The 87,547-nt window shown below is 37.1% G+C and carries 60 protein-coding genes and 3 rRNA genes (1 of these 63 cut by a window edge); 23 read left to right on the top strand and 40 right to left on the bottom strand.

The window, feature by feature from the left end:
- Nucleotides 1–714 carry the 3' portion of a glucose-6-phosphate isomerase gene (pgi, locus tag B6A32_RS08080; protein WP_408607665.1) on the top strand. 933 nt of this gene lie to the left of the window's left edge, so 714 of the gene's 1,647 nt are visible here — the last part of the coding sequence; its start codon lies beyond the left edge, outside the window; it ends in the stop codon at nt 712–714.
- A gap of 793 nt (nt 715–1,507) precedes the next feature.
- Nucleotides 1,508–3,508 (top strand): extracellular solute-binding protein, encoded by a 2,001-nt coding sequence (locus B6A32_RS08085; RefSeq protein WP_085302786.1) that lies wholly within the window; start codon nt 1,508–1,510, stop codon nt 3,506–3,508.
- A gap of 89 nt (nt 3,509–3,597) precedes the next feature.
- Here B6A32_RS08085 and B6A32_RS08090 read toward each other — a convergent pair whose 3' ends face one another.
- The 3 genes from B6A32_RS08090 to fbaA all read right to left on the bottom strand — a co-directional run bounded on the left by B6A32_RS08090 (nt 3,598) and on the right by fbaA (nt 8,656).
- Nucleotides 3,598–5,322 (bottom strand): diguanylate cyclase, encoded by a 1,725-nt coding sequence (locus B6A32_RS08090; protein WP_085302787.1) that lies wholly within the window; start codon nt 5,320–5,322, stop codon nt 3,598–3,600.
- Nucleotides 5,323–5,515: 193 nt separating this feature from the next.
- Nucleotides 5,516–7,504, bottom strand: a complete 1,989-nt coding sequence (locus B6A32_RS08095) for a fructose-1,6-bisphosphatase (protein WP_085302789.1) — start codon at nt 7,502–7,504, stop codon at nt 5,516–5,518.
- A gap of 72 nt (nt 7,505–7,576) precedes the next feature.
- Nucleotides 7,577–8,656 carry a class II fructose-bisphosphate aldolase gene (gene fbaA / locus B6A32_RS08100; RefSeq protein ID WP_198946883.1) on the bottom strand — a complete coding sequence of 360 codons (1,080 nt, stop codon included), beginning with the start codon at nt 8,654–8,656 and terminating at the stop codon, nt 7,577–7,579.
- An 889-nt stretch (nt 8,657–9,545) separates the two neighbouring features.
- On the opposite strand from fbaA, the gene B6A32_RS08105 reads away from it, so the two are divergent.
- Nucleotides 9,546–10,895, top strand: a complete 1,350-nt coding sequence (locus B6A32_RS08105) for a Na+/H+ antiporter NhaC family protein (RefSeq protein ID WP_085302791.1) — start codon at nt 9,546–9,548, stop codon at nt 10,893–10,895.
- A 157-nt stretch (nt 10,896–11,052) separates the two neighbouring features.
- On the opposite strand, the gene B6A32_RS08110 is transcribed toward B6A32_RS08105, so the two are convergent.
- The 6 genes from B6A32_RS08110 to B6A32_RS08135 form a co-directional block, all read right to left on the bottom strand.
- Nucleotides 11,053–11,847: a M48 family metallopeptidase gene (locus tag B6A32_RS08110; RefSeq protein WP_085302793.1), complete on the bottom strand. Its 795-nt coding sequence runs from the start codon at nt 11,845–11,847 to the stop codon at nt 11,053–11,055.
- A 191-nt stretch (nt 11,848–12,038) separates the two neighbouring features.
- Nucleotides 12,039–13,520: a sensor histidine kinase gene (locus tag B6A32_RS08115; protein WP_085302795.1), complete on the bottom strand. Its 1,482-nt coding sequence runs from the start codon at nt 13,518–13,520 to the stop codon at nt 12,039–12,041.
- Nucleotides 13,517–14,242, bottom strand: a complete 726-nt coding sequence (locus B6A32_RS08120) for a response regulator transcription factor (protein WP_085302797.1) — start codon at nt 14,240–14,242, stop codon at nt 13,517–13,519. Before B6A32_RS08120 ends, B6A32_RS08115 begins: the two co-directional genes overlap by 4 nt.
- A 272-nt stretch (nt 14,243–14,514) precedes the next feature.
- Nucleotides 14,515–15,357 (bottom strand): spondin domain-containing protein, encoded by an 843-nt coding sequence (locus tag B6A32_RS08125; protein WP_085302801.1) that lies wholly within the window; start codon nt 15,355–15,357, stop codon nt 14,515–14,517.
- A gap of 17 nt (nt 15,358–15,374) precedes the next feature.
- Nucleotides 15,375–16,205 (bottom strand): spondin domain-containing protein, encoded by an 831-nt coding sequence (locus tag B6A32_RS08130; RefSeq protein WP_085302803.1) that lies wholly within the window; start codon nt 16,203–16,205, stop codon nt 15,375–15,377.
- Between the two features lie 115 nt (nt 16,206–16,320).
- Nucleotides 16,321–17,073: a hypothetical protein gene (locus B6A32_RS08135; protein WP_085302805.1), complete on the bottom strand. Its 753-nt coding sequence runs from the start codon at nt 17,071–17,073 to the stop codon at nt 16,321–16,323.
- Nucleotides 17,074–17,450: 377 nt separating this feature from the next.
- Here B6A32_RS08135 and B6A32_RS08140 point away from each other — a divergent pair, with 377 nt between their 5' ends.
- A complete protein-coding gene (locus B6A32_RS08140) occupies nt 17,451–17,819 on the top strand; it encodes a hypothetical protein (RefSeq protein WP_085302808.1) in 369 nt (122 codons plus the stop codon).
- Nucleotides 17,820–17,889: 70 nt separating this feature from the next.
- On the opposite strand, the gene ligA is transcribed toward B6A32_RS08140, so the two are convergent.
- The 3 genes from ligA to smc all read right to left on the bottom strand — a co-directional run bounded on the left by ligA (nt 17,890) and on the right by smc (nt 24,749).
- Nucleotides 17,890–19,965 carry an NAD-dependent DNA ligase LigA gene (gene ligA / locus B6A32_RS08145; RefSeq protein ID WP_085302810.1) on the bottom strand — a complete coding sequence of 692 codons (2,076 nt, stop codon included), beginning with the start codon at nt 19,963–19,965 and terminating at the stop codon, nt 17,890–17,892.
- Between the two features lie 96 nt (nt 19,966–20,061).
- Complete coding sequence (zipA, locus tag B6A32_RS08150; protein ID WP_085302812.1) at nt 20,062–21,237, bottom strand: cell division protein ZipA; 1,176 nt, start codon at nt 21,235–21,237, stop codon at nt 20,062–20,064.
- A 14-nt stretch (nt 21,238–21,251) separates the two neighbouring features.
- Nucleotides 21,252–24,749, bottom strand: coding sequence for a chromosome segregation protein SMC (smc, locus tag B6A32_RS08155; protein WP_085302814.1), 3,498 nt, complete (start codon nt 24,747–24,749; stop codon nt 21,252–21,254).
- 227 nt (nt 24,750–24,976) lie between these two features.
- Between smc and cysZ the strand changes: the two genes are divergently transcribed.
- Nucleotides 24,977–25,732: a sulfate transporter CysZ gene (gene cysZ, locus B6A32_RS08160; protein ID WP_085302816.1), complete on the top strand. Its 756-nt coding sequence runs from the start codon at nt 24,977–24,979 to the stop codon at nt 25,730–25,732.
- Nucleotides 25,733–25,976: 244 nt separating this feature from the next.
- Nucleotides 25,977–26,360 carry a hypothetical protein gene (locus B6A32_RS08165; RefSeq protein ID WP_085302818.1) on the top strand — a complete coding sequence of 128 codons (384 nt, stop codon included), beginning with the start codon at nt 25,977–25,979 and terminating at the stop codon, nt 26,358–26,360.
- A 195-nt stretch (nt 26,361–26,555) separates the two neighbouring features.
- Here B6A32_RS08165 and B6A32_RS08175 read toward each other — a convergent pair whose 3' ends face one another.
- Together B6A32_RS08175 and B6A32_RS08180 are read right to left on the bottom strand one after the other, a co-directional pair.
- Nucleotides 26,556–28,403 (bottom strand): M1 family metallopeptidase, encoded by a 1,848-nt coding sequence (locus B6A32_RS08175; protein ID WP_408607666.1) that lies wholly within the window; start codon nt 28,401–28,403, stop codon nt 26,556–26,558.
- Between the two features lie 319 nt (nt 28,404–28,722).
- The gene (locus tag B6A32_RS08180) at nt 28,723–29,589 is read right to left on the bottom strand and encodes an OmpA family protein (protein WP_101685935.1); all 867 of its coding nucleotides are present in this window, start codon (nt 29,587–29,589) and stop codon (nt 28,723–28,725) included.
- 196 nt (nt 29,590–29,785) lie between these two features.
- On the opposite strand from B6A32_RS08180, the gene rnt reads away from it, so the two are divergent.
- Entirely contained in the window at nt 29,786–30,484 is a 699-nt protein-coding gene (rnt, locus tag B6A32_RS08185; protein ID WP_085302827.1) for a ribonuclease T, read from the top strand.
- A gap of 30 nt (nt 30,485–30,514) precedes the next feature.
- Here rnt and B6A32_RS08190 read toward each other — a convergent pair whose 3' ends face one another.
- The 3 genes from B6A32_RS08190 to B6A32_RS08200 form a co-directional block, all read right to left on the bottom strand.
- Complete coding sequence (locus B6A32_RS08190; protein ID WP_085302828.1) at nt 30,515–30,901, bottom strand: hypothetical protein; 387 nt, start codon at nt 30,899–30,901, stop codon at nt 30,515–30,517.
- Nucleotides 30,902–31,114: 213 nt separating this feature from the next.
- The gene (locus B6A32_RS08195; RefSeq protein WP_085302829.1) at nt 31,115–31,720 is read right to left on the bottom strand and encodes a peroxiredoxin; all 606 of its coding nucleotides are present in this window, start codon (nt 31,718–31,720) and stop codon (nt 31,115–31,117) included.
- An 85-nt stretch (nt 31,721–31,805) separates the two neighbouring features.
- Nucleotides 31,806–32,147 carry a Grx4 family monothiol glutaredoxin gene (locus B6A32_RS08200; protein WP_085302830.1) on the bottom strand — a complete coding sequence of 114 codons (342 nt, stop codon included), beginning with the start codon at nt 32,145–32,147 and terminating at the stop codon, nt 31,806–31,808.
- Nucleotides 32,148–32,472: 325 nt separating this feature from the next.
- Between B6A32_RS08200 and sodB the strand changes: the two genes are divergently transcribed.
- Together sodB and B6A32_RS08210 are read left to right on the top strand one after the other, a co-directional pair.
- Entirely contained in the window at nt 32,473–33,054 is a 582-nt protein-coding gene (gene sodB, locus B6A32_RS08205; RefSeq protein WP_085302831.1) for a superoxide dismutase [Fe], read from the top strand.
- A 317-nt stretch (nt 33,055–33,371) separates the two neighbouring features.
- The gene (locus B6A32_RS08210; protein WP_158088467.1) at nt 33,372–34,058 is read left to right on the top strand and encodes a PEP-CTERM sorting domain-containing protein; all 687 of its coding nucleotides are present in this window, start codon (nt 33,372–33,374) and stop codon (nt 34,056–34,058) included.
- 499 nt (nt 34,059–34,557) lie between these two features.
- Here the strand turns inward: B6A32_RS08210 and fadR are convergent, their stop codons facing one another.
- On the bottom strand, nt 34,558–35,268 hold the full coding sequence (fadR, locus tag B6A32_RS08215) for a fatty acid metabolism transcriptional regulator FadR (RefSeq protein WP_085302833.1): 711 nt from the start codon (nt 35,266–35,268) through the stop codon (nt 34,558–34,560).
- A 568-nt stretch (nt 35,269–35,836) separates the two neighbouring features.
- On the opposite strand from fadR, the gene B6A32_RS08220 reads away from it, so the two are divergent.
- Nucleotides 35,837–36,505: a nitroreductase family protein gene (locus B6A32_RS08220; RefSeq protein ID WP_085302834.1), complete on the top strand. Its 669-nt coding sequence runs from the start codon at nt 35,837–35,839 to the stop codon at nt 36,503–36,505.
- A gap of 181 nt (nt 36,506–36,686) precedes the next feature.
- Here B6A32_RS08220 and arsJ read toward each other — a convergent pair whose 3' ends face one another.
- The 4 genes from arsJ to B6A32_RS08240 form a co-directional block, all read right to left on the bottom strand.
- A complete protein-coding gene (arsJ, locus tag B6A32_RS08225) occupies nt 36,687–37,964 on the bottom strand; it encodes an organoarsenical effux MFS transporter ArsJ (RefSeq protein ID WP_085302835.1) in 1,278 nt (425 codons plus the stop codon).
- Between the two features lie 116 nt (nt 37,965–38,080).
- The gene (locus B6A32_RS08230) at nt 38,081–39,091 is read right to left on the bottom strand and encodes an ArsJ-associated glyceraldehyde-3-phosphate dehydrogenase (RefSeq protein WP_085302836.1); all 1,011 of its coding nucleotides are present in this window, start codon (nt 39,089–39,091) and stop codon (nt 38,081–38,083) included.
- 129 nt (nt 39,092–39,220) lie between these two features.
- Complete coding sequence (gene arsB, locus B6A32_RS08235; RefSeq protein ID WP_085302837.1) at nt 39,221–40,234, bottom strand: ACR3 family arsenite efflux transporter; 1,014 nt, start codon at nt 40,232–40,234, stop codon at nt 39,221–39,223.
- Between the two features lie 19 nt (nt 40,235–40,253).
- Nucleotides 40,254–41,081, bottom strand: coding sequence for a metalloregulator ArsR/SmtB family transcription factor (locus B6A32_RS08240; protein WP_085302838.1), 828 nt, complete (start codon nt 41,079–41,081; stop codon nt 40,254–40,256).
- Nucleotides 41,082–41,679: 598 nt separating this feature from the next.
- On the opposite strand from B6A32_RS08240, the gene nhaB reads away from it, so the two are divergent.
- Together nhaB and dsbB are read left to right on the top strand one after the other, a co-directional pair.
- Nucleotides 41,680–43,269, top strand: a complete 1,590-nt coding sequence (nhaB, locus tag B6A32_RS08245) for a sodium/proton antiporter NhaB (RefSeq protein ID WP_085302840.1) — start codon at nt 41,680–41,682, stop codon at nt 43,267–43,269.
- A 147-nt stretch (nt 43,270–43,416) separates the two neighbouring features.
- Nucleotides 43,417–43,935, top strand: coding sequence for a disulfide bond formation protein DsbB (gene dsbB / locus B6A32_RS08250; RefSeq protein ID WP_085302841.1), 519 nt, complete (start codon nt 43,417–43,419; stop codon nt 43,933–43,935).
- 217 nt (nt 43,936–44,152) lie between these two features.
- Here dsbB and B6A32_RS08255 read toward each other — a convergent pair whose 3' ends face one another.
- The 3 genes from B6A32_RS08255 to B6A32_RS08265 form a co-directional block, all read right to left on the bottom strand.
- Nucleotides 44,153–45,529, bottom strand: coding sequence for an SLC13 family permease (locus tag B6A32_RS08255; protein WP_085302842.1), 1,377 nt, complete (start codon nt 45,527–45,529; stop codon nt 44,153–44,155).
- Between the two features lie 101 nt (nt 45,530–45,630).
- Nucleotides 45,631–46,644, bottom strand: a complete 1,014-nt coding sequence (gene nagZ, locus B6A32_RS08260; RefSeq protein ID WP_085302843.1) for a beta-N-acetylhexosaminidase — start codon at nt 46,642–46,644, stop codon at nt 45,631–45,633.
- A gap of 166 nt (nt 46,645–46,810) precedes the next feature.
- Nucleotides 46,811–47,446 (bottom strand): TetR/AcrR family transcriptional regulator, encoded by a 636-nt coding sequence (locus B6A32_RS08265; protein ID WP_085302844.1) that lies wholly within the window; start codon nt 47,444–47,446, stop codon nt 46,811–46,813.
- 590 nt (nt 47,447–48,036) lie between these two features.
- Between B6A32_RS08265 and B6A32_RS08270 the strand changes: the two genes are divergently transcribed.
- Nucleotides 48,037–49,881, top strand: a complete 1,845-nt coding sequence (locus B6A32_RS08270; RefSeq protein WP_085302845.1) for a M2 family metallopeptidase — start codon at nt 48,037–48,039, stop codon at nt 49,879–49,881.
- Nucleotides 49,882–49,988: 107 nt separating this feature from the next.
- Here B6A32_RS08270 and B6A32_RS08275 read toward each other — a convergent pair whose 3' ends face one another.
- Genes B6A32_RS08275 through B6A32_RS08285 form a run of 3 tightly spaced genes read right to left on the bottom strand, consistent with a single transcriptional unit; the run spans nt 49,989 to nt 52,595 of the window.
- Nucleotides 49,989–51,038 carry a DUF2955 domain-containing protein gene (locus B6A32_RS08275; RefSeq protein WP_085302896.1) on the bottom strand — a complete coding sequence of 350 codons (1,050 nt, stop codon included), beginning with the start codon at nt 51,036–51,038 and terminating at the stop codon, nt 49,989–49,991.
- A gap of 10 nt (nt 51,039–51,048) precedes the next feature.
- Nucleotides 51,049–52,113: an HlyD family secretion protein gene (locus B6A32_RS08280; protein ID WP_085302846.1), complete on the bottom strand. Its 1,065-nt coding sequence runs from the start codon at nt 52,111–52,113 to the stop codon at nt 51,049–51,051.
- Nucleotides 52,110–52,595 carry a MarR family transcriptional regulator gene (locus B6A32_RS08285; protein WP_085302847.1) on the bottom strand — a complete coding sequence of 162 codons (486 nt, stop codon included), beginning with the start codon at nt 52,593–52,595 and terminating at the stop codon, nt 52,110–52,112. The genes B6A32_RS08280 and B6A32_RS08285 overlap by 4 nt, the downstream gene beginning before the upstream one ends.
- Nucleotides 52,596–52,869: 274 nt before the next feature.
- On the opposite strand from B6A32_RS08285, the gene B6A32_RS08290 reads away from it, so the two are divergent.
- On the top strand, nt 52,870–53,529 hold the full coding sequence (locus B6A32_RS08290; protein ID WP_085302848.1) for a LiaF domain-containing protein: 660 nt from the start codon (nt 52,870–52,872) through the stop codon (nt 53,527–53,529).
- 145 nt (nt 53,530–53,674) lie between these two features.
- On the opposite strand, the gene B6A32_RS08295 is transcribed toward B6A32_RS08290, so the two are convergent.
- Nucleotides 53,675–54,895, bottom strand: coding sequence for an Nramp family divalent metal transporter (locus B6A32_RS08295; RefSeq protein WP_085302849.1), 1,221 nt, complete (start codon nt 54,893–54,895; stop codon nt 53,675–53,677).
- A gap of 241 nt (nt 54,896–55,136) precedes the next feature.
- On the opposite strand from B6A32_RS08295, the gene B6A32_RS08300 reads away from it, so the two are divergent.
- Nucleotides 55,137–55,640, top strand: coding sequence for a MarR family winged helix-turn-helix transcriptional regulator (locus tag B6A32_RS08300; protein ID WP_085302850.1), 504 nt, complete (start codon nt 55,137–55,139; stop codon nt 55,638–55,640).
- Here B6A32_RS08300 and B6A32_RS08305 read toward each other — a convergent pair.
- The gene (locus B6A32_RS08305; RefSeq protein ID WP_085302851.1) at nt 55,637–57,592 is read right to left on the bottom strand and encodes a BCCT family transporter; all 1,956 of its coding nucleotides are present in this window, start codon (nt 57,590–57,592) and stop codon (nt 55,637–55,639) included. The genes B6A32_RS08300 and B6A32_RS08305 overlap by 4 nt on opposite strands.
- A gap of 252 nt (nt 57,593–57,844) precedes the next feature.
- Between B6A32_RS08305 and B6A32_RS08310 the strand changes: the two genes are divergently transcribed.
- The gene (locus tag B6A32_RS08310) at nt 57,845–60,493 is read left to right on the top strand and encodes a TonB-dependent receptor (protein ID WP_085302853.1); all 2,649 of its coding nucleotides are present in this window, start codon (nt 57,845–57,847) and stop codon (nt 60,491–60,493) included.
- Between the two features lie 128 nt (nt 60,494–60,621).
- Nucleotides 60,622–62,619, top strand: a complete 1,998-nt coding sequence (locus B6A32_RS08315; protein ID WP_085302854.1) for a tetratricopeptide repeat-containing sulfotransferase family protein — start codon at nt 60,622–60,624, stop codon at nt 62,617–62,619.
- A gap of 172 nt (nt 62,620–62,791) precedes the next feature.
- On the opposite strand, the gene B6A32_RS08320 is transcribed toward B6A32_RS08315, so the two are convergent.
- The 4 genes from B6A32_RS08320 to B6A32_RS08335 all read right to left on the bottom strand — a co-directional run bounded on the left by B6A32_RS08320 (nt 62,792) and on the right by B6A32_RS08335 (nt 68,709).
- Nucleotides 62,792–63,844, bottom strand: a complete 1,053-nt coding sequence (locus B6A32_RS08320) for an alcohol dehydrogenase family protein (RefSeq protein ID WP_085302855.1) — start codon at nt 63,842–63,844, stop codon at nt 62,792–62,794.
- The gene (locus B6A32_RS08325) at nt 63,841–64,362 is read right to left on the bottom strand and encodes a TetR/AcrR family transcriptional regulator (protein ID WP_085302856.1); all 522 of its coding nucleotides are present in this window, start codon (nt 64,360–64,362) and stop codon (nt 63,841–63,843) included. The genes B6A32_RS08320 and B6A32_RS08325 overlap by 4 nt, the downstream gene beginning before the upstream one ends.
- Nucleotides 64,363–64,619: 257 nt before the next feature.
- Entirely contained in the window at nt 64,620–67,661 is a 3,042-nt protein-coding gene (locus B6A32_RS08330; RefSeq protein ID WP_085302857.1) for an efflux RND transporter permease subunit, read from the bottom strand.
- 1 nt (nt 67,662) lies between these two features.
- A complete protein-coding gene (locus B6A32_RS08335) occupies nt 67,663–68,709 on the bottom strand; it encodes an efflux RND transporter periplasmic adaptor subunit (protein ID WP_158088468.1) in 1,047 nt (348 codons plus the stop codon).
- 142 nt (nt 68,710–68,851) lie between these two features.
- Between B6A32_RS08335 and B6A32_RS08340 the strand changes: the two genes are divergently transcribed.
- From B6A32_RS08340 to B6A32_RS08355, 4 genes are all read left to right on the top strand, one after another.
- Entirely contained in the window at nt 68,852–69,424 is a 573-nt protein-coding gene (locus B6A32_RS08340) for a TetR/AcrR family transcriptional regulator (protein ID WP_143327887.1), read from the top strand.
- Between the two features lie 441 nt (nt 69,425–69,865).
- Entirely contained in the window at nt 69,866–71,518 is a 1,653-nt protein-coding gene (gene pgi, locus B6A32_RS08345) for a glucose-6-phosphate isomerase (RefSeq protein ID WP_085302860.1), read from the top strand.
- A gap of 178 nt (nt 71,519–71,696) precedes the next feature.
- Nucleotides 71,697–72,206 carry a YgjP-like metallopeptidase domain-containing protein gene (locus B6A32_RS08350; protein ID WP_085302898.1) on the top strand — a complete coding sequence of 170 codons (510 nt, stop codon included), beginning with the start codon at nt 71,697–71,699 and terminating at the stop codon, nt 72,204–72,206.
- A gap of 666 nt (nt 72,207–72,872) precedes the next feature.
- A complete protein-coding gene (locus B6A32_RS08355) occupies nt 72,873–75,884 on the top strand; it encodes an ATP-binding protein (RefSeq protein WP_408607664.1) in 3,012 nt (1,003 codons plus the stop codon).
- Here the strand turns inward: B6A32_RS08355 and B6A32_RS08360 are convergent.
- Both B6A32_RS08360 and B6A32_RS08365 read right to left on the bottom strand, forming a co-directional pair.
- Nucleotides 75,876–79,052 (bottom strand): two-component regulator propeller domain-containing protein, encoded by a 3,177-nt coding sequence (locus tag B6A32_RS08360; RefSeq protein WP_085302862.1) that lies wholly within the window; start codon nt 79,050–79,052, stop codon nt 75,876–75,878. The two genes, B6A32_RS08355 and B6A32_RS08360, sit on opposite strands and share 9 nt — an antisense overlap.
- 104 nt (nt 79,053–79,156) lie before the next feature.
- Nucleotides 79,157–80,842: a S8 family peptidase gene (locus B6A32_RS08365; protein ID WP_085302863.1), complete on the bottom strand. Its 1,686-nt coding sequence runs from the start codon at nt 80,840–80,842 to the stop codon at nt 79,157–79,159.
- 675 nt (nt 80,843–81,517) lie between these two features.
- Here B6A32_RS08365 and B6A32_RS08370 point away from each other — a divergent pair.
- Both B6A32_RS08370 and B6A32_RS08375 read left to right on the top strand, forming a co-directional pair.
- A complete protein-coding gene (locus B6A32_RS08370) occupies nt 81,518–83,923 on the top strand; it encodes a S8 family serine peptidase (RefSeq protein ID WP_085302864.1) in 2,406 nt (801 codons plus the stop codon).
- A 541-nt stretch (nt 83,924–84,464) separates the two neighbouring features.
- Complete coding sequence (locus tag B6A32_RS08375; RefSeq protein ID WP_085302866.1) at nt 84,465–85,163, top strand: phosphoglycolate phosphatase; 699 nt, start codon at nt 84,465–84,467, stop codon at nt 85,161–85,163.
- Here the strand turns inward: B6A32_RS08375 and B6A32_RS08380 are convergent.
- The 4 genes from B6A32_RS08380 to B6A32_RS08395 form a co-directional block, all read right to left on the bottom strand.
- Nucleotides 85,143–86,621: an FAD-dependent oxidoreductase gene (locus B6A32_RS08380; RefSeq protein ID WP_085302868.1), complete on the bottom strand. Its 1,479-nt coding sequence runs from the start codon at nt 86,619–86,621 to the stop codon at nt 85,143–85,145. The genes B6A32_RS08375 and B6A32_RS08380 overlap by 21 nt on opposite strands.
- Nucleotides 86,622–86,976: 355 nt before the next feature.
- A 5S ribosomal RNA gene (gene rrf, locus B6A32_RS08385) occupies nt 86,977–87,104 on the bottom strand.
- Nucleotides 87,105–87,159: 55 nt separating this feature from the next.
- A 5S ribosomal RNA gene (rrf, locus tag B6A32_RS08390) occupies nt 87,160–87,274 on the bottom strand.
- Between the two features lie 165 nt (nt 87,275–87,439).
- Nucleotides 87,440–87,547: ribosomal RNA gene (locus B6A32_RS08395) — 23S ribosomal RNA — on the bottom strand; the annotation flags it as partial.

The following is an 87,547-nucleotide window of genomic DNA, read 5'->3' on the forward strand; positions in this document are numbered from 1 at the left end:
GTAATTATGGCATTACTGGGTATTTGGTATAGAAACTTCCACGGTGCTCAATCGCAAGTGTTATTACCTTATTATCATTATTTACGTGGCTTGCCAGCTTATATTCAGCAACTCGATATGGAAAGTAATGGTAAATCAGTTAATTTAGATAATAAAGAAACCAACTACGATACCGGCCCAATTATTTGGGGCAGTGAAGGTACTAATGGCCAACATTCATTTCACCAGTTAATTCATCAAAGTAAAACGCCTATTCCAGTCGACTTTATTTTACCGCTTAATCCACATGCTGATATTTCGAATCATCATGATATGTTAATTGCTAACTGTTTAGGGCAAAGCCAAGCATTAATGGAAGGACAAACAGAAGAGCAAGTAATCGCTGCCATGACTAAAGCTAAGTGCAGTACCGATGAAATAAGTTATTTGTCGTCTCATAAAGTCATGAAAGGCAATAAACCAAGCAATACACTTTTAATGCCGCAATTAACGCCTAAAGCTTTAGGCAGTTTAATAGCCTTATATGAACATAAAGTGTTTGTACAAGGTGTTATTTGGCAAATAAACTCATTTGATCAATGGGGTGTAGAGCTCGGCAAAGCGCTTGGCAATGAAATATTCAGTAAGCTTTCTAACATTGATATGCCTTTAGACATGGATGGCTCAACCAAAGGTTTAATTAACATTTGTCGTAATAGACGCAATATTAGTTAAACAGTTAAATTTTAAATTGAAGCCCCTATAGTTTCTTATTTACAAGAAATTAAGGGGCTTACACAAAACTTCTTATAAGGTTCGCCTTGTTAGTGAATGCAATAACAAGCCTGTTTCATTTACACATAACAACCTCGGTGCTACTTGCTGGACAAAACCTAGTGTTGCTTTGTTCCTTTTCTTTAATGGTACTTATTCCATTTTATAAGTTACTTTTTCTGCAATCTCATTTACCTTAAAAGTCTTTTTACATTGGCTGTATATAGCAAATTCGCAGGGCTATTACTGTTAACCACTAACATAAAGTGGTTTCATAACTTACTGTTAAAAAACATAAATTATTTTTGCTTGTTGTCAATACATAACTATACTCAGTAACAAGGAAGCGTAATTACAGTTTTGTCACTAAAACATACATTGAAAGTAATTGGCGTTTAAAAGATAGACCATTTTTTGTTTTCAGTATTATCAACTTTATTCCCCAGTGAAATACACTTTGGTAAAAAGTCTAATCTAAACAGAGGTAAACATGGAAGTTACTAGAATTCTCCCCCTCAGGCAGAGCAAAATAGTTTTGCAGCTTAGCTTAATAACAATTAACGCTACATTTCAATCTAGCCAATTTTTTTGCTCTGCTCAATGGAACTATTGCCACTTTCCTCTTCAAAAGTGTTTAATGCATTCACTAGGCTGTAACCTAATGGATATATGCTCACTCAAAGTCATATCTAGCAAAATAGCAGCCTACCCTAGTAAAACTTTGATTAATCAACGAATAACTTAGGGAAAATATATGAGCAGAAACCTGAGATTTCTCATTATTAAGCACCTTAGTTTACTCGTTGCTATCTGTGCTTTTACTTTACAAAGTAAAGAAATAAACCTCGCTAGTTTTGAGATGGAGCCTTATGTTGGCTCTTATTTAGAGCAAGAAGGTGCAATAGCCGAAATCATCTCTTCAGCTTTTGCTGAGTCAAATATAACAATAAACATATCATATTTTCCTGCGGCAAGAGCTAAATCAGCCAGACAAAAAGGAAACTATCTGGGTGTTTTTCCTGTTTTAAATAACACGGTATCTTCCAATTATTTTAAGCTTTCAGATCCATTACCGGGTATTCAATTGAAGTTGTTGAAGAAAAAAAGTACGGATTTTACTCAGTCTTTCGACTCAAAAAAGATTGGCGTGCTACGAGGTACCTTTATAAAAGTGGCCAAACCTAAGTTTAAAAATGCCATATTTATAGAAGCAAATAGTCATGAGCAACTATTAAAAATGTTAGAAATTGGCCGGCTGGATTATGTTTTTATAGATAAATATACCGCTTCTGACTTAATGGTAAATAAGCTGCCATACTTAATTGGTGAATTGGATTTTATCTCTGAAAATAGTGACTATTTAAGCTTTCATTTAGCTTTTTATAATAATCGACCCGATATAGAAAAAGTATTAACAGCATTTAATCAAGGTTTAAAGAAAATTAGAGAATCCGGGGAAGTAGATAACATTTTATACAAGCATGGTTTACTAGAGTTTCCTGATAAACAAGATAAAAAAACATTAAGAATAGCAACCGTTAACAATAAAGAACTCCTGCTATTAAAAGAGTTATCTCAACTATACGAAGAACAACATCCTAACATTAAATTAGAGTGGCGAGTATTAGATGAATCGGTTTTACGCTTGCGTTTAATGAGTGACTTAACCGGTACTGCTGGACAATTTGATGTTATGACCATAGGCGCATACGAAACTAAGCTTTGGGCAAAAAAAGGCTGGTTGCAACCTATAAAAAATCTACCATTAGAGTATGACCTAGCGGATATAATTCCCCCAATACAAACGAGTTTGACATATAAAGATAGCCTTTATGCTCTACCATTTTATGCTGAAAGCTCGATGACATACTATCGAAAAGACTTATTTAAAAGTGCAAAAATAAGTATGCCTAGTCAACCCACGTGGTCAGAAATTTTTACCTTAGCCAAGCGATTAAAGCAAAAAAATAACAATGTATACAGTATATGCTTACGTGGAAAGCCAGCTTGGGGCGAGAATGTTGCATTAATCACATCCATAGTTAACAGCTTTGGTGGCCAATGGTTTAACCATGATTGGCAACCCCAATTAACCTCGAAAGAGTGGTACTCGGCTGTTTCATTCTACTTAGAGCTTATGCAGAAATATGGCCCTCCTAATGCAGACACTTTAGGATATAAAGAAATTCTTGACTTATTTTCTCAAGGAAAATGTGCAATTTGGGTTGATGCCACGGTAGCAGCCGGCACTTTATTTAATCCTAAATTGTCAACTGTATCTGATAAAGTAGGATATGCTAAAGCGCCGAAGCAGATTACTGATAAAGACTCGAGTTGGCTATGGATTTGGTCTTTAGCAATTCCCATTTCGTCAAACTCCTATAAAGAAGCTTTAGACTTTATTATGTGGGCATCTTCAAAAAATTACATAACAGAAATCGCCTTAAATAATGACTTGATCTCCATTCCACCAGGAACAAGACATTCAACCTATAATAATAAACACTACCATGATAAAGCCCCGTTTAGTGACTTTGTATTTAATGAAATAATGACCGCAACCGCTCAAGCTGCAACGTTAAAAAACAGCCCTTATCAAGATATACAGTATGTTGGTATTGCAGAGTTTCCAGCAATAGGTAATTTTCTAGGCAAGAAAATAAGTAAGGTACTGTCAAATGAAAAAAACTTGATAGAAGCCTTGAGTGAAACGCAAGCATTCGCCGAAAAGCAAATGGAACAATCTAATAAATAAAGTTTGAAAGCGTTTCAGCCAATAATACTTATTTATACTGCACTGACGCTTACTAATTTACTATTTACATTCTTCGATTAAGAATGGCTTTAACGTAAAGAATGAACGTTACTTTTATCTTGCTTTGCATTCGAGTCGCTTTTTTCTTGTATTTCACAAACCTTGTTTCGACCACTATTTTTTGCCTTATACAAGGCAATATCGGCAAGCTTTATTAAATCTTCAAATTTATGAGTTTCAATACTGGATTCAGCTACACCAAAACTTGCTGAAACAGTTAAAGGTTTAGTTTCAATAATAATGATCATTTTTTCTATTTTTTTACGAATAACTTCTGCAAGAAGCATGGCTTCATACTTGCTAGTATTAGGTAAATAGATAATAAACTCTTCGCCTCCCCAGCGGGCTAGAACATCACTTTTTCTAATTTTATTTTTTAACGTCTGTGCAATCGCCTTAAGTACAGCATCGCCGGCCGCATGCCCATGGTCATCATTTACTTTTTTAAACCAATCGATATCTAACAAGATCAAAGCAGATATTTTCTTTTGTCTAATGCCTAAATGCCATTGTGACGAAGCTATGTTAGTAAATGCACGGCGATTATATAATTGTGTTAAGTAGTCCACTTGAGCATTAACTTCGGCAATAATCCGAGCTTTATCCATTCTTTTTAAATTGAAGGCTAAAGCTAATGCTAAAATATACATCTCAATAAGCATACCTATCTCAATACTATGAAACAGCAAGGTGTTATAAGGTAAGTTTCCCTGTGTTATTGCCGCAGAAATAGCCGCCCCTCCAACGCCCATGAATGCAGCTGGAATAAAAAACTTAACCATTTCATGGCCATTCTTTAAGGCTAGAAAACCAAGAGATATAAAAATAATGATTAATAATGATGTAAGTGCCACACCAAATTTAACCGCCAATAATGGGTCACCATTAACAAACAGAGACAGTGATGAAACGGCTAAGCCTGCATACACTAAATTTTTCAACTTATTTACTTTGGGTAAATACACCTTTAACTTAAGAAACTCGAAACAAAAAGCAATCCCAAAAAGATTATAACAATGTAAAAAAACGATCATCGCCCACTTCTGAAAAATCACACTATCAGGCCATATAAACTTGAAACCGTGGCCGGTATAGGCGACATTTAAACTCAAAAAAGACAATAAATATAAAGAATAGAAAAAATAACTCCTGTCTTTCAAACTGACAGAAAGTAAAACGTTATAAACCAGTAAAATGAAAAAAGCACCGTACAAAAAGCCATAAAAGTAGCTAGAAAGGTTTAAATCACTTTGTATTTTTTCTGGAGAAGATAAGTAAAGGGGGATGAGTAACGGGTCTCTTGATTTAAAACGCATAAACACCTGAGTTGTGCCCGTTTTAAAGCGGTGTTGTAAAGACAACATGCGTGTTTTATTAACTCTTGCATTAAAGGGTAGCGCATCACCAAGAAAAACACTTTCTATAATTTCATTTTCATGGATAAAGTAAAAGTCTGCGTGATCTAACCATGCAGAGTCCAAATATAATATTTTTTCGATTGCTTTAATGGACGAATTTTTAATTAACAACGACGCCCAAATTACGTCGTTAGTAAAGCCAAAACTAACCTTACCATCACTGTTTTCAGTAAAGTTTCCTATCTTATATTGGTTTAATGCGTCTTTTAAAGACAAGCGCTCACCACTGTCTTGTAAAATAGCTAACTGTTGATTAATGAATAATTCATCGGAAACAGTAGATAATTCAAGAGGTTTACTATTAGCACAAAGACTAAAAAAGCAAAGAAATAGCAATATAAAACGAATGTTCAGCTCTCAATATTTAAAGTAACTATAATAGCCTAGTATTGTGTACGGTTTTTGTCTATTAAGAATGTCATCAAACTGTCACAAAAGTATTACGGCCAGTTAAATGAATAGTTAAGTATTAGCTTAGCCTATTAAAGTTAATAGCAGCAATATCTATAGTACACATAAAGTACGAACGCTAATGTGGTTTAAGTTGTTTATCTTGATAGGCTTTATGTAATTGCTTTAATGCTGCAATTTTATTTTTAATCGAAAGAGCTTCATCACAATCACGCACTTTTAACGCAATTTGATGCGTTGCAATACATTCAACGTCAAAATCAACCTGTGGGCCACGCTGAATATATGAATCAATTGACAGAAAAGGTTTATGTGCAACAAGTGACAGCTCTTTAGCATCAGAAATTAATGTGTAGCCAGAAATTCCGGTTGTGTCACGATAAGCTTTTGCAAAGCCGCCATCAATAACAAGTAGTTTACCTTCAGCTTTAATTGGGCTTTCGCCTTTTTTAACCTTAACCGGAACATGCCCGTTAACAAGTCGACCACTCTCTGAAGAAATACCAAACTCGAGTAATATTTTTTCCGCTAAAGCTGGGTTGTTGCGCATATCATAGTAGGCATTGCGCCCTTCTGAATGTGTCGATTTATCGGCGATAAAATAACGCTCAAATGTCGCCATTCTCTGCTTACCAAATAATGGCGATTGTTCTCCACACCACAAATACCACATGGCATCTTCACCGTAAGATTTTTCAGCCGAACCTGGCGGTGAAAAATAGCCTTGCCTTGCCAAGGTATCTACTCTGTCAACAAAGGCTTTACCTGCGTACTCTTCTCCTGCAACCTTAAATGATTTAAACGAACCATCATCATTCATTGCGACACAACCATGTAATAATAGATTGTTATTACTGACATGATACATAGCACCATGGCTATAAAGAAAACGTATATGCTGTTGTAATTTATTACTTTGAAAAAATTGCTCTTTAAGCTGCTCAACAAGCTTTTGCTCAGCTTCAGTAAGGCTATAGGGTGCTTGAGCTGAAATGGTAGGAAAGTGATGCTCAATTAACGGGTAAGTAATATTGTCGATATTTATTGTTCCGGCCTGGAGATCTATTTTGTCGAGTAACAAACGATCTTGCATTTGATATTGTGGCCGTCTTTTAACAATTTGCCCTTCAAGTTTTAATTGAATTATTGCTATCGCTTTTTGCATTTGTGCTAGTAAACGACGCTCATGATCCGATATTGATTGATCCGCTGGCACTTTAGGCTGAAACCTTTCACAAGGGTCATCGCCATAAAGCTCTACAGCAAGGGCTGCAAGCGGCAGCAAATTAATGCCATAACCACTTTGAATGGTTTCAAGGTCGGTATAGCGCAATGCAATACGAATTGCGGTGGCCATACAGGCTTCACTACCTGCCGCTGCCCCCATCCATAGTATGTCATGGTTACCCCACTGTACATCAACACTATGGTATTGCATGAGCAAATCCATAATATGATGAGCGCCGGGTCCGCGGTCGTAAATATCACCAATAACATGAAGTTTTGAAATCGCCAATTGCTGAATTAATTCAGCAAGAGCAACAATAAAAGTTTTAGTTTGGCCTGAAGCTATCACACTATCGATGATATGTGGGTTAAGCGGGTTCAACGCCTTAGTAGGGCTTTCTATAGTAGAATCAGCTGGAGCAGAATCAGCTTGAGTATGAAATAATAACGTTTCAATTTCTGCTTTAAAAGCACTTGATATTAATGATTGAACTTTGGCGCGAGTATAACCTTGGCTATAGCTGCGACAAATACTAACCAAGTTCAAAAGTGACTGAGCTGAGCAAAGTGCCTCTTGGTTTATAGCGTCGTCTTTAAACGAAAGCACTTGCTCTGGGTAACATATCAATGCCGTTAGCTGGTGTTGTTCAAGTGCAGTTAATTGCTTGCTGAATAATTGCTTAATTACCTCGGCGATTGAACCAGAGCCATTTTTAATAACATGACAAAATGATTCAAATTCACCGTGTAAATCAGAAACAAAATGTTCTGTGCCTTTGGGTAATTCCAGTTCGTTTTCAAGTGCTTTAATCGCATTACTGACAGCAGTAATTGAAGGATATTCTTCAGCGAGTAATTCCAGCTCTATTTCTTTATTCACTTTAAAATACCAACTTAATTTGCTTTCTATAACTTAATGTACGGATTAAAACTTGCTAAAACTGATACTAACTTAACCTAATGAATTGATATTATTTAAGTCTTTACAGATCAACGTTAATCGTTCTTTAAAAGATTGTTCGGCATGTCTGAGCCAAACTCTTGGGTCATAATTGCCTTTATTAGGCTTATGTTCGCCATCAGGGTTACCAATTTGGCTTTGTAAAAAAGCGTGTTTTTGCACTGAGTATTCTCTTACGCCATTCCAGAACGCCCACTGTAAATCAGTGTCGACATTCATTTTTATTACTCCGTAACCTATCGCTTCTTTAATATCTTCAGCACTCGAGCCTGAGCCGCCATGAAAAACAAAATCTACCGGTTGCTCTGCTGTGGCAAACTTTTGCTGAATATACTGTTGTGAATCTTTTAAAATTGTTGGACGTAATTCAACGTTTCCTGGGCTATAAACACCATGAACGTTGCCAAAAGCTGCCGCTACAGTAAAGCGATTACTTACCTGTCCAAGCTCTTGGTAAGCGTAAGCGACTTCTTCAGGTTGGGTATATAAACGTGAACTATCTACATCAGAATGATCTACACCGTCTTCTTCACCACCAGTGATACCGAGTTCAATTTCTAAAGTCATGCCCATACGGTTCATGCGCTCAAGATAACGTTTACAAGTTTCTATATTTTCTTCGAGCGGCTCTTCAGATAAATCAATCATGTGCGATGAAAACAGGGGTTTACCGTGCTGTTTAAAATAAGCTTCGCCGGCATCAAGCAAACCATCTATCCAAGGTAGCCACTTTCTTGCCGCGTGATCGGTGTGGGTCATTACTCGAGCACCATAAACAGGAGCTAAATCATGTACATGCTTAGCACCCGCAACCGCACCAGCAATAGAAGCACGTAAGTTATCGTTGTTTAAGCCTTTACCAGCATAAAAAGCCGCACCACTACCGGAAAATTGAATAATAGCTGGAGAGTTAATTTCGCTAGCGGTTTCTAACACAGCATTAATCGTATTACTGCCAGTTACATTTACTGCTGGTAAAGCAAAAGCATTAGTTTTTGCATAAGCTAAAAGCTGCTGAACTTCATCGCCGGTAATTACACCTGGGGCAATATTGTTTTTTATTGATGTCATGTTATTAACTCCGTTAGTTGACATTATGCTTTATATCCATTGTATGTATTTTAGCGCTTCTATTGTATAACTATTGTAGATTTGATTCTTTATTTACGAGAATTAAATTAGGTTAATTCCAAATTAACTCTGTAAGTACTATCACAATTAGTTGATAAAGCGGTATTACTCAAAATAGACAAATTCTCAATCAAGATAACATTTATACATTGGTTACATTTGCATTACAATCCTACATTACAAATCTATATTACCAAAAGGCATTACAGCCACCAATAATTTGGTAATACAAAAATATTTTTTTGTTACTTTAATTCCTTCAACAAAAAATAATTAACTTCCCCCGATAAAAACAGAAAAACTTTAATCAATAGATACAGTAACTAAAATACAATAAGGTTGAATAAAATGAAATAAAGCCAAAAATATCACAGATAAAATCTAGCTATTAAATGGTAGCTAACTATAGATATTGGTAATAACAATATAGCAAATTAATATAGTAACTTTCTTAATATAATTTGTATCTTAATAAAATACGTGGCGACTATGTTGGTAACACGAATTAGCTTACATTATTTCTAAGTTATAAAATAATACTTACTTTTTTACGTTACAAAATCAAACATGTCCAAAGAGTCAGTATTATTTATCTTATTATTTCTCAGATACTTTTTTAGTTTTAAACTATCTAGAATACTGTATTTAACCTAAATAGACGCTAGATAATTCGAGTTTACTCATTAATGACACATTTTCAATTTAAACTTCTAGACGTCTAGATTGACACGAGCTTTAAACACCATATAATACAATCCAACATAGACATTTCTTGAGAAAAAGTTATTGTTTACTTTGACTAAAAATAATAACGAAAAAGACCAGATTAATGACCGATAAGAATTTACCAACATCGACTTCCAATCGATTAAAAGAAACTAGTTCACCGCAAAGTTTAAAAAGCCTACTTCCTTTTGGCGTTTTTCTGGCGATATTTTTAGGTACTGGTATCGTACTTTCACTACAAGGCGCAGAGTTTGCTTTTTACCAACTTCCCGCAAGTATCGCTATTATTCCAGCTATTTTACTTGCTATTTACATGGGTAAAGAAACAGTTAACGAGAAAATAAGCCAATTTATAGCAGGAGCTGGTCACCAAAACATTATCACCATGTGTATTATTTATCTGCTCGCTGGCGCTTTTGCATCTGTTGCTAAAGCCACTGGTAGTGTTGATGCTAGCGTGCAATTGGGCTTGTCGGTATTTCCTGACTACTTTCTATTACCAGGCTTATTCTTAGTTTCGGCATTTTTAGCTACGGCGATGGGAACCTCTATGGGGACAATTGCAGCGATTGCGCCAATTGCTTTAGGGTTTGTTGAGTCTGCCGATGTTGATGCTAGCTTGATTGCTGGCTGTATAATATCAGGTGCTATTTTTGGTGATAACTTATCTATAATTTCTGACACTACAATAGCCTCGACTCGCAGTCAGGGCGCACAAATGAAAGATAAATTTAAGGTAAACTTTAAATTTGCTGTTCCCGCGGCACTTATTTGTTTAGCAATACTTGCTGCAAATGGCGTTACGATTAACCACGAAGCTAGCCAAGAACTCGATGTTTTAGGCTTCTTACCTTATATCGTTATTTTAGCCTTAGCCCTGTCAGGCATGAATGTATTTATGGTGCTTATTATAGGTATTGTTTTAGCAGCGTTTATTGGCATGTTTAACAATGATTACCAACTAGCAACTTGGGTCAGTGATATCAATAAAGGCTTTGCTAGCATGCAAGATATCTTTATCTTGTCATTATTTATTGGCGGTTTAAGCGAGTTAATTAAGCGCCAAGGCGGATTAGGTGCCCTTACATCGAGTATTGAACGCTTAACAAATAAGGTTAGTCCAAATAATAAAAAGCGTGCTTCAGGTATTGGTATTGGCGCATTAGCATTTTGTTGTAACTTTTTCACCGCAAATAATACAGTTTCTATTATTATTACCGGTGACACCGCAAAAAACTTAGCAAAAGATGGCGAACTTAGCCCTGCTCATTCTGCCAGTTTATTAGATATTTTTGCTTGTATAAACCAAGGGTTACTTCCTTATGGCGCACAAGCCTTATTACTTGGCGCGACGTTAAAAATATCCCCTGTAGAAGTAGTGGCAAATGCCTATTACCCGATGATTTTGTTTTTTGTCGCTTGCTTTGCTTTTTGGCGAATTACTAAAAAGTAAAAGCCGTTGGATTAAATAATTGAGTTACTTTCGCTAAGTAAAATAAGCAACTTATTAATCAAATTAGCAAAATAATATTCCCTTTACTGTCCCAAAATACCAAAAAAGCCCGAACGTTCGGGCTTTTTGTTATTCAGTTAATTGCTTTCAAATAAGACTAAATAACAGGCCTATTACATTTTGGCGCTGTTGATTTCTTAAAAATCGGTAATGATTTAGGTAAATGCTCTGTTAACTGTTTTATACGCGTTGCGTTTGAAGGATGAGTAGACATAAATTCAGGTGGCGCACCCGTTGAGTTTTTCGCCATATTTTCCCAAAGCTTTATACTACCTTTTGGATCAAAACCTGATTTTGCCATTAAGTCTTGTCCAACAATATCTGCTTCACTTTCATGACTACGACCATACGGCATTAATACGCCATACTGTACACCAAGACCTAAACCAGCCATCATCATGTTACGACTTTCAACATTTTGACTTTCAAGCACAACACTAACAATTGAAAGGCCCATTTGGCTAACTTGGCTTGATGATAAACGCTCGTTCGAGTGTTGCTCTATTACATGACCGACTTCATGGCCAATAATAGCGCCTAGTTGATCTTGGTTTTCTGCAACTTTTAAAATACCCGTATAAACACCAATTTTACCACCAGGTAAGGCAAAAGCGTTAACTTGCTCAGAGTCAAACACTACCACTTCCCATGCACCATCATGGGCCGACTTTGGCACGTTTACCGTAATAGCATCAGCAACACATTGTACATAACGATTAATTTCAACAGACTGACTAAGTTTTTCTTTGCTTTTCATTTCTTCAAAAGACGCACTGCCCATTTTGTTCAGTTCGTCTGCAGACATCATCATTAACTGTGATCGCCCTGTTGAAGACTTAGTACAACCCGTTAAAGTAATTATCGCTAAACATATTGCCAATTTAATTTTCATTTGATTCCCTAGAAGTGCTCTATTGAAAAGAACTTACTTTAAAATAAATATCTTAATGACTTATTCTAAGGAATGAAAAATTAAATATCTATTTTTTATTAAAAATAAGCTGTTATGAAGATAATTAAGCGCTTTATCGTAGGGACATTGAGTTTGATTAAAACACAAATAGTTTAATCATTTGCTTTATTCTATGGGGATTCTCGTCGCAAATTAAACGAAAACTCTGTGCCCTCACCCAAAGTGCTTTTTACCTTGATATCAGATTTTAGTAACTCTAATAGCTTTTTAGTGATGGCTAAGCCTAAACCGGTATGTTTATTATTATCTTGTATAGCGTTACTGGCTCGATAACGAGTGTCGAATATATACGAAAGCTCTTCTGCTTTTATGCCTGTGCCATTATCTGAAATAATCAGCTTGCATTGCGTGTGGTTAATTTCTTCGATAATTAATACAATTTTGCCATTATTACGGGTATGACGAATAGCATTTTCTAATAAATTACTGATCACGCGTTCAAGCTTGGCAATGTCACTTCGAACTTGAGTATACGAACTGCTCGGCACTACAGAAATATCAATATTTTTAGCATGAGTCTGTAAGCTGAATTTAGCCATAATATCGTAAAGTAATTCAGCAAGGTTAAATGTTTCAAAGTTTAAAGTAACTTGCCCACCTTCAAGATGAGTCAGCTCAAATATTTGATCAATAAGTAACTTTAATTGCAGGGTATTTTTCAGCACGATATTAATGTACTTTTCTCTAGTTTGTGCGGTTATGGTCGTGTCTTTATCGGCTATCATTTCAATATAGCCTTGTAATGATGACAAAGGCGTTCGCAGATCATGAGAAATATCGGCCAATAACGCTCTTCGGTGAACATCGCTTTGTTGTAATTGAGTAAATTGCTCGTTTATTTGATTCACCATTTCTTCAAAAGCTACTCCGAGCTGATGTACTTCATTACTGCTGTTGGGCATCCATGATGTTAAAGCTAACGCTGACTTGTCAAAGCCTGCATTTTTTAATAACTGCATATCATGGTTAAGACGACGAAGTGGTCGAGTAAAATAATAAAAAATCCCTAACATGACAATAAAAAGAAATACCAAAGCGCCGACTAACATTACCATGGAAAGCTCTGCTTGCCGGTCTGAATCGACACGGTTATACGCAGTCTCATAACGTTCGCCAGTAACAATGACATATAAGTAGCCGATTAACTCACTACCACTAAAAACTGGGGCTGCTGAAAATATTTTTTTACGACTTTTATGCTGAGGATCGTCGCCATAAATAGGCAAACTTATTTGGTTTTGTGTTAACTGAATTAAGGGGGTTAAATCAATACGGTCGCGCTTAATTAATGATGGCGTAATAGAATGCGTTAAAATAACCCCGTTAGGATCAACAAAATAAAACTCAAATGCAGGTCCTAATACCATTAAGGTATGAAAAAGGTTTTTTAGGGCTTGGTGATCATATGCGCCTTCTTGTAACAGAGGATTATCGCGGGCTAAATTAGCAGCTAGCGAAAGATGTAAATTTTGTTCAGATTCATAACGTGTTTTTTGCTCTAAATGTTCTGCCCAAACAAAAAATACACTAATGATGACAATAAAAACCACTAAAAGTGATAACGAAAGTCGGTGGTAAAGTGATAGTCTCACGCGGCAACGCCTTGGCGGCAAAGTTTATATCCTACACCCCAAACAGTTTGCACAATGGCCGGTTTAGTGGCGTTAGTTTCTACTTTATTACGTAGTCTATTAATGTGCGAATTTACTGTATGCTCGTAACCACTATGGTGATAGCCCCATACTGAACTTAACAGCTGCTCACGAGTAAACACTTGATCAGGATGAGAAGCTAAATATAAAAGTAAATCAAATTCAGTTGAGGTCAGTTCAATACTATTCCCCTTGAGCGTAACTAAATGTGACATGCAGTCTATTTTAAGTGTGCCTAAGGTTACATATTGTTCTGGTGATTGCTGCTCAACTTGTTGTTGGCTAATTTTTGATAACAAATGCACCCGACGTAATTGGCTGCGTACTCTTGCTTGTAGCTCCCTAACACTAAAAGGTTTAGTCATATAATCGTCAGCACCTAGCTCAAGGCCAAGTACACGATCAATTTCACTGTTTCTTGAAGTTACCATTAAAATAACCTGTTCGGGTTTTTGTTCGCGAAGTTGTCGGCAAACATCTAAACCAGATTTGCCAGGCAACATTACATCAAGCATGACTAAATCGTAGGAGTTCTTTGCCAGTTGCTCTAATGCTTGCTCACCTGTTAGGCAATGCTCAACCGTTAAGCCTATTTCTTGCAAATTTAAGGTTATTAAATCAGCAATATCTTGTTCGTCTTCAACGACCAAAATAGTATCCATGTTCTGCTCCGTTATTATATTTTTAATAAGAACTTGGCACAGATTAGATCTACTTTAATGGTAAGAAAAAGAACATTAATTTCGTGTATAGACTTTAAGCTTACAAATAGAAAAATTCGATATATTTCTGCGCCCTGTTTATAAGAACATGTCAGCGCAGAAATACTTTCGTCGTTTTACTAATAAAGCGAGATAAATTAGCTTACTTACAATTGCATCCATAAATAACCATTGAAACAATGTAGTAAACCTTATTGATATCCCACTAGTTTTTAACGCGTTCGTGTTACAACTATTCGCGCTGTCGGGTTATCCCAGCGGTCAGCTTCGGTGAGTATTGAGCTACTTAACCCTTCTTTACTCGCATCAGTTGCGTTTTCATTAGTAACAACGCCTTGATGAAAGTGCACAAGGTCAAAAAGATCGTCACGCACTGCACTAAAACCTGCACTTGCACCGCCACCACCTGCCGCTCCTGCTGCTGGTCCTGGTATAGTATCAGCGGTTTCAGTATTTGCCTCGGTGCCAGCATCCCAACTAGGTGCCATAAAACTGATTGACTGACCAACGTCCATATTACTGATGTCAGCGGCATTTAAGCCGGTAAAGGCGTCGTTCGTGTTAACTAACATAGTGGTTAAGCTAAGGCGCAAATCGTCAACATCTAAAAGCGGCACTAAAAGAGTTGTAGCACCTCCAATAGATTTAGGTGGCGTAGCACCATCGGTGGTTACTGCATCTAAATATTGTGTGGCAGCTAAAGCTTCCGACATAACTCCAGATGGGTCTCCTGCTTCTGCTAGTTGCTCTAAACCTAAGCTCGCGCTTTCACCATCGATAAAAGTGTTAAAGCCAGGTTCATGTAATACAATTGCTGCAGGTGAAAATGGCTGAGCATAAGTTAAGTTGGTCAGTTGCACAGTGAAAACAGCAAGATTGCCATTTATACCGTCACTACCATTTGTGCCATCAACACCGTCAGTACCATTCGTACCATTTACACCTGCAACTCCTGCTGGACCTGTCGCGCCGTTATCGCCATCATCGCCACCACAGCCAGTAGCTAAAACTGCAACTAAAGGCAGTAAAGCTAACGTTAATTTGTTCATATTCATGATCTATACTCCCTAAATTAAGATGCTGGGATGGTAATGGTTACGCGCGCAACTGGGTTTAACCAACGATGTTCTGTTGATATTAAATCACTAGCGCCGTCAGTAAGGCTAGTGTCGCCTAAAATATTTCGATGAATATGAACTGGACCATCGGTACCATCAACCACTTCATTTGCACCAATGGCTGTACCGTCTTGTGCAAAGCCAACTTTAACTGCAACGCCTGTTCCACCAACCCCTAATGGCACTGGAGATGCACCAGCACCGGCTACACCTGGCGCACCGTAACCACCAAGAGGTGTGCCACCTTGCTCAACAATATCAGTACGCATGCTGTTTAATTCATCATTTAATTCTGTGCCTGCATCATATGCATGGAGCATGTAGGTATAAGTTCCTGGCTCTGTTGGAATTTTTACGCTATCTAAACCAACAAAAGCATCGTTTGTCGGGATCAACATAGATAAGATAGAGAGGTAAGGCTTATCCATGGTGTCAAATGGATAGCTTAACGATGATGATGGCGGTACTAAACCACCAAAACGGTGCCAAGTGTTGCTTGTGTTATCAGTATCAACAGGGCCTAAAAGCGCTTCAAAATTTTGTCCTGAAGAATCTGGATTTTGAGCATCGTCGATTACACCCGCTTCCGCTAACCATGCTAAAGCTGAAGACGCTTCAACACCGGGTTCAAAAGCATCAACTGAATTGTCATGCGCTATTACTAAGCGTGGTGTAAAGTGTTGCGCATGAGTTAGATTTGTTATTTCAATTTGAATAGTTTGCGCCATTAGCGCTGAGCTTGAGCAAGCTAATGCAATTGCTGCTGCGGTTTTAATAAGTTTCATAAGTTTCCCTTGTTGACTAAATGATTTCACATTCAGTATGCAAAGAAAACATTGCTAAACTTTCACAGAGTTATCACAAATGTATCACAATTATATAAATTAAAAGTAATGAAATTTATTTGTGAATTAGCGTGTCTCGACCTTTGCTTACGCCAAAAACATCTTCAGGATAAAAGCCTAAAGTTACATGAAAGTCTTTATTTTTTAACAATAAACCTTGGCGAATAAACTGTCCGTCAGGCGAAGAAGCAACAACGAAATATGCTTTTTTATCTTCCTTTTCAACCTTTCCTAACCCCTGTAACACAACACGAAACTGATTTGGCATTTCAAAATTTTCTTTGTCAATGGTTTGATATTCATAAGGGTTTACTAGTGTTACGTGAAAAGTTTGGTGATCACGAGCAGCTTGATGTTGGCGAAAAATGCTAAATTGCGACTCGCCTAGATCTGTTTTCATTTGCGCTAAATATGCGTCGAGATCGGCTGCAGAAACCTTGCCCCCTAAGTAGACTAAACCACTATTATCTTTAAGCTCACTGATCTCTAAATTCAATGTTTTATCTGCGTTTAATGGACTTTGTTCCGCTGCGTTTTCAGACTGGGCTAATGCTCTAGCTAAGGGGGTATTTTTTTCTTTTGTTGCCATTGGTGACATTGGTTTAGATAGCACTTCTAAATTAATATTTTTAACCTTAGTTTTAATGTCGTTAACTTCAGCAGAGTGTAACAATGTTTTGTCTGTTGATGTTAAAGCGGCTTTGCCTTGTTGAACGCTAACAGCTTCAACTGCATTTATTGCAATACTTGTAACAGTTAACGTAGCACTGAGGCTAAAAATACCGATAAGTTTTAAATTAATGTTCATTCTATTACCTAGATTCATGATGCATGCAAATTGATGCGTTTAAGATGATACTGTTAAGATCAAATATTCAAATTAATATTTAACCTGAACTTTGGATAATGAGTGCTGCTTATCAAGAGTTCAGGTTATTTACGACTTTAAGATTGGTCGCCCGTATGTCAAAAATTACCTTAACGACTAAACAAAAGCTAAATTTTTATTCTCTGGTATCATACTAACACTGACATTTCATCGCGTTAATAGATATACTAGATTTTGTTAATGTTTATCAATATTACAAAACTACATTTGTCGTTTGACAATGTGTTTTATCTCGCTTGTTGACAATTTTGGTTTTCTTTCTTTAAAAATATCCAGCAGGAGCTGCTTTTTATTTAATGCTTTCTTCTATCAGTCCAGAACTTTTTAATTATATTGCTATTACATTTGGTCGATTTAAATGGCAGCTTTTAGCTTGGAGTTGTTTTTTCTTTGTATTATTTATTGGCTTACAGTCACAAATTCAGTTAAAAACACCGAGTGTTTTAGTTTGGATTGCGATTCTAATTTTATTTATTGCCATTGAAAGCTTAGTGGTAGCGGCATTTATGTTTTTCTTTGGGGTACTGCCATCAACCCGAGAAGAAAATATTGCTTGGTTTAAGTTTTATCGAACCATTGAATGGTGTGAAACAATACTATTTACAGTTTTATTACCCTTGCCAATAATATTGTTTCTTTATGCATTTATTCGGTTAGCTATATAACAGCTTGGCTAGTTTATTACTTAACACTTAACTGTTTAGTTTAACTTAGCTTAGTTTAACTTAGCTTAGTTTAGCCGAGTAGTGCAATCATCTCATCTTCCGTTAACACGCTCACCCCAAGGTCTTGCGCTTTTACTAGTTTAGAACCTGCTTTTTCACCCGCAACTAAATAATTTGTTTTTGCAGAAACGCTACCCGACACCTTAGCGCCTAAGGCTTGCAAAGCAGCTTTAGCTTCATTACGACCCATTTTACTTAAGGTGCCCGTTAACACAAATGTCTGATCTTTTAACGGTAACTCGTCATCACTTTTACGTTCTATATCTGGCCAAGACATAATACCTTCAAGCTCTTTAACTACTTCAACATTATGCTCTTCAGCAAAAAAGTTAACGATGTTTTTTGCGACTATAACACCAACGTCAGGCACTTGTTGTAATTGCTCTGCGCTTGCAGATTTTATCGCCGCAAAATTTAAAAAGTATTGCGCTAAGTTTGCCGCCGTTGTTTCTCCTACTTCTCTAATGCCTAATGCGTAGATAAACTTTGCTAAGGTTGTTGCTCTAGCGGCGTCTAGACCTTTAATTAAATTAGTCGCAGATTTTTGCCCCATGCGCTCCATGGTACTTACATCAAGTTCGGTTAATTTAAATAAGTCTGCTGGCGTTTTAATCAAACCTTCATCGACTAACTGCTCGACCAATTTATCACCTAAACCATCAACATCTAAAGCTTTACGTGAAGCAAAATGTTTTATCGCTTCTTTGCGTTGTGCCTGACAATACAAACCGCCAGTGCATCGTAAAACCGCTTCGCCTTCGGCTTTTAATACTGCCGATTGGCATACCGGGCATTCGCTTGGAAAAACAATAACGGCTGCATTTTCAGGGCGTCGTTCAATAACCACACTAACAATTTGCGGTATAACGTCACCCGCTCTGCGAATAATTACCGTGTCGTTTATTTGAATACCTAAGCGGTCGATTTCATCTTGATTATGTAACGTGGCATTACTCACCGTAACACCGCCAACAAATATTGGCTTTAAGCGTGCAACTGGCGTTATTGCGCCGGTTCTGCCAACTTGAAAATCTACAGATTCGAGAATGGTTAATTCTTCTTGAGCTGGAAATTTATAAGCGGTAGCCCAACGTGGTGCTCGTGCTACAAAACCAAGCTTTTCTTGCAGTGCAATGTCATCTACTTTAAATACAGTACCGTCGATTTCATAACTTAAGCTTTCACGTTGCTGGAGAATATCTTGATAAAATGCCTCTACCTCTTTGGCATTTTTTAACAAGCGAACTTCAGGACACATAGGTAAACCTAACGCTTTAATTTGACATAAACGCTGGTAATGAGAGCTAGCAAGCCAGCTTTCATCAATACTTGCCACGGCATTTTCTGCTAAATCATCAGTCTTAGGCATAGCGCCAACAAAACCAATACCGTAGGCATAAAACGCTAGGTTTCGCTTAGCAGTAATTTTAGAATCTAACTGTCGTAAACTTCCTGCGGCAGCATTTCTTGGGTTAGCAAATGCTTTATCGCCCTTTTTAATCGCTTGTTTATTTAGTGCTTCAAAGCTCGCTTTAGGCATAAAAACCTCACCACGAACTTCTAACACATCAGGGAAACTCTGCCCTTGCAAACGCAATGGGATCGATTTTATGGTACGAACATTTTCGGTAATATTTTCACCAACCATGCCATCACCGCGTGTTGCCGCTTGCACAAAAACACCTTTTTCATAGCGTATACTTACTGCTAAACCATCAAGCTTTGGCTCGGCACAAATCGCAAAATCGAGCGTTGACTTAACACCACCACGAGTTAATCGATCGCCTAAACGTTTAACAAATGCCAGCCATTCTTGTTCAGAAAACACATTATCTAACGACAACATAGGCAATTGATGAGTTACTTGACTAAATGATTTTAGCGCTACGCCACCAACCTTTTGGCTAGGGGAATCAATAGTTTTTAATTCAGGGTGCTGTGTTTCTAAAGTGATTAACTCACGCATTAATCGATCATACTCTGCATCAGGTACACTGGGTTCATCAAGCACGTAATATTGGTGGTTATAGTGACTGATTAACTGACAAATTTCGGTAATTCGATTAATAACGGTTTGTTCAGACATAAGGTTTATTTACTTTGAAGGTGAGTAATTTACCGTCAACAGTGTTGATTTATGTGTTTAAACACATTGTTGACGGTAGGTTTAACGAGTTTAAGATTACAATAAACCGATTCGACTTTTGCGTTCAAATTCGCGAATTAGGCCAATATAATGTTGCTCTGTTTGTTTTGTCATTACACTGCGTTTGTGATCAAGTAATTGGCCACGAAACTCTACAGCTAACTGTTTTGCTGCATTTAACATTTGCTCAAACACTTCAAACGCATCACCAGGATTAGGTAAGGTCATAAAGAGTGTAATACCTTGGGTACTAAAATTCTCTATATCGTCTAAATTAAAGGTTCCAGGGTTCATCATATTGGCTAAGCTAAAGGTTACTTTACCATTGCCGGCATTGTCTTGATGACGATGAAAAATGTTCATCTCACCGTATTTCATGCCTAAAGTCAGTAATGATGGCAATAACGCAGCACCCGACATGGTGCGCCCTTCTGGCATAACCACTGAAAGTACGATAACTTGCGGCTCTTGCACTACAGGTGCAGCTTTTTTATTTTCATTGGTCGCTGACATGCTCGGCATATCGGTTACAGTCTCGTCTTCAAAGTTAATTTCCATTTGATTACGTTTAACAACTGGTTTACGCACACTTTGTTTGCGAGCAACTGGCTTATTAGTCAATATTTCTGGCTTTGCTTGAGTAACAGGTTGTTGATATACCGGCTCAGAATAAACGGGCTTTTTAACGATAACTTCTTCAATAGCTTCTTCAGTAATCTCGTCAGTAACGTTTTCAGTAACTTCTTCGATCTCTTGTAGGTTAGGTGACGTTTCGGGGAATAAGTCTTCTTCGTAATTTGGCGCGTCTGATAATGCTTGTTGTTTTAAATGCTCAGGCACAGCTTCGGTATTATTGAGTAACTCGCCAAAGTTATCGGTTTGAACAGGTGCTTTTTCTTCAAAACTTTGAGGAGGTATATCCAAAGGCATAGGTTCATCGCTATGAAAATCTGCGCGACCTTCAAGCTGGTGAGATTTTACTGAAGCACCATTTTTTAAAGTATTAGCACCAACAACTTTGGGTTTACTAACCCCGTCTTGATCAAAGCCCGAGCCGTCAAACCCACGGGTTTCGTGCACTATCGGTTCTGCCTTAGCTTTTAATTTATAAGGATTCTTTTGCTTTCTGATAGTCCAGTAACCATGAATGAAAATTGCTGCTATTACGATAGCACTGATAATAATTAATGTATTTCTGAAGTTATCTTCCATTACTTAACCTATTCTTATACTTCTGCCATGGCGATTGCTTCGTCAATATCAACCGCTACCATACGTGAAACACCTGGTTCAAACATGGTAACTCCGGTTAAATGTGACGCCATCTCCATAGCTATTTTATTATGGCTTATATATATAAATTGCACTGTTTGCGACATTTCTCGCACTAGATTACAAAAACGACTGACATTTGCATCATCTAAAGGTGCATCCACTTCATCAAGTAAACAAAATGGAGCTGGATTCAACCGAAAAATCGCGAACACCAATGATAATGCGGTCAGCGCTTTTTCTCCACCAGATAATAGATGAATTGTGCTATTTTTTTTCCCTGGTGGTCTAGCCATGATGGTAACCCCTGTTTCCAGTAGGTCTTCACCTGTTAGCGCTAAATATGCTTGACCACCACCAAAGACCTTAGGAAATAGCACCTGCAGGTCTTTATTAACCTGATCAAAGGTTAGTTTAAATTTATGACGACTTTCTTTATCTATTTTAGCAATAGCCGCTTCTAATGTCGTAATGGCATTATTAAGGTCTTGATCTTGTTGGTCAAGATAACTTTTACGCTCAAATTGTGTTTCATACTCTTCAATAGCAGCTAAATTTATTGCTCCTAACAGTTGAATATCTTTAGCTAACTTAATTAAGTGTGCTTGCCAAATAGATTCTTTCGCGTTTTCTGGCATTGCTTGGATCACACTTTCAATATTTTGCTTTAATTCAGCTAGAACTTCTAATGCGCTCTCTGCCCGTAATTTAAAGCCCTCACTATCGAGTTTTAAACGCGCCAGTTGTTCATTGAGATTACTAATTTTATTTTGGCTAGTCTTTTGCTGTATTTCTAGCTCAGCCAAACGTGTTTGACTATCATTCAAGGTTTTTTGATTAAATTGCAGCTTTTCATTTATCGCAGTTAAGTTATCTAACCATTGTGGTAATTGCTGCTCAAACTGTTGAATGGGTTGGCTATTATCAGTAAAAACTTTGCTATTGCTGGTTAATCTTTGAGTGAGTAAATTAACGTTTTCTTGATTTGAACGAATACTTTGTTCACGCTGTAAGCGCTGACTTTTCAGCTGCTCAACCACTAAGCTCATCTGATGCCTACTTTGGTGTAACGTTTGGCTTCGATCTTGTATAGCCTCTATGCTTTGTTGCAACAGTGTTTGTTGCTCTGAAAAGCCGTCAACATTATGTTCTGTTTCATCAAACCTTTGCGTTAACTGTTCTTGAAATTCAAGTAGTTTCTGTTTCGCGGCTACTTCTCTTTTACAAAGCGCGGCTAATTCTTCTGTTAATTTATGTTGCTGCTGCTGTTGTTGCTGTTGTGCCTGAGCGTTAAGTGAAATTGTATTTTCAATTTCATTTAACTTCACCTGATGTTCTTCAACACTTTCAACATTAACGCTTTTTTCATTGATTAGTGAAGCTAATTGCTCTGCCGTTATATTTTGTTGTTGCTCGATATCTGCTTGGCTTTGAAGTAGTTTTTCTAGTGCCTTTTGCTCAATTGCCAGTTGACGTTGCAAACTAATAAAATCATAACCTTGTTCAAGCTTTCCTTTGGTTAACCTATAATGGTGTAACCAGGTACCGTCTGGACAAATGATACTTTCATGGCTCGCCAAAGTTGATAATTTTTGTTTGGCTTCAAGGTAATTATCCGCAAGAAAAATACCATTGAAGTAACCCGTTAATACCTTAACACCATTAACTTTACTGGCTAAAGTATTTGCTTTTATCGCTACTTCTTTATGCCCAGCGCTTTGCTCAATCTTTTGATAAACAAAAGATAAATTATTTACACTTAAATTACCTTCGCCATCAGCGTCAGGTAAGGTATTTATTACGTGCCCTGCTAACCAGTGAGACAAAACAACTTCAGTGGCTTTTTCCCAGCCATTCTCAACAGTTAACTGATTTTGCAATGAAACAACATCGGCCATATTTTGCTTAGTCAGCCATAAAGCCTGTTTTTCACTCCAAGGTGACTTGTCAGATAGTTTAAGCTGTAAGTCGGCAATTTTTTCATGGTTAACGGTATATTGAGCTGAAGCGACAGCAAATTGTTGATTAAGCTGACTAGCGGTTGTTTGCAACTTAGCTTCTTTCTCGGTTAACTCACTTTGCTTATTTCTAAGCGCTGTTAAGGCAGCGAAAACGTTTTTCTTTTGTTTTTGTAACGGATGTACTTCGTTGTTATCAACTTCAGGCTGTAAGTCTATTTGCTCACGTAATTGAATTATTTGTTGCTCTACATGCTCAATAATCGTTTCTTGTTGGGTAATATTCGCGTGCAGTGTTATTTTTTGCTCTTGGCTTTCATTATGCTTTTTCTGTTGTTGTTGCCACAAGCTTTGTAAATCTTTTTGCTGTGCTTGTTGCTGTGCTAATTCTTTTTGGCAAGCAGTTAAAGCCGTTTCTATTTTTTGTAACTCCGGCTGTTGTTCATTCAATTGCGTATTACATAATTGCAGCTGCGTTTGTTCGGCCAAAATTAATTGCTGTGCATTGACCAATTGTTGTTGAGTTAACTCGTTATCATTTTGAGTTTTTTCTGATTGCTCTTTTAAGTATTTAACTTGCTGCTCTGCACGAGCTATATCTTGGGTTAGATTTAGCTTTTGTTGATGTAATGTTTGATTGTTGTCATTTGATGAATTTATTGTCGTTTTTAGTTCGATGATCAAAACATCATTCTGACTTTGCTCAGCATTTTGGCTAGCCACTGAGTTTTCGAGTGAAACTATGCGTGTTTGATGCTGTTCGCGTTGTTGATCAAACTTTTGCCAGCGTAAAACTGCTAGCTCAGCTTTATATTTACGTTCTTGTTGTTTTAGCGTACGAAAGCGTTTGGCCGCTTGTGCTTGCTGATGCAACTTATCAATTTGCACATCCAGCTCAAGTCGAATGTCATTAAGTCGTGCTAAGTTCTCGCGAGTATGACGAATTCGAGTTTCTGTTTCTTTACGGCGTTCTTTATATTTAGAAATGCCAGCCGCTTCTTCAATAAATATACGTAACTCTTGAGGTTTAGACTCTATTAAGCGTGAAATAGTACCCTGCTCAATAATAGCATAACTGCGAGGCCCTAAACCCGTGCCTAAAAATATATCGGTAATATCACGACGTCGACACTTAGTACCATTTAAAAAGTAAGTATTGACACTTTCACGGTTAACCAATCGACGCACTGAGACTTCTGTACGATCAGCCATATTACCTTGTATGCGACCTTGTGTGTTATCAAACACAAGTTCAACACTGGCTTGGCCAATGGGTTTTCTGCTAGCGGCACCATTAAAAATAACATCGGTCATGGCTTCGCCACGCAAATTTTTTGCTGAGCTTTCGCCTAAAACCCAACGCACGGCGTCAATAATATTTGATTTTCCGCAACCATTTGGCCCAACAATGGCTGTCATTTGTTGTTCAAAGGGGACTTTGGTGGGATCGACAAAGGATTTAAAACCTGCCAATTTTATATGCTTGAGTCGCATTAAATCGAAAAACCTAATCAAAGTATCTAAAGGTTAAAGCTTTATAAATCACTTAAGAAACATTCAAAAAGCATTTATAAACCAATAGAATTAATATTAAACATCAGTAACTGCCGCCACTGTAACAGAGATTGATGTATTTTGTAACATCACAATACTGTTCATATCATGATAAGGATCCTATAATCGTGCTATGAATATCAACTAGTTAGGTTAATAAAACAACAATGAACAATAATAGCAAACCTCATTTAGCAAACGGTGGAGCCGGATACTTTATCAAAGGCTTTGAATTGATCCGTACGCCGGGGATTCGTCGCTTTGTATTTATCCCTTTATCGGTAAATTTAGTGCTGTTTAGCTATGCATTTTACTATATGTTTTTACAGCTAGAAGGTTACATGTTGACCCTAGAAGATTGGCTTGGTGACTCGTTTGCTTGGCTCAGTAACTTTATTTGGCCATTAGCAATACTGTTTATTTTAGTGGTGTTTTCATTTATTTTCAGCTCTGTAGCGAATTGGTTAGCAGCCCCTTTTAACGGTTTGCTTTCAGAAAAAATTGAAGCTTTATTAACCGATAAACCATTACACGATGGTAGCGCCTTTGATGTGGTAAAAGATATTCCAAGAACACTAAGCCGTGAAGTAAGTAAACTAGGCTATTACTTACCCCGAGCTGCTGGTTTCTTTTTACTTTATTGGATTTTACCGGTTGTGGGCCAAATACTTTGGTTTCTATTTCTTGCTTGGATGATGGCCGTACAATATAAAGATTATCCCTTTGATAATCACAAAATTAGCTTTACTCGAATGCGCCAAGCATTGAAAAAACGCCAAGGGTTAAGTTACAGCTTTGGCATAACCACTGCCGTTTTCTCAATGATCCCAATAGTCAACTTAGTGGTTATGCCTGTCGCAATTTGTGGCGCTACCGCGCTGTGGGTCGATCATTACCGCGATGAATTTGTTGACCGTGCATAGTAAATCAAATAATAATCAGTACCTTAGTAACTTTTGAACAATAAGTTTACGTACTATACGAATTTTGTTGCTTGTTTGATCGTACGGTTAAAATTAAACCACCATATAAACTCGCTATTTTTAGTAAAATTTGACAGTAAATTCAGCAAAGTGCACACTCAAGATACTATTAGTACTTTACATAGCACGCTTAAGAACTGTGCTTAAAATTTAAATAACACCGAAAACTTAAAAGGAACTGGTGATGCCAGCATTGCGTTTTATGCCAAAAAGTTTAATTTTATCTCCTGCTTTACTTCTACTTATGATGAGTTTTAGCAGTAGCGCTCAGACCACGAGTACAGTTGATAAAATGATGGATAAAGTTAATATTCCTGTTATCGAGGATGCACGTGTATTTGCTAAGTTTGACGACAAAATGCCTGCGGTGATTAATTACTTTACCGCTTATTCAGAAGATAGCGTGATAGATTTTTACAATAAAAGTTACGGCGAACCTGAAGATCGCGAACGAAAGCGCGGACGTTTAACGTTGAATTATCGACAAGGGAAGCAGCAAATACGTGTTGTTATTTCACCGCAAAATAAAATGCGACAAGTTGATGTTATTGTTGATAAGCAACCTTAAGTTCTTCACTTAAATTTCTTATTGTTTTACCGATATAAAAAAACATCGCTATTTGCGATGTTTTTTTTGAGCTAAATGTTTTAGCGGTTATAACTAAAACTAACCGATAAAACAGAAACTGAACCAACTTAACCTTACCTAATACAATATAAGCCAAGCTAAATACCTTAGGCCGATTAAGCGGTTCAAACTAATTTACTTTAATAAAATAGCATCTACTGTGCCTTGGGCTAGTGGATGGTAACCAGGTCGCGCTTTTTCATAAACGGCTTGAGCCCAGGCTTTGCCTTTCGCAGATGTAGCAAGTTCTTTATACAAAGGAACAATTAATTTACGACGCCCTATCGACTCTAAATATTTGCCCATAGCCGGGTAAACAGCGTCATAACCAGAACGTAATGCCAGTAAATACCATGCATGAGCAACTTCTGCGTTTGTACTGTTAGTTAAATTAAATGCTGCATCTAAACTCTTCATACGTTCATTTGAAATGTTTAACGGTAAGTTATTTACAAAATGCAGCCATTCATGCAAGGTCCATTTTTTGGTTGGAATTTGCGCTAACTCAAGTTGGTCGTTAGTCCATTTTGAAATAATATTATCAATTTTTACAAAAGCATTTGAGCGTGGCTTAGGCGTGTAAGCAGGTAAACCTTGCTCGTAAATCCACTCATTAAGCTCGGTATCGCTAACAATGTTAGGGAATTTATGGGTTAAATTCTCTTTTAAATAAATAACAAAATTCTTTGTACCTAAACTTTGAAATGCATGATCATCAAAATATTGCATGATAAAAGTATCAAATTTATCGCGGCCAAATTTTTCCTCTAAATACACTAAAAATAACTGCCCTTTAGTATAAGGTACACCAGAGAAAGCATCATCAGGATCACGTCCTTCTAGATCAATATACAGTTGAGTATCACCTGGCGCTAACTCTGCAATTTCATAACTTAAGTTTTGTGCATCTAAAGCGCGTTCCATTAGTGCTCTGTCAGCGCCAAATACTGCTTCCATAATACGGTTTTCAACATAGCTGGTAAAACCTTCGTTTAACCAAAGATCACGCCAGCTTTCGTTCGTTACTAGGTTACCTGACCAAGAGTGAGCTAATTCATGGGCAATCAAGTTAACTAAGCTTTTATCACCAGCAACAACGGTTGGGGTAATGAATGATAAGCGAGGATTTTCCATACCACCAAAAGGAAAACTAGGCGGTAGTATTAAAAGATCATAACGGCCCCAACGATAAGCACCAAAAAGCTTTTCAGTTTCATCAATCATCACTTGCGTATCGTCAAATTCAGCCACAGCTCTATCTAAAATATAGTGCTCAGCATAAATACCTGTTTGCTTACTCATGGCTTTAAATTCTAAATCGCCCACGGCGATAGCAATTAAGTAAGCAGGAATAGCTTGTGGCATAGCAAACGAATAATCGCCATCTCGCGCTGTATCGGGTGTGTTATCAGCACTCATTACCGCCAGTAAATCATCACTGGTAGTTATGCGAGCGTTGTAGGTCATGCGCACACTTGGTGTATCTTGCACAGGTATCCAAGAGCGGGCATGAATAGCTTGGCTTTGACTAAACATAAATGGCTTGTTTTTACCGGCCGTTTGCTCAGGCGACAACCACTGTAAGCCAGAGGCTTGTGGTAGCGAGTTATAATACACTCTAATTGTTGGAGTTTTAAATGTGGTTGCTATGGTCAGTTTAGAGCCCATTACATCGTCACGCTTAGCCAGTTTGTAAGATAACTTTACCCACTGGTCATTCGAATTTTTAGCCATTACACGATGGATTTCAAGATCGCGTGTATCTAGAATTACATCAACAGCATCATCATTTAGCCAATTCAGGCTTAATTCAGCAAAACCTTTTAAAGATTTTTTATCAAAATCAACATCAAGATCCAAATAAAGATGGCTGATTTTAACTTGATCATAATTAGCATAAGTTAATGCGTCGCTAACTTCTGCGTTAGCTGATTGAAGCCATGAGAGCTGTACAATACAACTTAAAATGGCTAAAAGACGAATAGAGAATTTCATAGAATGTATCCAAAACAAAAGAGGCCTGTAGATTACAGTGAATCTACAGGCCTCTTCAAGTGCTAATTATACCAATTGATATAAACAATCGATCATTCTAAAGCGGTTTAAATATCCAGTATCTACGTTGCTTTCAATCCCAATAGCCTGCTATTGCTCGACAATATGCTCCTGCATTGCTCTAATGACCTACATCCATGTAAGAATCAATCAAGCGCCTTGCTACTGAAAATTTATCCTCGTTTAAAATTGATCGATTCATTAAATCAATTGGTATTACAGCAATTTAGCATGTTAAGCTAATTGTTTATGGTTGTTCCATACGAATAACAACTCGTCGGTTTTTACTGCGACCAATAACGGTTTCATTAGAAGCTATATGACGCTTTTCACCATAACCATTGGCTTCAATTCTACTGGCATCGATACCACTACTGACAATAAGATCACGTACTTTATTTGCACGACGTTCTGACATTTTAAGGTTGGTATTTCGACCACCGTAACTATCAGAGTAACCATCAATTAATACCAGTTCTAGCTGTGAATCTAACGTTAAATATTCAACAATCATATTCATGCGTTTTTGCGATGCTTTAGTTAACTTGTCTGAGCCAAATTGATAATTGAGCACGGTATATGAGATATCGTCAAAGCTAAAGTCTAATAAGTTACTTACACAACTGACGAACGCTTGATACGCTTTTTGAAAGCGGGCCGTTGATAAACCCACGGTGATTTTTTCGTTATCGCTATACCAGTCATTATAATAAAATGTTGGACTCATGCCTTGATCGAGCTCATTAAGCATATTCCAGGCAATTTTTTTTGGTAAACCAGGAGAAAACTGTTTATGTAGTTTCATGTCTGCAAGCATTCTACCTGCAACACCTGGTCGCCAGTTAGGGGCTTCTGAACGAACTTCAGCTAATGAATAGCTGTCTGGTAAGCGCATCATTTCCAATTCAAATTCCATATTCATTTTTCGACTTGCCGAGCTATAGAACTTGGCTTCACCATAACGAGGAATTTGATGTGACAGCGTACATTGCAGCCGAGAATCATCAGTTAATTGCCATGAAGAATTTTCGATATCTGCACTATACTGCCTTATACCGGCATTAGTCTGAGATATAAATATTGATAATGTAATTAGCGTTATAATTTTTTTCATAAAATTAATTTTCATGTCAATTAATGTGGATTTAATAGCGACATCTTTACTATCGACAAAATCAAGAATAACTTTAACAGTTTATTCATAAATACCCAAAATTAAATATCACTGTTCTCATCTTCAATGATGCCTTAAGTGATTATTTCTGCGATAATCCCCTACAATATTTATAATAACTATTACCAATGATTTTATGTCTGATAATTCTACAGCAATAAATAAAAATGCTGAAAAAACACTCTTTGCTCAACGCTTTCGAGGCTACTTCCCGGTAGTTATTGATGTAGAAACCGGAGGTTTTAATGCACAAACTGATGCTTTATTGGAAATTGCTGCAACAACATTAACGTTAGACGAAGTCAGCGGACAATTCAATTTAGATGAAACGATACATTTTAATGTTGACCCATTTGAAGGTGCAAACCTTGAACAATCTGCATTAGAATTTACCGGTATCGACCCAACGAACCCACTTCGCGGCGCGGTAGATGAAAAAAAAGCAATAACTGACATATTTAAACTTGTACGTAAAAAAATGAAAGCCGTTGGTTGCCAGCGAGCGGTTATTGTAGCGCATAACGCGGCATTTGATTTGGGCTTTCTTAATGCAGCTACCGAACGTTGCTTAATTAAACGTTCACCGTTTCACCCTTTCGTCAGCTTTGATACCACTACGTTATCGGGCTTAGCCTTAGGGCAAACAGTTTTAGCAAAAGCCTGCATCGCAGCAAATATTGATTTTAATAATAATGAAGCACATTCAGCATTATATGATACCGAAAAAACTGCAGAGCTCTTTTGTTATATTGTTAATAAATGGCAGCAACTTGGTGGTTGGCCATTAATTGACGCTGATCAAACAGAAGAAAGCACTGCAGCCCAAGAAAGCTAAGAAAAATCATTCAACCTGGCAGTTTAATCATTAAAATAAAGACTTTGCTTTTCGACGATTGTTTACTCTGAAAAGCAAATTTTTTAACGCCAAAATCATCAAACAAAATGCAAAAAGCTGTAAACCAGGTAAGTTTGTTTTTAATATGATTATCATAGCAAAAGCAAAATATCCGTAAGGCAAATACTCGTATAGCCATTCAGGAAGCTTATATTTTGTGGAAGTGTTTTTCACCTCAGGTTTTCGTCGATCTAGTCGACGATACTCAGACCGAGTAACCAAAGTAATACTGCCTGCACAATAAAGTAAAGCTGCAGAGGTAATTGTTGGCCAAGTATCATAAAAAGCAAATAAATATCCGCAGGTTAAAAAATATACGTAGGGCACGTTTTCATAAATAATTTTAGGGTAATACATTAAGCATCCTTTTTTTGATATTAGCTTACCTTATGGACTAACCAAACATCCTAGCTAAGCAAGCTTCGTTCCTTCGAGCTCTATATATTACTTTAGCTGTAATATGCGACTTATACCAATTGATATAAACAACAATATTGCATAATTTAGTAATTTTCAGGCACAAAAAAACCGCTTAAAGCGGTTTTTTTATTACTAATATAAACTTTTAAATTAAAGTTTATCAGCGTTATCTGTAAGGTAAGCTGCAACGCCTTCTGTTGTTGCTGTCATGCCTTTGTCGCCTTTGTTCCAGCCAGCTGGACATACTTCACCGTGCTCTTGGTGAAATTGTAATGCATCAACCATACGGATCATTTCATCAACGTTACGGCCAAGCGGTAAATCGTTAACTACTTGATGACGCACGCTGCCTTCTTCGTCAATTAAGAATGAAGCACGAAATGCTACGCCAGCTTCTGGATGCTCAACATCGTATGCTTGACAAATCTCATGTTTAACATCAGCAACTAAAGTGTATTGAACTTGACCAATACCACCATCGTTTACTGCAGTGTTACGCCATGCGTTATGAGAAAATTGAGAATCGATAGAAACACCAATAACTTCAACACCACGGCTTTTGAATTCTTCCATACGGTGATCAAAAGCTAATAATTCTGAGGGACATACAAAAGTAAAATCAAGTGGGTAGAAAAATACTACGGCTTTTTTACCTTTAATTGCTTCTGCAAGATTAAAGCTATCAACGATTTCACCTGAACCTAAAACTGCTGCGGCTGTAAAATCTGGTGCTGGGCGACCGACTAATACACTCATTATATTCTCCAATTTTTAAAAATAAATTTAAGTTATTTAATGTTAACTCCACCTAGTATGGTGGCGTTAAGTGATAATTCAATAGTTATTCTGAACTTTCTGCAGAACTATTTTTCGCTGCAGATTCAGTGATCAAGGTTTGTAATTCACCTTGTTGGTACATTTCCATAATAATGTCACAACCACCAACAAGTTCACCATCAACCCAAAGCTGCGGAAATGTTGGCCAATCAGCATATTTAGGTAACTCTGCACGGATATCAGGATTTTGTAAGATATCAACATAGGCGAATTTTTCACCACACGCCATCAACACTTGAGAAGCCTGTGAAGAAAAGCCACAACTTGGTAACTTTGGTGACCCCTTCATGTAAAGGAGAATTGTGTTTTCACTGATCTGTTCTTTAATGCGGTCGATTGTTTCCATAATATCCTCAAAAATTAATACTTATACCTATTTAACCCAATAATAACACGTCACTTTGTTAATGTTATTTATTCAGTTAGGTATTATTGTGCCCAATATTTAAAGTAAAACTGACCAATATAAACAGAACAATAAATACTAAAGCAAAAAACTTATATATTAAAACGTAATAGCCTTGATAAAACCTATGGTAATACCTATATATTGGGTAGACTATATGAAGCTTTAATACCTGAGTAGTTTACTAGGTTTTAGAAAAAAACAAACTACTTCTTTATATTAGCATTAGAATAATTTTTTATAATCACATACTGGAGAGTATATAATGGCTATCGAATTACCAGCACTACCATATGCAATGGATGCACTTGCACCACATATTTCACAAGAAACTTTAGAGTTTCATTATGGTAAGCACCACAACACTTATGTTGTTAAGTTAAACGGTCTTATTGAAGGTACTGATTTTGAAGGTAAGTCTTTAGAAGATATCGTTAAAACATCTTCTGCTGGTGTTTTCAATAATGCCGCACAAATTTGGAACCATACGTTCTACTGGAACAGCTTAAGCCCTAACGGCGGCGGTGAACCAACAGGCGAATTAGCAACAGCTATTAACGCTAGCTTTGGTTCATTTGCTGAATTTAAAGCAAAGTTCACTGACAGTGCAATTAATAACTTTGGTTCAAGCTGGACTTGGTTAGTTAAAAATGCTGACGGTAGCCTTGCAATCGTTAACACTTCTAACGCTGCAACACCACTTACTGATGAAGGTGTAACACCGCTTATTACTGTAGATTTATGGGAACATGCTTACTACATTGATTACCGTAACCTTCGCCCTAGCTACATGGAAGGTTTCTGGGCATTAGCGAACTGGGATTTTGCCTCAGCAAACTACGCATAATCGCTAAAGAATTTTTATTTTTAGTATCTAAAGCCAGCATAATTGCTGGCTTTTTTTTAACTCAAATAATGTCATTCAAATGGCACTAGAAAACTCTAATCAAGTACAGTTTAGCTTTCTATTAAGTTATTCATATTTTTCTTAATAATGTCAGGATTATTTACACTTTAAATACAAACATAACTTGTCTGCTTTTTAACCTCTTTAAATACATACAGTTAAATTTTTGGTAAATTTCTTGCATTTTAAAAGGGATTTTCAACATAAAACTCAAGGTAAATATAATGGATATTAACAAGAAAAGAGGTTTTCGTTATGTGCTTGTTATAGTGGCATTTGCATTTTCAATATCGCAACAAGCATCTGCAGGCTTAATTTCAGTTGTAGCCGATGTTAATGCTAGTAACTCTAACAATTTTAGTTTCTATGATGCTATTCTGGGGTCAAGTCAAGATGTAGTATTTTCCAGAAGTATTTCACAACAAAGTTCAATTTTTAGTCATTACAATAGTATATCAGGGGTAACAGCTACGCAAAACTCATCAACGCTGACTTCTGCAATATTAAATACGATTGATTTGCTTGTTGTAACAAGTAATTTCAATAACCCCTTTAATTATTCTGTTAGTGAAATGTCTTCAATTGCCGGCTTCGTTACCGGGGGCGGATCTGTTCTAATGATCAGTGAGGCAACTAACATTACAAGTTTTAACACTTTTCTCTCTGGAATTGGCAGCTCGATTAGATACACAGGTGCTCGTGTCGGCGTTCAACAAAACAACATCGGTGCAGAGACAACCTCTCTAGGTTCACTTAACCCGTTCTCAGTTGATGCATACAACACGTTAAGTGGTGGTACTGCAGTTTACAATTCTAATTCAGGCACTGTGGTAGCATTTGAGTCCTTTAGAGAGCCAACTTCAGTAACGGAACCATCTACACTTGCTATTTTTGCATTAGCAGTAATAGGATTAGTTTCCCGTCGGTTCAAGACAACATCTTAATTTAAGTTTCTATAAAACTGAAAAAACATCAATTATTATGATTGGTGTTTTTTGTTTCAGGCCTTTGAAAAGTTCGTATATGCATTAATGATTATTAACTGTGCCCTCTCCCTAAAAGCCCTTCAATAAGGCTCACTAATTTAGTTATGTAATAAACCTGAATCTGGATAAGCAGTACTTGCTCAATCCTCCCTTTTAAGCCATTACCTGCGTTAAAACGTCGATAAATAGCCCACTATTCATCAACTTTTGCCTTGGAAATGGCATAAAATGAAGCATTGATGGTGTAAATTCGTGATGTTCACCTTACTATAGCATTTACTTTACCACCTAAGCTTTTGATTCACTTGAGTATCAAGCACTCATTATCCAGAGTTCAGGTTAATAAGTATTATTGATAATTAAAAATAATTTCATAGATAAAAAAAAGACAACTGATTAGCTTATTAAGCACAGTTGTCTTATTTGATCTTAAACATTATTCTTTAAGATAATTATATTATTCAGCGAGCTCTTTTAATACTTCTTCTTTTAACTCGTACCAAAGTTTACCGGATTCAACACCGTATTTTCTCACTGCAAAAACTGACTCATCAAATTGATTCGCTTGAGCTAATTCAATTAATTTTTTATAGTAAGTTCTAGTGATTTCTCGACCTCGAGGGTGAGCAAAATATAAACTACCTAGTCGAGAATACAAGCCTCTAAAACCATTTAAAATAAGTAAGTAAATAGAGTTACCTGATGCAACTACTAGCTCTTTATTGAGTTGATAATCGAACTCAGCGAAAGCTTCACCGGTATCTTCCACATCTTCAATAGCTGATAGTAACTCAATCGTTTTTTCGGGGTTATTTTTAATCGCACCACGAACATAAATAGCACTGATATTGGTTCTTGCAGATAATAAATTTTCGACTAAATCGGGAATACCTTCTTGATCTAGCTGTGCAAGAGTTTCAAGAATATTAAGACTAGAGGTTTCCCAAAAGTTATTCACTTTTGTTGGCTTACCGTGTTTAATCGTTAACCAACCATCACGAGCTAAGCGCTGTAATACTTCTCGTAAAGTCGTTCTAGTTACACCAATCAGTTCTGATAATTCACGTTCAGCGGGTAAAATAGTACCCGGTGGAAAACCACCATTCCAAATAGATTCAACAATATATTGTTCAGCAAATCCTGCAGGACTGTGCGCTTTTATAACCATGTGGCTCCACATTGCATAATAGGTGATTTAAATTAGAACTGATTGTACCAGAACAAATCATTGACACAAGCGCAATAAAATCAACTCGCTTTTCGCTAGCATCACTTATGTTGAGAATGCGTGGCAAGTTGTGATTATTTTAATATTTATAATTAACCTTTACATGACAAATAGCATGCTTAAAGTAAATTATTTAAACTACATTTACATTAATTTGGTTTGTTGGTTTATTTAAACTTAAAAAAGCTTTACAAGGTTATCCATAACCAACCCCAAATAAGCATAAAAACATTACAGCTTTACATATAATGCTCTATTGAATTTTTTAATTTAACCCTGTTTACGCTACACGTTTTTAGGCATGCCTAAATGAAGTTGTCGATAAGCTATACTTTCAGACATGATCATTGCTGCACTTATTAAGTAAGTAAAAATCTTCTGGCTTTATATGAAGTAACTCGCCTATGGCTGATCAAAAAAGTAATTAATTGTTACTTAGGCTTTGTTTTTAATAAAACGGCTCAACATAGTAAATATCGGCTAAATAAGCCACCTAACGGAGAACATCATGGCTCAACAGAACACAACTCATCCTATTATTAATGATCTAGAAAAACGTTATACTTCTAAGCGCTATACCACCAAGCGTATTTCTCAAGAGAACCTAGACGTGGTTTTTGAAGCAATGCGCCTTTCTCCTTCATCAATTAACTCGCAACCTTGGAAATTTATTGTTATTGAATCCGATGAAGCGAAAGAACGCATGCATAATACTTTTGCTAATAAATTTCAGTTTAATCAACCACACATTAAAACAGCGTCGCACGTTATTTTATTTGCTTACAACCCTAGATATACTCGTGATGATTACGCCAAAGTGATTGATGCCGATATTAAAAATGGTCGCACACAAGCAGAGAATCGTGAGCAGGCATTTGGCGCTTATGCCTTTGTTGACATGAACACAGATGAACAAGGCAATAATGCTACATGGACAAAAGCACAAACTTACATTGCTTTAGGGAATACCATGCATGCGGCAGCTCGTTTAGGGATTGATTCAACACCAATGGAAGGTGTAGATGCCGAACTTATTGGTGAAATTTTTGAAAAAGAATTAGACGGTTATATTTGCGACGTAGCATTAGTGCTTGGCTACCACGACGATTCTGAAGACTATAATGCTAAGTTACCTAAGTCTCGCTTAGCGAAAGAGCAAATAATTCAAGTTCTATAAACGCTTTTTTATAAGATTAAACGCTAACCAATCTGCAGGTTAGCGTTTTTTTTTGGAATACCTCTCGCCCTTTTAAAACAGCACAGCTTAACAAGTTAACTGACTATGGGCTTTATAAAAGCCACATTCTATTGCTTCGCTAGTCCTGTTTTTGCTGATTTTACTCTGTGTGGCACTAAATTTATCTACCCTCTTTATAGCTTGGAAGTTTTAATGATAACAGCGCTGCGATAGCAACAAATGCACTTGATATCCATAAACAAGCCTCTAAACCATATGCTTGATAAACCAGGCCAGAGAGTACCGTACCTATTAATCTGCCCATGGCATTAGCCATATAGTAAAACCCGACATCGAGTGAAACCCCGTCTATGCCAGCATAACTGATAATTAAATAGCTATGTAAGGATGAGTTTATCGCGAAAACAGCACCAAATATCAGCAAGCCTATGATGATTGAAGCTTTAATATAAAAGTCGAAATGCAGAGCTAAAGCAATAACGAGCGGTATTAAGGTTAAGTAACTTGCCCATAAAAATGCTGCTCTACCTGACGGAGCAATATTTTGGCTACTGTCAGTAGTTTTTCCACTACGCGTTTTATTGACCGTAATAACAGGAGCAAGTGATTGTACAAGGCCATAACCAATAACCCAGCTTGCCATAAAGCCACCAACCCACCAATGATCCCAGTTAAAAGTTACCGCTAAGAATACCGGCAATGCTACTACAAACCATACATCACGAGCACCAAACAAGAACATCCTCGCAGCAGAAAGAATATTTATTGGCTGACTTTTAGAAAATATTTCTTTAAATTTAGGCTTACTTTTAGTTTTACCTAAATCTTCTTTAAGCGCGAATAAACTAAACAACCACACTACAGCTAATAGACTTGCCATTAAAATAATGGCACCTTTAAAGCCTAGTAAGGTCAACAGTAAGCCACCAAGAAAGAAGCCAACGCCTTTCAAGGCATTTTTAGATCCTGTAAGAATAGCAACCCATTGATATAGCTTACTTTCAGCGCCTGCAGGTACCAGAAGCTTAATAGAGCTTTTCGCACTCATTTTATTAAGATCTTTAGCAATGCCTGATAAAGCTTGTGCTGCCATCACATAGATAATAGTTAGCATGTCAGCTGGTACTGCTAACATGCTCAGGGCAATTATTTGCAACCCTAACCCAATATTCATGGTTTTATTTAGGCCAAGTCGTGCACCTAACCAACCACCAACAAGATTTGTAATGACACCGAAAATTTCATAAAACAAAAACAACATGGCTATGTTTAACGGGCTGTAACCTAACTGGTGAAAATACAGCACAACCAACATACGCAGAGCGCCATCAGTTAAGGTAAACGCCCAATAGTTGCCTGTGATCACCAAGTATTGTTTTACCTGTTTAGACATTGCTTGTTTAGATCCAGCCTGTTTAGACTCTACTTGCTTAATCATTATTTAAACCTTAGTGAACAATATTGAGTAATTGATCTTTTGTTGAATGAAGTATACCCAAACCATTTGAAGATACAGGATTCAGCAAGTGGCTTGGATATAAGTGCCATCTAGCATTAACCCTTATCGGCTAAACCTACCATGCGAGCTAACTCGGCGGTTCGGTTTGCATAGCCCCATTCATTGTCATACCAAACATAAAGCTTAACTTGGGTATCGTTGACTACCATGGTTGATAGCGCATCAATAATACTTGAGCGCGGATCAGTTTTGTAATCAATAGAAACTAATGGCCGCTCTTCAAACCCCATAATACCCTTGAGTTCATTGTCGGCCGCAGCTTTAAGTAATTGATTAACTTCCTCAACTGATGTTCCACGTGCTACTTCAAATACACAGTCTGTAATTGATGCATTAGCTAGAGGAACTCGAATGGCATGACCATTTAACTTACCTTGTAGCTCAGGGAAAATATGCGTTATCGCGGTTGCAGAACCCGTTGTGGTTGGAATTAAACTCACACCACAAGCACGTGCTCGGCGTAAATCTTTATGTGGAGCATCTAATATTGTTTGCGTATTAGTAATGTTATGAATCGTGGTCATAGATCCATGCTTAATACCTATTTTTTCGTGCATAACTTTCACAACTGGCGCTAGGCAATTAGTAGTACATGACGCTGCTGTGACAATAGGATGTATGGCTTTATCGTATAATCCTTCATTTACCCCCATCACAATATTTAAAACGCCTGCTTCTTTAACTGGCGCGGTAACAACAACACGCTTTACCCCTTGTTCTAAATAGGCTTGTAATAAAGCTTTGGTTTTAATTTTACCGGAAGCTTCTATTACCACGTCACACTGAGACCAATCAGTATCTTGAGTCGCTTTATTTTGCGTGCAAGGAATGGTTTTGTCATTAATAACCATCGACTCACCGTCATGCGAAGCGTTGTGATGCCAACGGCCATGTACCGAATCAAAAGTCATTAAGTGGGCGAGAGTTTCTGCATTTCCTGCGGGATCGTTAATGTGAACAATTTCAATATCGTCCCAATCAAATGCTGCTCGCATTGATAAACGTCCCATACGGCCAAAGCCGTTAATACCAATTTTAATCGTCATGTACTTATCCTTAATTTTTTTCAAAATAATTTAAAAATATGGCTTATAAATTAGCGTCGCTACCTTAAAAGCTAAATTACTCAATAAATATCTATGTGGTTTTATCATTAAAAATTTAATATTACGGTCTCAAAACCAGTTTTTTGTTCGGTTAATAAAATAGACTAAAGACAACATAACCGGCACTTCAACCAGCACACCAACAACGGTTGCTAAAGCGGCACCTGAATGCAGGCCAAACAGAGAAATAGCAACAGCAACAGCCAGTTCGAAGAAGTTTGAGGTACCAATTAAGCATGCGGGTGCAGCAATATTATGTGACAGTTTCATCCACTTTGCGGCCAAGTAAGCAATAAGGAAAATGCCGTAAGTTTGTATCATCAACGGAATGGCAATTAAGCCAATTGTTTTGGGATCATCGATAATAGTTTCAGCTTGAAAGCCAAACAATAAAACAACGGTCGCTAGCAAACCAACAACTGACCAAGGCTTTAATCGTGCTAATAAATTATTCAGTGATTGCGCATTGTTACCATTATTTAAAAACTTACGAGTAAGCACGCCTGCTATTAAAGGCAGTAGCACATAAAGTAACACCGAAATAATTAAGGTTTCCCAAGGGACTTCAATATCACTTACCCCAAGCAATAAGGCTGAAATGGGGGCAAAGGCGAATATCATAATGACGTTATTAACAGAAACTTGCACTAAGGTATAATTAGCATCACCTTTTGTTAACTGCGACCAAACAAATACCATGGCTGTACAAGGTGCTACGCCCAATAAAATCATGCCGGCAATATATTCTTGAGCAGATGCTGGTTCGACCCAATCAACAAAAAGATAATTGAAGAACAGCCAACCTAACGCTGCCATAGTAAAAGGTTTAACTAGCCAATTAATGATGATAGTTAACACTAAACCCTTAGGGTTTTTGCCAACATTTTTTATTGCTGAAAAATCAATTTGAACCATCATAGGGTAAATCATCACCCAAATGAACATTGCAACAACAATGTTAACATGGGCTATTTCAAGGTTAGCAATAACCTGAAAAACATCCGGTTGCCATAAGCCTAAAATCACGCCAAGGGTAATACTTAAAGCGACCCAAACCGATAAATAACGCTCAAAAATTCCCATCATTCAATCCTTTACATCTCTACTTACAAAAACTCGATTTATCTGGTCTGTTTTGCATATTACTTAAACGTTGAAGTTCTTGATTAATCAACAAAACATTATTTTCAGTTGTTTGCGCAATTACGGTCTTGGCCCACAACGGTAACTCGGGGTTAATGCGATAAAACACCCATTGGCCATGTTTTCGGTCAGTAATCACTTTAGATTTTTTTAATACGGCAAGGTTGCGTGATACCTTAGGTTGGCTATCTTCTTCCAGTGCTGCCATTAACTCGCAAACACAAAGTTCGCCGTGATAATGGGTTAACATCAATGTTTTTAATCGAATATCGTCAGTCAGACTTTTATAGAAGGTAATAGGAGAAAAATCGGATGGTGATTCTGCTGTATCATTACCTAGGCTTTTTGGCGAAGTATTATCTACACTATTAGATTTTGCTTCTACTAAAAGAAACATGGCTAAGCGAGTGTTTAATTCGTTTAATGTTGCTGAAAATGGGTTGTTATCAGTACGTGTTTTAGGATCAGGGAAATCCCACGAAAATTGTTTACCTGCATGAGGGTAATTTCTGCATTCGCTGTTGGCTTTATCACAAAGGGTAATCACATAATCAAATACTTGGCCTTCAAATAGCGTTATATTTTTAGACGTTAAATTTTCAGTCTGTAAACCAAACCTTTTTAAAGCTTCAATCGTACGTAAATCTATACCTTCTGGTGAAGTACCAGCACTAAACACGTCAAATTTGTCAGCAGCTTTATGCCTTAATAGTGCTTCAGCCAGTTGAGATCTTGCTGAGTTGCCAGTACAAAGAAAAAGAACTTTCTGTTTTTTTAGAGCAGTCATTAGACAACCAAACTTTACATACGAAAAACGATATATGCGAAATATTATATATACAAATTTTAACATGTAAAGGGGGTTCAGTTAAAAAAGTAAAGTTAAATGAAGCGCGTTGAAAAATAATTTAAAATAAGTGTTGAAATATTAGTTGAGAGAATACTCACACTAAACGCTAAAGCAGTACCGTAGAACTTCACTTTTAATCTCAATATCAGACAGAGTATATATAAATATCAATAAGTTGTAGTTAAGGGCTATTTAAGATAATACTCGTTCATATTCTTTTAATCTCAACGTTAGTTAATTCTAAAAGCTTACAGTTGAATAAGACATTTTTGAGCGCCACAATTAGTTTGATACAAGCTGTTATTATTTTCACTCATATTATTATCTCGTCTTATTTGACAAATTTACTCTCTCTCGCCCTATATTTCAGCTAAAGCTAAAGCCTCTCTGCCATTACACATTAAAACTGGTTAATCACACATATTTACAATAGCTAACTTTACGCTTAAACTCACAAACGCATTAAATTTATATAAAATAATTAAAAAAGCACAGTTACACTAACCCAGGCTCTTACTTTTTCAAAAGGTTCAATATGCAGCAATCATTCATGAATGCGTTTTACAAAAACTTTCTCGGCAATTCGCCAGAATGGTACAAACTCGCAATAATTTCATTTCTAGTCATTAACCCCGTATTGTTTTTCGTCGTCGACCCTTATATTGCTGGTTGGGCGTTGGTTATTGAGTTTATTTTCACTCTAGCCATGGCACTAAAATGTTACCCGTTACAACCCGGAGGTTTGTTAGCCATTGAGGCTGTTGCTATGGGTATGACAACCCCGGGGCAAGTAATGCACGAGATGATTTTAAACTTTGAAGTAATATTATTATTAATCTTCATGGTTGCCGGCATTTATTTTATGAAGAACTTGTTACTGTTTTTATTTACAAAAATAGTGACTAAAGTTCGTTCCAAAGTAATGGTTTCATTACTCTTCTGTTTTTCTGGTGCATTCTTATCAGCCTTTTTAGATGCCTTAACGGTAATCGCGGTTATCATCAGTGTTGCTATTGGCTTTTATTCTGTTTACCACAAAGTTGCTTCAGGCAAAGATGTGCTAATTGAGCATGACCACACCAGTGACAACGAATTAGCAGAATACTCTCGTAACGATTTAGAGCAGTTTCGTGGTTATTTACGTAACCTAATGATGCATGCTGGTGTTGGTACAGCTTTAGGTGGTGTTTGTACTATTGTTGGCGAGCCACAAAACTTAGTTATTGGCCAACAAGCGGGTTGGGAATTTGTTGAATTTGCCATCCGTATGTCACCCGTTACTATTCCAGTATTTTTTGCTGGTATGTTGACGTGTGTGCTGTTAGAGAAATTCAAATGGTTCGGTTACGGTGTTGCTTTACCCGAAAATGTTTACAATATCTTAAATGAGTTTGATATTGCTGAAAGTGAAAAACGTAATACCCTTGATAATGCGAAACTAGTTATTCAAGGCGTTATCGCTATTTGGTTAATTGTTGGCTTAGCATTACATTTAGCACCTGTTGGTATCATAGGTTTATCAGTAATTATTTTAGCAACTGCGTTTACTGGCGTAACAGAAGAACACCAAATTGGTCATGCTTTTGAAGAAGCGCTGCCTTTTACTGCCTTACTCGCAGTGTTTTTTGCTGTCGTAGCGGTAATTGTTGATCAAAACTTATTTACGCCTGTTATTACTTGGGTATTAACCTACGAAGGCAACATGCAGCTTGTGATGTTCTATTTAGCAAATGGCTTCTTATCAATGGTCAGTGATAACGTTTTCGTTGGTACGGTATACATAACAGAGATCACAAAAGCATTAGCTGCTGGACAGATTACTCGTGACCAATTTGACCTACTAGCTGTTGCAATTAACACAGGTACTAACTTACCAAGTGTTGCTACACCAAATGGCCAAGCCGCTTTCTTATTCTTACTAACCTCGGCTTTAGCACCATTAATTCGCTTGTCTTATGGACGTATGGTTATTATGGCTTTGCCTTATACTATTGTATTAACCATTGTTGGTTTACTTGCAATTTCTACCGGCCAACTGTCAAAATATACTGAAATATTTTATGAAAATAATATTATTCAGCATCACACTGCAGGGCCAGCGACTAAAGCACCCGGTGGCCATTAATATTTGTAAGTCAGAATAAAGAAATATGTAGCTAATAAAGCGCCCTTGTGGCGCTTTTTGTTTATTGCTAGCATGCCTTAGCATTTCTCAAACCTTAACTTTTAATCCAAGTTGGATTAACAACAACCCAGCAGTAGGAATTATTTCGTGAATTTTTTAAGCCAATTACCTTTAAACCAAAGAGCATGGCAATTACTCGCCGCTAGCGCTTTATGTTTCGAACTAATCGCATTGTATTTTCAATATTTCATGGGGCTTGAGCCTTGTATTATGTGTATTTATCAGCGCACAGCCGTATGGGGAATATTTTTAGCCGGCGTTATTGGCGCCTTAGGTTGTCAAAACCTTATCATGCGGTTCATCGCTTATGGATTGTGGGCTACAGGCGCAATTTGGGGCTTTATTATTGCTTTAGAACATGTTGACATGCAGTCATCAACTATGTCATTTCTATTTAGCTGTGAGTTTGTGCCAAACTTTCCTACTTGGGCACCTTTACACGAATGGCTACCGGCTTTATTTGAGGCAAGTGGCGATTGTGGTGATATTAAGTGGCAGTTTTTAGGTTTTACTATGCCACAAGTTATGCTGGCTATATTTGGTGTATACAGTGCGGTGTTCGCAATCGTTTTACTTGCTCGTTTATTGAAAGAGAAAATGCTTTAAGGTATACCAATTTGATTTTTTAACTTGGTAGGATAAAAAAGTGACCAATACTTAAACGCATTGGTCACTATAGCATGAGGAAAAACGCTGATGTATGCTTTAAATAATCTCAACCTACCCTATTCTATTCATACATCAAATGTTGCTATTGATTTAAACATAAGTATAAATATTCTCGTTTAGACAAAACTTGCCGCATGAGCGACATACCTCGTTTTTAAAGTAACAATAAATAACAAGTAATGCCCACTAAGCAGGCAATAATAAAGCTAAGTACCGCTCCTTCTTTTACCATGTTTTGAATTTCTATTTCACCGGTGCCATAAGCTATTGCGTTTGGCGCGGTTGCTACAGGAAGCATAAAAGCACAACTAGCACATATCGCCGCAGGCACCATTAATACTTTGGGATCATAACCTGAGGCAATCGCCGCGGCCGCTAAAATAGGCATAAGTAATGTTGCCGTTGCCGTGTTACTGGTTATTTCAGTTAAATAAGTTACCACTAAGCAAATGGTTAGAATCATAATAATTGCAGGTAAATTTGAGAATGTTACCAGCCATTGTCCTAATAAATCGCTTAAGCCTGAAGCAACAAAACCTTTCGCTAAAGCTATGCCACCAGCAAAAAGTAACAACATACCCCATGGGATAGTTTTGGCACTGTCCCAGTCTAATAATCTAGAACCTTTACCGTTTGGCACTATAAACATTAACACCACAGCAAATAATGCAATGGTACTATCGCCAGCTATTTCAACACCAAAGACTCCGCTCCAGCCACCAAAAGGCTCAGAGCGTGTTATCCATGCTAATGCTGTTAAGCCAAATACCCATAAAGTACGAGTTTCTTCGGCACGCCATGCCCCTAATGTAGGTAAATGCACTTCTTGTTCAAGCTTTACGTTTCTAGTTAGCCAAAAAGCCATAATCGGCACAGCTAAAACCACTATCGGCACGCCTACTTTCATCCATTCTAGAAATCCAAATTCAATGCCAGTTTGCTCTTCGTAAATTCCCATAAAAATAACATTAGGCGGCGTACCAATTGGTGTGCCCACACCGCCCACGTTTGCGGCATAAGCAATGCCAAGGATTAAAGCAACTTTAAGGTTTTGGTTATCAATATGTTTAAGAATAGCCAACGCTATAGGCAGCATAATTAACGTTGTTGCAGTGTTAGATATCCACATACTCAAGAATGCACTGGCGATCATAAAACCCAGCACCATACGCCTACCACTATTTACGCCAACCATTCTCACCATATAAACAGCTAAACGCTCGTGTGCACCGCTTTTTTCTATGGCTTTGGAAAGCATAAATGCCCCCATTAACAGCAGTATTACGTGGCTACCTAGGGCAGATGCAACTGTTTTATGATCAACAACACCAAAGAGTGGTAACAAGGCGAAAGGCACTAATGACGTTGCAGGAATAGGCAGCGCTTCAGTTACCCACCAAATTACTGTTAGCAACGTGATAGCTGCGGCAATAGACGCTTTGCTCTCCATGCCCAAAGATTGCAATAAAAAGTAAAAGCATATTGCTAAAATTGGGCCTAGCGGAATGAATAACTGTCGAGTTAATTTCATAATTTTATCCAATGTTATTTTTATTATTTGGTAAAAGATTTTATTTAATAAAAAGTTTTTATAGCGCTAGCAATTAACTTGTTAAGCTTCTACCAGCGAAGTTAACCATAATTATTCAAGTACTTGCTAGCGTGTTGCCACCTTGAATTATTTTTAAGTGTTGACCAGTTGTTATCGCTATTTTTCAATAACTGCATCAGTCTTTGATTACTGGTTGATGAATGCGCAATATTGGCATTATCTAATACATCAACGCACCCTGCTCGGTTATTACATAGTAATAGCATATCGCAGCCAGCATCTTGTGCAGCTTCAGCGCGCTCAACATAACCACCTGCACTTGCCGCACCTTGCATCGATAAATCATCACTAAAAATCACGCCTTTAAAGCCAAGATTTTCGCGTAGAATATCTTGCAGCCAATAACGAGAAAATCCAACAGCTTGGCTATCGACATCAGGAAAAATAACGTGTGCTGGCATTAAAGCATCAACTTTACCGCGTGCAATAAGTTGCTTAAATGGTAATAAATCTTGTTGGAAAATATCGGCTTTTGGTCGGGTATCAATCGGTAAGTCAATATGTGAGTCAGCTTTGACACTGCCATGACCAGGAAAGTGCTTTCCTGTCGCCTTCATACCCACTTGATGTAAACCATCAATAAAAGCTTCAGCTAAATCAGTAACAAAGTCAGGCTGTTGATGAAAAGAGCGATCGCCGATAACGTCACTAATATTATTAATATCTAACACGGGTGCAAAACTAATATCAATCCCTACAGCTTGTACTTCTAAAGCCATTAAAACTGCACTTTGTTTAGCCAACTCTTTCGCTAAGCTAAGGTTGTGCTCCGACATTTCCCATAGCTTTCCCATCGCGGGGATTAATGAAAAGCCGTCCCGAAAACGCTGTACTCGCCCGCCTTCATGATCTACGGCAATTAATAGAGGCTTTTTAGCTGCAATTCGAATTTGCTGACTTAAGTCAGCAATTTGTTCAGGCGAATGATAATTGCGAGTAAAGAATATTAAGCCACCCACTAATGGATGTTGGAGAATTTCTTTATCTTCTTGAGACAATGATGTGCCTTGCACATCAAGCATGACTGGACCCATAACAACACTTTAAAAAGTAAATATGTCGCTACTCTACCTAAATAAAATCAATAAACAAAGTTGGTTAGCTAAATATATCAGCTATCAAACATTGTTTTATTACTTTAGCTTGGTATTAACTTATACAAAACAAGCCTATTAAGAAAAACAACTCTGTTCATAAAAGCTATAGAGAGTGATTTACCGATATAGGTGCGCCAACACCAGCAGCTACATAAGGGATCACATTTTTGATCACATCTGATATTTGTAATTCACGTTCGAAATCACTTTTTGCAATGTCGATTAAGGCATCACTTGATGACATAGTGAAAACTACAGTACCCATAGTAAAGTGCAATCGCCAAAACATTTCTTCAGCACCAAGTGCTGGGTAAGCTTTTTGAACAGCAATAACAAAGTTATCAATTACACCTGGGTATTGAGTAGTTAAAAACCAGCGTAAAAAGCCTTGGCTATCAGTATAACCTCGCCCAAGTAACTGTAAAAAATTACTAGTGCCATTATTTTTAAACTCATTTAGTGATAATAAGGGTTCAATAAAAGCAGAGAACACTTCAATTAAACTGGGTGAATCTTGCTCGCACACTGCAATTAAAGCCAACTCTAAACGTGGAGATAGCTCATTCATGTAACGTGACATAACAGCTTTAATCAATTCTTTTTTCGAACCAAAGTGATAATTAACCGCAGCTAAGTTAACTTCAGCTTGACTGGTAATTTCACGCAGAGAAGTGCCATTAAAACCTTTATCTGCAAACAGACTCTCTGCTGCATCTAGTATTTTATTCTTCGTACTCATAAATAAATAGCGCCGTAACTCTGGTTAAATAAACAATTAATACAGGCAGTTTAAACAAGCGTTTAAAATAACGCAACTCAGAATAAAGACCTGATAAAATTAAAGGTGAATAAAGCATTAAAAATTTAAATGAAACATAATGAATTTACAAAATGTTACTCGCCCAATGATAAAATATAAGTAACAATATTGAGTGCATTAATAAAAATAAATTATTTTCATGAATTTTATTTTGTTTAGCCCGCACTTGCCCTATTTATAGTACTTGAGCCATAAAATGATTACAAAGTTTTACACAAATAACACAGTAAAAAACACCTGAAATCGCTATTATATTTTGGCGTTCTACGAAGAACTTTGTGAAACGCAAATTTCATACTTTCCCTAGTATATTTATATAACGGCTCAGCACCCCTTTCGCTGAGCTTTTTTTTGCCTAAAATTTAGCATCGGTTAAATTTAGCCCATTAAAATTGCCAAAAAAGCAATTCTGTTGCCAATATACTCATCTCAATTTACACTAGCTATGATCTTATATTAAGTTGACTAATGCGCGAAAAAATCGCTAACAAATAACAAAATGGATACTTATGAAACCAACGTTTAAATTAACCGCCGCAGCACTTATCGTTGCCACAAGTCTTAGTGCTTGCAATGGCGACAAAACAACAAATAATGACGTTAAGCCTGTCAGCAAAGCCAACACGGCATTAACGGTTCAAGATGTTGATACATTTTTAACTGCTACCGAGAAAGAGCTAGTACAACTCAATATTGAAGGTAGTCGTGCTGCCTGGATAAATTCTAACTTTATTACAGATGATACATCTGCACTTGCCGCAATTGCCGACCAAAAATCAACAGAAGCCGGTGTTAGGTTTGCCATGCAGGCCGCTAAGTTTGACACGGTTGATGTAAGCGCCGACCAACGACGTAAGCTAAATATTCTAAAGCAAAGTTTAGTAATGCCCGCGCCTCAAGATCCGGCTAAATCAGCCGAGTTAGCAAAAATTGGTGCTGAATTAAATAGCATGTATGGTAAAGGAAACTACACCACTGAATCAGGTGAAACCCTGAGTTTAGGCCAAATGACGGCTAAAATGGCAAGCTCACGTAATTACGATGAATTACTAGAAATGTGGCAAGGATGGCGCACCATTAGCCCTGACATGAAACCATTATATATACGCCAAGCAGAACTTGCTAACGAAGGTGCCCAAGGTTTAGGTTATGCAGATTTAGGCGCTATGTGGCGCTCTAACTACGATATGTCGGCAGATGAGTTTGCCAAAGAACTTGACCGTTTATGGGGACAAGTTAAACCTTTGTACGATGATTTACATTGTTATGTACGCACAGAATTAGGTAAAACTTATGGTGAAGATAAAGTGCCACAAGATCAACCAATTCCTGCGCATTTACTGGGCAATATGTGGGCACAATCTTGGGGGAATATCTACGACGTTGTTGCGCCAGAGAATGCTGATCCTGGTTACGATCTTACTAAACAATTAGCCGCCAATAATTACGATGAAATTAAAATGGTTAAAGGGGCAGAAACGTTTTTCACTTCACTTGGTTTTGAAGCTCTACCAGAAACATTTTGGCAGCGTTCTCTATTTACTAAGCCAGCAGACAGAGATGTTGTTTGTCACGCATCGGCTTGGGATTTAGATGCTAAAGACGATATACGTATAAAAATGTGTATTCAAAAAACTGGCGAAGATTTTTCTGTTATTCATCACGAATTAGGTCATAACTTTTATCAACGTGCATACCAAAACCAACCGGTTTATTATCAAAACAGTGCTAACGATGGTTTCCACGAAGCCATTGGCGACACTATAGCGCTATCGGTAACACCTAAGTACTTAAAAGAAATTGGCCTAATTGATACTATTCCAGACGAATCTAAAGACATTGGCTTACTGATGAAAATGGCGTTAGATAAAGTGGCCTTTATACCTTTTGGTTTAATGGTAGATCAATGGCGTTGGAAGGTTTACTCGGGCGAAGTAACGCCTGAAAACTATAATACTGCTTGGTGGGAGCTACGTGAAAAATACCAAGGCGTTAGAGCGCCTATTGATCGCGAATCAAATGCCTTCGATCCTGGTGCTAAGTATCATGTACCCGGCGGCGTACCTTATTCGCGCTACTTCTTAGCACATATTCAACAATTTGAATTTCATCGTGCATTATGTGAAATTTCAGGTAACACAGATCCTATTCATCGTTGTTCTATTTATAACAACAAAGATGCCGGTACTGCTTTAAACAAAGTACTTGAAATGGGCTCAAGCCAGCCATGGCAAGAAGCCTATAAAGTGCTAACAGGTAGTGAACAAATGGATGCAACCGCTATTCTTGACTATTTCGCGCCATTACAAACTTGGTTGAAAGAGAAAAACCAAGGTAAACAGTGTGGTTTTTAATCTTTAGCTAATGCGAATAAAAAGCCGTTACATCTTATGATTTAACGGCTTTTTTAAACTTAAAAAATAATGAAGACAACCTTCAACATTTTCAAAGCGAAACGAATTTATTCAAACGTATGGTGGCGCGTTACGCTAAAGCGATTAAGAAAATGGTGCATAATATAAATAGCACACAAGCTCAAAACAATGGCTACAGATACTGAAGAAAAACGGTATAGCGCACTGTATATTAAGTCTTGTCCTGGTCCTAACGATTGCCCAAATAAAATTCCAAAGGTCGTTAACACGCCAAATCCTATACCTGGTGCACCGCCCCCTAAGATATGAAAGCGAGAAAATACAAAAGACAATATCCATAAAATAACAACTGGAAATAATAAAAAATCGCTATGATTATATAAAAATAATTGCGATAAAAGCGCGGCATTACAACCTATTAATGTGCCAATAGCGCGTTGCCAACCAGCCATGCCAGCTGCCTTCCAGCATAAAGAAAACAAAATTAACACTGATGCGGCTTGCGCTGAAATAGAATCTTTTAAATCCAGCACCTGAAAAACAACAAAAGAAAGCGTAGCAACAGTCGCACAAAGTAACACTTCATGGCGAATACTCTCTTTTGCTTTAGTGGGCATTTTAGGCAGTATTCGTGCGCTAACATCAGGGAATATAGCATGCATGGTAGCGGCAATAATCACGGTGATAAAAATGGCCAGACCATTACTTAAAATAATCGGATAAATAGTGCTGTTTTGATCAATATAGCTAGAAAAATTCAATTGTATCGATAAGCTAACAACGCCTAACGCACCAAATAAAAATGCACTGCCATTGCTCATTTTATGAAATAAAAAACAAAATGCACCAAAGGTAAATAATGTCATTACTACCGGTAAATGAGAAAATAGTCCTTGAATTATCAGTACCATAAAGGCACTAAACCCCGCTGAAGCAATGAATTGTCGAATAATGCTGCGGTTTAGCGTCGGCATCATACCTAAAAGCAGCATAGGGTAAACGGTAAAAAATATACCATTAGGCCAATTCATCAGTTTACTTAAGGTAAAACCAATGGTGCAGCCTCCCGCAATTCGCAACGCTTGTCGCAAACCATTAGCATTTAACTCTGGCGCACCACTTTTAATTTGACTCATAATGCCCTTATTAATAAATGTAATGTAACCAGCTAATAAGCCTAATTTGTGCAGCGCCAAACCATTGCCCAAAACTTGATTCAGGTAATAATTGCACCGTTGCTCGCGAGCCGCTTGGCATATTTGAGATCATTTCTTCATTATCTAATAATTTAAGGTGAATTCGTTGACGTTGTGCATCGCGTACCCAACGGTTACTGGTTTCTGTGGTACTTAACATACCATTCGCACTAAGTTGGCCATCGCTAACACCGGCTTCAAAAGTCAATATTTTAGCTTCGTACACTTCGCCTGGTCGACTATCAAAAACCACTCTAGCTAAGCCGCCGGCTTTCATATTCATTAGTGACTTTTCTCTAAAATCAGCCACTAAGTCGGCCTTTTTTGCCACAATGGCCAGTAAAGGTTTACCTGCTACTGCATAAGCACCATCGAGTAATTGTAAATTAGTTACTACCCCATCGCTTAACGAACGAACTTGCGTATAAGATAAGTTTAGCTCAGCTTGAGCAAGTGTATTAGCGGCATGTCTGATTGCTAAGTTATGTTCACCTAACTCACCACGCGCTAAAACTGCTTCAACTAATTGTGCAGTTAATGCTGTTTCATTGGCTTTACTGGCCTCGAAATCAGCTCGAATAGTTTCAAGTGACTGTTCAGATATTGAGTTGTTTTTATAAAGCTTTTCCCCTCTATCTTTTAACAATTGTTGCTCATGCTGTTTAGCTTTTGCAGCGCTAACGTTCGCTTCAATCGCTTTAACATTAGTATCTAAACGTTTATTCTGAAGCTTGGCATCATCAAGCATTAACTGTGCTTGCTCAAGTGCTAAGGTATATGGGCCTTGGTCTATGTTAAATAGTACGTCGCCAGCTTTTACCCTTTGGTTATTACTAACCAACACTTTAGTTACCCGCCCGTTAATTTGTGGTGATATTTGCACTACCGGGTGATAAACCCGTGCTTGTGGTGTTACTGGCAAGTAAATATCGGCGACTAAATAATAAATAAATACGATCACAAACCCTATGAGGGAAAATCTTACATAACGTGTGAACTTTTCATCTGGTGTCATTTACTTACCTTATTTACGAGATTATTTTCAATAAAGCTTTGAGCATTATTTTCCATTTTGATTAAGCCCTGTGCCATTTCATCTAATTGAGTATCAGTAAACCCCTGATAGAGTTGGCTTTTAACTTCAGCTATTTTTTCTTTCAGTGTATGCAATATTTTGCGACCTTGCGCAGTAAAATAAATATTCTTACTGCGTTTATCATGTTCGTCAACACAACGGGTAATAAGTAACTGCGCTTCTAATTGCTTTAATGTACGAGTAAGTGAAGGCATTTCTATTCCTAGACTTTGAGCTAATTGATGCTGTGTAACGCCTTCTTTTAGCATATGAATATGTATTAAAGCTGTCCAGCGAGATTGTGTTAAACCTAGCGGCTCAACAGCAATTGTGACTACATCTCGACATAGACGATGTACACGGCCCATATTACCGCACAGTGTTAAATTAAGAGATTCATAATAAGGAACTTGTTTGGTCATAACCCCCTCCTACTACTTAGCCTGCTAACTAAAATGCAAAATTATAACATTAGTTAGCACGCTAAGTAAATTCAGGCTTAATAGCCTAAAGATTTAACCACAAACACGATGAGTATTAATTTTTGTACTAAATAATGGCGTATTTCACAGTAACCAATATGGATTTATTTCATAACCAACTGTATTTTATAAACTTTAAATTTTGGCGTTATCTTTGCTATTATTTATTACATAAACATTAATACAAAATAAAATATAAATAATGGAGTGGAACATGTCAGTAATTCTGGAAGACCGACCAATTGAACAAGTACGCGAAGAAACAATCGATCAGTTAATATTTAACTATAGTCACGGTGTTATTTCAGCAGAAGCGTTTGAACGTCGTTTAGATGACGCGATGAACAGCAATAAGCACCAAGAAATTATTGCTCTCGTTGCTGACTTAACCTTAAAAGCTGACACACAATATAATGATAATAAAGTACACCAATTTACCCCTAGCTATAGTAATGCAGAAAGTGATGAAAATTTAAGTCTGAGAAATATTTTAGGTAACCTTGAACGCAGTGGCCAATGGAATGTACCAAAAACTATCATCATACATAGTATATTAGGCGAAGCAGTACTCGACTTTACTGACGCTATTTTTCAGCATCAACATGTAACAATTAAATTAAATTGCATATTAGGCAGTAACAAAATTTACGTACCTGAAAATATTAATGTTGTTTGTAAGTCTTTTGGTGTTATTAGTGATATTGAGAATAAAGCTCCTTCAATGGCAAATAAGCAAGCGCCTGTAATTACTATTGAGGGTAATGTGGTTTTAGGATCATTAACTATTGCGGTTAAAAGAACCATTAAAGAAAAATTTATCGCCTTTGCTAATAACATGAAAGCCGCTTTTGATAATGAAAACAAGCTGTTTTAATAAGGAAGTAACCATCTAATTTTCTATAAGCAACTTAACAGCACTTTAATAAGAGTAAACGTTAAATTAAAACATAAATTAAAACATAAACTAAACCATTAACCTTTACTCTTATTTGTACAATCTTACTGTTAACCTAAAGCGGTTATAGCAAACCAAACGCTGACATTAAGCTACGTCCGCCTAATATTAAGGTAACAAAAATAACAGCTGCAGCTGCAATATTTTGCCAAACATTATTTTTATGTTCCCCTAATACCTTAGTGTTCATTATCCATAACAAAAAGATACTGACTAAGGGTAAAAGAATACCATTCGCTACCTGAGCAAACCAAATAACTGACACGGGCTTAAAACCTATACTGCTGATAACGACACCCATAATTAAAATAATCATCCAAGTCAGTTTAAAGCCAAAAGCATTCAGGTTTTTATCTAAATTCAAAATGCCACTAAGGGCGAAAGCGGCTGCTAAAGGCGCAGTAATTGCTGAAGATATACCTGCTGCGAATAAACCTAAACCAAGAAATATGCTTGCTGAATCACCAAATAAAGGTTGTAGAGCCGGCGCTATATCTGCTGCACTTTGCAAGCTTATCTGTTTACCGAAGAATGCTGAAGCAGCTGTTGAGAGTACCGCAACTGAAATTAACGCACCAAGCGGAATGGAAATAAATAGGTCTTTTCTTGCAGTTGATATATCGTCAATTGAATGCCATTTTTGACTAGCAGTAGAAGCATGTAAAAATAAGTTATAAGGGACTACGGTGGTACCAATCAGCGCGATTACAGTTAACGTTGCGCCATTGGGTAGTTCAAAAGCAGCAAAGCTCGTTATTAATTCATGCCATTTGGGTTCACTCAAAAAGAAAGTGACTAGAAAAGCAACACTCATTAAGCCAACTAAAACAATTAATGCTCGCTCAATAATCTTATAACTACCTGTACTTAATAAATAAAAAGCTATTAATCCAATAATAATAGGAAATAAGTAGTGTGCATTATTAACTTCCCAGCCTAGCTGCCCCACAACACTGACTAAACCTAAACTTGCACCTGAAATATTGCCACTTTGATAAGCGCCATTACCCACAACAATAGCACTAACTACAAGCATTAAAACCAAGGCTTTAATTACGGGTTGTTTAATCGCATGGCGAATGTTTTCGCCTAAACCTTGCTGGCTAACAATACCTAATCTTGCCGCCATCTCTTGTAAAACGATAGTCGCCACCATTGCAAATAACAAGGCCCAAACCAATGAAAGACCATAGTTAGCGCCAGCCATAGATGCAGTGATTATGGTACCTGGTCCAATAAACGCTGCTGTGACTAAAAATGCAGGCCCTATTTTTGGAAACCTCATATTTACCTACCCTTTTATTATTTTTATATTTTGACTCAATTTACAAATACCGCAAAAATAAAACGAATTTATTCACTTGTTTCTTTTATTGCTAAACAACTAAATTTCAAGAAAAAGCAATGATATTAGTATCTCACCTATCGTAAGCGTATTTACAATAGCGCTTAAATATACATTTACCCTAGTCGCATCTGGTAATTTTGATTAAACTACCACAATTAACTCATATAAGCCTATTGTTATGGAAAAACATCAAGAACTATTAATCGCTTTAAGAAAAGTAATCCGCGCGATTGATTTGCATTCTAAACACCTTAATAAAACATCTGGCTTAACCAGCCCGCAATTATTAATTATGTTAGAGCTTGATAAAGCCTCTGGTATTAACTCAAGCCAAGTAGCGAAAAACGTTAACTTAAGTGCTGCAACAGTGACTAATATTCTTGATAGGCTAGAAAACAAAAGCTTAATTTCAAGAGTACGTGACACACAAGATAAGCGTAAAGTAGGTTTATTTTTAACTAACGACGGTAAAGCATTATTATTGAGTGCGCCACAAGCACTGCAAGAACACTTTATTAATAAGTTCTCTAGCTTAGCCCAGTGGGAACAATCACAATTACTTTCTTCAATGGAACGATTGTCTGAAATGATGAATGCGGATGAAATAGATGCCGCACCACTTTTAGAATTACAAGCAATGAGCGCCAGCAGTATAATTAAAGCTGACGCCCCTAAAGGTTAACGTAGTAAATGTAAAAAGTGTAAATGCTTATGGTATTGATCAATAACATTATTGATCACTGCCGTTTTTGACCAGCCCATAATGTCGTAATCTTGCCCGCCCTCACCTAAATGCACTTCAGCTCGGTAGTAACTTTGTTCATCTTCGTCTTCATCAATTTCAACGACAAAATCGGGTTGAGAATGTTTTCGAGCAAGTACACGATAAACAAACGCTTGCTCTTCGCCATGATCAACAGTCAAGCTCAAGCCATCTTCATACGAAACTACAACACTGACTTGATTCTTCTTCAACTCTGTCGCAACAGTTTCAAACGCCGGTGCAATAATTTGATTAATAAATTTATTAACATTAGCTTTGTTCGGATAATCAACAATATTTTTTAATCTCATCTGCCAACTGTCATTGCTTTCATTCCCCGCATGGGGAACTGCTGAGATTAACTGGCTCTCTTGTTTAAATGCCTCAACCCTTAGGGCTTTAATTAAGCCAACAATGGCAAGTAGCAACACCAAAGCAAAAGGCAAAGCACTGGCAATAGTCATGGTTTGTAAGGCGTTAAGCCCACCAGCAAGCAATAGAATACCCGCCACTAAGCCGATACCAATAGCCCAATAAACGCGTTGCCATAATGGCGTGTTATTACTACCATGTGAACAAAGCATATCAACCACCATAGCGCCAGAATCACACGAGGTAACAAAAAATATAACGATCATTAACACGCTAAAAAAAGACAGTAATGTTGATATCGGGAAGTTCTCTAAGAAAACAAATAACGCCACTGATGAGTCTTTACTGACCATTTCTCCGAGCTCTGCAACACCTTGGTTATGCACCAAATCAATGGCGCTATTGCCAAAAATTGTCATCCAAAACAAGGTAAAACATGTTGGGATTAACATAACACCAATAATAAACTCTTTAATCGTTCTACCACGAGAAATTCTAGCGATAAATAAACCAACAAAAGGTGCCCAAGCTAGCCACCAGCCCCAATAAAATATTGTCCAGCCGCCGATCCAATCGGTTTTCTTATAAGCGAATAAGTTAAAGGTGTTATGCACAATATCTGCTAAGTAATCGCCAATATTTTGTAAATAAGCCTGTAATAAAAATACCGTTGGGCCTAATACAAAAATAAATATTAATAAAATAACAGCTAAAATCATGTTAGTTTCAGACAGTATTTTAATGCCTTTATCAAGCCCAGTAGTCACAGATATAACAGCAAGCCCGATAACTCCTGTCATAATGAGTATTTGATTAGTCACAGAAACATCAATGCCAAATAAATAATTAAAACCTGCATTAACTTGCGAAGCACCAAGCCCTAAAGAAGTAGCAACACCGAATACGGTACTTACAACAGCAAAAACATCGACCATATGCCCTGGCCATTGATAAATTTTATCTCCAATTAATGGATAAAGCGCAGAGCGTAACGTTAAGGGTAAACTATGACGATAACTAAAATAGGCAAGAACTAAAGCAACAATGGCGTAAATTGCCCACGCATGAAGTCCCCAATGGAAAAAAGTCATCTTCATTGCTTCTTGCACCGCAGCTACAGAGCCTTTATCTGCTGTTGGTGGCGACAAGTAATGCATTAAGGGCTCTGCTACGCCAAAAAACATCAGGCCTATGCCCATTCCGGCCGCAAATAGCATTGAAAGCCAAGTCAACATTGAGTAATCAGGCGTGGCGTGATCTGGCCCTAAACGAATGTCTCCATATCGAGAGAATCCTAAGAAAATTACAAAAAAGAATATAAATGCAACCGTAAGCACGTAAAACCAGCTGCCATTATCGATAATACTTGATTGTACAATCGTGAATAAACTTTGCGCCTGGTTAGGTAATGCTGCGGCGAATAGCAAAAGGGCAATAATAATAGCGGATGCGCTAACGAATACTTTTTTATTTAATTGACTACGAGCGGCTAGAGACAAAACCTTCCCCTTATTTTAATTTGTATTGATATTATATCTTGTTAATCAAGGTGTAAATAGCCTTCTATGTAAACAATATTGCTTTAACTTTATGAAGTAACTCAACAATAATTATGTTTTTTTGTAAACAAATGTATCTTTTGTTAACATTACGTAAGTTTAAATATAGTTAGTGTTCTAAGTATTTTAATAATTAGAGCACTAACTATATTTAACGACTTATCTATAAAAAAATACCTAGGGAATATCTATATGAAATTTAACAAACTGCACTGTGCGGTGTTAACAGCACTAGCAGCGTCAGGAAATATATACGCAGAAGAAACCAAAAACAAAGCCTCAATAGAAACTATTGAAGTAACCGCAACTAAACGTTCTGAATCAATTCAAGATGTACCTGTTACGGTTACCGCATTAACCGGTAACAGCTTAGAAACCCTTGGTGTTTCTAATTTTGACCAATATGTTGAGTTTTTGCCAAACGTTGTTTTTCAGGGCACAGGTCCAGGACAAAACGAAATTTATATTCGTGGCGCAGCAACAACTCAAACGAATATTTCTGTTTCATCAGTACAAGCTTTACAACCTTCTGTTGCCTTTTATTTAGATGAACAACCGGTTTCAATGCAAGGCCGTAACCTAGACATTTATGCAACAGATGTTGAACGTATAGAAGTACTTCCGGGGCCACAAGGCACACTTTTTGGCGCTAGCTCGCAATCAGGAACGGTACGCTTAATAACGAATAAGCCAACACATGATGGTTTTGCTGCGGGTTTTGATACTAGCACTAGTACCACTAAAGGCGGCGACATGAGTAACTCGGTTGAAGCATATTTTAATATGTCTTTAACTGACAGCCTTGCTGTACGTGTTGCTGCTTATAATGATCACCAAGGTGGTTGGATTGATAATATTCAAAATGATCCTAACAATGGTGGTTACACGGGTAGCGCTGTCGTTATTGATAGAATCTCAGCTAATTTTGCTAAATTAGCCGATCCAGCCAATACACCGGTTCAAATCCCTCAAAATGATGCGTTAGTAGAAGATGACTTCAACACGGCAGATTACTCAGGTGCACGTTTTGGTTTATCTTACATTATTAACAATGAATGGGATCTACTTGTTCAGCATACTCAACAGTCTCTAGACACTGAAGGTGTATTTGCTTACGACCCTAACCTTGAAGGTGAAACTTCAACTAACCGTTTCACGCCTGAAAACAACAATGATGATTTTGGTTTAACAACGTGGACATTAGAAGGCCGTCTTGAGCACCTTACCGTTGTTTATACTGGTGGTTATTTAGACCGTGATATCAATTCAACTATTGATTACACTGGTTACACTAACGGTGGTCAATTCTCTGCTTATTACGTTTGTAACTATGCAAGTGCGCCTGATGCACAAGAATGTTTTGACCCAACTAAGTTTTATAAAGAAGAAACAAGTAGTTCGCGTACCACCCACGAATTACGTATGAATACTTCAGCTGAAAACCGCTGGCGTGTTACGGCTGGTGTTTTTTATGACACACAAGAGCTGTCAACTGTCGGGCAATTTAAAATAGCCAATACCGAGCTTTTCCCTAACTTAGCTAGAGAATTAGCCGGTAGTGAGGGTATTAACAGTAATGGCGGTCCTTTCTCTTCTGAAGTAAGCTTTGTTAACGATGTAACACATACTATTGATCAAATCGCGCTATTTGGGCAATTAGAGTACGATATTACTGATACCGTTACTGCAAGCTTTGGTGCCCGTTGGTATCAAATTGACGACATTTATAAAGGTGCTACAACTACCGCTGATGTAAGTGGTCGATTACGTGCATTTGGTGACGGCAGTGATGAAGCGTTAACTGAGTTTTTTGGTGCTGATGAAGCCGCGGCTATTCAAGCTGCTATAGCTAGTGGTCAATTAGAAACTGATTTACTTGATAGTAGCGGTAAATTAACAGTTGATGACACTATTATCAAAGCCTCAGTTGATTGGAAAATTAATGACGATGTCATGGTATTTGCATCATATTCAGAAGGTTTTAGACCGCCGGTGACTAACCGTGTTGGTGGTGGCTCTGCTGCTAACCAAGAAGGTGCTTTTGAAGGTTTCCGTATTCCTGTTTACTCAACAACAGATAGCTTAGACAATATAGAGTTAGGATTTAAATCAACACTACTCGATCAAAGTTTACGTTTTAATGCGACAGCTTATTACTCAAAAATATCGGATCTACAAACGTCGCGTTATGACCCTACCAACATCAGCTTTTTAGTATTTACTGATAACGTAGGTGACGCTGAAATTAAAGGTATTGACGGTGACTTTAGTTGGGTAGCCACAGACAACTTAGTTATATCAGGTGCCTTTAGCTTTTTGGATACTGAGTTAACCTCAATTAATGCTCAGTTAGATGGTATTGCACCACCAGAAGGTAGTAGATTACCTTACTCAGCTAAGTTTTCAGGTAACCTACAAGCACAGTACTTCTACCCTATTAAGGGAGATATGACTGGCTATGTAAACGGTTCAATCAGTTATACTGGCGAAAGACTTGCTGGCATGGTGATGGATGCTTATATGATTGAAGATGCTACCAACTTAATTTATGGCACAGGCTCGGGCTTAAGCATCGAAAAAGAGTCTGATGTTTTTTCTGGAGTAAATTACCAAGGCAGTAATGGCCAAACATTTGCTGGTGGTCGTTATGTTCAAGACAGTTATGTTTTGGCTAACATTAGCTTTGGTGTGACAAACGACGAATGGAAGGCTGAACTTTTCATCGATAACTTAACCGATAAAAGTGCAATCTTGTATGTTGATACTCAACAATATACACCAAAAGTTGTATCTAATAGACCTCGCACCATTGGCTTTAGATTCTCTTACGACTTTTATTAAGCCGTAATATAAATCTAAAAAGTTAATATGATCGAAATAAAAACCGTTTGGTATCTGTATCAAACGGTTTTTTATTGTAAAGTATTCAAAAACCTATCAACCCTCTCATTTGCTTCGGAGCTAAGTCATTGGACAATACATCTCAACCTTCAATTGAAAGCCAATTAAAATCAATTCAGAAATTAATCCAAACGACAAAATTCGAAAATGCTATTCAACAATCTAAACAGTTACTAGCTCAAAGTGAGAATTCGCAAGATAACATTGAATTATGGTATTTAATTGCTGTAGCTCAGCGCTATGCAAAAACATTAACACTTGCACTAAACAGTATTAATGAACTACTTAACATTGACAGTAAACACAGTCGTGCAAATCAAGAAAAAGGCTTTATCTATTTAGCAATGAAAGAGCCAAAGCTAGCAAAACAATCTTTTGAGGTAGCCGTAAAGCTTAACCCAAGTTTAGTCGCCAGTTGGCAGGCTTTAATTCACCTATACCGCGACGATAAACAACAAGCAGATGTTCAAAAAGCCGCGAATCATCTAGAGGGGCTAAAGAAATTACCGCCAGCACTTCTTGCCGTTACTGAGTTTATGCACGAAGGTAAGCTCTTAAAAGCAGAGCAATTATGTCGACATTTTTTACAAAATAATCAACGCCATATTGACGGTATGTGTATGCTGGCTGAAATAGGCATAGAGCTAAAAATCTATGACGATGCTGAGTTTTTATTAGCGAGTGCACTGGAACTGCAGCCAAGCCATATTCATGCACGTTCGCTGTACCTTAATTTACTTATTCGTTTAGGAAAGTACAAAACTGCCGTACAACAAGTTGAAACCTTACTTGAAGCACAACCTGATAATTTAAGCTTTAAAATTGCTAAAGCCAGTGCGTTAACAGGCTTAGGTGAAATCGAAGCAGCGATAGAATTGTTCGAGCAAGTTGTTGCCGAAAACGATCAAGTACCGGGTTTTCATTTACAGTTAGGTCATGCATTAAAAACCAAAGGTGAAATTGATAACGCCATCTTGTCTTATCAAAAAGCTTATCAGTTAAGTCCCACTTATGGCGATGCTTATTGGAGCTTAGCCAATACTAAAACCTATCGTTTTAGCGATAATGAAATTGCGCAAATGCAGACGCAACAACACAGTGAAGATTTAGCACTTATTGATAGGATTCAACTCCACTTTGCCACAGGTAAAGCCTTTGAAGACAGAAAAGACTACGACCAAGCTTTTAATTCTTATCAAAAAGGTAATGAATTACAGCATGCACATAGTGGCTTTGATATCACCAAAATAGAACAACAAGTTGCACAGCAAATTAAATATTGTACCCGTGAGCTATTCCAGCTTCGTGGTAAATTGGGACTAAACGCGCCCGACCCTATATTTATTGTTGGTTTACCGCGTGCAGGCTCAACCTTATTAGAGCAAATATTAGCTTCGCATAGACAAGTCGATGGCACGATGGAACTACATAACATTTTAGGTTTAGCATCAAGGTTACGTGGCAGAAGTAAAAGCCAAGGGGATGAAGAAGCCCAATACCCTAAAAATTTAGCGACAATAACCCCCGATTATTTCAAACGTTTTGGCCAACAGTTTATAGATGAAACTCAGGTATTTAGAGATAAAGCGCCATTGTTTATCGACAAAATGCCAAATAACTTCTTACACATTGGTTTAATTAAACTCATATTACCTAATGCTAAAATTATAGATGCCCGGCGCTCGCCCATGGCGTGTTGTTTCAGTGGTTTTAAACAGCTATTTGCTGAAGGGCAAGATTTTAGTTATAACCTTGAAGACATTGGTCGTTATTACCAAGCTTATTTAAAACTTATGTCACATTGGGAAGATGTATTGCCCGGCTTCGTATTAACAGTAAATCATGAAGATGTTGTTAATGACCTAGAAACACAGGTAAGAAGAATGCTTAATTTTATCGGATTAGAGTTTGAGCAATCATGCGTCGATTTTCATAAAACCAAACGTAATATTAAAACGCCAAGCTCTGAACAGGTTCGACAACCTATATATAAAAGCGCGGTAGAACAATGGCGTAATTTCGAGCCGCATTTAGGCCCGTTAAAAAAGGTACTTGAGATTGACTAATGCATTAGGCTATCTATTAACTTAGTAGCCTAATAAATTTACTCTAGCTTTAGCTTAATTTTTACTGCTATTACTTGCGCTAAACGCTTAAAAAATAAAGCCTGCACCATTGTTTGTACAGGTTTTTTAGTCGCGATTTCAGCAATGGCTCTTCAAATAAGTGACTACCACATTACGATGAAACCTTAAGAACAATTTTACCTGCGTGTTGCTTTTGTAAAAAGGTTTCTTGTGCTGTGTTAATTTCTTCTAAAGGAAAAGTATGCGCAACAATCGGCTTAATTTTTCCTTGTGAAATATAATCAACCAAATTTTGAAATATATTCGGTGCAAGCACAGTACAGCCATAAAAGCTTAAGTCTTTTAAATATAATGTTCTAATATCTAATTCAACTGAAGCTCCACCAATGGCACCAGCCACTGCGTATCGACTCCCAGGCTTTAGCAATGTTAAAAATTGTGGCCATTGCTCTCCTGCAACAAGATCTATAACAACATTGATGCTGTTTTCACCTAACGCCTGAATTAGATCCATATCTCGTGATAATACTCTATTAGCCCCCAGCGCTAAAACCTGCTGTTTTTTACTGGCGCTAGTAATGGCAATAACGTATGCCCCTCGCGCTTTAGCTAACTGAATAGCAGCAGAGCCAACACCACCGGAAGCCCCCGAAATTAAGACTATATCTTGCGCGCTTACATTTGCTCGGCTTAACATATTTTCAGCCGTTGAATACGAACAAGGAAAAGATGCTAATTCTATATTCGAAAGCGAGCTATTCACCTTATAAGCATGTTTCGCTGCTACAACAGTATATTCAGCAAAACCACCATCACATTCAGAGCCGTAATACCAAGGAGACTCTAGTTCTTGGCTGTTTGCTTCACGAAGACATGGCTCAATTATAACCCGTTCGCCAATACGATTTTCGCTTACATTATTACCTACAGCGACGATAACACCACAAACATCTGCACCTTGAGTTCGAGGAAACGTTAAAGCCGTACCTGCCCATCCTGCATCTTCACTATTGCTATTGTTTTTCGAATACCATGCTGTACGAGTGTTTATATCGGTGTTATTCACTCCCGCGGCATAAACTTTGATCAGTACATCATTTGGCATTGGTGTAGGAACGGGAATGCTATTATTGTACTGAAGTACCTCAGGCCCGCCATGACCTGTAAGTTGTATTCCTGACATAGTTTTAGGGATAATACTCATGATTTACCTTCCGTTAATAATGTTAATAATGCCTTTTTAGCTGATATAACCGCTTGTTCTCCCATTGTTGGCCAAGCATTTGAAACACCCTCGTGTATTAAAAAGATAGTGTCAGCCATATCACTTCTTTGGCTCTGTTGACCAAGAAGCTCGAGTACATCCTTTTTATGCTTTACAACAGCTTGATTGATTAAAAGGTTCTCAGGAAAAGCAGAAATTGCGTTCATTGATAAACAACCATGCGGCGCAAACTTTTCCATCCAACACTCCAGTTTATCAAAAATATGCAGCACCGCTTCCACACCCGGTAATGGTGATTCATTTCGTAGAAAAGTAAGATAACGTTGATGGCGATACGCTAAAGCACCAACAATCATCGCCTCTTTTGATGGGTAATGTTTGTATAACGTTCGTAAACTAACATTACAGGCATTTTTAAGCTCAGCAACACTCGGTTCTGCAAAACCATACTGACTAAATGTGTGTTCAAGACTGATAGTAATTTGCTCTTTTAACATATAAACCCAATGGTAGAATGGATGCTCTACCCCTAGAGTAGAGCATCTATTCTACCCTGTCAATTTTGACCAATTAAAAAAGCTAAATGTATTGAAACGAATAACATTATCAAAATTAAATTAGGCTTGAGTAGAAATTCCCTTAATTCATTAACACAGACTAAAATACTTTTTTGGGATAAAAAAAACGAGCCTTAACATGGCTCGTTTATTGATTTAGAGAGTGTAGAGTTATTTAATGATGATAAATCAATAAATTAAACTTTCTCAACTCTGATTTTATAAAAAATACTATACAGCACAGGTACCGCAATCATAGTTAAAACGGTCGCAAAAGCTAAGCCTCCCATTATGGTTACTGACATATCAGCAAAAAATGGGTCAAGTATTAAAGGCATTACCCCTAAAATAGTGGTAATAGCAGCCAATGAAACCGGCCTTAAACGACTGAGACTTGCTTCAACAATAGCAACGGCCTTATCTTTACCTTCTTGAATTTGTAAGTCTATTTCTTCGAGTAATACAATGGCATTTTTAATTAACATGCCAAACAAGCTTAAAAACCCAAGTAAAGACATAAAGCCAAATGGTAAGTCTGCGATTAATAATCCGGCTACAACACCGACGACAGCCATAGGAACAATTAACCAAATAATAATAGGTTGTCTTGCTCTACCGAACAGTAACACACTGATAATAAACATTACTAAAAAGCCAAGCGGTAAACCTTGCCCTAAAGCAGCTTGTGCTTTACCTGCTGATTCAAATTCTCCACCCCATTCAAGTTTGTAACCTGTTGGCAAAGGAATCGCTTCAATTTTTGCTTGTGTACGATTAAAGGCTTCCCCTGTTGTTTCATTGAAGCCAGCTTCAGCTTTAACCGTTATAGTACGCACCCGATCTCGTCGATTTATCAGTAGTTCTTCACTTGAAAAATTCATTTTCCCACTGACTTGTTTAAAAGGTATATAAGTTCTTTGACTACTACTCCACACTAAGCTGTTTTCCAAAGCAACTAGTTGATCTGAGTTTGTATTGCTATTTCGAGCAATGATAGGATAAAGGTAATCGCCATCTTGTAATTGCCCAATTTGTAAGCCATCAGTATAGAACTTTATTGCCTGACTAAAGTCGCTTCTAGAAACCCCCGCAATACCCGCTGCGATATCATCATATTCTGGTGCTAAAACAATGCCTTTATCGCGCCAATCATCGCGAATATCCCTGATTTTTCCATCGTCAAAGTATATTGCTTTTGCTTGCTCTGCGAGCTCTCTTAAAATAGCGGGGTCTTCACCTGAAAATCTCGCCTGTATTTTGGCGCCAGCACCAGGACCGAACTGCATAATTTCAGCGTAAAAGTTAACCTTGGGGTTAGCTTGTTGTAATTTAGCTGAGATTCCTTGCGCTAACTGAGGTATATCAGCTGCATTTTCTGCACGAACTAAAAATAAACCATAACTTTCGTTAGGTAACTCAGGAGCAAATACCAGCGTAAAGCGCTCTGAACTTTCACCTATAAACGTGGCTAAAGATTCAATGCCTTGCGTGTCGAGGATTAACTGCTCAGCAGCCTTCATATGAGTTTCTGTTGCCCGAATATCTGAGTCTTGTGGTCCCCAATAGTGAATAAAAAATATTGGTGTATTCGAAGGAGGGAAAAAGCCTTGTTTAATAAATCCAAAACTCGCGTAAGCACCAATAGTAATAATAACCAAAAGAGCTAAGGTAACTCCGCGCCAATGTAATGCATTACGTAAAACCACTAAATAAGCTTTATGGAATAAAGAATGTGATTCTTCTGCACCTTCTTTATCTCCAACTTTATAAAAATACTTACCCAGTAAAGGCGTTAACGTTACGGCAAGTATCCAACTAAGCATTAAAGAAATAAGTACCACTGCAAATAATGAGAATAAGAACTCACCAGTCGCATCATCAGATAAACCAATGCCAGAAAATGCAGCAATACCGATGATAGTAGCGCCAAGCAGTGGCCACTGAGTACGCTTAACAATAAAGCTAGCAGACTCCATGGCTGACTTACCTTTCTCCATTCTCAGCATCATCCCTTCTGCGACAACAATGGCGTTATCAACCAACATACCCATAGCGATAACCATTGCCCCTAAAGAAATTCGCTCCAGTTGAAGGTTGTATAGCCACATAATTAATACTGTGCCTAAAACGGTAATGAGCAATGTTCCACCAACAACAACACCTGAACGCCAGCCCATAAATAAACACAGAGCGAGAGTTACAACCACAACGGATACTTCAAGATTCAATATAAAGCCGTCGACAGACTCATCTACAATCTTTGCTTGGTTATAGATTGTTGAAACATTAATACCTGTAGGAAGTTTTGCTAATACTTCAGCTAACTTATCATCAATTTTATGACCAACATCTACAATGTTGATATCATTTTGCGCAGAGATGGCAAGTGTAACCGCACTATCACCATTAAAACGTTTTAAACCACTTGGAATTTCCACTGGCTGTAAGGTTAAGGTGGCAATATCTTTAATTTTTATCGAGGCATTTTTACCGGGCACAACAATGGATAAGTTTTCGATTTCTTCTATTTTATTGGTTGAGCTTTCAATCGGTATTCTAATTTGTTTGTCACCAACATATAGCCTACCACCGCTAAAAGGTTTCAGGTTACTGGCGAGAACTTGCTGAAGCTCAGGAAAGGATATACCTAGCCCTGATATTTGATAGCTATCAATAGCAGCGACAATTTCTTCTTCTAAAATGCCCCCCACTTGTACTTTAGCTACACCATCGACCGTTAAAACTTCTCGACGAATTATACGAGAAAACTCTCGCATTTGATCTTCGCTAAAGTCAGGCGCCGATAAAGCATAATAAATACCGTAAACGTCACCGAAGTCGTCTATAACTACAGGTGGACTAGCCCCAAGCGGTAAATCTCGTTCAATATCTCTTAATCGCTTACGTAATTCATCCCATATTTGAGGTAACAATGGCCCGTCAATATAAGGTTGAATTTCCATAGTAATTCGAGAAAAACCCGGCTTACTCACCGATGTTAAAATATCTAACTGCCACATTTGTTGTAGAGCGATTTCAAGCTGCTCTGTAACTTCCTTCTCAACTTGTTCAGCACTTGCACCGGGATAATAGGTAAAAATAACCGCCTGCTTTATTGTAAATGCGGGATCTTCTAAACGTCCTATTTTACTCATGGCAACAATGCCACCAATAATAAAACAAATTGACATGAGCCAAATATTAATTGGTTTAGTTAAAGAATAACGTGCTATATCCATCTTAATACGTCGCCTTATATTCTCTGACTAATAACCCTTCGCGCATTTGACCTACCGCAGCAGAGACAACTTTATCACCAGCTTTAATACCAGAGGATAGCAAAGCATATTCACCGTGTAATTTAGAAACGTTTACTTTCACTTGCGTTAATTTACTGTCTTGTTCATTTAGGCGCCATACACTAAAACCAGCATCGCTATTCCCCACTAAAGCACTTAATGGCACAAGTAAGGCTCTTTCTGAGTTGTTGTTAGGCATAATATTCACAATAGCGCGCGAACCAGGATAGAAAGCGTTAGCCACCTCTCCTTTTAACGCAAAGGTTACACCGTAAGTTTGTGTTATAGGATCAGGCGTGGTTTTATGTTCAACATAGTGTATATCGTAAACATTGTCTTCTTGGCCAATTATGTGTGCAGAGGCTTTGACATCTCGATTACCAACATTAGCGGTCATAATTCGTTCAGGCACTTCGAAAGTAAAGTAGAGTTCCGACCTGTCTTGTAAATTAGCAAGCGAGTCGCCAGAACGAATTAAGCTGTCATTTTCAATATACCTAGCACCTACAACAGCATCGAACGGTGCTCTAATGGTGCAATAGCTTAAGTCTTGCTCTGCATTTTCAAGTGCTATTTTAGTGATTGAAAATTGTGACTTTGCGTCATCATAATCTCGTTGAGAAGCAACATTTTTTTCAAAAACATCTTTAATTCGTTTTAAATTTCGCTGAGCATCTTCATGTCGAATCCTACTCTCTTCTACTTTACGCTGAAAAGGTTTAGGGTCAATTTTAGCTAGAATTTGTCCTTTTTTAACTTGGCTTCCTTCAATTAAGTTTTCAAAGATTAAACGCCCTGAAACCTCAAATTTTAGATCTACGTTTTTTACTGCAGAAACAAACGCAGGAAACTCATAATTATTAGCTAAACTTGTTACTTGAGCGCTCGAAAGTTGTACTACAACAGGTGCAACTTCTTGCTTTACTTCCGTTGACTCAGAACAAGCTTGCAGTACAAAAACGGCGACAAGTATAAAAATTCGATTCACGTTAACCTCAAAATATAAATTAATTTAAAAAAAGTGAACATATCATATCACAGGTTTACACATTAACAACTAGTGTAAACCTGTTGTTTAATCTCACCACTAACGTTAGTATAGGAAAAATTATTTAGAAAGAGCATAAGTTTTGCCAAGTACGACTGAGAAAATATTAAATACTGCAATGGAATGTTTTTTTCAACATGGCTATGACACTGCAAATATATCTATGGTGAGTCGCTACGCTGGCATATCTCGTGTGACAATTCATAAACAATTTCAGTCGAAAGAATTACTCTTTAGAGCCGTTGTAGAACAACACTTTCAACAACACAATGTTTTAGTAGAAGAATACAAAAAATCAGAGACTAACTTTTGGCAAGAAACAAAAGAGCTTACTATTCAACTTTGCGAGGGCCTTTTTAATGATGTATCTAGTAGCTTAGTTAGATCAAATTTACTACATGCGGGTCAAGCATTTTGTAAAGATCTGATCCAAGAAGAAGAGATTTCCATCAAAAATAGCATTCGCTTACGCATTGAAAAAGAAATATTGGCCAATCGTTTATCGTTAAGCAAAGTCGGATTAACATCTGATGAATTAGCTAACACTCTTCATTACGCACCATTTGGCATCACAATAGCGGCATCAAACCAAAACAATATTGCTTTTGTTGATAATTTAATGGCTGTATTTAAAACCGCGACTTCAACCGATTAAAAACACTATCGATATAGAAAATAATGATAGTGTTAATATTATTCAAAACAGCTATTCATGCCATTAAATTACTAATCATTTTCATTCATCATTTTTACAAAATAAAAGTATTTCGCTACAAAAATTTATGAGTAGGTTTTTGTAACCCTGACTGTAATATTTCATGGTAAAAACATTTTCACTATAATTTCACAATCAAATTTACCTGTTTTAATACAGCAACTTAAATCTACATCTCTACATAACCATTATCTAGTTATCTATACTAATTAATTATTAGCCAGTGAGCTAAATATAGTAAATAGTGAGTTATAGTAAGAATATGTTATCGAGCTTGACCTTCTATTATTAACATCGCTATAAAATTTTACTAAACTATATTTAAGCCAATATAGCCGTTAAGCAAACAATAATAATTAACTTAATTACAATGGATATCTAATGCACGACAGAACCTCATTACCTAGCTGGCAGAATCTTCAAAATCACGCACTTGAGATGAAATCTCAACATATGAGTGAGCTATTTAAACAAAACCCAAACCGGTTTGAGCAATTCTCTATTCAACTTGCGCCTTTTCTCTTAGATTATTCAAAAAACCTTATATCGACATCTACAATGGATATGCTGTTTGATTTAGCCAAAGAATGTGATGTGGAAGCTTGGCGTGAAAAAATGTTTAGTGGTGAACGCATTAACCGCACTGAAGATCGCGCAGTATTACATACAGCGCTACGAAATCGCAGCAATAAGCCGATAATGCTTGATGGTGAAGACATTAATATCGATGTGCGAGCAGCGCTAGATAAAATGAAAACCTTTAGTGAAAAAGTTCGCCAAGGTTTATGGAGTGGTTATTCAGGTAAACGTATTACTGATGTGGTCAATATTGGCGTTGGCGGTTCAAACTTAGGCCCGCAAATGGTCACTGAAGCACTCGATCAATACAGTGATAACAGCGTAAATGTACATTATATTTCTAACGTTGATGGCACACAAATCGCTAATGTACTCAGGCCTTTAAGCCCAGAAAAAACGCTCTTTATTGTTTCAAGTAAAACCTTTACTACCACCGAAACAATGACCAACGCTAGAACCGCAATGAAGTGGTTAGTATCATCTTCTTTCGATCAATCAGCCATTGCACAGCACTTTGTCGCAGTATCTTCGAATAAAAAAAATGCCACTGAGTTTGGTATTGCACAAGAAAACATATTTGATATGTGGGATTGGGTTGGTGGTCGTTTCTCACTTTGGTCAGCTATTGGTTTACCTATTGCCATTGATTTAGGCTTTGAGCGCTTCATTGAGTTACTTGAAGGTGCACATGAGATTGATCAACATTTTTGTAATAAGCCCTTAGCAGAAAATGCACCGGTTATTTTGGCATTATTAAGTGTGTGGAACTGTACTTTTTTAGGCGCGCAATCCCAAGCAATTTTGCCATACGATCAATCTTTACATATGTTGTCAGCCTATTTACAACAGGCGGAAATGGAAAGTAACGGTAAATCTGTTTCTTGGGATGGAGACTCTATTTCATACCCTACTGTACCGTCTATTTGGGGTGAACTAGGTATTAATGGTCAGCATGCTTTTTACCAATATTTACATCAAAGTAATAATGTTGTACCTGCAGACTTTATTGGCTCTGTTGAAAGCGTTACACCGGTGCAGGGCCATCACGAAACCTTAATGGCAAACTTTTTTGCGCAAACCCAAGCTCTTATGCAAGGCGTTAACGAGACTCAAGTTAGAGCAGATTTAAAAGCTAAAGGTCGTACGCAAGACTACATTGATAAAGTGGCTCCGCATAAAGTACATAAAGGTAACCGCCCTACCAATACCATTTTAATGAAACGTATATCTCCTCATTCATTAGGCAGTTTAATCGCTATGTACGAGCATAAAATTTTTGTCCAAGGCATTATTTTACAAATATGTTCGTTCGATCAGTGGGGTGTAGAATTAGGAAAAGGTTTAGCCAATAATATTCAAGAAGAATTATCCTCGGGCAATATTAGCGCAGAACATGATAGTTCAACATCAGGCTTAATTAATTTTTATCAGAAATATACCCATTCATCAGAATAAAGGTATTTAAAGAGAAAAAGTTAATCGACCAAGCTTTTAATGTATATACCTAACCCAAAATGAAAATAGCGATTATCACCATCGCTATTTTCATTTATAATTTGCGAGTAATTGCGTATTAAATTAATACTTGTTTATCCATATACTGCTCAGCAAGCTAATGAAACAGAAAAACAAAATGACCACTTCATTAAAGTACCTTTCTCATTACTCACAAGACATACAACAGCAAGTGCGTACGCTGATTGTTGAAAACAAGCTCAAAACTTATTTACTTAATCACTTCCCTAAGCCACATAGTGTTACTACTGACAAGGCTTTACGACAATATTGTTTAACATATAAACAGCAGTATTTAAAACAATCAGCACCACTGAGCCAAGTTAAATACGATGATAAAATTCATATTATTAATAATGCTCTTGGTCTACATACTTATGTTTCGCGAGTACAAGGCAGCAAACTAAAAAGTAAAAACGAAATCAGAATTGGTAGTGTATTTAAGAAAGCACCAGAAGCATTATTGCAAATGATCCTAGTGCATGAGTTAGCTCACATTAAAGAAAAACAACACAACAAGGCTTTTTATAAGCTGTGCGAACACATGTTGCCTAATTATCATCAACTTGAGTTAATGACACGCATTTATTTAACCGAACTTGAAAACAATGGCAACATATACTCATAACGAACTTACTCATAACGAAATTACCCATAACGAAAATATCCATAACGAAAAAATGGTGTTTTAGTTCTTTACAAAGCGGCGTTTTGCCAACGCTTTTAAACACGGGCAGCACGCCCTAAACTGCAAAACTACAATAAGACTTGTTGTAAAAATTACTCTTATGGTCGATGTTGGCGTGTTAATTCATCGAAGTTTCGCCAAGTTAAGCAGCCTTTTTAAAGTGTGCATTTATTGAATTCTACTCACGTTAAATATAAATATTAAACTTTCTTAGCGCGTTATTTTAATTAAACGTGTCTCTGGCGATTATATTTCTACGGCTGATTTGTCTTACGTGCAATTAGTTTCGAGCGCGCTAATAAACGCTGAACCGATATCACAAGTGAAAAGCGTTAATATACGTTGATCTCAACTGTACATTCCTACGCATTATATTTTTGCGTCTACTCTGCCTAAGGGCGAACAATATAAGTCGTTAAACAGCGCAATAAAGTCGACACATTCAGTAAGCCTAAAAGCTACTAATGTCTTTAATAAACGCTTCTTTCGTTTGATTCAATCACAATGATTCACAAAAAATTAACATAAGGTATACTGTTTATAAGAAGGTATATTAAATACCCATAATATTTTTGATATGGTAACAAAAGCCATTAGGTTATGAATTTGCAAATAAGAAAAAAAAAATTACTTTTAACGTTATGCATCATTGTTATTTCATTGCCCTATTTCTTAATGCATGATGTTATTCCTAATAGTCATACATGGCTTGAGAAAGGACCTTTGCTTTTACTTCAAGTACTCAGTGTCGGTTTTGTTACTTTTAGTTATATAAAAATTAAAACCAAAGCACTTAAACTGTTTTGGCAATTTATTACACTCGCACTTGTATCGTCATTAGCCTCAAATTTATTATTTAGTTTTTACCTGGTAGAAAACAACCTGCTTTTACGTGAGTTATTTACTTTATTCTGCTATTTTTTTATTTTGCTTGCGATTGAAACGACCCCTCACATCACCGAAGCTAAAGTCTCTAAAAATATCAGTAGCCGGGTTGCCGCAATACTTTTCACGCTTATTTGCTTTAGTTACTTGGTTTTACTGCCCATTGAATTTGCCGCTAGTACCTCGGATAAAACAGCTTCTGCTGAATTGTTTCATTTATTAATTGCCGCCCTTATATTTATTCGATTAGCTGTAAATAGTTATCAATGTAAAAATAAGTTTTGGCGCCAAATCTATAGTGTATTAAGTATAGGCGCAGGAGCCATGCTGCTTGAACATTTTGCTCATTATATGGTTTATTGGGAACCCATATACTTCCCTTTATATCTGCATACTCTGCTCATTCTACTACCTTATTGTGCCCTAATTCTTGCTGCAACTAACTCCCTTGCATTACCAGAGCCGCCATCTGAAACAAGCCAAGCGTCTTTATCTGAGCTATATCTCATATTATTAGTTGCCTGTGCTATTTTGATGCATTTAGCCGGCATAGAGTTAAACTTGCATTACCACATTGATTCATACCTACAATCGCTATTAATTGGTATTTGGTTAACCATAGCCTTGGTGTTACTAAGCTCAATAAATTATCGAAATCATCGTTTAAATAAAAAACAACAACAACAAATTGTTTTTCAAAGTACTGTGCAGCAGTCTTTAGTAAACCTTAACCAACAACTCACTAAAAGCTTACTTAATAGCGAAGATAAAGCGATTGTTAATGTATCTAGTAATGCTATTTTAACGACGACAACTGAAGGTAAGGTATTATCTGCCAACCCGGCAGCAGTGCAATTATTTCAGTGTTTAGAGCGAGAAATTATTGGTACTCGGGTAAATGAATTTTTCTCAGCAGACGACCAAATGCATTACTTTTTTGACTTCAAAAGTAATGTTTATACCTTACAGCGCAAAGATAGCGGCATTTCAGTTGAGTGCATGGCAACACGAAAAGATAATACACAATTTCCTGTGCAAGCAGAGTTACAATGGGCAGAAAGAGAAGAGCAGCCCTTAGTCGTTATTACATTCATCAACCTCACGGCTCGTAAGCTTGCCGAACAACAAGCTTTAGATTTAAAGGATAAATTCATCGCAAACATTTCGCATGAATTTAGAACACCGTTAACCATTATTAATGGTATTTTAGATCGCTACTTAATGAAGTCACATTCTGAAGAGGAGGGACAAGAGTTAAAAGCGGCAAAAAGAAACGGCCTGCGTTTAGTTCGTATGGTTGAGCAACTTCTTGAGTTGTCTAGATTGTCTGATAATCCGCAACTTACACTTGCCACATACCGTTTACATACTCTTATGTCTATGCCCGCCGATTCATTCAGTCGCTTAGCTACACAAAAAAACTTGCATTTACACTGTGATATTCCTGAAAATATATGGCTTGATTGTGATGCACAAGCGTTTGAAAAAATTATTTTCAACTTGATTACCAATGCCATTAAATACACCCCTAGCGGAGGCAACATTCAAGTTATTGCTCATCTTAATAGCGATAACTTTACTCTCGATATTATTGATACCGGCATAGGTATTGATATTAAATCACAAGACAAAATTTTTGAACGTTTTCATAGAGCCGATGACGAAAAGAATCAAGGCGTGTTTGGTGTAGGTATTGGCTTATCATTAGTAAACGAGTTAGTAAAAGCACATAATTGGCAAATAAGCGTTGTTAGTGATTATGGTAAAGGCAGCAAGTTTTCGTTAACTATTCCATGTGCAACGCCAATTAAACAAGAAATGTCGGCGCCTGTGAGTATATCCCAAACAGAGGTAGCAGCTTTACTTGTAGAGTCTAGTACACCTATTAATAATACTCGAAAGCATAGTCAGAAAGTGGTATTGGTGATTGAAGATAACTTAGACATGCAAAGTCATATAAAACAAGTTATTGAACAACAACATCACACCTTACTCGCCGGCAGCGGAGAGTTAGGACTAACACTTGCCCAAGAATACATACCCGATGTAATTGTCTGCGATATTATGCTTACAGGCATTGACGGTTTTGCTGTGTTAAAGCAACTAAAAAGTCACGAATTAACCTCACATATACCTGTTATATTATTAACAGCTCGCTCTGATTTAGACAGTAGATTACTTGGTTTAAACCTACAAGCCGATGAATATTTAAGTAAGCCATTTAATCATCAAGAGTTGTTAACTCGCATTGGCAACTTAATTACTGGCAGAGATAAACTTCAAAAAAGTTATTTACAACATTTTAATAAAGATCTGCAAAAAAATAGGAAAGTTAATAGCTTTGAAAATGCAGCTGAGTTGGCGCAAACAAGCGAAGAAGACATTACGCTTGATCGTAAGTTTTTAGAAAAGTTAGAAGCTATCACTGCTGTAGTTTATACTGACACTGACTTAGACATCATCAAACTCTCCGCCAAAATGGCAATGAGTGAGCGCCAGCTACAACGTAAAATCAAAGCCTTAATAGGTATAACTCCTAGTAATTATATTAAAGAGTTTCGACTTAAAAGAGCAAAAGTGCTATTAAAAAATGGCTCTCAAATTGGCCGTATAGCACTTGATGTTGGCTTTTCATCACAAACTTACTTCGGCCGTTGTTTTAAAGAGATGTTTAACTGTACGCCTAAGCAATATCAACAAAGACAGAAAACAGAACCACCTTTATCAAGTTAAACCTGACTTAATTATTATCTGTTCTTTTAAGTTTTCAAAACTACTTTGCTGCATTAATTGTAGATAATCTAAAGACTTTGATTTAGGCCCACATAAGCCTAACCATGAAAGCTGTTTATTCTCATCTGTATAATTTAAAGCTTGTTCAATCATCACGCTAATTTGATCCCAAGACAAATGCAGCGGGTTTTCTCGACTAAATGGAAAGAACGAATAAGCCATATTAAAAGTTGTAATCCCATCAATATTAACCACGCTATTTAACCTACCAGATAAACGTGCAGCAAGTTCATTAGCATTATTCCCTTTTTCGTATCCAATTACCGCAAAAGTATCGCTCGACCAACGAATAACGAGATCATCATTGTTTCTACTGTAATGTAATAAGTCAGTTAAATTAATTAATTGGCTATTATTTACAGCTTCATCACTTTTCACTCTTACCATCAAAATATACAGTCTTGGCAGCATTTCTCTTTGAACAGGTAATAGATTTTGATGCATTTGGTGCATAAGCTGGCTAGTCTGCTCAATATAAATATCTAGATAGCGACGACTTTTCACCCCGGTAACTTTATCGACAATCGCCGCTTTTTCTAACTGTTTATTCGCCTGCGCTAATTCTAAGTTTTTAGAGGTGAATTTCTCAGTTTTTTCGTGCACTTGTTGTTCTAAGTAAAGTTTTTGTTGTTGCTCTACAACTAGCTTACGATTTAACATTCGAGAGTAAAGCAGTAACGCTAAAGCAACAATTGAAGTGTATAGAATATAAGCCCACCAGGTGTTCCAAGGCGCAGGTTTTACTGTTATATCCAATGAATAGCCCGGATTGCTCCAGACATTATCACTATTACCTGCAATTATTTGTAATTGAAAAATTCCTGCAGGTAAGTTTGTATAGGTAACACGGCGTGATTTTCCTGCGTCTATCCATTCCTGATCGAAGCCTAGTAATCGATATTTATATTTTGTGGATTCAGGATTAGAATAGTTAAGCCCAACATATTCAAAGGAAATTAGTCGATCGTAATACTCTAAAGTTAATTCTGATAAATTAGAAATAGATCCTTCAACGCTAATAGGTTCATTTAAGTTTAAGATATTAGTCAAATGGACTTTAGGGGCTGCCTGACTTGTATTTATTCTATTTGGATTTACCGCACTAATTCCTTTTCCTGCACCAAAATATAAGGTGTTATCCTCGCCTAATAAAACTGATGAATGGGTATATTCGAGATCGACTAAACCATGCGTTAAATCAAAATGTTTAAAGCTTTCTTCAGCTAGTGAATATCGTGATATCCCTTTACTTGTACTAAACCAAATATTATCGGAAAGATCTTGTGTAATACCGTAAACAGCCATGCTTTTCATGCCATGCTTAGCGTTTAATTGGCGAAATGTATAATTTTTAGCTTTTAAATTTTGATTGGATATTATATTCATACCAGACGCTTGCGTACCTACCCAAATATTAAGCTCTCTATCTTCAAATATAATCCATGCTAGATCACTTGATATACTATTTGGTTTGGTATCATCATGTTTAATATGAGTAAATGAGTCTTGTTCTGGGTTATATAAACTTAAACCACCTCCAAATGTAGCTAACCAAATATCTCCCCTAACATCTTCTAAAAGCTGTAAAACATGATTACTACTTGGTCCTTTTTGAGGCTCATTAATATTTAACTCAAAACGTGTAAATGAGCCATTAGAGTTAAGTCTATTTACTCCTCGGTGGAATGTTGATACCCATAAGTTACCCGCGCTATCTTTTATTATATCTGTAACGCTATTTGCAGATATTGAAGATGTTTCTTTTGCATCATGTAGATACGATTTTATAGTATTATTTTTTACATCAACTGAAAAGAGACCTGAAGAACGCGTTCCTACCCATAATGTGCCTTCATCTTCAAAAAGAGTCATCACTCGAAAGTTAGTAAAGTCGTCATTAAATGGGGCTGGTGTTATTTTATTATTATTAATTGATAACTGATAAATACCTCCGCTATAAGTACTAAAATATATAGTATCTTGATCAAATTGCGCAAAGCTTGTGATGTTATTGTTTTTCAACTCACTTGAAGTCTGAGTACTGAACTGACTGAACGTTGTCATATTAGGATCCCACCGATTTACGCCAGTGAAAGTTCCAATCCACATAATATTGTTACTATCCTCAAACAACGTAAAAACAAAATCATTACTTAAACTATGCGGATTACTTGCAGAATGCCTATATCTTTGAAAATAATCATTATTTTCATCATATATTAATAACCCTTTATCTGTTGCTATCCAAATGTTGCCTTGGCTATCTCGGTAAATTTTTTCAATCGTATTACTTAGCACAGAATTAAGATCAGACTCATCAAACATATAGTGTTGGTATGTATTTAAATTTAAGTTAAATTTTAATAAACCACTTTCTACTGTACCAATCCAAACAACACCTGCCTCATCATAAAAGAGTGAATTTATAAATTGAATAGAATTGGACTTTACATTAGGTTTAGTACTTTCTAGTGATTTTATAAAGTTGCCATTAATATCAAAAATTGAAACTCCACCGCCATTTGTTCCAACCCATATCTCTTGTTCTTTGGTTTCAATTATTGCATGAATAGTATTATGAGTGAGACTCTTGGTATTTCCCAAATCCTTCTTTATATGCTTTATTGACCATACATTGTTATTATTTGATAAAATATTTAAACCGTTCTCAGTACCAATCCAAATTTTTCCTTCACTATCATCAAACAATGCATTTACAGTATCATTAGTTAATGGTGTTACTTTAGTTTTTGTATCGAACCTAAGAAAATCTTGGCTATTTTCACGGTAAAGATTTAAGCCTCCGCCAAATGTTGCTACCCATAATTTTTCTTCTTTATCTATGATAATTCGACTAACAACATCTGAACTTAATGAGTTTGATAAGTCATTATCATGATGAAAGCTTATAAAATTATGGCCATCGAACCGAGATAACCCTTCAGAGGATCCAAACCACATAAAGCCATTTTTATCTTGAGCAATAGTACGGACAAACTTATATGACATTGGGTTGTCAACACCAAAGCCTTTAAACATCTTAATGTCTTGTGAGGCAACCAAGCAGCTAAAGCAGAGCATATAAAGAAACAAAAATATATTTTTCACAATGAGATAAGCTACCTAGTTTAAAATATGAAATGGGGAGTGATTTTGATATTGAAGCATAAAGACCACTATCTTAGCGAATAATGGTCATTTAAGTTATAGCATTATTGAGGTTCCACCCAATTATTAACGCTAATTGTCGTTACTTGATTAGTATCAAAGTTCATTTTCCAAATTAATGCATCTGATTCAAGACTCAACTTCCAAATTAATGCATCTGTTTCAAAGTCCATCTTCCAGATTAAGGCGTTTGTAGAAGCATTTGATTGAGCTGCCATATTAGGATCATTAAAACCCATTTTCCAAATTAATGCATCACCATTAAGTTGTTCTTGGTCAAGTTTCCAAATAAAGTCAGGTCCTAATCCTTCAACATAAAAATTACCATCTTGGTTAATATTTACCGGACCATAAAAATGCTCTTCATCACTTAAGTCTTTTGCAATATCTAGCGTATTATTAGCACAATTTAATGCTGCGCTCTCTATTGCATAATAAGCACTCACTAAGCCAGCACCTTGTTGAAATACACTATAACGCATACTGCCGTCTTGATTGTCTGCGCTATAAGCACTATCCATTAATTTACATTTAACTTGGTCTGGCGTTAATTCAGGGTTATCAGTTAACATTAAAGCCACAACACCTGAAACTACAGCGGCAGCTTGGGACGTTCCAGACATTTCAAAATAACGTCCACCATCATGATACTCAGGATGTTCGCTTACAATTTGTGAATCAAAAGCCATTAACCCAGAAATATGGCCGCCAGGAGCGATAATATCAGGCTTAACAAAGCCTTCAGGTGTTGGGCCAGCAGAACTAAATGTAGCGACTTTATCATCATTATAATTAAAAGCAGTATAGTTATCAGTCATTGCACCAACAGTAATGATATAAGGTACATTTCCTGGAACACCTATTGTCATTGGTGCAGAGCCTTTATTGCCGGCTGATGCAACAACAACTACGCCAGCTTGCCAAGCTTTCATTACCGCTTTGTTTAATGGATCTTCCCAGTAATTCGAACGAACAGGCCCACTAAATGACATATTTAAGATACGTAAATTTATTTGCTCTTTAACATCTAATGCCCAACTAATGCCACGTATAACGTCTGCATATGTTGCTTTACCTTCAGCATCAAAAGCCTTTATACCAACATGGGCAGCATTTGGCGCAACACCATATATTTGTCCGTAACTATCGTAATCACTATTTACTGCAATACTGGCAACATGTGTACCATGACCGCTCTCTTCAATTCCATGATTACTGACCGTATCATTTATCGCATCATATGTGCCCCACGCTTTATCTCGACCATATAAGTCAGTTGATAAACCAGATAAATGCTCAAGGCCAGTATCTAAAAAACCTATGGTTACGCCTTCACCAAAATTGCCAGTTTGATGCACATAAGTCGCATCTACTTGTTCAGTTACTACCGATTTAGGTTGCCACCTACGTTGACCATAAGTTTGTCCATTTAACTTAACTTTATGGTTGGTATTTATTGTTACCTTTTGCTTTTGTTGTAAGCTACTTAGTTGTTCATCAGTTAAATCAACAGCCACAGAGTCAATAATTTTTAACTCATGTGTAGGTATAACGCCCAATGCTTTTAAATTATCTTTTAATACAGAAAAATTTTTGGCACTGATGATATATGATTTTGATGTTTCATCGGTATTAGCTACCGATTTAAAACCTATGACCATTGCTAAGGTAAACACACCTGCAATAATTGAAAAATTTCTTATCTTATTTTGGTTCGAAGTGAACGACATTTTAATCCCCTTTGCCCGTTACATCTTATAAAGCTTTATTTAAAAACAGTAAGGTGAATAACTACATTTGTTTACAATAACTAACAACGACTGAAGTTATGTCGATATCACTCTATTTAGTCGCTTCATATAAAGCGATTTGTAAACATTATCACACCACTTAATAACTTTTAACTAGATATATCTATTTGTTTTTCATGTTAAGTAAACAAAAATATCCAGCGTATGTAAAAAGTTGGATATTTTCTTAATCATAAAACCAGCAGCGTTTGGCATTACAATAGTAGAGGTTGAATTTATATATATTTAAAGTTCATCCAGCTACATATCATGCTAAATAACACTGGTTATTTTTAAGGTTTAAAAATGTTCGCTTTAAACTTTGCTCGATATTATCAGCAACTCAAATTGCCTCTAGCAAAAACACGACTTTTTTTCACATAAAAGCGACAAATAAAAATTTAAGCCATATAAAACAGTGAACTAAAAAAACAATCAATATTAGTGCTTGTCGTAAATTTATCAAAAAAAGTCTTTTACTTGCTATTTACATTACTTTGAAAAAGCCATGCTTAATTACGATGATTGATCATCCTATGAAAAAAACAATACGTCCGATGTGGTATTTAATGACTAGATTCAGCGTAAATAAAAATAATTGGGAGTTACCTTTAGATGAGAAATAACAAAATATTAGGGTTAAGTGTTTTATCGCTTTCTATAATGGCCGCGACAAGCAACGCACAAACTTTTCAAGCAGAAGAAATACACCTTACACCTGTTAATGCAGTTAACACCTTAACAGCCGTAAATGCAGATTTTAGCCAATGGCGTGAAGATCAAAAATATCAAAACCATAACTTCACTGATCGTATAATTGTTAAATATAAAAATGGTTTCGAAGCACAAGCATTAAGTGGCTTTGCATCAGAAAAAGTATTACCAAAAGGTTTAGCGAAAAAAGCTGGTCATAGCTTAAAGCATTTAAAGAAGCTTAAAAATGGCCGCCATGTTATTTCCTTAGGTAAGCAAAAGCATATTAATGATGTAAAAGCTATGGTACTTGAGTTGAACAACCATGCAGATGTTGAGTTTGCTGAACCAGATTTAAAGCGTTACTTAATGGCGCAAAATCAGCCTTGGGGTATTGCTGACACGCAATCAGACTTGTTGTCTGATGATGATGCTGCCAACATGACAGTTTGTGTAATCGATTCAGGTTACGAACGTGCTAACCCAGATTTAAATGCTAACAATGCCTCTGGTACTAACAATTCAGGTACAGGTAACTGGTACCAAAATGGTGGCTCCCACGGAACGCATGTTGCTGGAACTATTGCAGCTGTAAATAACTCAGAAGGTGTTGTGGGTATTATGCCTAACACTAATGTTAACTTGCATATTGTTAAAGTATTTAACGCTGCAGGCTGGGGTTACACGGGTGAATTAGTTGATGCGGTTGATACTTGTGTAGATAACGGCGCCAAAGTTATTAATATGAGTTTAGGTGGTGCTGGATCAAGTAATGCTGAACGTAACTCTTTACAAGCCGCAGCTGATGCAGGTGTTTTACTCATTGCAGCGTCAGGTAACGACGGTGATGCAACATTGTCTTACCCTGCTTCTTACGATTCTGTAATGGCGGTAGGCGCACTTGACCAAGGTCGTCAACATGCAGAGTTCTCTCAGTATACCTCTCAAGTTGAAATTTCAGCTCCTGGTGAAGCAATCCTATCTACCGTTGCTGGTGATGGTCGTTTAGGTTACATCACATTAGGTTCTACAACATATGGTAATGATGAAGTTGTACCACAAACTCATTATATTCAAAGTGGTGGTAGCTTTACGGTAAGTAACGTAAATAGCTCAGCCAATGGCGTTTTAGCCGCTTGTACACTTTCAGGTAGCAGCTATAGCTGTTCAAACGTATCAGGTAACATTTGTCTAGCTGAGCGTAATGATAACCAAAAAGGGAGTAACTACCCGGAAATAAACCCTGCAAAAGCTTGTGCTGATGCTGGTGCCTCAGGGGTAATTGTTTACAGTAACAGTGCTCGTCCTGGTCTACAAAACCCATTCTTAGTTGATGCAAATACTGACGTCACTGTTCCTACAGTATCAGTAAACCGTGACTTAGGTTTACAACTTATGGGACAGCTTGGTACAAATGCTAACTTAAGCGTTGTAGGTAATCAGGATTATGCTTATTACAATGGTACATCAATGGCTACCCCTCATGTTGCGGGTGTAGCGGCAATTGTTTGGAGTAATAATCCTAGCTGTACTGCGACAGAAGTTCGTAATGCATTAAAATCTACCGCGATTGATTTAGGCACAGCTGGCCGTGACGATAAAACTGGCCACGGTTTAGTTCAAGCTAAGGCAGCATCTGACGCATTAGCAGCAAGTTGTGGTGGTACAACACCTCCTTCAACAGGTGGTAATGTATTAGCGAACGGTGTGGCTAAAACAAATTTAGCAGGCTCAACTTCACAACAATTAAGCTTTACAATGGAAGTACCCGCAGGTGCAACAGACTTAAACTTCAATATGGCTGGTGGTACTGGTGATGCTGACCTTTACGTTAAGTTTGGCTCTGCTCCTACAACATCAAGTTATGACTGTCGTCCATATAAAGGTGGTAATGCTGAATCTTGTCCAATTGCAACGGCACAAGCAGGAACATACCACGTAAAAGTTATCGGTTATTCAGCATTTTCTGGTGTTAACTTAACAGGTAGTTTTACTGAGCCTTCAACTGGTGGTGGCACAGCTACAGGTGGTAGTGCATCTGTAACAGACATTACAGTTGCACGTCGTGCTTGGACTTACTATACAATTGATATCCCAGCGGGTATGTCGACACTTGATTTTAATATGAGTGGTGGTTCAGGGGATGCTGACTTGTATATTCGTCGCGGTGCTAAACCAACAACATCAACTTATGATTGTCGCCCATATAAAAGTGGCAACACCGAGGCGTGTGCATTTACTAACCCTGTAGCTGATACATGGCATATAGGTGTTTATGGCTATTCTGCTGCAAGCGGCGTTAGCTTAGACGTAACTTATAACCCATAAGTGGGATATAACTAGAACCCAACTAGTGTAGTAATTAGGGAAAGTACTTTGTGCTTTCCCTTTTTTTTGGCTTAAATTTAAATATATAACTTTATAACAGCAAAGCTTATCTACTTCACTTTTAAGTTTATATACAAAACCTTAAATGAAATATAAATTGTTCTCTTGATATACAGTGTTCAGCATTTATAGCACCAAATTTTTCTGGGTAAAATTAAAAAGCAAGCTTGCTATATCATTAGCCTCATACCAGCTAAGATAATGAACCCGTGTTTGTAGTGCGTTATTGAATAAATACAAACGAACTAATAAACTTCATTCTTCGTGATTAACTTGCCCCACTCTAAAAAAGATTACTTCAAGGTCTCACCAAAGTGTTAATATAGTTTTATAAAGTATTAAGCTGAGCAGGTATTTAATACCCTTTCACTTTTTAAGTGTCTGTTTTGGTAAAAAAGGAAAGTAATCTAAAAGCTCGACCTCAATCCACATAAATTTATTACACACATACAACACCTTATAAAATTTCAGGAATGTACAGATGAAACAAAGCAATAAAGCTGTACTGTTATTCGATCTAGATGGAACATTGCTTGACAGCGCACCAGATCTAGCAAAAGCAGTAAACCATATGTTAGTAACACTCAATTTAAAAGAGTTCTCACAGGAAATTATTCGGGGCTGGGTAGGTAATGGTGCTAGAACTTTAGTTGAGCGTGCTTTACAGCATTCCAGTAAGCATAATGTGCTTAATAAAACATTCAGTGAAGCGGAAATAAGTAGTGCATTAGCGATATTTTTAAAGTATTACCAACACAACCTTTGTAGTGAATCTGTGTTATATAAAGGCGTCAAAGAAACACTCATTGCGTTAAAAGACAAAGGCTATCGATTAGCAATTATTACCAATAAACCCGCCGAATTTATTACACCTATTATTGCTGGGTACGATCTAACAGGGCTATTCGAATTATTAGTGGGTGGTAACAGTTTAACCGAGCGCAAACCACACCCTCTTCCATTGCTACATGCTTGCAAAGTATTAGACGTAACAATAGACCAATGCATAATGATTGGTGATTCTAAAAACGATATTATTGCAGCTAGAGCCGCCAATATGCAAAGTATAGGTTTAACTTATGGTTATAACTATGGAGAAGATATTAGCGTTTTCAAGCCTGACTGGTGTTTAGACACATTCCCTGAACTACTGCCTTTGTTACATAAAGTTTTTTGCTAACTCTTCTGGGTAATTCCTTTGACAAGCAAGTTTTACAGCAAGGTTAGTGACTTCGGTTTCAGTACATTCTAAAGTAACAGGAAAATAATGCTTTTGTACGTATTCCCCTAATTGTTCTTTGCTCACTAAACCAACATTTTGTAAGTTTTGTAAAATAGCATCTGCTGCTGCTAATGCAGAAGATGCTTTTACTATTTCAGTTCGCGCATAGTGTTTGCCATGAAACGAAACATCGGCGGCACGCAAAGTAGCATCATCTCCAGGGATTTGTTGAGCGCCGAACATAGGTTTTCCCGCAACACTTGCTTGGCTAAAATTAGTAATATAACGAGCAAGGTGCTCAATAGAGCCTAGTGTTCTGTCGTTGATTAATGTTAAAGGCCAATCTTGATCGATTTTATTAATAAAACGTTTAGCTAATAATGGCTGTGCACTTTCGTCGTTACTTGCCACAAGGCCTTTATCAAACAAAGTAATATCTTGTGTCATGCCATGTAGTTGAAAGTAACCATTTTGATATGGAGTTAATTGAGCCATACCGTTAGGTGTGCCGCGCTCGCCATAGAAAACAACTTCTGGCCATAGTCCTTCACACTGAGGCCAATGAGCTACATACGCGGCTTTAAATTCGACCATGCGTTGTCGTTTAGCTTGCAACATATCATCGATTTCACCACTTTTAAAACCGCATGCATTAATAATATAATCAAAATCATCGTTAATTTTACTGCCACTTAAATCATCGGCATAACTTACCCGCCATTTTTCATTATTAACTAATTGAGTAATATTAAGCACTTTACTATTTAGCTTGAGGTGACAACGCGGAAGTTTATCAATCGCAATTGATGCAATAGCAGCTAAACGAAATGCAGACCAACCATACTCTTGAACTAAAAGTACGGGATACTTCAACTTATCTAAGTCAACTTGTTGGGCAAATGCGACTAACCAATCTTCATTACACTTAGCTTGTTTTGGTAACTCTTTAGATTTAAGACGCTCTAAAGCATTACGATCAAATGATAAGAAATAATTTTCAGGCTCTCCTAACACTTTGTTACTGAGATCTTTGGCTATTAACTTAGCATAATGTTGACTAATTTTTTGTAAGCGTGGTAAAAGATCAGCAACTTCACCGTGATCTGTTTTTGGTAAAGCTATGACAGTAGGACGATAATTAATACTATGTGGGTAAACCTTTATAGAATCTATCGACTGTTCTAAAAGTGTTAAACACTGTTGATCTGAAATTTCACGATATAAATTACCACCAGCATGTAAATGACAAAAAGGAGGTCCGTTAACCAAACTTTGTCCTTTCTCAATTAACGTAGTATCAATACCTAACTCTGCAAAACGCAAGGCAATAGTTGAGCCTGCAACTCCACCACCAATAATGGCAATTTTTATATCGGAGTTAATCAAAGGTGATTGAGAAAATTGGCTGTTTATCATAGATAATTTAAATATAATACTTTGTTTTTCTTATTTTACTTCGCCAGACTCTATTTGCGTAGGTTTAAATAATAAAAAATACAATTTTATACATTATTAATATCTGAAAAGGATGATGTGAAACATTAGATGTAATTTTTAAGCTGTAAGTTCTAAGCTGTCAGCTTTCAGTAAAGATCTTTAATTGACTTGAAGTCAAAGCTGTAAGCTGTCAGCTATCAGTAAAAATATTTTAGTAACTTTAGTCTTTAAACTGACAGCTGACAGCTCAAAACTGATAGCTATCTTTTCGTTTTTTTCATACGTCAGAAAGCAAAAAACCCGTAGCGTTAGCTACGGGTTTCTCTAAATAGAAGCCTAGCAATGTCCTACTCTCACATAAAAGAGAAGAACACCCACACGCTCTTTACCACCGGCGCTAACACATTTAACTTCTGAGTTCGGCATGGGATCAGGTGGGGAAATGTCGCTGTATTTATTTTAAAATTTCAGATAGCAAAAAGCCCGTCACTTTCGTAACGGGCTCTTCTAAATAGAAGCCTAGCAATGTCCTACTCTCACATGGGAACTCCCACACTACCATCGGCGCTAACACGTTTCACTTCTGAGTTCGGAATGGGATCAGGTGGGGCCATGTCGCTATTGTCGCTAGACAAAAAAGGTACAATCTTGAAAGCTGTATCAATGAGACCTTGTCTCAGTGATGATAAATACGTTCTTTTGTTCTTAATCTCTTATTCACACCATTGTCATGCGTGATTCGTGTATTCCTACACTTTTGTCAAACTTCATACAACTTAAAACCACTTGGGTGTTGTATGGTTAAGCCTCACGGGTAATTAGTATTGGTTAGCTCAATGCCTCGCAGCACTTCCACACCCAACCTATCAACGTTGTAGTCTCCAACGACCCTTTAGGGAGCTTAA

The organism is Colwellia polaris (assembly GCF_002104515.1).
GTDB classification, from domain to species: domain Bacteria; phylum Pseudomonadota; class Gammaproteobacteria; order Enterobacterales; family Alteromonadaceae; genus Cognaticolwellia; species Cognaticolwellia polaris.

Excerpts from the sequence above, each read along its gene's own strand:
- B6A32_RS08085 (WP_085302786.1), top strand. The coding sequence starts at position 1,508 with ATGAGCAGAAACCTGAGATTTCTCATTATTAAGCACCTTAGTTTACTC.
- fbaA (WP_198946883.1), bottom strand. The coding sequence starts at position 8,656 with ATGACATCAATAAAAAACAATATTGCCCCAGGTGTAATTACCGGCGAT.
- B6A32_RS08105 (WP_085302791.1), top strand. The coding sequence starts at position 9,546 with ATGACCGATAAGAATTTACCAACATCGACTTCCAATCGATTAAAAGAA.
- B6A32_RS08110 (WP_085302793.1), bottom strand. The coding sequence starts at position 11,847 with ATGAAAATTAAATTGGCAATATGTTTAGCGATAATTACTTTAACGGGT.
- B6A32_RS08120 (WP_085302797.1), bottom strand. The coding sequence starts at position 14,242 with ATGGATACTATTTTGGTCGTTGAAGACGAACAAGATATTGCTGATTTA.
- B6A32_RS08125 (WP_085302801.1), bottom strand. The coding sequence starts at position 15,357 with ATGAATATGAACAAATTAACGTTAGCTTTACTGCCTTTAGTTGCAGTT.
- B6A32_RS08130 (WP_085302803.1), bottom strand. The coding sequence starts at position 16,205 with ATGAAACTTATTAAAACCGCAGCAGCAATTGCATTAGCTTGCTCAAGC.
- B6A32_RS08135 (WP_085302805.1), bottom strand. The coding sequence starts at position 17,073 with ATGAACATTAATTTAAAACTTATCGGTATTTTTAGCCTCAGTGCTACG.
- B6A32_RS08140 (WP_085302808.1), top strand. The coding sequence starts at position 17,451 with ATGCTTTCTTCTATCAGTCCAGAACTTTTTAATTATATTGCTATTACA.
- ligA (WP_085302810.1), bottom strand. The coding sequence starts at position 19,965 with ATGTCTGAACAAACCGTTATTAATCGAATTACCGAAATTTGTCAGTTA.
- zipA (WP_085302812.1), bottom strand. The coding sequence starts at position 21,237 with ATGGAAGATAACTTCAGAAATACATTAATTATTATCAGTGCTATCGTA.
- smc (WP_085302814.1), bottom strand. The coding sequence starts at position 24,749 with ATGCGACTCAAGCATATAAAATTGGCAGGTTTTAAATCCTTTGTCGAT.
- cysZ (WP_085302816.1), top strand. The coding sequence starts at position 24,977 with ATGAACAATAATAGCAAACCTCATTTAGCAAACGGTGGAGCCGGATAC.
- B6A32_RS08165 (WP_085302818.1), top strand. The coding sequence starts at position 25,977 with ATGCCAGCATTGCGTTTTATGCCAAAAAGTTTAATTTTATCTCCTGCT.
- B6A32_RS08180 (WP_101685935.1), bottom strand. The coding sequence starts at position 29,589 with ATGAAAAAAATTATAACGCTAATTACATTATCAATATTTATATCTCAG.
- rnt (WP_085302827.1), top strand. The coding sequence starts at position 29,786 with ATGTCTGATAATTCTACAGCAATAAATAAAAATGCTGAAAAAACACTC.
- B6A32_RS08190 (WP_085302828.1), bottom strand. The coding sequence starts at position 30,901 with ATGTATTACCCTAAAATTATTTATGAAAACGTGCCCTACGTATATTTT.
- B6A32_RS08195 (WP_085302829.1), bottom strand. The coding sequence starts at position 31,720 with ATGAGTGTATTAGTCGGTCGCCCAGCACCAGATTTTACAGCCGCAGCA.
- B6A32_RS08200 (WP_085302830.1), bottom strand. The coding sequence starts at position 32,147 with ATGGAAACAATCGACCGCATTAAAGAACAGATCAGTGAAAACACAATT.
- sodB (WP_085302831.1), top strand. The coding sequence starts at position 32,473 with ATGGCTATCGAATTACCAGCACTACCATATGCAATGGATGCACTTGCA.
- fadR (WP_085302833.1), bottom strand. The coding sequence starts at position 35,268 with ATGGTTATAAAAGCGCACAGTCCTGCAGGATTTGCTGAACAATATATT.
- B6A32_RS08220 (WP_085302834.1), top strand. The coding sequence starts at position 35,837 with ATGGCTCAACAGAACACAACTCATCCTATTATTAATGATCTAGAAAAA.
- arsJ (WP_085302835.1), bottom strand. The coding sequence starts at position 37,964 with ATGATTAAGCAAGTAGAGTCTAAACAGGCTGGATCTAAACAAGCAATG.
- B6A32_RS08230 (WP_085302836.1), bottom strand. The coding sequence starts at position 39,091 with ATGACGATTAAAATTGGTATTAACGGCTTTGGCCGTATGGGACGTTTA.
- arsB (WP_085302837.1), bottom strand. The coding sequence starts at position 40,234 with ATGGGAATTTTTGAGCGTTATTTATCGGTTTGGGTCGCTTTAAGTATT.
- B6A32_RS08240 (WP_085302838.1), bottom strand. The coding sequence starts at position 41,081 with ATGACTGCTCTAAAAAAACAGAAAGTTCTTTTTCTTTGTACTGGCAAC.
- nhaB (WP_085302840.1), top strand. The coding sequence starts at position 41,680 with ATGCAGCAATCATTCATGAATGCGTTTTACAAAAACTTTCTCGGCAAT.
- B6A32_RS08255 (WP_085302842.1), bottom strand. The coding sequence starts at position 45,529 with ATGAAATTAACTCGACAGTTATTCATTCCGCTAGGCCCAATTTTAGCA.
- nagZ (WP_085302843.1), bottom strand. The coding sequence starts at position 46,644 with ATGGGTCCAGTCATGCTTGATGTGCAAGGCACATCATTGTCTCAAGAA.
- B6A32_RS08265 (WP_085302844.1), bottom strand. The coding sequence starts at position 47,446 with ATGAGTACGAAGAATAAAATACTAGATGCAGCAGAGAGTCTGTTTGCA.
- B6A32_RS08270 (WP_085302845.1), top strand. The coding sequence starts at position 48,037 with ATGAAACCAACGTTTAAATTAACCGCCGCAGCACTTATCGTTGCCACA.
- B6A32_RS08275 (WP_085302896.1), bottom strand. The coding sequence starts at position 51,038 with ATGAGTCAAATTAAAAGTGGTGCGCCAGAGTTAAATGCTAATGGTTTG.
- B6A32_RS08280 (WP_085302846.1), bottom strand. The coding sequence starts at position 52,113 with ATGACACCAGATGAAAAGTTCACACGTTATGTAAGATTTTCCCTCATA.
- B6A32_RS08285 (WP_085302847.1), bottom strand. The coding sequence starts at position 52,595 with ATGACCAAACAAGTTCCTTATTATGAATCTCTTAATTTAACACTGTGC.
- B6A32_RS08290 (WP_085302848.1), top strand. The coding sequence starts at position 52,870 with ATGTCAGTAATTCTGGAAGACCGACCAATTGAACAAGTACGCGAAGAA.
- B6A32_RS08295 (WP_085302849.1), bottom strand. The coding sequence starts at position 54,895 with ATGAGGTTTCCAAAAATAGGGCCTGCATTTTTAGTCACAGCAGCGTTT.
- B6A32_RS08300 (WP_085302850.1), top strand. The coding sequence starts at position 55,137 with ATGGAAAAACATCAAGAACTATTAATCGCTTTAAGAAAAGTAATCCGC.
- B6A32_RS08310 (WP_085302853.1), top strand. The coding sequence starts at position 57,845 with ATGAAATTTAACAAACTGCACTGTGCGGTGTTAACAGCACTAGCAGCG.
- B6A32_RS08320 (WP_085302855.1), bottom strand. The coding sequence starts at position 63,844 with ATGAGTATTATCCCTAAAACTATGTCAGGAATACAACTTACAGGTCAT.
- B6A32_RS08325 (WP_085302856.1), bottom strand. The coding sequence starts at position 64,362 with ATGTTAAAAGAGCAAATTACTATCAGTCTTGAACACACATTTAGTCAG.
- B6A32_RS08330 (WP_085302857.1), bottom strand. The coding sequence starts at position 67,661 with ATGGATATAGCACGTTATTCTTTAACTAAACCAATTAATATTTGGCTC.
- pgi (WP_085302860.1), top strand. The coding sequence starts at position 69,866 with ATGCACGACAGAACCTCATTACCTAGCTGGCAGAATCTTCAAAATCAC.
- B6A32_RS08350 (WP_085302898.1), top strand. The coding sequence starts at position 71,697 with ATGACCACTTCATTAAAGTACCTTTCTCATTACTCACAAGACATACAA.
- B6A32_RS08365 (WP_085302863.1), bottom strand. The coding sequence starts at position 80,842 with ATGTCGTTCACTTCGAACCAAAATAAGATAAGAAATTTTTCAATTATT.
- B6A32_RS08370 (WP_085302864.1), top strand. The coding sequence starts at position 81,518 with ATGAGAAATAACAAAATATTAGGGTTAAGTGTTTTATCGCTTTCTATA.
- B6A32_RS08375 (WP_085302866.1), top strand. The coding sequence starts at position 84,465 with ATGAAACAAAGCAATAAAGCTGTACTGTTATTCGATCTAGATGGAACA.
- B6A32_RS08380 (WP_085302868.1), bottom strand. The coding sequence starts at position 86,621 with ATGATAAACAGCCAATTTTCTCAATCACCTTTGATTAACTCCGATATA.